122 protein-coding genes and 1 riboswitch (2 of these 123 running past the window's edge) are annotated in these 107,877 nt (G+C 67.0%); of the genes, 81 read left to right on the top strand and 41 right to left on the bottom strand.

Annotation, left to right across the window (positions count from 1 at the left end; translation table 11 throughout):
* From cobN to ABL844_RS13240, 6 genes are all read right to left on the bottom strand, one after another.
* Positions 1-3,431, bottom strand: the 5' portion of a protein-coding gene (cobN, locus tag ABL844_RS13265; protein WP_418131588.1) for a cobaltochelatase subunit CobN. Its footprint begins 382 nt before the window's first position; only the first 3,431 of its 3,813 coding nucleotides appear in the window; the start codon lies at positions 3,429-3,431; its stop codon lies beyond the left edge, outside the window.
* A 12-nt stretch (positions 3,432-3,443) separates the two neighbouring features.
* The gene (gene cobW, locus ABL844_RS13260; protein ID WP_418131587.1) at positions 3,444-4,514 is read right to left on the bottom strand and encodes a cobalamin biosynthesis protein CobW; all 1,071 of its coding nucleotides are present in this window, start codon (positions 4,512-4,514) and stop codon (positions 3,444-3,446) included.
* Positions 4,515-4,633: 119 nt separating this feature from the next.
* The gene (locus ABL844_RS13255) at positions 4,634-5,311 is read right to left on the bottom strand and encodes an energy-coupling factor ABC transporter permease (protein ID WP_418131586.1); all 678 of its coding nucleotides are present in this window, start codon (positions 5,309-5,311) and stop codon (positions 4,634-4,636) included.
* A 73-nt stretch (positions 5,312-5,384) separates the two neighbouring features.
* Positions 5,385-6,923, bottom strand: a complete 1,539-nt coding sequence (locus ABL844_RS13250) for a PepSY domain-containing protein (RefSeq protein ID WP_418131584.1) — start codon at positions 6,921-6,923, stop codon at positions 5,385-5,387.
* A 22-nt stretch (positions 6,924-6,945) separates the two neighbouring features.
* Positions 6,946-9,027 carry a TonB-dependent receptor gene (locus ABL844_RS13245; protein WP_418131583.1) on the bottom strand — a complete coding sequence of 694 codons (2,082 nt, stop codon included), beginning with the start codon at positions 9,025-9,027 and terminating at the stop codon, positions 6,946-6,948.
* Between the two features lie 242 nt (positions 9,028-9,269).
* A riboswitch (cobalamin riboswitch) is annotated at positions 9,270-9,571 on the bottom strand.
* 93 nt (positions 9,572-9,664) lie between these two features.
* Entirely contained in the window at positions 9,665-9,889 is a 225-nt protein-coding gene (locus ABL844_RS13240) for a hypothetical protein (protein WP_126018574.1), read from the bottom strand.
* 154 nt (positions 9,890-10,043) lie between these two features.
* Here ABL844_RS13240 and ABL844_RS13235 point away from each other — a divergent pair, with 154 nt between their 5' ends.
* A complete protein-coding gene (locus ABL844_RS13235) occupies positions 10,044-10,448 on the top strand; it encodes a hypothetical protein (RefSeq protein WP_126018572.1) in 405 nt (134 codons plus the stop codon).
* Between the two features lie 22 nt (positions 10,449-10,470).
* On the opposite strand, the gene ybaL is transcribed toward ABL844_RS13235, so the two are convergent.
* From ybaL to phbB, 3 genes are all read right to left on the bottom strand, one after another.
* Positions 10,471-12,183, bottom strand: a complete 1,713-nt coding sequence (gene ybaL, locus ABL844_RS13230) for a YbaL family putative K(+) efflux transporter (RefSeq protein WP_126018570.1) — start codon at positions 12,181-12,183, stop codon at positions 10,471-10,473.
* Positions 12,184-12,246: 63 nt separating this feature from the next.
* Complete coding sequence (locus ABL844_RS13225) at positions 12,247-13,590, bottom strand: dicarboxylate/amino acid:cation symporter (protein ID WP_418131582.1); 1,344 nt, start codon at positions 13,588-13,590, stop codon at positions 12,247-12,249.
* 125 nt (positions 13,591-13,715) lie between these two features.
* On the bottom strand, positions 13,716-14,453 hold the full coding sequence (gene phbB / locus ABL844_RS13220) for an acetoacetyl-CoA reductase (protein WP_093201910.1): 738 nt from the start codon (positions 14,451-14,453) through the stop codon (positions 13,716-13,718).
* 204 nt (positions 14,454-14,657) lie between these two features.
* Between phbB and ABL844_RS13215 the strand changes: the two genes are divergently transcribed.
* Both ABL844_RS13215 and ABL844_RS13210 read left to right on the top strand, forming a co-directional pair.
* On the top strand, positions 14,658-15,305 hold the full coding sequence (locus ABL844_RS13215) for a DJ-1/PfpI family protein (RefSeq protein ID WP_418131581.1): 648 nt from the start codon (positions 14,658-14,660) through the stop codon (positions 15,303-15,305).
* Entirely contained in the window at positions 15,302-15,826 is a 525-nt protein-coding gene (locus tag ABL844_RS13210) for a CinA family protein (protein WP_418131580.1), read from the top strand. The genes ABL844_RS13215 and ABL844_RS13210 overlap by 4 nt, the downstream gene beginning before the upstream one ends.
* Positions 15,827-15,832: 6 nt before the next feature.
* On the opposite strand, the gene ABL844_RS13205 is transcribed toward ABL844_RS13210, so the two are convergent.
* The 5 genes from ABL844_RS13205 to ABL844_RS13185 are packed head-to-tail and all read right to left on the bottom strand — an operon-like array spanning position 15,833 to position 20,854.
* A complete protein-coding gene (locus tag ABL844_RS13205; protein WP_184641944.1) occupies positions 15,833-16,843 on the bottom strand; it encodes a tripartite tricarboxylate transporter substrate-binding protein in 1,011 nt (336 codons plus the stop codon).
* Positions 16,844-16,882: 39 nt separating this feature from the next.
* The gene (locus tag ABL844_RS13200; RefSeq protein WP_418131579.1) at positions 16,883-17,740 is read right to left on the bottom strand and encodes an HpcH/HpaI aldolase/citrate lyase family protein; all 858 of its coding nucleotides are present in this window, start codon (positions 17,738-17,740) and stop codon (positions 16,883-16,885) included.
* The gene (locus ABL844_RS13195) at positions 17,737-18,918 is read right to left on the bottom strand and encodes a CaiB/BaiF CoA transferase family protein (protein ID WP_418131578.1); all 1,182 of its coding nucleotides are present in this window, start codon (positions 18,916-18,918) and stop codon (positions 17,737-17,739) included. Before ABL844_RS13195 ends, ABL844_RS13200 begins: the two co-directional genes overlap by 4 nt.
* Before the next feature lie 16 nt (positions 18,919-18,934).
* The gene (locus ABL844_RS13190; RefSeq protein ID WP_418125494.1) at positions 18,935-19,831 is read right to left on the bottom strand and encodes an FAS1-like dehydratase domain-containing protein; all 897 of its coding nucleotides are present in this window, start codon (positions 19,829-19,831) and stop codon (positions 18,935-18,937) included.
* 27 nt (positions 19,832-19,858) lie between these two features.
* Entirely contained in the window at positions 19,859-20,854 is a 996-nt protein-coding gene (locus tag ABL844_RS13185) for a Bug family tripartite tricarboxylate transporter substrate binding protein (RefSeq protein ID WP_418125493.1), read from the bottom strand.
* Positions 20,855-20,960: 106 nt separating this feature from the next.
* Between ABL844_RS13185 and ABL844_RS13180 the strand changes: the two genes are divergently transcribed.
* A complete protein-coding gene (locus ABL844_RS13180) occupies positions 20,961-21,875 on the top strand; it encodes a LysR family transcriptional regulator (RefSeq protein ID WP_418131577.1) in 915 nt (304 codons plus the stop codon).
* Between the two features lie 455 nt (positions 21,876-22,330).
* On the opposite strand, the gene ABL844_RS13175 is transcribed toward ABL844_RS13180, so the two are convergent.
* Positions 22,331-22,921 carry an NADPH-dependent FMN reductase gene (locus ABL844_RS13175; RefSeq protein WP_418131576.1) on the bottom strand — a complete coding sequence of 197 codons (591 nt, stop codon included), beginning with the start codon at positions 22,919-22,921 and terminating at the stop codon, positions 22,331-22,333.
* A 37-nt stretch (positions 22,922-22,958) separates the two neighbouring features.
* Positions 22,959-23,837, bottom strand: coding sequence for a glutathione-dependent disulfide-bond oxidoreductase (gene yghU, locus ABL844_RS13170; RefSeq protein WP_418131575.1), 879 nt, complete (start codon positions 23,835-23,837; stop codon positions 22,959-22,961).
* A 28-nt stretch (positions 23,838-23,865) separates the two neighbouring features.
* On the opposite strand from yghU, the gene ABL844_RS13165 reads away from it, so the two are divergent.
* Positions 23,866-24,510, top strand: a complete 645-nt coding sequence (locus tag ABL844_RS13165; protein WP_418131574.1) for a glutathione S-transferase family protein — start codon at positions 23,866-23,868, stop codon at positions 24,508-24,510.
* A gap of 51 nt (positions 24,511-24,561) precedes the next feature.
* Here ABL844_RS13165 and ABL844_RS13160 read toward each other — a convergent pair whose 3' ends face one another.
* Both ABL844_RS13160 and phaC read right to left on the bottom strand, forming a co-directional pair.
* Positions 24,562-25,740 (bottom strand): acetyl-CoA C-acetyltransferase, encoded by a 1,179-nt coding sequence (locus tag ABL844_RS13160; RefSeq protein WP_418131573.1) that lies wholly within the window; start codon positions 25,738-25,740, stop codon positions 24,562-24,564.
* Between the two features lie 61 nt (positions 25,741-25,801).
* Positions 25,802-27,553: a class I poly(R)-hydroxyalkanoic acid synthase gene (gene phaC / locus ABL844_RS13155; protein WP_418131572.1), complete on the bottom strand. Its 1,752-nt coding sequence runs from the start codon at positions 27,551-27,553 to the stop codon at positions 25,802-25,804.
* A 53-nt stretch (positions 27,554-27,606) separates the two neighbouring features.
* Here phaC and ABL844_RS13150 point away from each other — a divergent pair, with 53 nt between their 5' ends.
* Positions 27,607-27,978, top strand: a complete 372-nt coding sequence (locus tag ABL844_RS13150) for a hypothetical protein (RefSeq protein WP_418131571.1) — start codon at positions 27,607-27,609, stop codon at positions 27,976-27,978.
* On the opposite strand, the gene pgeF is transcribed toward ABL844_RS13150, so the two are convergent.
* Genes pgeF through ABL844_RS13135 form a run of 3 tightly spaced genes read right to left on the bottom strand, consistent with a single transcriptional unit; the run spans position 27,910 to position 30,268 of the window.
* Positions 27,910-28,662, bottom strand: a complete 753-nt coding sequence (pgeF, locus tag ABL844_RS13145; protein WP_418131570.1) for a peptidoglycan editing factor PgeF — start codon at positions 28,660-28,662, stop codon at positions 27,910-27,912. The genes ABL844_RS13150 and pgeF overlap by 69 nt on opposite strands.
* Positions 28,663-28,667: 5 nt before the next feature.
* Positions 28,668-29,306 carry a maleylacetoacetate isomerase gene (maiA, locus tag ABL844_RS13140; protein WP_418131569.1) on the bottom strand — a complete coding sequence of 213 codons (639 nt, stop codon included), beginning with the start codon at positions 29,304-29,306 and terminating at the stop codon, positions 28,668-28,670.
* Positions 29,307-29,341: 35 nt separating this feature from the next.
* Positions 29,342-30,268, bottom strand: a complete 927-nt coding sequence (locus tag ABL844_RS13135; RefSeq protein ID WP_418131567.1) for a tetratricopeptide repeat protein — start codon at positions 30,266-30,268, stop codon at positions 29,342-29,344.
* Positions 30,269-30,387: 119 nt separating this feature from the next.
* Between ABL844_RS13135 and ABL844_RS13130 the strand changes: the two genes are divergently transcribed.
* From ABL844_RS13130 to ABL844_RS13115, 4 genes are all read left to right on the top strand, one after another.
* Positions 30,388-31,089, top strand: a complete 702-nt coding sequence (locus tag ABL844_RS13130) for a fumarylacetoacetate hydrolase family protein (RefSeq protein ID WP_418131566.1) — start codon at positions 30,388-30,390, stop codon at positions 31,087-31,089.
* Between the two features lie 17 nt (positions 31,090-31,106).
* Complete coding sequence (locus tag ABL844_RS13125) at positions 31,107-31,658, top strand: NUDIX hydrolase (RefSeq protein WP_126018531.1); 552 nt, start codon at positions 31,107-31,109, stop codon at positions 31,656-31,658.
* Between the two features lie 8 nt (positions 31,659-31,666).
* Complete coding sequence (locus ABL844_RS13120) at positions 31,667-32,155, top strand: CreA family protein (RefSeq protein WP_418131565.1); 489 nt, start codon at positions 31,667-31,669, stop codon at positions 32,153-32,155.
* Positions 32,156-32,299: 144 nt separating this feature from the next.
* Positions 32,300-32,812 (top strand): murein hydrolase activator EnvC family protein, encoded by a 513-nt coding sequence (locus ABL844_RS13115; protein ID WP_126018527.1) that lies wholly within the window; start codon positions 32,300-32,302, stop codon positions 32,810-32,812.
* Positions 32,813-32,909: 97 nt separating this feature from the next.
* On the opposite strand, the gene ABL844_RS13110 is transcribed toward ABL844_RS13115, so the two are convergent.
* The 3 genes from ABL844_RS13110 to ABL844_RS13100 form a co-directional block, all read right to left on the bottom strand.
* On the bottom strand, positions 32,910-34,829 hold the full coding sequence (locus tag ABL844_RS13110) for a hypothetical protein (RefSeq protein WP_418131564.1): 1,920 nt from the start codon (positions 34,827-34,829) through the stop codon (positions 32,910-32,912).
* Between the two features lie 120 nt (positions 34,830-34,949).
* On the bottom strand, positions 34,950-36,578 hold the full coding sequence (locus ABL844_RS13105; protein ID WP_418125481.1) for a phospholipase D family protein: 1,629 nt from the start codon (positions 36,576-36,578) through the stop codon (positions 34,950-34,952).
* Positions 36,579-36,701: 123 nt separating this feature from the next.
* A complete protein-coding gene (locus ABL844_RS13100) occupies positions 36,702-36,953 on the bottom strand; it encodes a hypothetical protein (protein WP_184641926.1) in 252 nt (83 codons plus the stop codon).
* 147 nt (positions 36,954-37,100) lie between these two features.
* Between ABL844_RS13100 and alkB the strand changes: the two genes are divergently transcribed.
* Both alkB and ABL844_RS13090 read left to right on the top strand, forming a co-directional pair.
* The gene (gene alkB, locus ABL844_RS13095) at positions 37,101-37,784 is read left to right on the top strand and encodes a DNA oxidative demethylase AlkB (protein ID WP_418131563.1); all 684 of its coding nucleotides are present in this window, start codon (positions 37,101-37,103) and stop codon (positions 37,782-37,784) included.
* Between the two features lie 4 nt (positions 37,785-37,788).
* Entirely contained in the window at positions 37,789-39,627 is a 1,839-nt protein-coding gene (locus tag ABL844_RS13090) for an ABC transporter ATP-binding protein (protein WP_418131562.1), read from the top strand.
* Positions 39,628-39,633: 6 nt separating this feature from the next.
* Here the strand turns inward: ABL844_RS13090 and ABL844_RS13085 are convergent, their stop codons facing one another.
* Positions 39,634-40,731 carry a LacI family DNA-binding transcriptional regulator gene (locus tag ABL844_RS13085; protein WP_418120057.1) on the bottom strand — a complete coding sequence of 366 codons (1,098 nt, stop codon included), beginning with the start codon at positions 40,729-40,731 and terminating at the stop codon, positions 39,634-39,636.
* Positions 40,732-40,903: 172 nt separating this feature from the next.
* Here ABL844_RS13085 and ABL844_RS13080 point away from each other — a divergent pair, with 172 nt between their 5' ends.
* The 5 genes from ABL844_RS13080 (at position 40,904) to ABL844_RS13060 (ending at position 47,064) form a co-directional block, all read left to right on the top strand.
* Entirely contained in the window at positions 40,904-41,932 is a 1,029-nt protein-coding gene (locus ABL844_RS13080) for a TRAP transporter substrate-binding protein (protein ID WP_418131561.1), read from the top strand.
* Between the two features lie 6 nt (positions 41,933-41,938).
* On the top strand, positions 41,939-43,840 hold the full coding sequence (locus ABL844_RS13075) for a TRAP transporter large permease subunit (RefSeq protein WP_418131560.1): 1,902 nt from the start codon (positions 41,939-41,941) through the stop codon (positions 43,838-43,840).
* Positions 43,841-43,916: 76 nt separating this feature from the next.
* A complete protein-coding gene (locus tag ABL844_RS13070) occupies positions 43,917-44,456 on the top strand; it encodes a VOC family protein (protein WP_369658565.1) in 540 nt (179 codons plus the stop codon).
* Complete coding sequence (locus tag ABL844_RS13065) at positions 44,453-45,730, top strand: ribulose-bisphosphate carboxylase large subunit family protein (protein WP_418131559.1); 1,278 nt, start codon at positions 44,453-44,455, stop codon at positions 45,728-45,730. The genes ABL844_RS13070 and ABL844_RS13065 overlap by 4 nt, the downstream gene beginning before the upstream one ends.
* Positions 45,727-47,064: a four-carbon acid sugar kinase family protein gene (locus tag ABL844_RS13060; protein ID WP_418131558.1), complete on the top strand. Its 1,338-nt coding sequence runs from the start codon at positions 45,727-45,729 to the stop codon at positions 47,062-47,064. Before ABL844_RS13065 ends, ABL844_RS13060 begins: the two co-directional genes overlap by 4 nt.
* Here ABL844_RS13060 and ABL844_RS13055 read toward each other — a convergent pair whose 3' ends face one another.
* Complete coding sequence (locus tag ABL844_RS13055; RefSeq protein WP_126018505.1) at positions 47,065-47,340, bottom strand: hypothetical protein; 276 nt, start codon at positions 47,338-47,340, stop codon at positions 47,065-47,067. It abuts the gene before it with no gap.
* 122 nt (positions 47,341-47,462) lie between these two features.
* Here ABL844_RS13055 and ABL844_RS13050 point away from each other — a divergent pair, with 122 nt between their 5' ends.
* On the top strand, positions 47,463-47,675 hold the full coding sequence (locus ABL844_RS13050; protein WP_418131557.1) for a hypothetical protein: 213 nt from the start codon (positions 47,463-47,465) through the stop codon (positions 47,673-47,675).
* Between the two features lie 135 nt (positions 47,676-47,810).
* Here the strand turns inward: ABL844_RS13050 and ABL844_RS13045 are convergent, their stop codons facing one another.
* The gene (locus ABL844_RS13045; protein ID WP_126018501.1) at positions 47,811-48,080 is read right to left on the bottom strand and encodes a hypothetical protein; all 270 of its coding nucleotides are present in this window, start codon (positions 48,078-48,080) and stop codon (positions 47,811-47,813) included.
* A 264-nt stretch (positions 48,081-48,344) separates the two neighbouring features.
* Between ABL844_RS13045 and ABL844_RS13040 the strand changes: the two genes are divergently transcribed.
* From ABL844_RS13040 to ABL844_RS13020, 5 genes are all read left to right on the top strand, one after another.
* Positions 48,345-50,033: a hypothetical protein gene (locus ABL844_RS13040; protein ID WP_418131556.1), complete on the top strand. Its 1,689-nt coding sequence runs from the start codon at positions 48,345-48,347 to the stop codon at positions 50,031-50,033.
* Between the two features lie 78 nt (positions 50,034-50,111).
* On the top strand, positions 50,112-51,068 hold the full coding sequence (locus ABL844_RS13035; RefSeq protein ID WP_418131555.1) for a S1C family serine protease: 957 nt from the start codon (positions 50,112-50,114) through the stop codon (positions 51,066-51,068).
* Between the two features lie 67 nt (positions 51,069-51,135).
* Entirely contained in the window at positions 51,136-51,981 is an 846-nt protein-coding gene (gene kdsA / locus ABL844_RS13030) for a 3-deoxy-8-phosphooctulonate synthase (RefSeq protein ID WP_126018497.1), read from the top strand.
* A 147-nt stretch (positions 51,982-52,128) separates the two neighbouring features.
* The gene (locus ABL844_RS13025) at positions 52,129-53,751 is read left to right on the top strand and encodes a methyl-accepting chemotaxis protein (RefSeq protein ID WP_418131554.1); all 1,623 of its coding nucleotides are present in this window, start codon (positions 52,129-52,131) and stop codon (positions 53,749-53,751) included.
* Positions 53,752-53,850: 99 nt separating this feature from the next.
* Positions 53,851-54,687: an alpha/beta hydrolase gene (locus tag ABL844_RS13020; protein ID WP_418131553.1), complete on the top strand. Its 837-nt coding sequence runs from the start codon at positions 53,851-53,853 to the stop codon at positions 54,685-54,687.
* A gap of 15 nt (positions 54,688-54,702) precedes the next feature.
* On the opposite strand, the gene ABL844_RS13015 is transcribed toward ABL844_RS13020, so the two are convergent.
* The 3 genes from ABL844_RS13015 to ABL844_RS13005 all read right to left on the bottom strand — a co-directional run bounded on the left by ABL844_RS13015 (position 54,703) and on the right by ABL844_RS13005 (position 57,130).
* Positions 54,703-55,590, bottom strand: coding sequence for a LysR family transcriptional regulator (locus tag ABL844_RS13015; RefSeq protein WP_418131552.1), 888 nt, complete (start codon positions 55,588-55,590; stop codon positions 54,703-54,705).
* 43 nt (positions 55,591-55,633) lie between these two features.
* Positions 55,634-56,320 (bottom strand): isochorismatase family protein, encoded by a 687-nt coding sequence (locus tag ABL844_RS13010; protein WP_418131900.1) that lies wholly within the window; start codon positions 56,318-56,320, stop codon positions 55,634-55,636.
* Positions 56,321-56,476: 156 nt separating this feature from the next.
* Positions 56,477-57,130, bottom strand: coding sequence for a TetR/AcrR family transcriptional regulator (locus ABL844_RS13005; RefSeq protein ID WP_418131551.1), 654 nt, complete (start codon positions 57,128-57,130; stop codon positions 56,477-56,479).
* A 75-nt stretch (positions 57,131-57,205) separates the two neighbouring features.
* On the opposite strand from ABL844_RS13005, the gene ABL844_RS13000 reads away from it, so the two are divergent.
* The 5 genes from ABL844_RS13000 to ABL844_RS12980 are packed head-to-tail and all read left to right on the top strand — an operon-like array spanning position 57,206 to position 61,154.
* Entirely contained in the window at positions 57,206-57,742 is a 537-nt protein-coding gene (locus ABL844_RS13000; protein WP_418131550.1) for a DoxX family protein, read from the top strand.
* A gap of 58 nt (positions 57,743-57,800) precedes the next feature.
* Positions 57,801-59,021 carry a helix-turn-helix domain-containing protein gene (locus tag ABL844_RS12995; protein WP_418120049.1) on the top strand — a complete coding sequence of 407 codons (1,221 nt, stop codon included), beginning with the start codon at positions 57,801-57,803 and terminating at the stop codon, positions 59,019-59,021.
* A gap of 49 nt (positions 59,022-59,070) precedes the next feature.
* Entirely contained in the window at positions 59,071-59,739 is a 669-nt protein-coding gene (locus ABL844_RS12990) for a DUF6923 family protein (RefSeq protein ID WP_126018483.1), read from the top strand.
* Positions 59,740-59,752: 13 nt separating this feature from the next.
* Positions 59,753-60,538 carry a DUF899 domain-containing protein gene (locus ABL844_RS12985; RefSeq protein ID WP_418131549.1) on the top strand — a complete coding sequence of 262 codons (786 nt, stop codon included), beginning with the start codon at positions 59,753-59,755 and terminating at the stop codon, positions 60,536-60,538.
* Positions 60,539-60,581: 43 nt separating this feature from the next.
* Positions 60,582-61,154, top strand: a complete 573-nt coding sequence (locus ABL844_RS12980) for a hypothetical protein (RefSeq protein ID WP_184641911.1) — start codon at positions 60,582-60,584, stop codon at positions 61,152-61,154.
* Here ABL844_RS12980 and ABL844_RS12975 read toward each other — a convergent pair.
* Positions 61,151-62,053 (bottom strand): LysR family transcriptional regulator, encoded by a 903-nt coding sequence (locus ABL844_RS12975; RefSeq protein ID WP_418131548.1) that lies wholly within the window; start codon positions 62,051-62,053, stop codon positions 61,151-61,153. The two genes, ABL844_RS12980 and ABL844_RS12975, sit on opposite strands and share 4 nt — an antisense overlap.
* Before the next feature lie 75 nt (positions 62,054-62,128).
* On the opposite strand from ABL844_RS12975, the gene ABL844_RS12970 reads away from it, so the two are divergent.
* The 7 genes from ABL844_RS12970 (at position 62,129) to ABL844_RS12940 (ending at position 68,006) form a co-directional block, all read left to right on the top strand.
* Positions 62,129-62,998: an HpcH/HpaI aldolase/citrate lyase family protein gene (locus ABL844_RS12970; RefSeq protein ID WP_418131547.1), complete on the top strand. Its 870-nt coding sequence runs from the start codon at positions 62,129-62,131 to the stop codon at positions 62,996-62,998.
* Positions 62,999-63,049: 51 nt separating this feature from the next.
* Complete coding sequence (locus ABL844_RS12965; protein ID WP_418131546.1) at positions 63,050-64,039, top strand: tripartite tricarboxylate transporter substrate binding protein; 990 nt, start codon at positions 63,050-63,052, stop codon at positions 64,037-64,039.
* 19 nt (positions 64,040-64,058) lie between these two features.
* Entirely contained in the window at positions 64,059-65,240 is a 1,182-nt protein-coding gene (locus tag ABL844_RS12960; RefSeq protein ID WP_418131545.1) for a CoA transferase, read from the top strand.
* A 3-nt stretch (positions 65,241-65,243) separates the two neighbouring features.
* Positions 65,244-66,119 carry an amidohydrolase family protein gene (locus ABL844_RS12955; RefSeq protein ID WP_418131544.1) on the top strand — a complete coding sequence of 292 codons (876 nt, stop codon included), beginning with the start codon at positions 65,244-65,246 and terminating at the stop codon, positions 66,117-66,119.
* A 23-nt stretch (positions 66,120-66,142) separates the two neighbouring features.
* Positions 66,143-67,108 carry a tripartite tricarboxylate transporter substrate binding protein gene (locus ABL844_RS12950; protein WP_418131543.1) on the top strand — a complete coding sequence of 322 codons (966 nt, stop codon included), beginning with the start codon at positions 66,143-66,145 and terminating at the stop codon, positions 67,106-67,108.
* A gap of 161 nt (positions 67,109-67,269) precedes the next feature.
* On the top strand, positions 67,270-67,860 hold the full coding sequence (locus tag ABL844_RS12945) for a thioredoxin family protein (RefSeq protein ID WP_418131542.1): 591 nt from the start codon (positions 67,270-67,272) through the stop codon (positions 67,858-67,860).
* 20 nt (positions 67,861-67,880) lie between these two features.
* Positions 67,881-68,006, top strand: coding sequence for a hypothetical protein (locus ABL844_RS12940; protein ID WP_418131541.1), 126 nt, complete (start codon positions 67,881-67,883; stop codon positions 68,004-68,006).
* 13 nt (positions 68,007-68,019) lie between these two features.
* Here ABL844_RS12940 and ABL844_RS12935 read toward each other — a convergent pair whose 3' ends face one another.
* Together ABL844_RS12935 and ABL844_RS12930 are read right to left on the bottom strand one after the other, a co-directional pair.
* Positions 68,020-68,277 (bottom strand): DUF333 domain-containing protein, encoded by a 258-nt coding sequence (locus tag ABL844_RS12935; RefSeq protein ID WP_126018455.1) that lies wholly within the window; start codon positions 68,275-68,277, stop codon positions 68,020-68,022.
* Between the two features lie 29 nt (positions 68,278-68,306).
* On the bottom strand, positions 68,307-69,050 hold the full coding sequence (locus ABL844_RS12930) for a response regulator (protein ID WP_418131540.1): 744 nt from the start codon (positions 69,048-69,050) through the stop codon (positions 68,307-68,309).
* Positions 69,051-69,295: 245 nt separating this feature from the next.
* On the opposite strand from ABL844_RS12930, the gene ABL844_RS12925 reads away from it, so the two are divergent.
* Together ABL844_RS12925 and ABL844_RS12920 are read left to right on the top strand one after the other, a co-directional pair.
* Positions 69,296-70,684 carry an ATP-binding protein gene (locus ABL844_RS12925; protein WP_418131539.1) on the top strand — a complete coding sequence of 463 codons (1,389 nt, stop codon included), beginning with the start codon at positions 69,296-69,298 and terminating at the stop codon, positions 70,682-70,684.
* A 126-nt stretch (positions 70,685-70,810) separates the two neighbouring features.
* The gene (locus tag ABL844_RS12920; RefSeq protein ID WP_418131538.1) at positions 70,811-72,601 is read left to right on the top strand and encodes a cytochrome c biogenesis protein DipZ; all 1,791 of its coding nucleotides are present in this window, start codon (positions 70,811-70,813) and stop codon (positions 72,599-72,601) included.
* A gap of 244 nt (positions 72,602-72,845) precedes the next feature.
* Here the strand turns inward: ABL844_RS12920 and ABL844_RS12915 are convergent, their stop codons facing one another.
* Together ABL844_RS12915 and ABL844_RS12910 are read right to left on the bottom strand one after the other, a co-directional pair.
* Positions 72,846-73,112 carry a hypothetical protein gene (locus tag ABL844_RS12915; RefSeq protein WP_184641899.1) on the bottom strand — a complete coding sequence of 89 codons (267 nt, stop codon included), beginning with the start codon at positions 73,110-73,112 and terminating at the stop codon, positions 72,846-72,848.
* A gap of 542 nt (positions 73,113-73,654) precedes the next feature.
* On the bottom strand, positions 73,655-75,013 hold the full coding sequence (locus ABL844_RS12910) for a hypothetical protein (RefSeq protein WP_418131536.1): 1,359 nt from the start codon (positions 75,011-75,013) through the stop codon (positions 73,655-73,657).
* A gap of 87 nt (positions 75,014-75,100) precedes the next feature.
* Between ABL844_RS12910 and ABL844_RS12905 the strand changes: the two genes are divergently transcribed.
* Complete coding sequence (locus ABL844_RS12905; RefSeq protein WP_418131535.1) at positions 75,101-75,421, top strand: hypothetical protein; 321 nt, start codon at positions 75,101-75,103, stop codon at positions 75,419-75,421.
* Positions 75,422-75,428: 7 nt separating this feature from the next.
* On the opposite strand, the gene ABL844_RS12900 is transcribed toward ABL844_RS12905, so the two are convergent.
* The gene (locus ABL844_RS12900; protein ID WP_418131533.1) at positions 75,429-76,202 is read right to left on the bottom strand and encodes an SOS response-associated peptidase; all 774 of its coding nucleotides are present in this window, start codon (positions 76,200-76,202) and stop codon (positions 75,429-75,431) included.
* A 90-nt stretch (positions 76,203-76,292) separates the two neighbouring features.
* Here ABL844_RS12900 and ABL844_RS12895 point away from each other — a divergent pair, with 90 nt between their 5' ends.
* The 9 genes from ABL844_RS12895 (at position 76,293) to ABL844_RS12855 (ending at position 81,172) form a co-directional block, all read left to right on the top strand.
* Entirely contained in the window at positions 76,293-76,760 is a 468-nt protein-coding gene (locus ABL844_RS12895; RefSeq protein WP_418131532.1) for a hypothetical protein, read from the top strand.
* 15 nt (positions 76,761-76,775) lie between these two features.
* Positions 76,776-77,069 (top strand): hypothetical protein, encoded by a 294-nt coding sequence (locus ABL844_RS12890; RefSeq protein WP_418131531.1) that lies wholly within the window; start codon positions 76,776-76,778, stop codon positions 77,067-77,069.
* Complete coding sequence (locus tag ABL844_RS12885) at positions 77,066-77,302, top strand: hypothetical protein (RefSeq protein WP_418131530.1); 237 nt, start codon at positions 77,066-77,068, stop codon at positions 77,300-77,302. Before ABL844_RS12890 ends, ABL844_RS12885 begins: the two co-directional genes overlap by 4 nt.
* Complete coding sequence (locus tag ABL844_RS12880; protein WP_418131529.1) at positions 77,289-77,516, top strand: hypothetical protein; 228 nt, start codon at positions 77,289-77,291, stop codon at positions 77,514-77,516. The genes ABL844_RS12885 and ABL844_RS12880 overlap by 14 nt, the downstream gene beginning before the upstream one ends.
* 163 nt (positions 77,517-77,679) lie before the next feature.
* On the top strand, positions 77,680-78,036 hold the full coding sequence (locus tag ABL844_RS12875) for a helix-turn-helix domain-containing protein (RefSeq protein ID WP_418131528.1): 357 nt from the start codon (positions 77,680-77,682) through the stop codon (positions 78,034-78,036).
* Entirely contained in the window at positions 78,033-78,605 is a 573-nt protein-coding gene (locus tag ABL844_RS12870) for an ImmA/IrrE family metallo-endopeptidase (RefSeq protein WP_418131527.1), read from the top strand. Before ABL844_RS12875 ends, ABL844_RS12870 begins: the two co-directional genes overlap by 4 nt.
* A 190-nt stretch (positions 78,606-78,795) precedes the next feature.
* Positions 78,796-78,921 carry a hypothetical protein gene (locus ABL844_RS12865; protein WP_418131526.1) on the top strand — a complete coding sequence of 42 codons (126 nt, stop codon included), beginning with the start codon at positions 78,796-78,798 and terminating at the stop codon, positions 78,919-78,921.
* Between the two features lie 571 nt (positions 78,922-79,492).
* On the top strand, positions 79,493-79,744 hold the full coding sequence (locus ABL844_RS12860) for a hypothetical protein (protein WP_418131525.1): 252 nt from the start codon (positions 79,493-79,495) through the stop codon (positions 79,742-79,744).
* Between the two features lie 855 nt (positions 79,745-80,599).
* Complete coding sequence (locus tag ABL844_RS12855) at positions 80,600-81,172, top strand: hypothetical protein (RefSeq protein WP_418131524.1); 573 nt, start codon at positions 80,600-80,602, stop codon at positions 81,170-81,172.
* A 75-nt stretch (positions 81,173-81,247) separates the two neighbouring features.
* Here ABL844_RS12855 and ABL844_RS12850 read toward each other — a convergent pair whose 3' ends face one another.
* The 4 genes from ABL844_RS12850 to ABL844_RS12835 all read right to left on the bottom strand — a co-directional run bounded on the left by ABL844_RS12850 (position 81,248) and on the right by ABL844_RS12835 (position 85,151).
* A complete protein-coding gene (locus ABL844_RS12850; protein WP_418131523.1) occupies positions 81,248-81,397 on the bottom strand; it encodes a hypothetical protein in 150 nt (49 codons plus the stop codon).
* A 32-nt stretch (positions 81,398-81,429) separates the two neighbouring features.
* Complete coding sequence (locus tag ABL844_RS12845; RefSeq protein WP_418131522.1) at positions 81,430-82,200, bottom strand: DNA adenine methylase; 771 nt, start codon at positions 82,198-82,200, stop codon at positions 81,430-81,432.
* Positions 82,201-82,347: 147 nt separating this feature from the next.
* A complete protein-coding gene (locus ABL844_RS12840) occupies positions 82,348-83,439 on the bottom strand; it encodes a phage portal protein (RefSeq protein WP_418131899.1) in 1,092 nt (363 codons plus the stop codon).
* The gene (locus ABL844_RS12835) at positions 83,364-85,151 is read right to left on the bottom strand and encodes a terminase ATPase subunit family protein (RefSeq protein WP_418131521.1); all 1,788 of its coding nucleotides are present in this window, start codon (positions 85,149-85,151) and stop codon (positions 83,364-83,366) included. Before ABL844_RS12835 ends, ABL844_RS12840 begins: the two co-directional genes overlap by 76 nt.
* 153 nt (positions 85,152-85,304) lie before the next feature.
* Here ABL844_RS12835 and ABL844_RS12830 point away from each other — a divergent pair, with 153 nt between their 5' ends.
* From ABL844_RS12830 to ABL844_RS12705, 26 genes are all read left to right on the top strand, one after another.
* Positions 85,305-86,156 (top strand): GPO family capsid scaffolding protein, encoded by an 852-nt coding sequence (locus ABL844_RS12830; protein ID WP_418131520.1) that lies wholly within the window; start codon positions 85,305-85,307, stop codon positions 86,154-86,156.
* 62 nt (positions 86,157-86,218) lie between these two features.
* Positions 86,219-87,226, top strand: coding sequence for a phage major capsid protein, P2 family (locus tag ABL844_RS12825; RefSeq protein WP_418131519.1), 1,008 nt, complete (start codon positions 86,219-86,221; stop codon positions 87,224-87,226).
* 5 nt (positions 87,227-87,231) lie between these two features.
* Positions 87,232-87,942 carry a phage terminase small subunit gene (gene gpM / locus ABL844_RS12820; protein WP_418131518.1) on the top strand — a complete coding sequence of 237 codons (711 nt, stop codon included), beginning with the start codon at positions 87,232-87,234 and terminating at the stop codon, positions 87,940-87,942.
* Positions 87,943-88,047: 105 nt separating this feature from the next.
* Positions 88,048-88,518: a head completion/stabilization protein gene (locus ABL844_RS12815; protein ID WP_418131517.1), complete on the top strand. Its 471-nt coding sequence runs from the start codon at positions 88,048-88,050 to the stop codon at positions 88,516-88,518.
* Positions 88,518-88,721 (top strand): tail protein X, encoded by a 204-nt coding sequence (locus ABL844_RS12810; RefSeq protein WP_418131516.1) that lies wholly within the window; start codon positions 88,518-88,520, stop codon positions 88,719-88,721. The genes ABL844_RS12815 and ABL844_RS12810 overlap by 1 nt, the downstream gene beginning before the upstream one ends.
* A gap of 4 nt (positions 88,722-88,725) precedes the next feature.
* Positions 88,726-89,142, top strand: coding sequence for a hypothetical protein (locus ABL844_RS12805; protein WP_418131515.1), 417 nt, complete (start codon positions 88,726-88,728; stop codon positions 89,140-89,142).
* Positions 89,139-89,447 (top strand): hypothetical protein, encoded by a 309-nt coding sequence (locus ABL844_RS12800; RefSeq protein ID WP_418131514.1) that lies wholly within the window; start codon positions 89,139-89,141, stop codon positions 89,445-89,447. The genes ABL844_RS12805 and ABL844_RS12800 overlap by 4 nt, the downstream gene beginning before the upstream one ends.
* Positions 89,440-90,015 (top strand): lysozyme, encoded by a 576-nt coding sequence (locus tag ABL844_RS12795; protein WP_418131513.1) that lies wholly within the window; start codon positions 89,440-89,442, stop codon positions 90,013-90,015. Before ABL844_RS12800 ends, ABL844_RS12795 begins: the two co-directional genes overlap by 8 nt.
* Positions 90,012-90,557 (top strand): hypothetical protein, encoded by a 546-nt coding sequence (locus tag ABL844_RS12790; RefSeq protein ID WP_418131512.1) that lies wholly within the window; start codon positions 90,012-90,014, stop codon positions 90,555-90,557. The genes ABL844_RS12795 and ABL844_RS12790 overlap by 4 nt, the downstream gene beginning before the upstream one ends.
* Positions 90,541-91,053: a phage tail protein gene (locus tag ABL844_RS12785; RefSeq protein WP_418131511.1), complete on the top strand. Its 513-nt coding sequence runs from the start codon at positions 90,541-90,543 to the stop codon at positions 91,051-91,053. The genes ABL844_RS12790 and ABL844_RS12785 overlap by 17 nt, the downstream gene beginning before the upstream one ends.
* A gap of 1 nt (position 91,054) precedes the next feature.
* Positions 91,055-91,507, top strand: coding sequence for a phage virion morphogenesis protein (locus ABL844_RS12780; RefSeq protein ID WP_418131510.1), 453 nt, complete (start codon positions 91,055-91,057; stop codon positions 91,505-91,507).
* A gap of 75 nt (positions 91,508-91,582) precedes the next feature.
* Entirely contained in the window at positions 91,583-92,320 is a 738-nt protein-coding gene (locus tag ABL844_RS12775) for a phage baseplate assembly protein V (RefSeq protein ID WP_418131509.1), read from the top strand.
* A gap of 8 nt (positions 92,321-92,328) precedes the next feature.
* Positions 92,329-92,682, top strand: coding sequence for a GPW/gp25 family protein (locus ABL844_RS12770; RefSeq protein ID WP_093179453.1), 354 nt, complete (start codon positions 92,329-92,331; stop codon positions 92,680-92,682).
* On the top strand, positions 92,679-93,575 hold the full coding sequence (locus tag ABL844_RS12765; RefSeq protein ID WP_418131508.1) for a baseplate assembly protein: 897 nt from the start codon (positions 92,679-92,681) through the stop codon (positions 93,573-93,575). Before ABL844_RS12770 ends, ABL844_RS12765 begins: the two co-directional genes overlap by 4 nt.
* Positions 93,568-94,146, top strand: a complete 579-nt coding sequence (locus ABL844_RS12760) for a phage tail protein I (RefSeq protein WP_418131507.1) — start codon at positions 93,568-93,570, stop codon at positions 94,144-94,146. The genes ABL844_RS12765 and ABL844_RS12760 overlap by 8 nt, the downstream gene beginning before the upstream one ends.
* On the top strand, positions 94,146-95,276 hold the full coding sequence (locus ABL844_RS12755) for a hypothetical protein (RefSeq protein WP_418131506.1): 1,131 nt from the start codon (positions 94,146-94,148) through the stop codon (positions 95,274-95,276). Before ABL844_RS12760 ends, ABL844_RS12755 begins: the two co-directional genes overlap by 1 nt.
* A 15-nt stretch (positions 95,277-95,291) precedes the next feature.
* On the top strand, positions 95,292-95,939 hold the full coding sequence (locus ABL844_RS12750) for a hypothetical protein (protein ID WP_418131505.1): 648 nt from the start codon (positions 95,292-95,294) through the stop codon (positions 95,937-95,939).
* A 34-nt stretch (positions 95,940-95,973) separates the two neighbouring features.
* Positions 95,974-97,155, top strand: a complete 1,182-nt coding sequence (locus ABL844_RS12745; RefSeq protein ID WP_418131504.1) for a phage tail sheath protein — start codon at positions 95,974-95,976, stop codon at positions 97,153-97,155.
* 35 nt (positions 97,156-97,190) lie between these two features.
* A complete protein-coding gene (locus tag ABL844_RS12740; protein WP_418131503.1) occupies positions 97,191-97,703 on the top strand; it encodes a phage major tail tube protein in 513 nt (170 codons plus the stop codon).
* A 72-nt stretch (positions 97,704-97,775) separates the two neighbouring features.
* On the top strand, positions 97,776-98,132 hold the full coding sequence (locus ABL844_RS12735; RefSeq protein WP_418131502.1) for a phage tail assembly protein: 357 nt from the start codon (positions 97,776-97,778) through the stop codon (positions 98,130-98,132).
* Positions 98,133-98,140: 8 nt separating this feature from the next.
* Entirely contained in the window at positions 98,141-98,257 is a 117-nt protein-coding gene (locus tag ABL844_RS12730; RefSeq protein ID WP_418131501.1) for a GpE family phage tail protein, read from the top strand.
* 68 nt (positions 98,258-98,325) lie between these two features.
* On the top strand, positions 98,326-101,001 hold the full coding sequence (locus ABL844_RS12725) for a phage tail tape measure protein (RefSeq protein ID WP_418131500.1): 2,676 nt from the start codon (positions 98,326-98,328) through the stop codon (positions 100,999-101,001).
* An 11-nt stretch (positions 101,002-101,012) separates the two neighbouring features.
* The gene (locus tag ABL844_RS12720) at positions 101,013-101,465 is read left to right on the top strand and encodes a phage tail protein (RefSeq protein WP_418131499.1); all 453 of its coding nucleotides are present in this window, start codon (positions 101,013-101,015) and stop codon (positions 101,463-101,465) included.
* A 2-nt stretch (positions 101,466-101,467) separates the two neighbouring features.
* Positions 101,468-102,514, top strand: coding sequence for a phage late control D family protein (locus ABL844_RS12715; protein WP_418131898.1), 1,047 nt, complete (start codon positions 101,468-101,470; stop codon positions 102,512-102,514).
* 80 nt (positions 102,515-102,594) lie between these two features.
* Positions 102,595-104,133, top strand: a complete 1,539-nt coding sequence (locus ABL844_RS12710) for an AAA family ATPase (protein ID WP_418131498.1) — start codon at positions 102,595-102,597, stop codon at positions 104,131-104,133.
* Positions 104,130-105,047, top strand: a complete 918-nt coding sequence (locus ABL844_RS12705) for a DUF4435 domain-containing protein (protein WP_418131497.1) — start codon at positions 104,130-104,132, stop codon at positions 105,045-105,047. The genes ABL844_RS12710 and ABL844_RS12705 overlap by 4 nt, the downstream gene beginning before the upstream one ends.
* Positions 105,048-105,241: 194 nt before the next feature.
* Here the strand turns inward: ABL844_RS12705 and ABL844_RS12700 are convergent, their stop codons facing one another.
* Positions 105,242-105,586: a helix-turn-helix domain-containing protein gene (locus ABL844_RS12700; protein WP_418131496.1), complete on the bottom strand. Its 345-nt coding sequence runs from the start codon at positions 105,584-105,586 to the stop codon at positions 105,242-105,244.
* Positions 105,587-105,667: 81 nt separating this feature from the next.
* On the opposite strand from ABL844_RS12700, the gene ABL844_RS12695 reads away from it, so the two are divergent.
* From ABL844_RS12695 to ABL844_RS12660, 8 genes are all read left to right on the top strand, one after another.
* Entirely contained in the window at positions 105,668-105,877 is a 210-nt protein-coding gene (locus ABL844_RS12695) for a hypothetical protein (protein ID WP_418131495.1), read from the top strand.
* Positions 105,878-105,910: 33 nt separating this feature from the next.
* Complete coding sequence (locus tag ABL844_RS12690; RefSeq protein WP_097199055.1) at positions 105,911-106,108, top strand: hypothetical protein; 198 nt, start codon at positions 105,911-105,913, stop codon at positions 106,106-106,108.
* A 50-nt stretch (positions 106,109-106,158) separates the two neighbouring features.
* The gene (locus ABL844_RS12685; protein ID WP_418131494.1) at positions 106,159-106,362 is read left to right on the top strand and encodes a hypothetical protein; all 204 of its coding nucleotides are present in this window, start codon (positions 106,159-106,161) and stop codon (positions 106,360-106,362) included.
* The gene (locus tag ABL844_RS12680; protein ID WP_418131493.1) at positions 106,359-106,682 is read left to right on the top strand and encodes an ogr/Delta-like zinc finger family protein; all 324 of its coding nucleotides are present in this window, start codon (positions 106,359-106,361) and stop codon (positions 106,680-106,682) included. The genes ABL844_RS12685 and ABL844_RS12680 overlap by 4 nt, the downstream gene beginning before the upstream one ends.
* Positions 106,683-106,778: 96 nt before the next feature.
* Positions 106,779-107,156, top strand: coding sequence for a hypothetical protein (locus ABL844_RS12675; RefSeq protein ID WP_418131492.1), 378 nt, complete (start codon positions 106,779-106,781; stop codon positions 107,154-107,156).
* Entirely contained in the window at positions 107,153-107,482 is a 330-nt protein-coding gene (locus ABL844_RS12670) for a hypothetical protein (RefSeq protein ID WP_418131491.1), read from the top strand. Before ABL844_RS12675 ends, ABL844_RS12670 begins: the two co-directional genes overlap by 4 nt.
* Positions 107,482-107,616 carry a hypothetical protein gene (locus ABL844_RS12665; protein WP_418131490.1) on the top strand — a complete coding sequence of 45 codons (135 nt, stop codon included), beginning with the start codon at positions 107,482-107,484 and terminating at the stop codon, positions 107,614-107,616. The genes ABL844_RS12670 and ABL844_RS12665 overlap by 1 nt, the downstream gene beginning before the upstream one ends.
* 7 nt (positions 107,617-107,623) lie before the next feature.
* A protein-coding gene (locus ABL844_RS12660; RefSeq protein WP_418131489.1) for a toprim domain-containing protein crosses the window boundary here: on the top strand, positions 107,624-107,877 show its beginning. The gene runs 2,626 nt beyond the window's last position; 254 of the gene's 2,880 nt are visible here — the first part of the coding sequence; it begins with the start codon at positions 107,624-107,626; the stop codon falls past the right edge of the window.

Below are 107,877 nucleotides of genomic sequence, written 5' to 3'. Positions count from 1 at the left end.
GGCGCCTGCGGGTTGCCATGGTCGCCGTGGTACATGGCCGGCTGGCGCCCGCTCAGGTGGCGCACGGCGGCCGCCATGCCGCCCTGGAACTGGTAGTAGTCGTTGGAGTCGAGCAGGTCGTGCTCGCGGCTGTCCTGGTTCTGCATGACGACGGTCATCGCGCGCAGCCGGCGCCTGAGCGCGTCGGCCGCCGGCACGCCGTCGCTGCCCTGCCCGTAGGCGTGGGCGCTGCCGCCGACGTAGGCTCTCGACAGGTCGTCGTCGGTCTGCCAGCTGCCATGGTCGAAGAGCGGCTGCAGGCCGCTGCCATAGCTGCCCGGCGCCGAGCCGAACACGCGCCAGCCGGCCTGCACGCGGGCAAGCTCGGGCGCCATGCCCTGCGCCTGCAGCACGGCGGTCTCGCGCAGGATGCGTGCGCGGATCGGGTTGCGCTCCTCGTCCTCGTCTTCCTGCGCGGCCACGGCCTGCACCGCTGCATCGAACATCTGTACGGCATTGGGAAAGGCGTCGCGGAAGAAGCCCGAGATGCGCAGCGTGACGTCGATGCGCGGACGCCCGAGCCCGACCGTCGGCAGCACCTCGAAATCGACCACGCGCTGGCTGCCCGGCGCCCACTTCGGCCGCACGCCGATCAGCGCGAAGGCCTGCGCCAGGTCGTCGCCGCCGGTGCGCATGGTGGCCGTTCCCCAGACCGACAGGCCCATCGCCGCCGGATAGTCGCCGTGCTCCTGCATGTGTCGCTCGACAAGTTGCGCGGCCGACTTGAGGCCCAGCATCCAGGCCGTGGGCGTCGGGATAGCACGGGTGTCGACAGCGTAGAAGTTGCGGCCGGTGGGCAGCACGTCGGGGCGGCCCCGCGAAGGAGAACCGCTCGGCCCCGGCGGCACGAAGCGGCCCTGCAGGGCGCGGGACAACTGGCGCAACTCCTGCGCGCCGCAGGCGTCGAGCGCGGGGGCCAGGCTTTGTGCGATGCGGCTCATCACGGCTGTTGTCTTCGGCAACCCGGGCGGGTACTCGCCGGCTTCGAGCAACCGCTGCGCCAGCAGCTCCAGCCGCTCGCGCGTGTCTCCCTGGTGCCGCCATGCCTCGGTGCTCACCGATTGCAGCAGCGCGGGGCGCGCGCCCTGCCAAGGCCGGGCCGCGTCGATGTCGAGCGGGTCGAAGGCGTCGTCCGGCAGAAGCTCTTGCGAGAGCGCGCCGAGCAGCCCGGCATTCGCGCCGGCGCCGTCCGCAGCCGGATAGCGCGCCAGCGCCAGCAGCGTGTCGCGCCGCAGCCGACCGCTCGGCGAAGCGCCGAACACGTGCAGTCCGTCGCGGATCTGCGTTTCCTTCAGCTCGCAGAGATAGGCGTCCACGCGCGCGAGCACGGCGTCGTCTTCCTCCGCGCCGGGCATGCCCAGTTCCTCGACCAGATGCTGGGCGCGAACGGCCGCGAGGATCTGCGCGCGCAGCACCTTCGCGCGGCGCGCGTCGACCAGCAGCGCGTCGTAGTACTCGTCGACCTGGCGCTCCAGGTCCTGCATCGGCCCGTGGTTCTCGGCGCGCGTGAGCGGCGGCATGAGGTGGTCGACGATGACCGCCTGCGTGCGCCGCTTGGCCTGCGCGCCCTCGCCCGGGTCGTTGACGATGAACGGGTACACGTTAGGCAACGGCCCGAGGATCGCGTCGGGCCAGCAGGACTGCGACAGCGCGATGCTCTTGCCCGGCAGCCATTCGAGGTTGCCGTGCTTGCCCACGTGCACCACCGCGTCGATGGCGAAGGCCTCGCGCAGCCAGAAATAGAAGGCCAGGTAGCTGTGCGGCGGCACCAGCTCGGCGTCGTGGTAGCTCGCGTAGTCGGCGGCGCCCAGGCTGCCGAGCGCCCGCGCGGGCTGGATGCCGACGAACACGCGGCCCAGCCGCAGGCCCGCGATCATGAAGCGGCCATTGCGCAGCATCGGGTCTTGTTCGGGGGTGCCCCAGCGTTCGTCGATGGCGGCCGCCATGCCATCGGGCAGCCGGGCCAGGCACGCCCGGTAGTCAGCCAGCGCGAAGCTCTGCCACGCCGGCCGCGAAGCCCATTGCGACGGGTCGTTGGCGATGCCTTCCTGCAGCCTGCGCATCAACGCGTCGCCATCGGCAGGCATCGCACCGGGGTCGCCAAGCGCATAGCCCTCGGCCGCCATCGCCTGCAGGATCGCCATCACCGAGGCCGGCGTGTCCAGCCCCACGCCGCTGCCGATGCGGCCTTCGCTGCCGGGATAGTTGGCAAGGATCAGCGCGATGCGCTTCTCTTCCGCGCGCAGGCTGCGCAGCCGGCACCAGCGCCGCGCCAGCTCTGCCACGAACGCGATGCGGTCGGGCTCGGGCTGGTAGTTGACCACCTCGGTCTGCGTGAGCTCGCAGCGATGCGACAGGCCCTTGAAGCTCACGGCCCGCGTGACGATGCGGCCGTCCATCTCGGGCAGCGCGATCTGCATCGCGATGTCGCGCGGGCGCAGGCCCTGGCTGTCGGCCAGCCAGTCCTCCCGATTGCCGCCGCTCACGATGACCTGGAGCACGGGCGCGTCGCCGGCGAGCTCCACGCCCTCGCCCTGGCCGCCCTGCCCCAGTGCCGCGAATGCGGTCGTGTTGAGCACGAGTTGCACGTCGTGCTCCGCGCACAGCTCGCGCAGCGTGGACAGGCACAGCGGGTCTTTGAGCGAATCGAGCGCGACGGGCAGCGGGTTCAAACTTTGCGCGGTCAACGCCGCTGCCAACGCATCGAAGGCGGCCGTATTGCCCGACAGCAGATGCGACCGGTAGAACACCAGCGCCACCACCGGCGCGCCCGCGTGCCACCGGGCGCGCAGATCATCGATGCCGGCCACCGTGTGCGAAGCACCCGCGCCGCCCGGCACATGCAGCGCCACCTGCGGCAGGCTGCGCGGCGGCAGCGGGGCCTCGCCATGGCCCAGGGCGTGGAAGGCGACCGCGCGCAGGAACTGCATCGCGTTGCCCGCCCCGCCGCTGCGCATGTACTGCCAGAGCTGGCGGCTCACGTCGCGCGACAGGGTGCCGCGCGCGAGCAGGTCTTCGTCTTCCTGCAGGTCGCCGGAGAACATCGCGAGCTGCTGGCCCTTGCGCCTGGCCAGCTTCTCGAGCTGCTGCAGCCCGTAGGCCCAGGCCGATTCGGCGCCCAGGTGGTCGACCACCACCACGCGCGCATGCTGCAGCACTTCGTCGACGTAGAGGTCGAGCGATGCCGGCTGGCGCAGGTACATGAGGTTGGCCAGCCGCAGCGACGGATAGCCTGGGTCGGTGGCCGCCAACGCAGTGCGCGCGGCGGCGAGCAGCGCGAGCGTGGTGTCGGCCGAGCTGAGCACCACGATGTCGCCCGGTGTCTGGTCGAGACGGGTGACGACGCTGTCGTCCTCGACGAAGCGTCCGGGCTGGGTGCTCAGCAGGTGCATGCGCTCGGGGCGTCAGGCGGTGGCGACGGCGCCCGCCTCTTCGAGCGCCTTGCGCAGCGCGCTTTCGTCCAGGTCTTCGCCGATGAACACCAGCCGCGTGCGCTGCGCCTCGCCGTCGCGCCAGCGGCGGTCGAAGTGGTGGTCGAAGCGCCGGCCCACGCCCTGCACCAGCAGGCGCATCGGCTTGCCCGGCACGGCGGCGAAGCCCTTCACGCGGTAGATGGTGTGCTGCTCGACCAGCTTGCCGAGCGCGGCCAGCAGGCTGTCGCGGTCCACGGGCGGCAGCTCGATCACGAGCGAGTCGAACTCGTCGTGGTCGTGGTCTTCCTCGTGGTCGTGGTGGCTCTCGCGCAGGTGGATGGTGTCCTCGGCCGCGCGTCCCTGGCCCAGCAGCAGCGCGAGCGGCAGCCGGCCTTCGCTGGCGGCGACGATCTTCACCTCGGGCGGAAGCTCTTCGCGCACCATCGCTTCGACCTTGGCGCGCGCCGCGTCGTCCATCAGGTCGGTCTTGTTGAGCACCACGAGGTCGGCGGCCGAGAGCTGGTCTTCGAACAGTTCGTGCAGCGGCGATTCGTGGTCGAGGTTGGGATCGGCGCGGCGGGCTTCGTCGACGGCCTGCGGGTTCTCGGCGAACTGGCCCGAGGCGGCGGCGGGGCCGTCGACCACGGTGACGACCGAATCCACGGTGAAGATGTTGGCGATATCCGGCCACTGGAAGGCCTGCACCAGCGGCTTGGGCAGCGCGAGGCCGGAGGTTTCGATGAGCACCGCGTCGAGCTCGCCGCGCCGCTCGGCCAGCTGCAGCATCACCGGCAGGAACTCCTCCTGCACCGTGCAGCAGACGCAGCCGTTGGCCAGTTCGTAGAGCGCGCCTTCGCGCTCGTTGCCTTCATCGTCGCAGCCGATGCCGCAGCCGCGCAGGATCTCGCCGTCGATGCCCAACTCGCCGAACTCGTTGACGATCACCGCGATGCGGCGGCCCTCGGCGTTGCCGAGGATGTGGCGCAGCAGCGTGGTCTTGCCGCTGCCGAGGAAGCCCGTGACGATGGTGACGGGAATCTTGGCGTTGCTTGCTTGTGTCATGGGAGAAGGTCTTTCAGGCGCCGCCGGCGATGGCGGCGGCGCGATGGGTGGGCGGCACACAGGCGCCCGGGCAGGCACCGCGGCGCCCGCGGGGAACGGAAGCGCGAGAGAAGCGCGGATCAGGCGCCGCCGTACAGGCGACGCTCGACGAGGGCGGTGCCCTGCAGCCGGCGCCATGCCTTGGCAGCAGCCAGCACGCCCAGGTCGACCAGCGGCTCGACCAGCACGACGGTCATGTAGGCAGCGCCGAAGCTGGCGATCTGGCTCATGTTCTCGATGCCGGTGCCGCGTCCGTACAGCGCCCAGAAGCCGACCCACACCACGATGCCGCCCTGGTACGCCACCGAGAGCTTGAAAGCCTCGCGGTAGCCGATGTCCACATAGGCCAGGTTCTCGGGAATGATGCGGCGCGCCAGCGCGGAAGTGGCGAACAGCGGCACCAGCAGTGTGGTGACGTTCATGCCGTACTGCGGAATGTCCTGCGGCTCGAAGAAGAGCCCCTGGATCAGCAGGCCGCCAGCCAGCCCGATGGCGGCGGGCGCGAGCCCGAACACCAGCAGCAGCGTGGTGCCCAGGATCAGGTGCACCTCCGACACGCCCACCGGGTGGTGCGGGAACACCTCGAAGAAGCAGAACACCAGCGCCACGGCGATGGCGGAACGCAGCGCCAGTGCGGCGGGCCCGTCCTTCATGAGCGTCTGGAACGCGACCTTGCCGGTGTAGGCAAGCGCGGCGGCTGCCGTCGCATAGCTGAGGAATATCTTGGATCCGTCGACTAGACCTGGTTCGATGTGCATCGAGCACCTCCTGAAATGCACCGCGGTGCGAAAGTTGATTGTTGGTGGATGGGCAAGCTCACGCAAGCCCCGCTCATGAACGCCGCAGCGCATGCCGCGCGCCCGGTTCGGCCGCCGGCTTCGGCTTTCGCCGCAGCCTTCGCCAGCCGATCACGGCGCCGCTGGCCGAAGCCACCGCGCCGACGATGGAAAGCAGCCACACCACGAGATCCCAGGCCGGCCGGTACTGGATGAGCCAGGGAAAGTCGAGGCTGTGCGCCGCGTTGAAGAGCCAGCGGCGCAGGCGCGAGTTGCCGTCGTTGCTGCCGGCCACCTGGCCGCTGGCCGGGTCGATGTAGATCCAGCTGCGCGCCGGGTCGTCGAATTGCAGGCGCCACACCGGCACGATGCGCTCGCGGTGGTGGCCGTACCAGTGGAAGTCCTCGCGGGTCTGCAGCACGGCTTCGGTGATGTTCGAGCCGGGCCGCAGGCGGGCGGCGGCGCGCAGGATGTCTTCCCTGGCGATGGCGGCCGGCTCGCCCGAAACCGCATCGACCACGCGCGAGCGCGCCTTCGCGTCGCGCAGCTGCAGCAGCGGCCTGCCGTCGAACCACAGCAGCACGGCCTCGCGCGGCGCGTCGGCGCCCTCGCCCGCCGGCAGCGTTGCTGGCGGCCACGGGAACGGCGAGGTACCGGCGCCCGTGTAGCGGGCCATCGCCGCAGCATCTGCGCCTCCGCGCTGGAACCAGCCGTTGGGGTTCATCGACAGCCAGCCGCTGATGATCCAGGTCAGCACGAAGAAGCCGCCGATCAGCCCGGCGATGTGATGCCAGGCCATCCAGCCCTTGTAGGGCGTGACCGAGCGGTTGCGGAAGCGCCGCCGCAGACGCACCCGCAGGATGCCGATGACGATGCCCGTCACCGCCGAGACGATGCAGGCAGCCGACAGCCACACCACCACGTCGTGCCAAAGCGGCGGATCGGCGCGCAGCGGCGTGAAGTAGATCCAGTGCGGCACCGAGCCCAGCCAGTTCCAGAAGCGCTCGGAGCGCGTGGTGTCGCGCACCACCTCGCCGTTGCGCTGCGACACGTAGAGCTCGGTGCCCGCCGCGTCGCCCACTTCGATGCGGTGCAGCGGACGCAGCGGGTTCAGGCCCTGCGGCACGGTCCACTGGTCACGCTCCAGCGTCTCGGCCCAGCGGGCGCCGGCATGGCCGGAGAAGTCGCGCGCGATGGCCTCGGCTTGCGCGGCATCGACCGGGCCGGGCATGCGGCCGTCGCGCGCCGAAACCGTGTGCCGCCCGCCGCGCGCATCGACGATGCGCCAGACGGGGCCGGCACCGGTTCCGCCCTGCATCTCCAGCACCATGCGGCGCGGAGGCTGGGCGCGCGCCTCCTTCGGCAGCGCTTCGAGCGCGGCCGAAGGCGACACCGCCGCCTGCCCGAAGCGCAGCGGCGAGAGGCCCGCTAGCCGCTCTTCATCCGTGAGGTTCGGATACCCCACGTACATCATCACCACGCCCGAGGCGAACCACATGACGAACAGCAGGCAACCGCCGATGCCCAGCCACCGGTGCGTCCAGTAGAGCCAGTGGCGGATGCGCGGCCAGGCGCGGCGCCATGCGGAGGTCATGCGTTCGTCCTGCCCGCGTTCGTCAGAAGTTGACCAGCGCCGACAGCTCGAAGGAGCGCGGACGCCCCAGCAGCCACTGGTTGCCACCGTTCGAGAACGACACCGGATAGCGCCGGTCGGCCAGGTTGTAGGCACGCAGCGCGAGCTTGAGCGATGGGTTCGCCTGCCAGCTCACGCCCGCGTCGGCCACGGTGTAGGAGCCGATCTTTCGCGAATTGGCCGAGTCGACCTGGCGCGGGCCCACGTAGCGCGCGCCGACATCGGCTTCCCACTGCGGCAGGAAGCGCCAGGTGAGCCAGAGGTTGGCGGCCTCCTCGGGCACGCCGGTGGGCGTGTTGCCCGCGCGAGAGACCAGCTTCCCGCCGACCACTTCGTTGAAGTCGTCGTAGCGCGCGCGCAGCTTGGCGACATTGGCCTCCAGCCGCAGCGTGGAGGTCAGAGCCAGGTCCAGCGTGGCCTCGATGCCTTCGGAAGACTGCTTGCCAACCTGTTGGGTGACGGTGGGGTCGATGGCGTCGCGCGAGAGCAGCTTGTTCTTCTCGATGCGGTAGGCCGCCACCGTCCAGGCACCGCGGTTGTCCGCGAGCTGGCGCTTGTAGCCGACCTCGACCTGCCTGCCGGTGCTGAGGTCGAAGGCCGCCTGCGAGGCCGAGGTGGTCACCAGCGAGCCCAGCGGATCGGCCGCGCGCGCCACCTGGGCGTAGAACGACTGCGAGGCGTCGGGCGCGTAGACCACGCCGAGGCGGCCGGTGGCGTACTCGAAGGTCTTGCCGAAGTTGTTGGCGGCGTTCTGCAGGTCGGTGCGCGCGATCTTCGCGTGGTCCCAGCGCAGGCTGCCCACCAGCGACCACTGCTGGCTGAAGGCCAGCTTGTCCTCGGCGAAGAAGGCGTAGGTGCTGGTCTTGGTCTTGTAGCGCGGCGTGTAGGCCACGGGCGAGGCGTAGTAGCCGGGGCTGAAGACGAAGGGGTCGACCACCGAGCGGCCGCCGTAGGGCGAGTCGTTGATGTGCGTGAAGTCGATGCGGTTTACGTCGAAGCCCACGAGCACCTGGTTGGCCAGGCCGAAGAGGCCATGCCTGAAGGTGGCGTCGGTGCGGTTGCCGATCTGCTCCTGGTCGTGGCCGATCTCCAGGTAGTCGCCGCGCGTCACGCGCCGGGTGGTGGCGCTGTAGGTGTAGGTTTCGCTGTTGCGCCAGTGGCGCTTGCTCTCCAGCCGGTAGAGCTGGTTGCGCACCGTCACGGCGTCATTGGGCGTCCACTGGGCGTCGAGGCGGGTCCACTTGTCGCGGTACTTGATCTCGGCGTCGTCCACGTTGAAGTTCTGGCGCAGGGTCTGGCTGCCGAGGCGGCCATCGATCAGCGGTACGCCGTAGTAGCGCTGCGGCGACTGGCGGCCCTCGTCGTGCGAGAGCGTGAACTGCAGCTGCGGCGACACGTCCAGCCGCACGGCCGCGCTCACGGCCAGGCTCTCGGCCTCGCCACGCTGCATGAAGCCGTCGGTGTTGCGCTGGCTGATGTCGAAGCGGTAGGAGAGCCTGTCGTTGATCGTCCCGCCGCTGCCGAAGGCGACCTGGCGGGTGGCATCGGAGCCCACGGAAACCAGCGCCTCGTTGCGGATCGGGCCCTTCGTGGGCTTCCTAGGCACCACGTTGATCGCCCCGCCGATGGCGCCCTCGCCGTACATCACCGAGGCTGCGCCGCGCAGCACCTCGATGCGGTCGGCCGACCAGGTGTCGAAGGGAAAGGTGACGGTGCCCGCGCCCGCGTACAGGCGCGTGCCGTCGAAGAGCTGCATCACCGAGCCATGGCCCAGGAAGCCGCGCGCTCCCAGTGCGGTACCGCCATTGCCGGGGCCGGGCGAGCCGGTGATGCCGGTGGCGCGGGTGACGGCGTCGATCACCGAGACGTCGCCACGCGCACGGATGGTGTCGCCCGTCAGCACCTCGACGCTGGCCGGCGTCTCCAGCGGCGTGAGGCCGAGGCGGCTGCCGGTCTGCGTGGGCTCGTCGATGGCCAGCGGCGTGTGACGCTCGGCGTCCACCTGGATGGGCTTGAGCGTCTGGCCGTCGGGCGTCTGCGCGAAGACCGCCGCACAGGGGCCCACGGCGAGCCCCCAACCCAGTGAAAGACTCGAAAGACCTGAAAACCGCGCCCAGCGTCGCAGCCGTTGTAGCGACGCTCTTCTGCGATCGCTCCCTCGCGACGCATGACCCATGAAACCTCTCCTCCAGCCTGCGTCCCCGCAGGCTCCTGACCGTTGAAGGACGTGGCGGAAGAGGCGAAAGGGCTGCGGCGGCCCGCGGCGGGCGCGGTAGGCGGCTGGCCCGGACACGCACTCCCGCAGCGTCCGAAGGCGGTTGCGAAGGCCGGTATCCGGGCTTGCGGAGTGCCACTGCGTGCTGTTGGATGCACGCAGTGGCGGAAGCCCTCGCCTTCCCACGCCCAAGCGCAGTGGCTGCCCGTGCCAATCGAGGAGGCACGAGCCCGAGGGGTTCCAAATCCGCTGACCGTTGCGGGGGCAGCGCAGGAATCGGCGCGTCCATCGATCTCCAGAGAGAACGACGGCGCGGCTCACCTGCTTCCCGTTTAACCCCGTCGCCGTCGATCAGATGGATGGCGTGCGGGGCACCTTCGAACCGTGTGGTCCGGAACGGCGAGTAACCAATGAAAACTGCCGAACCGGAACGGCGGGATTATAGGTAGCGCCCCTCGGGGGCCGGCCCCGAAGCCGGCCGCCAGGCTCAGGAGGCCGGCTTGCCGTCGGGCCCGAACAGCCGCCGCATCATGGCCACGCCCGCCACCAGCGCGTTCGAATAGGTGGCGTAGGGCTCGTGGGCAGCCTCCAGGGGCACGTAGACATGGGTGGTGTCGCCGGGAGAGCCCTCCACGGCCTCCATCAGCACCCAGTAGAACTCCCCCTCCTCCAGCTCGTGGACGGTGAGTGCGATGTTTCTGGGAGAAGGCATGGAGCGAGGATGGCGTTGCTTGCTGACTGCTGAATGAATTGAACAGGCCAGGAAGGCGGGCGGTTGACAGAGCTTTCGGGGTTCTCCTACAGAGGCCCCTGCGGGTGCGACCTAATGTTGTATCCAGGGACTTCCACAAGAACCAGGAGGCAGCATGAAGCACTTCACCCTTGAACCCCGCATGCGCTCGAGCATCGGTGGCGCCTTCTACCCCACCGGCTACTCGATGGTGATGTTCCCGAGCGCGGAAGATGCCGACCGCATCGGCCACCGGCTGATCGAAAAGGGCGTCAGCGGCGACGAGGTCTACCTGCTCCCCGCCGAGACCGTGCTCAGCGAGATCGTGCCCACGGTGAGGATCGCCGACGATCCGCTGCCGTCCGCCGGCACCGACGCGGCAACCGTGCGCGCCTACGCCAAGCTGGCGCGCGAGGGCCACACCGGGCTGCTCGTCAGGACCAAGGACGGCGCGGCGGCCGAGCAGATGATGGAGCTGGTGCGCACCGTGCCCTACTCCATCGCCCAGCGCTACCGCACGCTGGTGATAGAAGACCTCTGAACCGGGCCGGCCTGACCGGACTTCAGGCCGGCACCGCCATCGACACCGCGCGCTGGACCACGTCGCGGGCCATGGCCTGGGCCAGTTCGTGCTCGCCGAGGAACACGGTGGCGGAGGTTTCCTGCGTGAGCAGCCGGGCCTCCTGCTCGTTGTGGCTGCGAATCACCGTCTGGATCGCCGGATTGAGCGTGTGCGCGGTTTCCATCATCTGCCGCACGTTCATGGCGTCGGGCGTGGCCACCACCAGCACGCGGGCGCGTGCGATGTGCGCCTGGATCAGCACCGCCGGGTCGGCCGCATCGCCCCAAACGGCGGGGGTGCCGGCCTCGCGCAGCTTCTCGACCAGTTCGCGGTTCTGCTCGGCCACCACGTAGGGAATGTCGTTGGCGTCGAGTTCGGCCGCGATGCGGCGCCCGACGCGCCCGTAACCCACCAGCACCACCTGCCGCGAGAGGTACCTGGCCTCGGTGGTCATGGGCAGCTCGGCCAGCGGGTCTTCACGCATCTCCAGCCCGCGCGCGAAGGAGGAATGGGCATGCAGCCATTTCTGCATCGGCGCGATCAGGCTGAACCACAGCGGATTGGTGGCGATGGAAATCAGCGCACCGGCAAGCACCAGGCTCTGCCCCTCCACCGGCAGCAGCCCCAGCGACACGCCCAGCCCGGCCAGGATGAACGAGAACTCGCCGATCTGCGCCAGGCTCGCGCTCACCGTGAGCGCCGTGCCCAGCGGGTAGCGGAACACCAGCACCAGCGCGCAGGCCGCCAGCGACTTGCCCAGCACGATCACCAGCACTACCGCCAGCACCTGCAGCGGCCGGTCGAGCAGCACCGAGGGGTCGAACAGCATGCCGACCGACACGAAGAACAGCACCGCGAAGGCGTCGCGCAGCGGCAGCGACTCCTGCGCCGCCCGGTGCGCGAACTGCGATTCGCGCATCACCATGCCGGCGAAGAAGGCCCCCAGCGCGAAGGACACGCCGAAGAGCGCCGCGGACGCGTAGGCGATGCTCACGGCCGCCGCCACCACGCACAGCGTGAACAGCTCGCGCGAGCCGGTGCGCGTGACCTGCCAGAGGATCCACGGGAACACCCGCCGCCCCACCACCAGCATCAGCGCGACGAAGCCGCCGACCTGCAGCAGCGTGAGGCCAAGGGTCTGCCACAGCGGGTCGGCAGTGCCTGCGCCACCCGCCGCGCCCCGGTCGCCCAGCGTGCCCGCCAGCGGCGGAAGCAGCACCAGTACCAGAACCATGGCGAGGTCTTCCACCACCAGCCAGCCGACCGCGATGCGGCCGGTGAATGAATCGAGGATGCCCAGGCTCTCGAGCGCGCGAAGCAGCACGACCGTGCTCGCCACCGACAGCGCCAGCCCGAACACCAGCGCCGCGCCAGGGCTCCAGCCCCACCACATGGCCAGCCCGCCGCCAAGGAGCGTGGCCACCACGATCTGCGCGAGCGCGCCTGGCAGTGCGATCTTGCGCACCGCCAGCAGGTCGTCGAGAGAGAAATGAAGGCCCACGCCGAACATCAGCAGCATCACGCCGATCTCGGCGAGCTGGGCCGCGATGCCCGCATCGGCCACGAAGCCCGGGGTGAAGGGCCCGATGATCACGCCCGCCAGCAGGTAGCCCACCAGCGCCGGCAAACGCAGCCTGGCCGCCAGGAAGCCGAGGATGAGCGCCAGCCCCAGGCCGGCGGCGATCGTGTTGATGAGGGAGACGCTGTGGGGCATCGCTGCATTTTGCAGGAACGATGCCCGGCCTTTTGTTTCAGGAGGCCATCCCGGCCGGCGATCTCAGCCGGCCATCTTGCTCGCCCGGGCCGCGTCCAGCGCCTCGGGCTCCTGCGCTTCCACCCAGCTCTCGTTGTTGAGTCCGGCCTGCAGCCGGTTCTCGTCGAGCTCGTTGGTCCACTTGGCGACCACGATGGTCGCGACGCCGTTGCCGATCAGGTTGGTCAGCGCGCGGGCTTCCGACATGAAGCGGTCGATGCCCAGAATGAGCGCCAGCCCCGCCACCGGCACATGGCCCACCGCCGACAGCGTTGCCGCCAGCACGATGAAGCCGCTGCCCGTGACGCCCGCCGCCCCCTTCGAGGTCAGCAGCAGCACGGCGAGCAGCGTGATCTCCTGCGTGAGCGTCATCGGCGTGTTGGTGGCCTGCGCGATGAACACCGCCGCCATCGTCAGGTAGATGGAAGTGCCGTCGAGGTTGAACGAATAGCCGGTCGGGATCACGAGGCCCACGCAGGTCTTGTTGGCGCCCAGGTTCTCCATCTTCTCCATCATGCGCGGCAGCACCGATTCGCTCGACGACGTGCCCAGCACGATCAGCAGCTCTTCCTTGATGTACTTGATGAACTTCCAGATGCTGAAGCCATGGAAGCGTGCGATGAGGCCCAGCACCACGAAGATGAACAGCAGGCAGGTCAGGTAGAAGGTGCCCATCAGCTTGCCCAGCGAGAACAGGCTGCCCAGCCCGTACTTGCCGATGGTGAAGGCCATGGCGCCGAAGGCGCCGATGGGCGCCAGCTTCATGATGTAGTTGACGATGCCGAAGAGCACGTGCGAGCCCTTCTCGATCACGTCGAACACCAGCGTGCCGCGCCCCCCGAAACGGTGCAGCGCGAAGCCGAACAGCACAGCGATGAGCAGCACCTGCAGGATCTCGCCCTTCGCGAAGGCATCCACGATGGTGTTCGGGATGATGTTCATGATGAAGTCGACCGTGCCGGTCATCTTGCCCGGGCCGGTGTAGGCCGCGATGCCCTTGGTGTCGAGCGTGGCCGGGTCGACGTTCATGCCAGCGCCGGGCTTGAGCACGTTCACCAGCACCAGGCCCACGACGAGCGCGATGCTGCTGACGATCTCAAAATACAGCAGCGCGAGGCCGCCGGTCTTGCCGACCTTCTTCATGTCCTCCATGCCGGCGATGCCCACCACCACCGTGCAGAAGATGATCGGCGCGATGATCATCTTGATCAGCTTGATGAAGCCGTCGCCCAGCGGCTTCATCGCCTCGCCCGCGGCCGGATAGAAGTGGCCGAGCAGCACGCCGATGATCACGGCGGTGATCACCTGCACGTAGAGCGAGCGGTACAGCGGGAGCTTTCTGGCGGATGTGCTTGTTGTGCTTTCCATGTTTGCCTCCGGGGGTTGAAAACTGTAGGACGCGCATCCGCGGTTTTCTATCCGTGGAACCCGCATCGTCGAAATGAAAAGACCCGCCGAAGCGGGTCTTGTCGATCAGGTGTAAGTCAGCATGCTTAATGCATGTGCAGGCCGCCGTTGACGGAGAAGTCGGCCCCCGTGCTGTAGCCGCCTTCATCGGTGGCCAGCCACGAGATGATGGAGGCGATTTCGCTGGGCTCGCCCAGGCGCTTGACCGGGATCGTGGCCACGATCTTGTCGAGCACTTCCTGGCGGATGGCCTTGACCATGTCGGTGCCGATGTAGCCCGGGCTCACGGTGTTGACCGTCACGCCCTTGTTGGCCAGCTCCTGCGCCAGCGCCATGGTGAAGCCGTGCATGCCGGCCTTGGCCGCCGAGTAGTTGGTCTGGCCCGCCTGGCCCTTGGCGCCGTTGACCGAACTGATGTTGATGATGCGGCCCCAGCCCTTTTCCACCATGTCGCCCACCACCTGCTTGGTGACGTTGAACATGCTGTTGAGGTTGGTCTCGATCACCGCGCTCCAGTCCTCGGGCGTCATCTTGAGGAACATGCGGTCCCGCGTGATGCCGGCGTTGTTGACCAGCACGTCGATCGGGCCGTGCGCGGCCTTGGCGGCGGAGAAGGCTTCGACGGTGGATTGCCAGTCGCCGACATTGCCGACCGACGCATGGAACTCGAAGCCTGCGGCTTTCTGTTCGGCCAGCCACTTGGCGTAGTCGCGCGTGGGGCCGCAACCTGCGACCACGGTGAACCCGTCCTTGTAGAGACGCTGGCAGATGGCTGTTCCGATGCCACCCATGCCCCCGGTGACATATGCAACTTTCTTGCTCATGAGATTTCCTTTGTGTAATGGCAAAAGCCTGAACGGCCGCCTTCACTCTAGCGAGTTTCAAGCCATGGGCCCTCTCAGGAAAACACTGAGCCAGGCTTGCAACCAGCTGTCACGAAGATTGTCACGAAGCGGCCTCCGTGCTCAGCCTCTATCCTCTCATCCGTGCGTGTCAGCACGAGCCAATCACCCAAGGAGTTCCAAAGTATGAATTTCGGGATCATCGTCTTCCCCGACGTCGAGGAACTCGACTTCGTCGGCCCCTGGGAAATGCTCACCATGTGGAGCAAGCTCGCCGGCGGTCCGGAGCACTGCCTGATCGTGGCCGAGAAGCGCGAGCCGGTGGCCTGCGCCAAGGGCCTTTCGATCAACCCCCACGTTTCCTTCTCCGACTGCCCCCAGCTCGACTGCCTGCTCGTGCCCGGCGGCATGGGCACGCGCCGCGAGGTCGACAACGTCGTCATGACCCGCTTCCTCGCCGACCAGGCACCCGGATGCACCACGCTGATATCCGTATGCACCGGCGCCTTCGTGCTCCACGCGGCCGGGCTGCTCTCGGGCAAGACCGCCACCACGCACTGGGGGTCGCTCGACCGCCTGCGCGCGCTGGGCGACGTGAACGTGGTGGAGCAGCGCTTCGTGCAGGACGGCAACGTCTGGACCTCGGCCGGGGTATCGGCCGGTACCGACCTGATGCTGGCCTACATCGCCCACACCGCGGGCGAGGAGGCCGCCGCCAAGGTGCAGCTGCAGGCCGAGTACTACCCCGCGGACACCGTCTACGGAAGCACCGCGAGCCACGAGCGTGCGCCGGCCTACGTGAAGCGGCCCGGTCCGCGCTTCCAGGCCAAATGACCGCGCCATCCCTGCCCGAATCCCTGCCCGAATCCTTGCCCGTGCTTGCGGCACGCGTCGGCGAAGCGCTGCGCGCGCGGGGCCAGACCGTGGCGGTGGTCGAGTCCTCGGCCGGCGGACTGGCCTCGGCCGCCCTGCTCGCCATCGCGGGCGCCTCGGCCTACTTCAAGGGCGGCGCGGTCGTCTATTCGAGGCGCGCCGGCCGCGCGCTGCTGAACCTGACCGTCGAAGACATGGCCGGCATGCGCGGCGAAACCGAGCCCTACGCCCGACTCGTCGCGGGCCGGGTGCGCGACACCCACCACTCGACCTGGGGCATCGCCGAGAGCGGCGCGGCCGGCCCCTCGCCCAGCCCCTACGGCGACGTGCCGGGGCGCGTGTGCCTGGCACTCGCCGGCCCGGTCACCGTGAGCCGCACCATCGAAACCGGCAATGCCGACCGGCCGGCGAACATGGATCTGTTCGCCCGGCACCTGCTCGCCCTGTTCGACGAGACGCTGCGGGCACAGGCCACCGACTGAAAAAGATCAGTCCGCCTGCACGCCCGCGGCGCGGATCACCTTGCCCCACTTGCCCACCTCCGCCGCGAGGTGCGTGCGCAGGCTCTCTGGCGTCTGCTTCTCCACCGGCACGATCTCGGAGCTGAGTTCGGCCAGGCGGTGCTTCACCATGTCGTCCTGCAGCGCCGCGCGCAGCGCGACGTTGAGCTTCTCGATCACCGCGGCCGGCGTGCCCTTGGGCGCATAGATGCCGTGCCACACCCGCACGTCGAAGCCCTTGAGTCCCTGCTCGTCCAGCGTCGGGATGTTCGGCATGCTCGACAGCCGCTGCGGCGTGGTCACGCCGAACACCTTCACGCGGTTGCCGTCCTTGATGACCGGCGCGGTCTGCGTGGTCTGGTCGCACAGCAGGTCGACCTGCCCGCCCATCAGGTCGTTGAGCGCCGGGCCCGCACCCTTGTAGGGCACGGTCGTGAGCTGCACACCGATCTGGTTCATGAACAGCAGCCCGCACAGCTGCGACACCGCGCCCACGCCCGCGTTGGCCAGGGTCACCTTGTCCTTGTTGGCCTTCACGTAGGCCAGCAGCTCCTGGTAGTTGTTGGCCGGAAAGTCCTTGCGCGACAGCAGCGTCATCGGCACGTCCAGCACCTGGCCTACGTACTCGAAGTCCTTCAGCGGGTCGTAGTTGAGCTTCTTGTAGAGCGCGGGCGCGGTGGCCATGCCCATGTGGTGGATGAGGATGGTGTAGCCGTTGGGCGCCGCCTTGGCCACCCGCGTGGGCGCGATGGTGCCGCCCGCGCCCACGGTGTTCTCGACGATCACCGGCTGGCCCAGCGACTTGCCCATGGGAATGGCCAGCATGCGCGCCACCACGTCTGTGGGGCCGCCGGCCGAGTACGGCACGACCATCGTCACCGGCTTGTCGGGCCATGCGGCCTGCGCCGATGCCGGCGCCTGGAAGGCCAGCAGGCATGCGCCCGCCGAGGCGGCGATCAGGGTCCTGAATTTCCAGTCTTTCTTCGTTGCTCTCGTCACTTGCTTGTCTCCTTTATGGGTTGTTTGCTCAGGGGTGTCTCAGGGTTGCTGTTCTTCGAGCGCGAGCAGGCGTTCGGCCAGCCGCACCACCGGCGCGTCGACCATGCGCCCGTCGAGGCTGACCACGCCGCCGCCGGCCGCTCGGATGGCCTCGACCACGCGGCGGGCCCACGCCAGTTCCTGCGCCGTGGGGCCGAGCTCCGCATGCACCGGCGCGACCTGGTCAGGGTGGATGCACAGCCTGGCGCCGAAGCCGCCGCGCCGGGCGCGCGCGGTGTCCGCTGTGAGCCGGGCGGTATCGCGCCAGTCGGGCGTCACGCCGTCGATGGGCGCGGCCAGGCCGGCGCGGCGTGAAGCCAGCAGCAGCGCGAGGCGTACCGGCACCAGCTCGGCCTCATCGGCATCGCACGCCAGGCCCAGGTCGGCCTGGAAATCCAGGTTGCCGAAGGCCAGGCGCAGCACCTGCGGGCCGGCGGCGAGTTCGTCGACGGCGGCGAGGCCGGCGGCCGATTCGATCAGCGGCACCAGCGCGGCCGACGGGCCAGCCGCCTCGGCCAGCCGCGAGAGATCGGCTGCGCGCTCCGCCTTGGGCAGCACGATGCCGGCGATCAGTCCCTGCGCGGCGAGCGCTCCGATCTGCGCGCAATCGTCGTCATGCCACGGCGTACCGGCCGCGTTGATGCGCACCAGCAGCCGTCGCCGGTCTTCGGTGGGCAGCGCGGCGAACGAGGCCGCGAGCTGCTCGCGGGCCTGCACCTTGCGCTCGGGCGCCACGGCGTCTTCCAGGTCGACGATCACGCCGCCCGCCCCCGTGGCCAGCGCGCGCGCATGGCGCTCGGGCCGGTCAGCGGGCACGAAGAGAAAGGCGCGCGCCAGCGAAAGCGGCGGCGCGCTCACACCGCCCCCGCCTCGCGCAGCGCGGCGATTTCGGCTTCGCCGCGCCCGAGGCTGCGCAGGATGGCGTCGGTGTGCTCGCCGACCGCCGGGATCGGGTCCATGCGGTAGTCGAATGCGCTCTGGCGCCCGGCCGGCAGCAGGGCCGGGATGTCGCCGGCCGGCGAGCCCACCTGCCGCCAACGCTCGCGCGCCTGCAGTTGCGGATGAGCCCAGAGACCGGCCATGTCGTTCATGCGGGCGTTGGCGATCTGCGCGGTGTCGAGCCGCTCCAGCACCTGCGCCGTGCTCAGCGCGCCGAAGGTCTCCAAGACGATCGAGCGCAGCGCCTCGCGGTTCTCGTTGCGGCGCGCGTTGCTGTCGAAACGGGGGTCGGCGGCCAGCCCGGTCTGCAGCAGCACCTTCTCGCAGAAGACTCGCCATTCGCGCTCGTTCTGCAGGCCCAGCATCACGGTGCCGCCGTCGCCGGCAGGGAACGGACCATAGGGATAGATGGTCGCGTGCGAGGCGGCGCTGCGCGGCGGCGGCGGTGCCCCGTCGTAGGCGTAGTACATCGGGTAGCCCATCCACTCGGCCAGCGATTCGAGCATCGACACGTCGATGTGCGAGCCCTTGCCCGTCTTGCCGCGCTGGAGGAGCGCCGCGAGGATGCCGGTGTAGGCATACATGCCGGCGGCGATGTCGGCGATGGAATTGCCTGACTTGCAGGGCTCGTCGGGCGTGCCCGTCACCGAAAGAAAGCCCGCCTCGCTCTGGATCAGCAGGTCGTAGGCCTTCTTGTCGCGGTACGGGCCGTCCTCGCCGTAGCCCGAGATGTCGCAGACGATGAGCCTCGGATGCTTTTCCTGCAGCGCCTGCGCGCCCAGCCCCATGCGCGCGGCGGCGCCGGGCGCGAGGTTCTGCACCAGCACGTCGGCGTCGGCCAGCAGCTCCTGCAGCACCGCGAGCGCGGCGGGCTGCTTGAGGTCGAGCGTGAGGCTCTCCTTCGAGCGGTTGACCCACACGAAATGCGAGGCCTCGCCGCCCACGCGGGCGTCGTAGGCGCGGGCGAAGTCGCCCGCCCCGGGGCGCTCCACCTTGATGACGCGTGCGCCGAGGTCGGCGAGCTGGCGGGTGCAAAACGGCGCGGCGATCGCGTGCTCGAGCGAGATGACGGTGATGCCGTCCAGGGGTCTTGTCATGTGTTCGTTCCTCCGCTCAGGCCAGCACGGCCGTGGCCTGCATCGTGAGCCAGCCGTCGGCGTCCTCGCCCCACAGGCTGAATGTCTTTGCGTCGGCCTCGGGTTTGCCGTGCACGCGGAACGGCGCGATGTCGAAGGTCGGGCGCACCGCGCGGAACTCGAAGCGCGCCAGCTGCGCGCCCGGCACGTTGCGGCGCAGCAGGTCGACCAGCAGCGTCGCGATCAGCGGTCCATGCACGATCAGGCCCGGGTAGCCCTCGACCTGCGTGACGTAGCGGCGGTCGTAGTGGATGCGGTGGCCGTTGAAGGTGAGCGCCGAGTAGCGGAAGAGCAGCACGTCGTCGGGCACGATGTCGCGGCTGAAGGCGGCGTCCTTCGGTGCGGGCGTGGGCGGCGGGCCGGCCTCGCCAGGTTGTGCAGCGGCGCGGTAGACGATGTCGTGCTCCTCGGTGAGCGCGAGGCCGCGTTCGTTGCGCACCTCGTGGCGCACCAGCACGAACACCAGTTCGCCGGTGCGCCCCGCCTTGTGCGTGACAGAGACGATGCGCGAGGTGCGCTCCGCCCTGTCGCCCACCTGCAGCGGATTGCCCGGCTCCCACGCGAGCCGACCGCCCGCCCACATGCGGCGCGGCAGCGGCACGGGCGGCAGGAAGCCGCCGCGCTTCGCGTGGCCGTCCTCGCCGATCTCCGACTGGCGGTGGTGCGGCAGGAAGTAGAGCCAGTGCCACAGCTCGGGCAGGCGCGTGCCGGCCTGCGGCAGCGGATCGTCACGGTCGAGCGTGGCGGAGAGCGCGCGCACGGGCGCGGCGGTGATGTCGTCGGCCAGCGTTTCGCTGCGGCCTTGCCAGGCCTGCAGCTTCGCCAGCGCTTCGCTGTCGATGGTGGGAGATGGAGTCTGCGCGTCGTTGCTCATGGATTCCTTCGTCGATTCCTGCGTCGTTCAGTCGACCGCGGCACCGGAGGCCTTGACGATCCGCGCCCACTTGGCAAGGTCGTCGTGCAGCAGCGCCGAGAACTGTTCGGGGGTGGTCGGCGCGGCGATCTCCACGCCCTGCTGGTCGAGCTTGTCGCGCAGGTCCTTCGAGGCCAGCGCCTTGCGCGTGGCGTCCTGCAGCGTGGCGAGCACATCGGGCGGCACGCCCGCGGGGGCGAACAGGCCGATCCACAGCGTGCCGTTGTAGCCGGGCACGGCCTCGGCGATGGTGGGCACGTCGGGCAGCACGGGCGAGCGTTTTTCGCCGCTCACGGCCAGCGCGCGCAGCTTGCCGGCCTTGATGTGCGGCAGCGCCGAAGGCAGGCTCGCGAACACGATGGGCAGTTGGCCGCCCAGCACGTCGTTGAGCGCCGGCGCCACGCCCTTGTAGGGCACGTGCTGCATCGAGATGCCGGCCATGCTGTTGAGCATTTCGCCCAGCAGGTGGTTGAGCGTGCCGTTGCCGGCCGAGGCGTACTGGTAGTTCGCGCCCTTCGCCCGCGCGAGCTTCAGGAGCTCGGCGAGGTTTTTCGCCGGAAACGAGGGGTTGACCAGCAGCACGTTGGGCACCGCGCCGACGAGGCCCACGGGCTTGAAATCCTTCTCGGGATCGAAGCCCGGGTTCTTGTAGAGCGCCGGGTTGATGGCCTGGCTGCTGCTGATGGTCATGAGCAGCGTGTAGCCGTCCTTCGGACCCTTGGCCACCAACTGCGTGCCGATGTTGCCGCCCGCACCGGGACGGTTGTCGACCACCACGCTGGCGTTGTTCATCACCTCGCCGAGCTTCTGGCCCACGAGGCGGCCGACGATGTCGTTGGTGCCGCCGGCGGCCTGCGGCACGACCAGCGTGACGGGGCGCGAGGGATAGCTTTGCGCGAGCGCGGGGCCCGCCGGAAGCACGAACGCGGCTGCCAGCGACAGCAGCGCCCATGTGCGGAATTTCGTGTGTCTTGTCGTCTCCATGGTCCGCATCGTCGGCCGCCCCACCCTCGCGCGCAATCTGCGATTTCGGAACCCAGCCTTCTGCAATGCCGAAGGCTGGTGGCATGCCGGCGCCTACCATCACTGCATGCTTTTCGACCTCACCGACCTCCGGCTCTTCGTCGCCACGGCCGAGCTCGGCAACCTGACGCGAGCGGCCGAGCGCCAGCACCTGTCGCTGGCGGCGGCCAGCGCGCGCATCAAGGCGCTGGAAACCCAGGCCGGCCTGCAACTGCTCCAGCGCGAGGCCCGCGGCGTGCGGCTGCTGCCGCCGGGGGAAGCCTTTCTGCATCACGCCCGACTCGTGCTGCACCAGACGGAGCAGCTGCGCGCCGACCTGCTCGAATACGGCGGCGGCCTGCGCGGCCACCTGCGCGTGTTTGCCAACACCACGGCGGTGACGGACTTCCTGCCCGAGATCCTGCCGGGCTTTCTGGCACGCAACCCGCGCATCAACGTCGACCTTCAGGAAAAACCGAATGCTCAGATCCCTCGCGGCGTGCTCGACGGCCGCGCCGACATCGGCATCGTCGCGGGCCGCGTCGACACGCTGGGGCTGGAAGCCATCCACTTCAGCACCGACCGGCTTGTGCTCGCCACCCCGCGCAAGCACCGCTTCGCCAGGCGCAAGAAGATCTCCTTCGCCGAGACGCTCGACGAAGACGCCATCGGCATGCAGCAAGGCAGCACGCTGCAGACCTTTCTCTCGCAGATCACCGACAACCTGGGCAAGCGGCAGAAGCTGCGCATCCAGCTCGGCAGCTTCGACGCAATGTGCCGGATGATCGGCAACGGCGTGGGCATCGGCGTCGTGCCCGAGTCGGCCGCCCGGCGCAACCAGGAAAGCATGCAGCTCGCGCTGATCGACCTCGACGACGCCTGGTGCGTGCGGGAGCGCTACCTGCTGGTACGCGACCGCGCGGCGCTGCCGATCTACGCGCAGGCGCTGGTCGATACGCTATGCCAGCATTACGCAGAACAGCAGGCAGCGCCTGAAAGCTGACGACGGCATCGAAAAAACAGCAACTTGCGAGCGATTGCTGAACAACTCGCTCCCGTCCCCATTTTCTGTGGGCAACTTTGGGGGTAACTCATGAGGAGCCTTGTAAAACGAATGCAAGTCATTGTTTTACAAGGGTATTCCTTAGTTTGCTCAAATTTTGAGCGGTGAACAACCTTGGTCGCCAAAACCGCGTCGCCAAGCCCTCGAAGCGCCTCCGACTCCTGTTTTTCACGGTTTTCCGTGAGCGAAAAACGCTATCGGATCAGCCACTTGCAGCTGGAATGTGGAAAAGCCGGCTTCTTCCCCACTTTCAGTGCACAACTTTGGGGATAACTGATGAGGAGCGTTGTAAAAGCAACGTAAGTTGTTGTTTTACAAAGGGATTAGTTAATCTGCCCAAAATTTGGGCGGTGAACAAGATGCCCTTCGGGACTCGCCGCGAGCCCTGTCGGCGATCAGTAAGGCGGCGCCTTGCGCGCCCGCTGCGCGCGTGCCGCCTCGGTCCACCACGCGAGATCGTCCGCAAACCGGCCGAATGAGCGCTGCAGCGACTCGCCCGCGGGCCCCGTCGGCTTGCCGGCGGCATCCAGCGTCTGCGAGATCGGCCCGACGGCGAGCGTGCTCGACACCACGACCATGCCCATCTCCGAGAGGATCGAATGCCACACCGTGCCCGAGCGCACGCCGGAGAAGCGCCCCGCCGAATAGCTCGCGATGGCCGCGGGGCGCCAGAACCACTCTTCCAGGAAATGGTCCGTGAGGTTCTTCAGGCCCGGTTGCGGGCCCCAGTTGTATTCGCCGGTGACGAAGATGAAGGCATCGGCCGAGCGGATCTTCTCTGCCAACGCCTCCATCGCGGCGGGAGCGCTGCCCTTTGGGTACTCCTTGTACATGCGGTCGAGCATGGGCAGGTCGACCGCCTTCGCGTCGATCAGCTCCGCATCGTCGCCGCGCTCGCGCAGGCCGGCGACGATGTAGTCCGCGAGGCGCACGCCCATGCGGTCGGAGCGGTAGGAGCCGTAGAACACCGGGATCTTGTCGCTCATCGTCTGTGCTCCTTTGCGTCGGTGTGCAGTGGCTCGCTCAGGTCGGAGCCTGCAGCTTGTCCTGCGTGCGGGTGTCGAAGTCGGTGGCGTCGTGCCGCTCGTGCAGCTGGCTCGTCGGCTGGCCCCAGGTGCGGTTGACCATGCGGCCGCGCTGCACCGCCGGGCGTCGGGCGATCTCGTCGGTCCAGCGCAGCACATTTTTGTATCCGCTCACCTGCAGGAACTCGCCCGCCTCGTAGAGCTGCCCCTTGGCCAGCGTGCCGTACCAGGGCCAGACGGCCATGTCTGCGATGGTGTATTCGTCGCCCGCGAGATAGCGGCTTTCGGCCAGGCGGCGGTCGAGCACGTCGAGCTGGCGCTTGGTCTCCATCGCGAAGCGGTCGATGGCGTATTCGATCTTCGTGGGCGCGTAGGCATAGAAATGGCCGAAACCGCCGCCCAGGTACGGCGCGCTGCCCATCTGCCAGAACAGCCACGACAGGCACTCGGCCCGCGCCGCCCGCTCGGTCGGCAGGAAGGCGTTGCCGAACTTCTCGGCCAGGTACTGCAGGATCGCGCCCGACTCGAACACACGGATCGGCTTGTCGCCGCTGCGGTCCATGAGCGCGGGAATCTTCGAATTCGGGTTCACCGCCACGAAGCCGCTGCCGAACTGGTCGCCGTCGTTGATGCGGATCAGCCAGGCGTCGTACTCGGCGCCCGCATGGCCCAGCGCCAGCAGTTCCTCGAGCATCACCGTCACTTTCACGCCGTTGGGCGTGGCAAGCGAATAGAGTTGCAGCGGATGCTTGCCTACGGGCAGCTCCTTCTCGTGCGTCGCGCCCGCGATGGGGCGATTGATGTTCGCGAAGCGGCCGCCGCTTTCCTTGTTCCATGACCAGACGGTGGGCGGCGTGTAGGCTGTCGTGCCATTCATGCGATGAGTTCCTGGAGTTGAACCGACGATGATCATTCTCTACGACTGCGCCACCGCCCCCAGCCCGCGGCGCGCGCGCATCCTGCTTGCCGAGAAGGGCATTGCGCACGAGACCGTGCAGGTCGATCTTGTCCGTGGTGAGCAGATGGGCGAGGCCTACCGCGCGATCAATCCGCAGTGCACCGTGCCCGCCCTGCGCACCGACGACGAAGACGGCCTGCTGCTGGCCGACAACGCCGCCATTGCGGCCTGGTTGGAAGCCCGATACCCGCAGCCGCCGCTGATGGGCATCACCCCACGGGAAAAAGCCGAGATCGCCAGCTGGAACTGGCGCATCGAGTTCGAAGGATTGCTCGCCATCGCCGAGACGCTGCGCAACAGCTCGCCCGCCATGGCCGACCGCGCATTGCCCGGCCCGGTGAACTACGCGCAGATTCCCGAACTCGCCCAACGCGGGCTCGCGCGGATTCAACACTTCTTCGAGACGCTGAACGAACGGCTGGCCGGCCGCGATTTCATCGCCACCGACCGCTTCAGCATTGCCGACATCACCGCCGTGGTGGCGGTGGACTTCGCCCGCGTGGTGCGGGTCAAACCCGGGGAGCAGCACCCCGAGCTGCTGCGCTGGCGTGCGGCTATGGCACAGCGGCCGTCGATGGCGATGGCGCGCTGAGCCGGAGCCAACGGCGCGTCGGGCGCCGCTGTCAGGACCAAAGGCTGTCGATCAGCGCTCGATCGTCAGCGCCACGCCCATGCCCCCTCCGATGCACAGCGAGGCGATGCCCTTCTTGGCGTTGCGGCGCTGCATTTCGTGCAGCAGCGTCACCAGGATGCGGCAGCCCGATGCGCCGATGGGGTGGCCGATGGCGATGGCGCCGCCGTTGACGTTCACCTTGTTGATGTCCCAGCCCATTTCCTTGTTCACGGCACAGGCCTGGGCAGCGAAGGCTTCGTTGATCTCGAGCAGGTCGAGGTCGGCGGCCTTCCAGCCGGCGCGCTGCAGCGCCTTGGTCGACGCGGGCACGGGGCCCATGCCCATGATGGCCGGGTCGAGGCCGGCGGTGGCGTAGCTGGCGATGCGGCCCAGCGGCTTCAGGCCCAGGGCCGCGGCCTTCTTGGCCGTCATGACCATCACGGCGGCGGCGCCGTCGTTCAGGCCCGAGGCGTTGCCCGCGGTCACTCCGCCGGCCTTGTCGAAGGCGGGGCGCAGGCCGGCCAGGCCTTCGGCGCTGGTCTTGCGGTTGATGAACTCGTCGGTGTCGAAGACGACCGGGTCGCCCTTCTTCTGCGGAATGCTCACGCCGACGATCTCGTCCTTGAACTTGCCGGCGTCCTGCGCGGCGGCGGCCTTGGTCTGGCTGCCCAGCGCCAGCTCATCTTGAGCGGAGCGGTCGATGCCGTACTTCTTGGCCACGTTCTCGGCGGTGATGCCCATGTGGTACTGGTTGTAGACGTCCCACAGGCCGTCGACGATCATGGTGTCGACCATCTTCCAGTCGCCCATGCGCTGGCCGTTGCGCGAGTTGGGCAGCACGTGCGGCGCGGCGCTCATGTTCTCCTGGCCGCCGGCGATGACGATCTCGCTGTCGCCCGTGGCCACGGCCTGGGCCGCCAGCATCACGGCCTTCAGGCCCGAGCCGCACACGGCGTTGATGGTGAGAGCCGGCGTTTCCTTGGCGCCGCCGCTCTTCAGCCACGCCTGGCGCGCGGGGTTCTGGCCCGCGCCGGCCGCCAGCACCTGGCCCATGATGGCCTCGCCGATCTGGTCGGCCGTGAGGTTGGCGCGCGCAATCACTTCCTTGATGACGGTTGCACCGAGCTCGGTGGCCGGGATGCCGGCGAGCGAGCCGCCGAACTTGCCGACTGCCGTGCGGGCTGCCGAAACGATGACGATGTCTTCCATGAGGTTCTCCGTTGAAGTGATTTGAAACTCTGCTGCTACGGCCTTGCCGTGCCGAACTCCGTCAGGCCTTGGCCTTGACGTAGCGTCCGGGTGCCGGCTCGATGGCCTTGTAGGCCTTGCCGTTGCCGTACGCCTTGGGCGCGGGAACCTGTTTGCCCGCGTGCCCCTTGAGCCATTGTGCCCAGTCGGTCCACCAGCTGCCCGGGTGCTCCTGCGCGCCGGCCAGCCATTCGGCCTGGGTCTTGGGAAACTTGCCGTCCTCGCGGATCCAGTGGCTGCGCTTTTTCTTGGCCGGCGGGTTGATCACCCCGGCGATGTGACCCGAGGCGCCCATCACGAAGCGCTTCTTGCCGGGCAGCAGCTGCGTGGATGCATACGCACCGCCGATCGGCACGATGTGGTCCTCGCGCGAGCCGTAGATGTAGGCCGGGATGTCGATGCGGCCCAGGTCGATCTTCTCGCCGCACACCGTAAGCGCGTTGGGCTTGGCCAGCTTGTTCTCGTGGTACGTGTTGCGCAGGTACCAGGCGTAGAACGGGCCCGGCAGGTTGGTGGCGTCGCTGTTCCAGTACAGCAGGTCGAAAGGCGGCGGGGTCTCGCCCTTGAGGTAGTTGCCGACCACGTAGTTCCACACCAGGTCGTTGGGCCGCAGGAAGCTGAAGGTCGAGGCCAGGTCGCCGCCGGGCAGCAGGCCGCCGTTGCCCAGCTGCATCTCGCGGTACTGCACCATCTGCTCGTCCACGAAGATGTCGAGGATGCCGGTGTCGCTGAAGTCGAGGAAGGTGGTGAGCAGCGTGACCGAGGCGGCCGGCTTCTCGCCGCGCGCCGCGAGCACGGCCAGCGCGGTGCTCAGGATGGTGCCGCCCACGCAGAACCCCAGCGCATTGATCTGCTTGCTCCCACTGATCTCCTGCACCGTGTGGATCGCCTTGATGGCGGCGTTCTCGATGTAGTCGTCCCAGGTGGCCTTGCCCATCGACTCGTCGGGGTTGCGCCAGCTCACCACGAACACGCGGTGGCCCTGCTCGTTCGCATAGCGGATCAGCGAGTTCTCGGGCTGCAGGTCGAGGATGTAGAACTTGTTGATGCAAGGCGGCACCAGCAGGAAGGGCCGCTCGTACACCTTGGGCGTGAGGGGCTTGTATTCGAGCAGCTGGAAGAACTCGTTCTCGAACACCACGGCGCCTTCGGTGGTGGCCACGTTGCGCCCCACTTCGAAGGCGCTCTCGTCGGTCATGCTGAGGTGGCCCTGCCTGACGTCATGCAGCAGGTTCTGGATGCCCTTGGCGATGCTCTCGCCCTGCGTGTCGATCGCCTTCTTCTGCGCCTCGGCATTGAAGGCCAGCGAATTGCTGGGCGCCGAGGCGGCCATCCATTGCTCGACCGCGAAGCGCAGCCGCGCCTTGGTCTTCTGGTCGGCATCGATGGCCTCGGCCATGCTCAGCATGGTGCGGCCGTTGAGCAGGTACACGGCCGCCGAGAAGGCCGACAGCGGATTGCGGCCCCAGGCGTCGCCCGCGAAGCGCTTGTCGCCCTCGGGCTTGGCACCGAAGCCCTGGCGCCAGAGTTCGGTGGCCTCGGCGAGGTATTGCTGCTGGATGGACTGGAGTTTTTCGGGATCGATGGAGAAACGCGGCAGCTCGGGCATCTTCATGCCCTGCGGCAGCTCCCATAGCGGCGTGCCGCCGACGTTGAAGGCCGAAGCCCCTTGCGCGGCGGACTGCTGGAACGATTCCAGCGCCTTGCTCCATCCCTCTGAAATAGCCTGCTGGAAGGGCGCGAACGCATCGGCACCCGTTGCTTGTTGCTTCATCATCTCTCCTGGTCCTCGCCTGAAACGGTACGGATGGCTTGCGTCTTTTGAGTATGCTGCATTCAAAGAGCGCTCACAACGCTACCTCCACCACTTACCAACTGAAACTTTCCGTGTTTGTCCATCTGATCGTCATCGGTTGGTTGTATGTCGCCTTGATGATGGCCGTGGCCGAAGCCACCAACACCACCGGAACGGTGCTGGGCGCCATCTTCACATTTCTTTTGTATGGTTTGGCGCCGGTCGCACTGGTGGTTTACCTGATGGGCACTCCAGCGAGGCGACGCGCGATCAGGCAGCGCGAATTCGAGGCGCAGGAAGCCGCCCGGCGAGCGGCTGCCGAGGCTGCTGCAGGCTCAGGCCTTCCAGACCAGGGCGGCGAAACGGCCGCTGATGCCGTCGCGCCGGTGCGAAAAGAACCTTGAAGCGTTGCCGACGGTGCACCAGGGGTCGCTGCCGTCGTTGCCATGGATCGACTCGATGCCCGCCGCGCGCAACCGCTGGCGCGCCAGCCCGGGCAGGTCGGCAAGCCATTTGCCTGCAGCAGGCGCAGGCCGGAAGCAGGACGCCGCCTCTGGCGCATGCGCCTCGAACGCGGCCTTGACCTCCGGTCCCACCTCGAAGGCCTTGGGGCCGATGCACGGCCCCAGCCAGGCGATGACCTTCGAAGCGCCATCGAAAGACTTCGCCGTCTGCTCCAGCACGCCGCCTGCCAGACCGCGCCAGCCGGCATGTGCGGCGGCCACGCGGTGACCGGTTTCGTCGGTGAAGAGCACCGGCAGGCAATCGGCCACCATGATCGTGCAGGCCAGGCCGGCCTCGGTGGCGGTACAGCCGTCAGCGGCCGTGCCATCGTTCACCGCACCAGCGGCGGCATCGAGCTCGACGACGCCCGTGCCGTGCACCTGCTGGAGAAAGACCGGACGAGCCCCGACGGCAGCGCGCAAACGGTTGCGGTTCTGTGCCACGTGCACCGGCTCGTCGCCCACGTGGTCGCCGAGGTTCAGGCTCTCGTAGCGCCCCAGCGAGACCCCGCCCTCGCGCGTGGTGCACACGGCCCGCACGTTCGGCGGCGCGGGCCAGTCGGGCACGAGCCAGCTCGCATCCATCGGCTTCAGGCTTCCGCGTCGGGGGCCTGCGAAGGCTGGGCACGCTGGAAGGCGTCGAGCTCCATGCAGGCGTCGAAGGCGGCCATGGTGCGCGGCAGGCCGCTGAAGTCGCAGTCGAAACGGCGGCCGTTGAAGATCTGCGGCACCAGGCAGCAGTCGGCCAGGGTGGGCGTGTCGCCCCAGCAGTAGGTGCCGGCGGGGTACTGCGCGAGCTGGCGCTCGAAGGCCAGCAGGCCGTCGCGCACCCAGTGGCGGTACCAGGCGTTCTTGGCTTCCTCGTCGAGCTTCAGGTCCTTCACGAGGTACTTCAGCACACGCAGGTTGTTCAGCGGATGGATCTCGCAGGCGATGGACTGGGCCAGCGCGCGCACATGGGCACGGCCCGCCGGGTCGCGCGGCAGCAGCGCGGGCTCGGGGTGGGTTTCGTCGAGGTACTCGATGATGGCCATCGATTGCGAGAAGCGCTCGCCCTCGTCTTCGAGCAGCGGCACCAGTCGGTCGGCGGAGATGGATGCGAAGGGGCCGGTGCGGTGGTCGCCGCGCGCGATATGCACGGGAACGTAGTCGAAATCGAGGCCCTTCAGGTTGAGGGCGATGCGCACGCGAAACGAGGCGGAGGAGCGGAAGTAGTTATGCAGCTTCATGGTTTCGCAAGGATAGCGCTCCCCAGGGAGCAAGTTCAGGAACGGGGCATGGCGGCCAGCACGCAGCGGAAGTCCTGCAGAGCCGCCTTCGGCGAGGTGGCTACGATCCCTTCGCGCCATTCGCCTAGGATGCGGCGCGCGGCCTCCTCCTCCCGCGCGGCGATTCCGATGCGCCAGGGCCCCAGCGCACCAGGCTCCTCGCCCTCGCCGTGGTTGTGCTGGCCCTCGCCGTAGGGGCGACCCTCGGAGCAGGCGCGGCAGAGCATCTGCATGCTGGTGGTCCAGTTCTCGGCGCTGGCGTCGGCGGCCTCGAAGCGCTTGACCAGCGCGTCGATGTCTTGCCTGGTCGCCTCCTCGATGGTGACTTCGTACGTCGAATAGTCCGAAGGTGCGATCAGCTCCAGGGCATCGAACACCGGCACCTCGCGCTCGCCATGCAGGCGGTAGCCGTTGGCCGCGCCGTCGTGCAGCACGAGGTCGCCGTAGCGGTGGCCGCAGTCGGGCGTGGGCACGTTGCGCAGGATGGCGCGCGCCGGGTCGATGCGGTCGGCCCACACCACCTCGCTGGCCTCGAAGCCATGCACGCGGATGGGCGTGAGCCCGATGAAGAGATCGACCGGCCCGTCCCCCTCGGGCACCTCGATGCCGTACTGCCGCCATGCACTGCGGGCCGTGGACCAGTCGCCCAGGGCGGTGGCCGCGATGCCGAGATTCCAGATCGCGCCCTCGTTGCGCGGGTCGCACCGCACCGCGCGGGCGTTGGCCTGCAGCGAGGCGGTCCAGTCGCCGCGGTACTTGTGGATGAGGCCGATGTTGTACCAGGGGGCCGACCAGTTCGGCAGCACGGCGCCGGCCTGCGCATAGGCTTGCAGCGCGCCGTCCTGGTCGCCCTCCTCGTCGAGCCGGCGGCCTAGTTCGTTGAGCGCGTTGGCCTTGCCGGCCTTGCCGATTCGGATGGGCATGGTGGGATTCGAGGGGAATGGAGAGGGAATACGCCGGGCGGGCCGCCTATTGTGAGCCTGCCGCCTCTGGCACACTGCCGGTTTCCCGCTTGGCTTCCCTGAAAAAAGGACACGTCGCAATGGCTTCCGAGTTCGTCTTCGCCCCGCCCGCCGCCGTTTCGGTGCCGGTGGCCGGCCAGTCAGCCCGCTTTCCGGTGCACCGCATCTACTGCGTAGGCCGCAACTACGAAGATCACGCCAAGGAAATGGGCTTCACCGGCCGCGAGCCGCCCTTCTTCTTCATGAAGCCCGCAGACGCGCTGGTGGTGGTCGATGCGGGCCAGACCGGCACCATGGCCTACCCCTCCCTCACCAGGAACCTGCACCACGAGATCGAGCTCGTGGTCGCCATCGGCACCGGCGGCAGGAACATTGCCGCGGCCGACGCCCACAAGCACATCTATGGCTACGCGGTCGGCCTCGACATGACGCGCCGCGACCTGCAGAACGACATGAAGAAGCAGGGCCGCCCCTGGGACATCGGCAAGGGCTTCGAGCAGAGCGCGCCCATCGGCCCCATCGTGCCCGTGGCGCAGGCCGGCGACGCCGAGAAGGCCGAGATCTCGCTGCAGGTCAATGGCACCGACCGCCAGCGCAGCAACGTGAGCAAGCTGATCTGGAACGTGGCCGAGACCATCGAGCACCTGTCGGCGGCCTGGGAGCTGCAGCCCGGCGACCTGATCTACACCGGCACGCCCGAAGGCGTGGCCGCCGTGGTGGCCGGCGACACGCTCGTGGGCGAGGTCGCGGGCCTGCCGAAGCTGACCGTCAAGGTCGTCTGAAGACGGCGGCCGGTTTCATGCTTCTGCGCGTACCCATCAAGCATTGCAAGAACTGTGGCACCGCGGTGGTCTACCGCGTGCCGGACGACGGCGACACCAAGCAGCGCGCCGTCTGCCCGGCCTGCCACACCATCCACTACGAGAACCCGCTGAACGTGGTCGGCACCATCCCCGTGCTGGGCGACAAGGTGCTGCTGTGCAAGCGCAACATCGAGCCGCGCTGGGGCAAGTGGACGCTGCCGGCCGGCTTCATGGAACTCGAAGAGACCACCGCCCAGGGCGCCGCGCGCGAGACCGACGAGGAGGCCGGCGCGAACTTCGAACTCGAGGGCCTGTTCTCGGTGATCAGCGTGGTGCGCGTGGGCCAGGTGCACCTGTTCTACCGAGCCCGCCTGCTGGACGACAAGTTCGACCCGGGCCACGAGACCATCGAGGCGCGCCTGTTCACCGAGGAAGAGATTCCCTGGGACGAGATCGCCTTCCGCACGGTGCGCGAGACGCTCGAGCACTACTTCGCGGACCGCAAGCGCGGCAGCTTCGACCGCGTGCACGAACTCAGCATCGTCTGACCAGATCCATGAACAAGACACTGCGCACTACCCTCTTCTGCGGCGCCAGCCTCGGCTTCGCGCTGGCGGCAGCGGCGGCCAGGGCGGAAACCGTGGGCGACGTCGACACCGCCTTCAAGCTCATCGGCCCCGACCACAAGATCGTGATCGAGGCCTACGACGACCCCAAGGTCAACGGCGTGACCTGCTACGTCTCGCGCGCCAAGACCGGCGGGCTGGCCGGCGCGTTCGGCGTGGCCGAGGACAAGGCCGAAGCCTCCATCGCCTGCCGCCAGGTCGGCCCGGTGAGCATCGCGCAGCCGCTGCCCAAGCGCGAGGAGGTCTACAGCGAGCGGCTGTCGGTGCTCTTCAAGCGCCTGCGCGTGGTTCGCATGGTCGACGCCAAGCGCAACACGCTGGTCTACCTCACCTACTCCGACCTGCTGATCGACGGCTCGCCCAAGAACAGCGTGACGGCGGTGCCCATCGACCGGGCGACGCCGATCCCGCTCAAATAGCCGGCGGCCTATGTCCTCTTCACAGCCGGTTGCTCTTTCGCGCGGCGCCGGCGCGGCGGTTTGCTAGCATCGCCCGCGTGGCGCGCCCCCACGGCGCGCCGGTTTGCAGGAACCCTCCGCAACGAACCCGTTCGAACAGAGCCCATGCACCTTCAGACTTTCGTTTTACGCGCCGGCGCCATGGCGCTGCTCGCCGCAGGCCTCGCAGCCTGCTCCACGGTCGACCTCAACACGCCCTGGCCGGCGCCCCCGGCGGCCAAGCCACCGGTGCAGCAGCGCCCGGCGGCCCTGTTCATCAGGCCGGCGAACGGCCCGACCATCGCCCGCTTCGACGGCGACCGCGTCAAGGGCATCGACATCGCCGGCAACCTCGGCGACCCGGTCGTCGCCTCGGCCGACGGCCGCGTGGTGTACGTGGGCGGCGAACTGCCGGCCTACGGCAACATGGTCATCGTGAAGCACAACGAGACCTTCCTCACCGCCTATGCGCACGTGCAGACCATCCTGGTGAAGGAAAACGCCGTCGTCCGCCAGGGCGACAAGATCGCCGAGATGGGCCGCAGCAACGCCGACCGCGTGAAGCTGCGCTTCGAGATCCGCAAGAACGGCAACCCGGTCGATCCCGAGCCGTATCTCAGTGGCCGGCTGATGCAGTAAGCGCCGCGGCGCTCACCAGGAAAAAGCCCCCTTTCGGGGGCTTTTTCGTTTTTACGGGCACCCGAAAGAACGGGCGCCCTCTCCCTGTCCAGTCGCGTCACTCGGACGTGGTGGTATCGCGCAGCACGATCTCGCGCCAGCTGCTGTCGTAGGTGCTGACGAACATGTTGCGGAAGGACACCGAGCCCTGCGCCGGCAGGTTGAAGGTCTTCGATGCCGTGCCGGTGGCCGAGGGCGCGACGTCGGCCCGGTCTTCCGCGCCGGCCGAGGGGCCCGCGATCAGGTTCAGGAAGAACTGCGCGGCGAAGGCCGGGTTCAGGCCGGTGGCGCTGACGGCGAAGTCGCTGCCGCCCAGGTAGGACGACAGGGCCGGCGTGGTCGAGAAGGCCGGGTAGCTCACGGCGGCGGTTTCGGCCAGCGTCAGCGGACGGCCGTGGAAGCGGTGCCTGTAGATGATGTCGAAGCCGTTGAACTTGGCCACCGTCGTGCCGTCGCTCTCGTAGGCGGTGAAGGTGTACTCGGGCGTGGCGGGAAGCGCGGCGATCGCGCTGTCGCTCAGGCCGGCGGTCGGGCGGCCGCTGCAGTTCGAGGTCAGGTAGTAGTAGTTGAAGCTCGAGCCGCCGTCGATCGGCCATGCGCCGCCGCCCGAAGGACGCACGTGGCGCAGGCCACCGGGGGGCAGGCCCGGACCGGTGACGACCACCGAGGCGACGGTGCCGCTGTTGCTGGTGTTCGTGTCCTGGATCTCGAACTGCAGCGAGCTGCTCACGCAACCGGTCGACTTCTCCTTGGTGGCATGCATGTGCGGATTGATGTCCAGCACGCGCCCGTCGCCGCGCAGGCGCCAGGCGCCGTCCGTGCCCTTCACGATCTGCATGCCCTGCGTGTTGCTGAAGGCGATGCCGTCCTTGTCCTTGTGGGTGAATTCGACGAAGGCACGCGGGCTCGTGTTGTTCGCGTCGATGGTGTAGTTGATGCGCTGGATCACCACGTCGGTGAAGCTGGCGCCGATGAGGCTGGTGTCGGTCGCCGTCTCGTTGGCGAACTGCATGGCCGAGAGGTCGGAGAACCTGAAGCCGTAGGTGCCGGTGACGGGATTGGTGCCATCGGTCATCAGCGACAGCAGCTGCGAGGGCGTCGGCAGCCCGGTGGCGAACTTGCCCACGAAGTCCGAGAGCACCTTGCGGATCGCCACGATGTCGTCGGCCGCGGTGTCCATGCCGGAGCCGCTCATCGGCGTGGTGGCGGGCTCGGCCGCCGCCTTCACCGCCAGGTCGTCGGCGATCTGCTGCTGGGTGACGATGTTGGTGATGGTCGCCACGTTGGTGGCCGGATCGACGCTCACGCGCAGCACGTCCAGCGCCTTGTCGAGCGCGCTCGAAAGCGGCGTGAAGGCCGTACGCAGCAGGTCGATGCTGGCGTCCACGCCCATGGCCTGCAGCACCGGCAGCAGCTTGGCCTTCAGCGCGTCGCTCTCGGCCTTGAGCTCGTCGGCGGAGAGCGAGGCGAACTCGCCGCCGTCGAAGTACTGCGAGGCCAGACGGCCGGCGATGTTGGACACCACCAGGTCGGTCAGCGGCGTGATGTTGATGTTGCCGTTCACGTCGGCCGCGGTGGCGGCCGAGTGGATCACCGTGCGCTCGCCGGCCACCGTGCCCTCCGCACGGAAGACGAAGGGCGCGGTCATGCCGCTCACGTCGATGGTGTACTTGCCATCGACCAGCGGCACGGTCTTGCTCGCGCCCTTGGCATCCTTGACGGTGACGGTACCCACCAGCGGCAGGCCGGAGGCCGCCGTGCCCGAGAACGTAACAGGCGCCGAGCTTGCCGGCGGCTCGCTGGCCGGCGGATTGCTGCTGCCACCCGCAGCCGGGAAGCCGGCGAAGCCGCCGCCTCCGCCCCCCCCGCCTCCGCCGCAGGCACCGAGCGAGATCAGCAGCGCCACTGCGCATGCGCAGCGCGTCGTCTTGAAGAAGGACTGGCCGGAGGCCGCGGGGGTCGCGAAGTTTGTTTTCATGGATGGTCTTGTCAGGTGAAGGGCAAACAAAAGAATCAACTCGTAACACGAGCGATGCGATTCTTCTGGAGGCCCCTTCCGTAGACCATCCTCTGTTTTGAGGATGCGGGCCGGGCGTGCCTAAAGCAGGCTCTCGGGTACCAGCGGCGCCAGCAGTTCCAGCTTCCAGCGCGACCAGAAGTCCGTCTCCGGCTCCTGGTGCAGGATGGTGTCGGCCGCGTCGCCAGAGGCCGGGCTCACCCACTCGATGGCGCCCTTCGGCCCCAGTTGCAGCTGGTAGGCACCGTCCAGCCGTATGAAGCCGATCAGGCTGGTGAGCTGCTGGGCGATCTGCGGGCTGAAGATGAAGATGCCGACCTCGGTGTTGTGCAGCATCGAGCGCGGGTCGAAGTTCATCGAGCCGATGAAGACGATCTTGCGGTCGACCACCGCCGACTTGCCGTGCAGCCGGCCGCTGGCCGAGCCGTACATGCCGAAGCGCCTGGTCTGCTCCACCCGCTTGGGGCTCAGCTCGTAGAGCTCCACGCCCAGGCGCAGCATCTCGGCGCGGTAGCGGCGGTAGCCGATGTGCACCAGCGACTCGTCGGTGGCCGCCAGCGAATTGGTGACGATGGTGTAGCTCACGCCGTTGCCGCGCACGAGGCGGATCGTCTCCATGCCGCCGCGCCCCGGGATCAGGTAGGGCGTGGTCTGCATGATCTCGTTCTCGGCGCCGCGCAGGTAGCGCCGCACGTTGTAGAGCACGCTGTCCTTCGACTCGTCGGCCGGCAGGCCGCGCGCCTCGTCGGTCTGGCCCAGCGCCTTGGCGGGCGGATCGGCATAAGCCTCGGCGCGGGCCCAGACCAGCTTCAGCTCGCCCGCGTCCAGGTCCTTGGCCAGCGGGTTGTTGCCCAGCAGGTCGGTGGAGCCGGGCACCTCGGGGTGCAGCTCCTCGGGCCCGGTCGTGAGGCGGTCGAAGCGCTCGCGCAGCTGCTGCCGCGTCTCGCCGGTGGGCGGCACCAGCGACTCGATGGGGTAGACGTAGGGGCTGTTCCAGTACATGTCGAACAGCGACGACAGCCTGGGCACCACCTCGCCGGCCACCAGCGTGTCGATGTCGATGAAGTTCGAGCCCCCGTCGCGCAGGAAGTACTCGTTGGCCATGTTGCGACCGCCCATCACGCCGATGGTGTTGTCCACCACGTAGAGCTTGTTGTGCATGCGGCGGTGCACGCGGTCGAAGTCGAGGATCGACCATGCCCAGCGCGTGCCGAAGCGCTCGCGCCCGGCGGGAAAGGGGTTGAAGAAGCGCACCTCCACGTTCGGATGCGAGGCGAAGCTCGAGAAGAGCGGGTCGGCGCCCGCCGTGTAGAGGTCGTCCACCAGCAGCCGCACCCGCACGCCCCGGTCGGCCGCATCGCGCAGGGCGCGAAGCAGATAGCGGCCGGTCTCGTCGTTCTGCACCAGGTAGTACTGCACGTCGATGGAGCGCTGCGCGCGGCGCGCGAGCTCGATGCGCGCATGCAGCGAGAACTGCGGCATCGGCAGCAGGCGGAAGCCGCTGAGCGGTTCGCCCGGCGGCGCCGAGGCCTTCACGAGGCGGCCGAGCCTGGTGTCCGCCCCATCGGAGATGGCCGTGGAGGGCTTGCGCTGCACCTCCGACGGCAGGCCGGCGCAGCCCGCCATGAAAAGCGCCGCGATGCCCAGCAGCAGCCAGGCCAGCCATCGGACGTGCGGTTGATCGGCAGTCCGGCGGTGGAGTTTCGGCATGGATGGCGGCGCGTGGGTTGGAGCGTGAATCGTGGATCGGGGCAAGGCCCGAAAAAGCTCGCGGTTTCTACCACGAGCCCGGCTCATGTGCCGCACCGCCGCAACAGTTTCAAGGGGTCCCGCTCAGGAGCTGCGCGCAGGCCCCCACTGCCTGACGAAATGCTCGGCCCGCAGCGTGGCCCTTTCGACAGCCGCGTCCCACGAGAGCTGCTGGGTGATGACGAGCGCGCAGCGGGGAACTCCGCTGAAGCTCAGTTCGGCGATACCCGCGTAGGTACCGCTGGGCGTACGCATGAGTTCGAGCCAGCCCGTCCAGCCGTCCGGTACGCTGAGAGCAAGCCGAGCGCCGTCCATGATGGATTCACCATAACCCATTTATTAACGTACTTCCATGAATTTAAACCCTAAGCACTACCTCCGAGTGCGGGGGAGCTGAGGCTACCGGCTGCGCCTGTAAACGGCATCGCCTGAACATGGGAGGCGCCGGCGGGTTTTGGGCAAAGATCGGGGAGCATGAATCCGATGACGACGACGATGAAATCCAGGGCCGCCAGCGCGGCCACCCTCGCCCTCTTCGACGATCCGCCCCGGCCGGCGCGCGAGGCGCTGGGCACCGGCGCCTTCGTGCTGCCCGGCTTCGCCCTGCCCTTCGTCGACGAACTGCTGCCCGCGATCCGCGCCGTGGAGGCGGACGCGCCCTTCCGCCACCTCGTCACGCCCGGCGGCTTCACCATGTCGGTGGCGCTGACCAACTGCGGCGCGCTGGGCTGGACCAGCGACCGGCGCGGCTACCGCTACAGCGCGACCGATCCCGACAGCGGCAGGCCCTGGCCCGCCATGCCCGGGCCCCTCGCCCGGCTGGCGCGCGAGGCCGCATCGGCGGCCGGCTTCGACGGCTTCGCGCCCGACGCCTGCCTCGTCAACCGCTACGCGCCCGGCGCGCGCCTGTCGCTGCACCAGGACAAGGACGAGCGCGACTACGGCGCGCCCATCGTCTCGGTGTCGCTGGGCATGCCGGCCGTGTTCCTGTTCGGCGGCCATGCGCGCGGCGACAAGGCGGCGCGCATACCGCTCGCGCACGGCGACGTGGTGGTCTGGGGCGGCGAGGACCGGCTGCGCTACCACGGCGTGCTGCCGCTGAAGGACGAGCCGCATCCGCTGCTCGGCGCCATCCGCATCAACCTCACCTTCCGCAAGGCGGGCTGAGCGCATGCAGGCGAGCGAAGAAACAAGGAAGGCACGCAAGACCAGCCCCGTGGGCGCGATGCGCGAGCTGTACGCCGCGCTGTGGCACTTCGCGGCCGGCGCGCGGGCGCAGTTGCTGGCGGCCACCGCCCTGCTCGCGGGCTCGCAGCTGATACGGCTCACGGCGCCCTACCTCGCGGGCCAGGCCATCAACGCGCTGCAGCGCGGCGAGCTTGGCACCGCCGGGCGCTGGATCGGCGGACTGGCCGGCGTGTACCTGGGCGCGTGGATGCTGCACGGGCCGGGCCGCATCCTGGAACGCAACGTGGGCCTGAAGGTGCGCGAGACGCTGGCCGACCAGCTCTATGCGCGCATCGCCGCCGCGCCGCTGGCGTGGCACGACGGGCACCACTCCGGCGAACTGCAGCACCGCGTGCACCAGGCGAGCCGGGCGCTGTCGGATTTCGCGCAGAACCAGTTCATCTGGCTGACCAACGCCGTCAACTTCGTCGGGCCGCTCGTGGCGCTGGCGCTGCTGTCGCGCACCAGCGGCATGACGGCGCTCGCGGGCTACGTGCTGATCGGTCTCGTCATCGTGCGCATCGACCGCGCGCTCATGAAACTGGCGCGCGCCGAGAACGACGCCGACCGGCGCTACGTGGCCGCGCTGCTCGACTTCCTGGGCAACGCCTCGACCGTGATCGGCCTGCGCCTGCAGGGCGCCTCGCGGCTGCTGCTGCGCCGGCGCATGGCCGCCATTTCGCTGCCGCTGAAGCGCACCGTGGTGCTGAACGAAGGCAAGTGGTTCGCGGTCGACCTGATGGGATTGCTGCTGACCTGGGGGCTGGTGGTGCTCTACGTATGGCAGTCGCGCACGCCCGGGCAGGCCGTGATGCTGGGCGCGGTGTTCATGATCCACCAGTACGCGCAGCAGGCGGTCGGCGTCGTCACCTCGGTCGCGGCCAACTTCAGTTTCTTCGCGCGCATGCACACCGACTACGGCAGCGCGGAGCCGATCTGGCGGGCGCCTTCAAGCAAGGAGGCGCTGGACACGCCGCCCGAGCAGGTGCCCGGCGCGCAGCGCATCGAGGCCGATGCGCCATGGCGGCAGCTGGAAATACAGGCGCTGCAATGGCGCTATGCGCCGCGCAATGCTCCGGCGGAAGTCGAAGCCACCGGCCCGCCACGCAGCGGCCTGCACGATGTGGCGCTCACGCTGCGCCGCGGCGAGCGCATCGCCCTCGTCGGCCCGAGCGGCGGCGGCAAGAGCACGCTGCTGCGCGTGCTGGCCGGGCTCTATCCGCCGGACAGCGGCACGCTGCTGCTCGACGGCCAGCACGCCGATTGGCCCCGGCTGCGCCGCTTCGCCACGCTGATCCCGCAGGAAACCGAGCTCTTCGAGGCCAGCGTGCGCGAGAACCTCGCCTTCGGCCAGCCGAGCGACGACGCGCTGCTCGAAGCCGCCCTGCACGTCAGCACTTTCGACGAAGTGCTGAAGGCCACCCACGGCGACCTCGGCACGGCCGTGTCGGAGCGCGGCTTCAATCTCTCGGGCGGCCAGCGCCAGCGGCTGTGCCTCGCGCGCGGCGTGCTCGCGGCGCAGGGCAGCTCGCTGCTGCTGCTCGACGAGCCGACCAGCGCGCTCGACGCGAGCACCGAAGCCCGGGTGCTGGAACGCATCGCCGGTGCGTTCCCCGACGCCTGCCTGATCGCCTCGGTCCACCGGCTGAGCCTGCTCGATCGCTTCGACACGGTTGTGCTGATGGAAGCCGGGCATGTGCTCGACCACGGGCCATGCGAGGAGGTGCTGGCGAGGCAGCCGCTGCTGCAGCGCATGGCCGTGCCGGCCGGCGCGCAGGCCTGAAGAGGACTACGGCAGGTTCTCCCTGAAGATCACCTGGCTGCGCGTCGTCTCGACGCCGCTGAGCGCCTCGCGCCGGTCGCGCAGGTTGGTGAAGATGCGCACGCAGTTCATCAGCGTGGTGTGCGGGCTCTGCGTGATCACCGCGTCCATGCTGCCGTCGATCAGCAGCGCGCGCGTATCGGGCGTGAGCCCGTGGCCGATGAAGACCACCTTCTGTTCGCGCCCCGCCTCCTTAAGCGCCCGCGCCACGCCGTCGGAGGCACCGCCGATGTTGTAGATGCCGCCCATGTCCGGATGCTGCTCCAGCAGCGCGCGCGTCTGGCGGTGGTTCTTGTCCGCGTCGTCCTGCCCTTCGCGCAGGCCCACCACCTCCAGCCGCGGGAACATCTCGTCGATGACGTGCAGGAAGCCGGCCTCGCGCTCCTCGTGCGCCTTGTAGCTCAGGCTGCCCGCGATGAGCGCGACCTTGGCGGCCCGCGCGCCGATGAAGCGGCCGATGAGATAGCCCGCGGTGCGCCCGGCCGCGCGGTTGTCCAGCCCGACGAAGGCCGCGCGCTCCGAGTTCGACAGGTCGGAGATCAGCGTGACCACCGGCAGCCCGCGCGCCGCCAGCGCGGCCACCGCCTCGCGCACGGCCGGATGCTCCAGCGCCATCATCGCGATGCCGTCGCAGCGCTGGCCGTGGCTGCGCAGCGCGTCGGCCAGCTCGTGGGGGTTGAAGCTCTCGATGAACACCGTGCGGCACTGCACGTTGAACGGCGCCCAGTGCTCCTGCGAGTAGCCCACCATGTCGCCCAGCATGCGGATGAAGCGGTTGGTGCCGGCCGGCAGCAGGAACACCAGCCGCAACGGCGGCGGCGTGAGCGCGGCATAGAGCGCCGGCCCCGGCAGGTAGTCGAGCTCGCCCGCCGCCTTGAGCACCCGCTGCACCGTGGCGTCGCGCACGCCGGGGCGGCGGTTCAGCACGCGGTCGACGGTGGCGGTCGACACCTGCGCCGAGCGGGCGATGTCGACCACGCGGGCGCGGCGCGCCTCACGCTGCGAATCGGGTCGAGGGTCGGGTCGAGAGTCGGGCCGCGATGTTTGTGAAGGGTTTTCCCGCATACATCAAAAACCATCAGATTGAAGTTTGACCCGAATGATGCAGGCTTTTATCTTCGCTGTGGTTCGAATCCGGTGATGCATCAGATTGCATCAACGGCGAGCCCCGCTCAATCGGCTGACCGGCCCACCTGCCGTTCAGCGCCCCTTCAGAAGATCACGGAGACAACGAGACATGACCTCAGCCACCCGCCTGACCCGCAGGGATGCCCTGCGCACTTTCTCCGCCCTGCCCGCCGCCGGCATCGTGGCGGCGGTGCCGCGCATCGCGCGCGCCGCGGAGTTCTCGTACAAGTACGGCAACAACCTGCCGCTGACGCACCCGCTGAACATCCGCGCGCAGGAGGCGGCCGACCGCATCGCCAAGGAAACGAAGGGCCGCGTCGAGATCAAGATATTTCCCAACAACCAGCTCGGCGGCGACACCGACATGCTGGCGCAGGTGCGCTCCGGCGGCATCGAGTTCTTCACGCCCTCGGCGCTCGTCATCGCCACGCTGGTACCCGTGGCCGCCATCAACGCGGTGGGCTTCGCCTTCAGCGACTACGCCCAGGTGTGGGCCGCCATGGACGGCAAGCTCGGCGCGCACGTGCGCGGCGCCATCGCCAAGTCGCGCCTGTATGCCTTCGAGAAGATGTGGGACAACGGCTTTCGCCAGACCACCAGCAGCAAGGCGGCGGTGGCCACCGCGAAGGACATGGACGGCCTGAAGATCCGCGTGCCGGTGAGCCCGCTGTCGATCTCCATGTTCAAGGGCCTGGGCGCCGCGCCGGCCAGCCTGCAGTTCAGCGAGGTGTATTCGGCGCTGCAGACGAAGATCGTCGACGCGCAGGAGAACCCGCTGCCCATCATCCAGGTGGCGAAGCTCTTCGAGGTGCAGAAGTTCTGCTCGCTCACCAACCACATCTGGGACGGCTACTGGTTCATCGCCAACGGCCGCGCCTGGGACGCCCTGCCCGATGACCTGAAGACCATCGTGGCGCGTGCCATCAACGACGCCGGCATGCAGCAGCGCGAAGACATCAGAAAGCTCAACGAATCGGTCGTCGGCGACCTGCAGGCCAAGGGCCTCGCCATCAACCGGCCCGCGGCCGACAGCTTCCGCGCCAAGCTGCGCGACTCCGGCTTCTACGGCGAATGGAAGGGCCGCTTCGGCCCCGAGGCCTGGGCGCTGCTCGAAGGCGCGGTCGGCAAGCTGGCCTGAGGACCGATGGTGCACGAATCGACCTTCGAGGCGGCAGCCCTTTCAGGCTCGGCCGCCGGCTCCCCGGCCAACCCGCTCGTCCGCTTCGCCGCGCGCGCCGACCGCGTGCTCGGCGGCGCTGTCGAGGCGGTGGCCGCGCTGCTGGTGCTGGCCGAGATCTGCGTGCTGTTCGCGGGCGTGGTGTCGCGCTACGTGTTCCACGCGCCGCTGGTGTGGTCTGACGAGCTCGCGTCCATCCTCTTCCTGTGGCTGTCGATGCTCGGCGCGGTGGTGGCGCTGCGGCGCGGCGAGCACATGCGCATGACGGCGCTGGTGCAGAAGGTGCACCCGCAGGCGCGCGCCATGCTCGACGCCTTCGCCATCGCGGCCTCGGTCGCCTTCCTCGCGCTCATCATCTGGCCGTCGATCGACTACGCGCACGAGGAGTCGTTCATCGTCACGCCCGCGCTGGAGGTCAGCAACGCGTGGCGCGCCGCGGCCATTCCGGCGGGCATCGGCATCATGCTGGCGATGGCGCTGCTGCGGCTGCTGCGCGTGTGCTCGGGCCGGCAGATCGCCGTGGCCCTGCTCGGCATGGCGGCGCTGGTCGGCGCCTTCTGGCTGGCCGCGCCGCTCTTCGCCACGCTGGGCAAGTTCAACCTGGTGATCTTCTTCGTGGTGATCGTGGCGGCCACGGTGCTCTCGGGCGTGCCCATCGCGTTCTCCTTCGCGCTGGCCACCTTCGGCTACCTGGCGCTGACCACGCGCACGCCGCTGCTGGTGATGGTCGGGCGGCTCGACGAGGGCATGTCGCACCTGATCCTGCTGGCGGTGCCGCTGTTCATCTTCCTCGGCGCGCTCATCGAGATGACGGGCATGGCGCGCGCCATGATCCAGTTCCTGGCCAGCCTGCTGGGCCACGTGCGCGGCGGCCTCTCGTACGTGCTGATCGGCGCCATGTACCTGGTGTCGGGCATCTCGGGCTCGAAGATCGCCGACATGGCGGCCATCGCGCCGGTGCTCTTCCCCGAGATGACCAAGCGCGGCGCCAAGCCCGGCGACCTGGTGGCGCTGCTGTCGGCCACCGGCGCGCAGACCGAGACCATTCCGCCGTCGATCGTGCTCATCACCATCGGCTCGGTCACCGGCATCTCGATTGCCGCGCTGTTCACGGGCGGGCTGCTTCCGGCCGTGGTGCTGGGCGCGGCGCTGTGCGTGGTGGTGTGGTGGCGCTATCGGCGCGAAGACCTGAGCGCCGTGCGGCGCCACAGCAAGCGCGAGATCGGCCGGCTGCTGCTGGTGGCGCTGCCAGCCGTGCTGCTGCCCTTCGTGATCCGCGCGGCGGTGGTCGAGGGCGTGGCCACGGCCACCGAGGTGTCGACCATCGGCATCGTCTACTCGGCCATCGTGGGCCTGGTGGTGTACCGGCAGTTCGACTGGAAGCGCATCAAGCCGATGCTGGTGGACACCGCCTCGCTCTCGGGCGCCATCATCTTCATCGTCGGCTGCGCGACCGCCATGGCCTGGGGGCTCACGCAGTCGGGCTTCTCGCAGGACCTGGCGCGGCTCATGGGCGCGCTGCCCGGCGGAGCCTACGGCTTCCTGGCGGTGTCGATCGTCGCCTTCATCGTGCTGGGCAGCGTGCTGGAGGGCATCCCGGCCATCGTGCTGTTCGGGCCGCTGCTCTTTCCGATCGCCAAGGCCGCCGGCGTGCACGAGGTGCACTACGCCATGGTGGTGATCTTCGCGATGGGCATCGGCCTGTTCGCACCGCCCTTCGGCGTGGGCTACTACGGCGCCTGCGCGGTGAGCAAGGTCAATCCCGACGAAGGCATCAGGCACATCTGGGGCTACATCGCCGCGATGCTGATCGGCCTGCTGATCGTGGCCGCCTTCCCGTGGTTCTCGACGGGCTTCCTGAAGTCCTGAGGCGGCCCTGCCGCTCCACGGGCAGACCCCAAGAAACACAACACACAACAAACTCACATTCACGGAGCCACCCGCAATGAGTCGATTCCTCGGCGAGATCCGCCAGCTTGGCTATGTCGTGCACGACATCGAAGCCGCCATGGACTACTGGAGCACCACGCTCGGCGTGGGCCCCTGGTTCTACAACCCCAGGGTGCCCATCAAAAACTACCGCTACAACGGCGAGGCGCACGAGCCCCACAACTCGGTGGCGCTGGCCAATTCGGGCTACGTGCAGGTCGAGCTCATCCAGACGCGCAACGACGTGCCCTCGATGTACCGCGACTTCCTCCGCGCCGGGCGCACCGGGCTGCAGCACGTGGCCTACTGGACCGCCGACTACGACGCCGACCTCGCGCGCCTCACCGCGCAGGGTTTCAAGCCGGTGATGAGCGGCGAAGTGGGCGAGCGCGGGCGCTTCATCTACTTCGACACCGAATACCACCCCGGCACCGTCATCGAGCTGTCGGAAGTGGCCGGCCCCAAGGGCCGCATGTTCGACCTGATCCGCAGCGCATCGCAAGGCTGGGACGGCAGCGACCCGGTGCGCCCCTTCCCCGAGCTGGACAAGCTGTGAGCGCAACGGCACCTGGATTCATCCGCGCGCGCTACCTGATCGAGACGCCGCTCGAGCCGGCCGCCGTGGCCGAGGTGATGGCGGGCGAGCAGTCCTGCGGCACCTTCACGCGCGTGGAGGGCGAGACCGACGCGCTGCGCGAGCGGGCTCGCGCCACGGTCGAGGCGATCACCGAACTCGAGGCGGCCGATGCGCCCTCGCTGCCCAACGCGCTGCTCGAACGCAAGGGCGCGAAGGGGCCGTGGCGGCGCGCGCATGTCGACATCGCGTTTCCGGTGGCGAACATCGGCGCCAACCTGCCGACGCTCGCGGCCACGGTCTCGGGCAACCTCTACGACCTGGGCGAGGTGACGGGGCTGCGGCTCGAATCGCTGCAGCTGCCGGCCGACTACCGCGCGCGCTTCGAAATGCCGCGCGCGGGCATCCCCGGAACGCGGCGCGCCACCGGCGTGGAAAGCGGCGCGCTGGTCGGCACCATCATCAAGCCCAACGTCGGGCTGCGGGCCTCGGAAACCGCCGAGCTGGTGGGCCGGCTGTGCGCCGCGGGCGTCGACTTCATCAAGGACGACGAGGTCTGCGCCGATCCCGCGCATGCCCCGCTGGCCGAGCGCGTTCCTGCCGTGATGGCCGTGGTGCGCGCGCACCGGGAGCGCACCGGCAAGCACGTGATGGTGGCCTTCAACATCACCGACGAGACCGACGCGATGAAGCGCCACGCCGACCTGGTCGAGCGCGAAGGCGGCTCCTGCGTGATGGCCAGCCTGAACTGGTGCGGGCACTCGGGCATCCAGACGCTGCGCAGGCATACCGGCCTGGCGCTGCACGGGCACCGCAACGGCTACGGCGCGCTGTCGCGGCATCCGCTGCTGGGCATCTCCTTCCAGGCCTACCAGACGCTATGGCGGCTGGCCGGCGTGGACCACATGCACGTGCACGGGCTGCGGGGCAAGTTCTCGCAGCCCGACAGCGAGGTGGTCGAATCGGCCCGCGACTGCTTCACCCCGCTGACCGAAGCGGCGGACGACCGCGTGATGCCGGCCTTCTCGTCGGGTCAATGGGCCGGCACGGTGCCCGCCACCTGGGCGGCCGTCGGCAGCGACGACCTGCTCTTCATGGCCGGCGGCGGCATCCTCGCCCACCCCGACGGCGCGGCGGCGGGCGTGGCGAGCATCCGCCAGGCCTGGTCGGCCGCGCGCGCGGGCATCGCGCTGGCCGACGCCGCCAGGGAGCAGCCCGAGCTGGCGCGCGCCCTCGCCTTCTTCGGCAAGCCATGACGCCCGGCGAGGCACCGGCGCCGGCCGTCGTCTATTACGGCGACGACTTCACCGGCGCGACCGACACCCTGGGCACCGCCGCGCGCGCGGGCCTGCGCACGCTGCTCTTCCTGAAGACGCCCGACGCGGCGCAGCTCGAGCGCGCCGGGCCGCTCGACGTGCTGGGCATCGCGGGCGCGGCGCGGGCCATGACGCCCGAGGAGATGCAGGCCGAGCTCCGCCCGGTGGCGGCGCTGTTCCGCTCGGTGGGCGCGCGCGTGCTGCACTACAAGACCTGCTCGACCTTCGACAGCGCGCCGCACATCGGCTCCATCGGCGCGGCTGTGCGGCTGCTGCGCTCGGCGGTGCAGCAGCCGTGGACCGCGATCGTCGGCGGCCAGCCCGGCCTGGGCCGCTACTGTCTCTTCGGCAATCTCTTCGCCGCGGCGGGAAGTGGCGGCGAAGTGTTCCGCATCGACCGCCATCCCACCATGAGCCGGCACCCCGTGACACCCATGGACGAGGCCGACCTGCGGCTGCACCTCGCAAGGCAGGGCCTGGCCGAGGTGCACTGCGTGCCCTTCACCGCAGCCTCCCGAGGCAGCGATGCACTCGACACCGCGCTGCGGCAGGCGCTCAACGCGCCGCCCGCGGACGCAGTGCTGTTCGATGTCGCGGATGCCGGACAGCTCGCGGCCATCGGCGAGGTGCTGTGGACACGCGCGCGGGGTGCGACCATGCTCGCCGTCGGCCCGAGCAGCGTGGTCGATGCGCTCGCCACGGCCATGCCCTCTTCCGGCCGCGCGCCGGGCGGGCAGCCGAAGCTGGCGCCGGCGCGGGGCCCGGTGCTGGTCCTCGCGGGAAGCCTGTCGCCCGTGACCGCGTCGCAGGTCGCGGCCGCGAAATCATTCGACGTCGTGTGGCTCGATGCGCAGCAGATGGCCCGGCGCAACGCGGGAACACTGGAAGACCAGGCGGACGCGATCGCCCGCGGCCTCGCGCAGGGGCGCAACGTGCTGGCCTGCACGCGCGCGCCGCACTCTAACGGCGCCTCCGGCATGCCTGCGGCCGCGGACCTGGACGCGCAAGCCCTTGCCCGCGCGGGCGGCGACCTGCTGGCTGCCGTGCTGGCGAAACAGCCGCTCGGGCGCATCGGCGTGGCCGGCGGCGACACATCCAGCCACGGCATACAGGCGCTGGACGTCTGGGGGCTGTCCTACGCCGCCGACATGGGCGCCGGCGCATCGCTGTGCCGGGTGCACAGCGACGACGCGTCGCTCGACGGCATGGAAGTCATGCTCAAGGGCGGACAGATGGGCACGCTGGACGTGTTCGAGCGGCTGGTGCACGGCTGATCAAGCCTGCCCCTGCGCTCCTTCGGTGCGGTCGTGCACCCATCGCATGGCCTGCTGCTCCGCATGGCGCAGCGCCTCTGCCTCGGTGCCGTAGGAAGCGTTGTCGGTATCGGCAGGCAGCTCGATGTCGTCCTCGCCCACGGAGGGCGCACGGCAGATCACGACGGGCCGGTAGGTCTGGTCGTCGAGCCGCTCGGCGCGGCACAGGAAGAGCCGGCCGCGGTAGCTGAAGGTGACGAGGCGTTCCTCGAAGGCTGGCGGTGTGGCTTGTTGCATGGCTGAGTCCTTTCTTCTTTCGATGCTTGTCTTTCCAGGAGAAAAGGGGCGCGGCGCATGCGCAGCCCGAACGTCGTTCCAGGCCTACAGACATAACACCCGCGCCGCGCCAAGGTGGCGCCATGACACATCCCATCGAACTCACCATCGAGGAGCCGCTGCCGGGTGCATTTGTCTGGCAGCTGCTCGAAACCGACGATCAGGGAAAGCGCCCGCGCGTGCTGCGCAAGGCCTTCGAGCCCGCGGAGAGCTACGAGCTGGCTCTTTCCTCGGGCCAGCGCGCCTTGCAAAGCGAAATCCGGCATCGCGCGCCGCACGAGGCAAGCGCAACCTGAGTGCGCAGCCGCGTCCGGCTTACGCCGGAGCGGCGCTCTTTTGTTCGGTTCTGTTCTGGCTTGGCGCCGGCTGCCGAGCCGCCCCGCCCTGTCGCAGAGGAGCCCGTGCGCCGGCGGAAGGCCGGCGAGGCGATTTCAGGCGTGGAGCCCGAAATCCCTGATGGTGAGCGTGATGGCGCTGCCCGGGGTCGCCCTGTAGCGCGCGATGGCCGCGGGCTCTATGGCGTAGAAGTGCTCCTGGCACGCGTCGAGCAGGTGCTCGCCCATTACGCGAACGCCGAATTCGTCGTGCAGCGTTTCCTCGGAAATCTGCGCGAGTACACGCGGGCCGCCAGGGCCGTCGGGATAGAAGGCAAAGCGCACGCTCGCACTGTCGAAGCAGTAGATGCCTTCGAAATTCGTCATCTCTGATGTCTCCTTGCTGCCGCAATTCGCGATTCCGCGATTCGCTCGCGGGTCGGCGGCGATTGAGCGCGCACCGCGCGGCGTCGGGAGGGAGAAAGAAGCGCATGCGCATGCAGGAAACGTCCTACACGGATCGAGGCGCCATCTTTCACCCGGAAACGGCCATGGCTTGGTTTTCCGCGCGCCGATGAGGCGAAGATCAGGACCTCCCGATTCGCACTTCGCTGCATGCTCTTTTTTCTCTCCGCCGCAAGGCCTGCCCCGATGACCGCAACCCTCACGCTCCCTGCCCGGCTCCGCCCGCGCAGCGTCGCGTCCGCCCTGGCCGTTGCCGCGCTCGCCCTCCAGCTGGCTGCGTGCGGCGGCCCCAGCGAGGCACAGCGCCAGGCGGCGGTGACCACGGCGCCGCCCACCGACTGCACGGCCTGGGTCGGCACCGACCGCAACGCGATGATGGGCGGCTACCTGCTGCCGAAGAATCCGAAGGACGCCAAGGGGCCCAAGGTCTGCGTGCCGGTGCTGATGACGGCCAACCACCCGCCGGCCGGCTACGCGGGCGGCAACTACTACATCGGCGAGTTCACCGACGACAAGCTCAAGGCCCGCTGGCGCGCCTGCAAGGAAGACCCGGCCTGCTTCAGGCGCATCGACGCGCAGATGCAGCGCTGGCTGCCGCCCAACAAGGAACGCGCCACGCGCTCGACCGGCGTGGTCGACCCGTCGGGCCGGATCGATCCGGACAGCGCCAACGTCGACCTGAAGCAGATCCGCCGGCCGGCATTCTTCGCCAGGGCACCCTACCGCGAAGGCATCGCCGAGGCCGATGCACGCACCTACGTGGTGGAGTTCACCGCGCCGCGCGACACCTTCGAGCGCATCGACCTGAAGATGACCGGCGACATCAAGCTGCGAGGCTGGTACATCGAGGGCGCCGGCATCGACGACGGCAAGGGGAAGAAGACGCGCGCGCTGGTCGTCATGGCGCCGGGCGGCGGCGGGCAGCTCACGGCCATCCAGCATCCCGACGAGGTGGCGTACCGCGTCGACCAGAAGACCGGCAAGACCGTGCCGGTGAGCTTTCCCAACGCGACCACCGAGACCATGGGCCAGCGCTGGTGGCGCGAGAACCTGTACGCGCTCAATCAGGCCGGCTTCGACGTGCTGGCCTACGACCGGCGCGGCGAGGGCCTCTCGGGGGGCTTCAGCGACACCAACACACTGGAGCAAGGCGAGGACGTGTTCCGCGCGCTCACGGCGCTGGAGACCGGGCGCGGCCTGCGCATCCTCACGCCCAGGGGCGAACTGCTGGAAGGCGAAGCGACGCGGGGCCGGCTGCTGGCGGGCATGCCGGCCAGCGAGATTCCGCTGGTGCTCGGCGGGTATTCGCGCGGCTCGATGTCCACCGCCTGGGCAATGACGAAGAACTACGTCGCCCAGTGCAGCTTCGACATGCCCCAGCCCAACTGCACGCCGCCCAAGGGCCTGCGCAACATCCGCGGCGCGCTGCTGCTGTCTTCGTTCGCGAGCGGCGCGGGCTACGTGGGCGACTCGCCCGACCTGGCCGACCGCAACCTGTTCCTGGGCGGCATGGCGGCGGAGCACCACATCGTGTTCTATCCCAACTCGTCGACGCTGGCGGGCATGGACCGCTGGCCCGCCGCCTTCTTCGGCAAGGGCCTGTGGGACCGCGCCGAGACGCTGGAAGGCACGGTGGCGGCCTACAACCGCATCCGCGGCCTGAAGGAGATCGTGCTCGCCCGCGGGCCGCATTCCATCGAGACCTGGCCCGAATCGGACCGCGCCTACCTGCGCGAGCGCATGGTGGTGTTCGCCAAGGGGCTGATCGTCGGCGGGCGCACCATCCCCGGGGCGCGGCCGTGGAAGGACTTCAAGTCGCTGGTGGCGACCACGCCGGACTCGTGGGAGCCGTCGTCGCGGCCGAAGGGGCCCTGAGGCCGCGGCGCCGGGTTGAAAACCGGGCGCGCACCGCCACTTCCTTCAGGTTCAGCCGACCGAAAGAAGAGGTGCTCCATGGGCGCGCGCGACGAATTCATTCTTGACTCCTACTCGGCCACCGTCACGCAGGTGGCTCACACCGCCAGCGCGGCGGTCGCCCACATCAAGGTCCGGAAACCGGCACAGCGCGGCAATGCCGCGGCCCACGGCAGCGGCTCCGGCTTTCTCTTCACCCCAGACGGCTTCACGATCACCAACGCCCACGTGGTCGAGGGCGCGGGCGAGTTGCGAGCCGCGTTCGCCGACGGCACCGAGAGCGTGGCGCGGCTGGTAGGCACGGATGCCTCCACCGACATCGCCGTGCTGCGCATCGAGTCGCACCCCAGTGCCTTCCTGCCGCTGGGCAGCTCGGCCGCGCTTCAGCCTGGACAGCTGGCAGTGGCGGTCGGCAACCCGCTGGGCTTCGACTTCACCGTGACCGCCGGCATCGTGAGCGCGCTGGGCCGCAGCCTGCCCTCGCGCGGCGGGCGGATGATCGAGGACGTGATCCAGACCGACGTGGCGCTCAACCCCGGCAACTCGGGCGGCCCGCTGCTGGACAGCGCGGCGCAGGTGATCGGCGTGAACACGGCCGTGATCCCGTCGGCGCAGGGCCTGAGCTTCGCGGTGGCCATCGACACCGCCCGCTGGGTCGCCGGCGAGCTGATGCGCCACGGCGCGGTGCGGCGCGGCAAGCTGGGCGTGCAGTGCGCGGCGGTGGCCCTGCCCCGGCGCTGGGTGCGCGAGAACGAATGGCCGGTGGCCACCGGCGTGCGGGTGGTCGAGGTGGTGGCCGGATCGGCCGCCGCGCGCGACGGGCTGCGCGCCGGCGACATCCTCATCGGCTGCGACGGCGTGCCGCTGGCCCAGCTGTCGGACCTGCTCAAGCGGCTGGCGGGCGAAGGCTACGGAAAGCCGCTGCTGCTCAAGCTGCTGCGGCCGGTGGCCGGCACGCTCACGCCCTTCTACCTGACGGTGACGCCGGGGGGCTGAACCCCGGCCCGGCCGGCGCAACGACAATAGGCCCCTGCACCGAACGAAGCACCGTCAGGAGAAAACCGTGTCCACCGTCACCATCACCCCCAAAGTCGCCACCAGCAACGAGGCCCCCTTCGTCCTCTTCGGCGGCGTCAACGTCCTCGAATCGAAGGACCTCGCCATGCGCAGCGCCGAGGAATACGTGCGCGTCACGCAGAAGCTGGGCATTCCCTATGTGTTCAAGGGCAGCTTCGACAAGGCCAACCGCTCCTCCATCCACTCCTACCGCGGCCCCGGCCTCGACGAGGGCCTGAAGATCCTGCAGGCCGTGAAGGACGGCTTCGGCGTCCCGGTGATCACCGACGTGCACGAAGTCGCCCAGGCCGCGCCCGTGGCCGAGGTGGTCGACGTGCTGCAGCTGCCGGCCTTCCTGGCCCGCCAGACCGACCTGGTGGTGGCGCTGGCGAAGACCGGGCGGGTCATCAACATCAAGAAGCCCCAGTTCCTGAGCCCCTCGCAGATGCTCAACATCGTCGAGAAGTTCAAGGAAGCGGGCAACGACAAGCTGATCCTCTGCGACCGCGGCACCTGCTTCGGCTACGACAACCTCGTGGTCGACATGCTGGGCTTCGGCGTGATGAAGAAGGTGTCGCAGAACCTGCCCATCATCTTCGACGTGACCCACGCGCTGCAGCAGCGCGAGGCCGGCGCCGCCGCATCGGGCGGCCGCCGCGAACAGGTGGCCGACCTGGCGCGCGCCGGCATGGCCGTGGGGCTGGCGGGCCTCTTCCTCGAAGCCCATCCCGACCCGGCCCAGGCCAAGTGCGATGGCCCGAGCGCACTGCCGCTGGACAAGCTGGAGCCCTTCCTCACGCAGATCAAGGCGCTGGACGACCTGGTGAAGTCCTTCCCGCCGCTGAAGATCTGAGTGGCGGGGCCGGCAGCCGGCCGGTGCTCCCGCAAGGCTTCATCAGAAGTTTTCTAAAGTTTTCAATTGATCGGCCGATAACCAGCGTTGGAGGGCAGCCCGAGGGCTGCCCTCCTTCCTCTCATTCCTGGTTTCCGGAGTTCGATCATGTTCCTGAGCAACGTCTCAATCGGCAAGCGCCTGGCCATCGTGCTGGGCATCATCCTGGCGCTGTTTCTCGCCACCAGCGCCGCCGCGGTATGGAAGCTGCAACAGCTCAGCCGCGAGATAGAGACCATGATCGAGGACAACGTGAAGACCGAGCGCGCCGGCTCCGACTGGCTGCGCCACACCACCGCCGGCGTGCAGCGCGCCGCGGCCATCGCCAAGAGCAGCGACGCCAGCCTGATCGACTATTTCGCGCCGGCCACGGCGGCGTCGATCAAGAACACCAACGAGCTGCAGAAGTTCATCGAGGAGAAGCTGGTACAGCCCGACGAGCGCGCCCTGCTCGAGAAGGTCGCGGGCCTGCGCAAGGCCTACCTGGCCGCGCGCGAGGAAGTGAGCAAGCTCAAGCTCGCGGGCGACCTGCAGGGCGCCAACCGCGTGTTCGACGCGCAGTTCCAGCCCACCTCGGTCAGCTACATCGCCGGCGTGCAGCAGGTGGTGGACATGCAGCGCGAGCATCTGGACGCCGCCGCCGTCCGCGCCAACGACCTGCGCGCGCAGACCGGCACCCTGCTGATCGTGTGCTCCGCCGTGAGCCTGGTGCTGGGCACCCTGCTGGCCTGGATGCTGGCGCGCAGCATCACCCGGCCGCTGCGCAGCGCCGAGGCCATCGCGCAGGCCATCGCCGAGATGGACCTGACCGGCAATCCCCAGGCCAGCTACGCCGGCGACGAGACCGGCCACCTGCTGCGCGCCCTCGACCAGATGCGCACCGCCTTGCAAGGCTCGCTGGCGCAGGTGCACGGCGTGGTGGCGAACGTGTCGACCGCCAGCACGCAGATCGCCGTGGGCAACCAGGACCTGTCCTCGCGCACCGAGGAGCAGGCCAGCTCGCTGGAGCAGACCGCCGCCTCGCTGGAGGAGCTGACCTCCACCGTGAAGCAGAACGCCGACAACGCGCGACAGGCCAACCAGCTGGCCACCTCCGCTTCGGAAGTGGCGGCGCGCGGCGGCAGCGTGGTGTTCCAGGTGGTGGAGACGATGGGCTCGATCAATGCCTCCTCGCGCAAGGTGGTGGACATCATCAGCGTGATCGACGGCATCGCCTTCCAGACCAACATCCTCGCGTTGAACGCGGCCGTCGAGGCCGCGCGCGCGGGCGAACAGGGCCGCGGCTTCGCGGTGGTGGCTTCCGAAGTGCGCAGCCTCGCGCAGCGCTCGGCAGCCGCGGCCAAGGAAATCAAGTCGCTGATCGGCGATTCGGTCGAGAAGGTCGAGGAAGGCAGCCGCCAGGTGGCCGACGCGGGCCGCACGATGGAAGAGATCGTCGGCAGCGTGAAGCGGGTGACGGACATCATGGGCGAGATCAGCGCCGCGAGCCAGGAGCAGACCTCGGGCATCGAGCAGATCAACCAGGCCGTCACGCAGATGGACCAGACGACTCAGCAGAACGCGGCGCTGGTCGAGCAGGCCTCGGCGGCGGCACAGTCGCTGCAGGAACAGGCGGGCAGCCTGTCGCGCATCGTCGGCAAGTTCAGGCTGGAGCAGCAGCATCGCCAGAACCACGCTGACGAGACCCCGGGCATCGGGGCCGGCCGCCTGCAGCTGATTGCGGCACGCTGAAAAGGAAAGAAAGAGAAACAGGCGAAAAGACCGGCAAGGGCTGCGCACCGGAGAAAGAGGCGAAACTAGGCGCCAGCCTTTCTCCCCCCGGAGCCCAATTTGTCGTCATCCAAAGCCGCCCGCATCGCCCTCTCCGCCTCGGCCGCCGCGATCGGGAGCATCGCCGCCTACTGGACACTGCTCGCCGCGCGCCAGGGGCACATCCTCTTCAACGCCCGCAAGCTGCCGGTCGTTCCGCTGTCCGACGATTTCTCGACCTACTCCCACACCGTGCCGGGCGGCATGGTGCGCGGCTATGTCTACCACCCGCAGGGCGAGGAGGCGCTGCAGGACCTCTTCATCTACTTCGCAGGCCGCGGCGAGGACGTGCGCGCCACCGCGCAGACGCTGCACTGGCTGCCCGAGGGCTTCGGCTTCGCGGCGGTCAACTACCGCGGCGTGGCCGACTCGCAGGGGCATCCGTCCGAGATCGCCTCGGTGCAGGACGCCTGCCAGTTCGCCAGGCACCTGCGCAAGGCCTTTCCCCACGCGCGCCTGCACGTGGTGGGCCGCAGCCTGGGCACGGGCGTGGCCATCCAGCTCGTGGCGCGGCAGGAGTTCGCGAGCCTGCAGCTGGTGACGCCCTACGACTCGATGCTGGAGGTGGCGAAGAAGCGCTTTCCGCTGGTGCCGCTGTCGCTGCTGCTGCGCCACCAGTTCAACTCGCTGGAGCACTGCAAGGAAGTCGCGGCCAAGACGCAGGTGCTGCTGGCCGAGACCGACGACGTGGTGCTGCCCGAGCGCTCGCAGAAACTCATCGCGGCATGGCCCACGCCCGTCAGCGTGACGACCGTGCCGGCTTCGGACCATCACAACATCATGGGCCTGGAAGCGACCTGGCTGCACCTCGTCGACTTCGCGCTGACCTCGGTGCTGCCGGAGCTGAAGGAAGCGTAGCCGGCCGCGCGGCCGCTACCGGTAGTGGCCCGCCATGAAATCGATGAAGGCGCGCACAGAGGGCTGAACATGCCGCGTGCGCGGATACAGCGCCGCATAGGTGCGCTGCCCCAGCGTGACCTCCGGCAGCACGCGGACCAGGGCGCCCGACTGAATGTCGGCGCGCACCGTGTGCCATGTCAGCGCGGCAATGCCAAGGCCGCTTCTCGCGGCCGAGTACAGCGCGGTGATCGTGTCGCAGGCGAAGCGCCCTTCCGGCTTGAATGACTGCTGCCGGCCATCAGGCATGTGCAGCGTCCAGTGCGCGGGACTTTCGGGCCCGTTGTGGAGCAGGCACTGGTGCTTCGACAGCTCGTCCGCCGCTGCGGGAACACCGTGCTCCACCAGGTAGCGCGGTGCGGCGACAAGCACCATGTCGGAGACCGCCAGCGTCCTCGCCATCATCGAAGCGTCTTCAAGTCCGGCGCTGATGCGCAAGGCCACGTCGATGCCTTCGGCGACCAGCTTCGTGAAGCGGTCGGTGCAGACCACCTCCAGCCGGATGCCCGGATGGCGCGACTGGAACGCCGGCAGCCACTCGGGCAGCTCGAGCGTCGCGATCGCCAGCGGCATGCTCACCTTCAGCGTGCCCGAGGGCGCCTTGCCATCGGCCGCGACATCCGCCTGCGCGGCATCGAGCCGCGAAAGGATGTCGGCGCAGGCGGCGTAGTAGCGGCTGCCCGCCTCGGTCAGCGTGATGCCGCGCGTGTCGCGCCGCACCAGCTGCGCGCCCAGCGATTTCTCCAGCGCCTGCAGCTGGCGCGAGAGGCTGGAGTGCGTCGTGTCCAGCGACTGGGCTGCCGCCGAGAGGCTCTTTGCCTGCGCGATGCGTTGAAAGGCACGCATCGCCTTGACCTGATCCATGCGCCGCCCTCCCGCGGGTACTTCAGAAGCCGCGCATTTTCCGTCAGGCGACCGGCAGGGCCAGGATCTGCGAAGTGCTCAGCACGTCGCCGAAGGTGTCCTCGATCTCGGCCAGCGCCGCGCGGTGCAGGCTGTCGTGCGACACGGTGTCGCCGTTCTCGCGGCGGATCGCGCGGGTGGCGGTGGCATCGGAAGACACGACCACGTCGAAGCCCTGCGGCCCTGCGTCGCGGGCGGCGCCGGCCACGCAGGCATGGGTCATCAGGCCGGCGATCACCAGCGTCTGCACGCCGGCCGAGCGCAGTTGCTGCGCGATGTCGGTGCTCGCGAAGACGCTGACGGTGGTCTTCTGCACGACCTTGTCGCGCGAGCGGGGCTGCATCTCGGGGTGGAAGGCGACGGTCTTGCCGCCCCTGGCGAAGGTGGCTGCGCCTTCGGGTGCGATGTGCTGGATCTGGAAGACGGGCATCGCGTGCTGGTCGGCCCAGGCCAGCAGGCGCCTGGTCTGGGCAGCGGCGCGCGCGCCGTCGGCAATGGGCATGCGGCCGGTGAAGTATTCGTTCTGGAAGTCGATCACCAGCAGCGCCGTCGCGTTGCGGCGCAGTTGCTGTATCGGCTTCGCGCCCGACATCGCGCGGATGGTGGGCGTGGGCAGCGGCTGCGTTGTTGCAGCCGCTGCCGCCGAGCCGCCGACGATGCCGGCCGCATACGGCGCGACGAGCACGCCCATGAGTCCGCGGCGGGAGAGTCCTGATGAGAAAGACATGTTTGCTGTTCCTGTAGGTCCATCGAAATCGATGGGGGAAAGTCTAGGAACGGCCTTCCTTCACGCCTAGGCGGGCGCGGCGACAAGTGTTGTGCGGGATGCGCACAGCACCCCGAGCCTTCAGCGCGAAGAAGTATTTGCCGCGATTCCGTCGAGCAGCACATCGAGCGCCTGCCCGGCGCTGAGCATCAGGGTGTCGATCTGCGCATCGGGCGTGCGCATCACGCCCACGCCCAGCAATGCCGAGAGGCCATGGACCATCGCCCAGCAGGTGTGCGAAAGCTGCCGGGCATCGCCCTCGCGGAAGGTGCCATCGGCCTGACCGTCGCCCACCAACTGGAGCAGCTGGTCGAAAAGTCGCGCGCCGGCCTGCACCAGCCCTTCGTTCGAGCGCGATTGAGCTACCGCGCCGAACATGTGGGCCAGCAGCCGCGGCGACCTCAACCCGAAGCCGACATAGGCGCTGCCGCAGGCCTTGAGCCTCGAACGGGCGCCGGCGGGAGCCGCGTCGATCGCCGACTGGCAGGCCGCCTGCATCTCGTCGAAGCCCTGCAGCGCCACGGCCTCCATCAGCGCGCGCTTGTCCTGGAAATGGCGGTACGCGGCGGTGTGCGAGACGCCCACGGCCTTGGCCATCTCGCGCATCGAAAGGCCGTCGAGGTTGTCGCGCTCCATCTGCTCGCGGGCATAGGCAAGAAGGCCCGCCTTGAGATCGCCGTGGTGGTACGAAGAGGATGAAGAAGAGGAGGAAGAGGAAGACGAGGTCGTGCTCATCGGCAATGCCCTGATGTTGACAGTGGAAACTATACGCCCGCACAATGTTTCCACTGTAAACACACGTCATCCGTCATGAGCTTTCTCTTCTTCATCTCCTCCTTCGGCGTGATCGCCTGGGCTGTCTCCCATCTGCTGAAGCGCCCACTAGGCCTGCGCGCCGCCATGCGCTGGGGCATGGGCCTCGGCTTCCTGTTCACCGGCGTCGACCACTTCGTGAGCGCCTCCACGCGCTACGCGCCGATGATTCCCGACGCCCTCGCCGGGCACGCGCTGGCCTGGGTCTACCTGACCGGCGTTGCGGAGCTTGCCGGCGGGCTGGGCCTGCTGGTCCCGGCGCCGGTCTACCGGCGCCTCGGCCTGCCCAACCTGCAGCGGCAGGCGGGCATCTGGCTCTCGGTGATGCTGGTCTGCGTGGTCAGCGCGAACATCAGCGTCGCGCTCAAGGGGCAGACGGTGCAGGGGTTGGAGTTCGGCGCGTGGTACTTCTGGATCCGGCCGCTGTTCCAGCCCGTTTTTATTGCATGGGCGCTGTATTGCTCCGGTGTCTGGCCCCGGCAGGCACCGCAGTCGCGCGTGCCGCAGCCGAAGAACGGGAAGCTCGCGGCCTGAAGCGGCAAAGCAACACAAACTGTCAACGCGGAGGCCGCCATCAAGATAATCCGCCTCCATGGACTCCCTCATCGCCGCCTCCGCCCGCGCCCTTGCCGCGGGCGATGCGCTCGGAGCGCTCAAGCGGGTCGCCCTGCGCGACGATCCGCCGGCGCTGGCGCTGCGCGGCATCGCGATGGCCCAGCTCGGCGAGCATCCGCGTGCGCGCGAGTTGCTGCGGCGCGCCGCGCGCGGCTTCGGTGCGCATGAGGAGCTTTCGCGCGCTCGCTGCATCGTCGCCGAGGCCGAAGTCGCCCTGGCCATGCGCGACCTGGGCGGATCGACACGCTCACTGGCGCATGCCGCCACCGCGCTGGAATCGCACGAGGATCACGCCAATGCAGTGCAGGCCCGGCTGATCGCGGCGCGCCGCCTGCTGCTGCTGGGCCGGCTCGAAGACGCGGAGGCGGCCCTCGCTCATCTCAACACGCGCGGCCTGCCACCTTCGCTGACGGCGGTGGCCGAGCTTGCGACGACAGAACTGTCGCTTCGCTCATTGCGCATCGCGGCTGCGCAGGCCTCGCTCGCCCGTGCGCACGAAGCAGCGGTTCGCGCGCGCGTGCCGGCCCTGCTCGCAGAAGTCGCCGAGGCCCAAGCCGCCTTCGAGCGCCCCGCCGCCCGGCGGGTCGGCTCCGGCGGCGAGCAGCCGCTGCGCCTGGGCGAAGTCGCCGCCCTCCTCGCCTCGGACACGCTGGTGGTCGACGCCTGCCGCCGTGGCCTGGGCGCCGGCGATGCGTGGCGGCCTCTGGCGCGGCGGCCGGTGCTGTTCTCGCTGGCACGCTCGCTCGCCGAGGCATGGCCGGGCGATGTCGATCGCGAGGCCCTGATCGAAAGCGCCTTCCGCACCCGCCACCCCGACGAAACGCATCGCGCGCGCCTGCGCGTGGAGATAGGCCGGCTGCGCGCGCTCGTCCAAGCGATGGCGAGCATCGAGGCCACGCCGCGCGGCTTCGTGCTCCGGCCGCACGGCGAGCGCGGCGTCGCGGTGCTGGCACCGCCCATCGACGGCGAACAGGCCTCGCTGGCGGCGCTGCTTTCCGATGGCGCCGCATGGTCCACCTCGGCCCTTGCGCTGGCGCTGGGGGCCAGCCAGCGCACGGTGCAGCGCGCGCTGGTCGAGCTGGAGGCACAGGGCCGGGTGCGTTCCATCGGCAAGGCCCGGTCGCAGAAGTGGCTCGCGCCGCCGCTGGCCGGATTCACGACGATCTTGTTACTCCCCGCTGCGCTGCCTATTGAATAGAGTTGGCTCCAGGCGCCTGTTCCGGGGCGCTTCACACAAGGAGCCAACGATGAGCAGCAAGACAGGCAAGAGCCATCCCACGGTACGCGCCGCCGAGATCGTGCGCGAATACGGCCCGTTCGGCGGCGCCGGCCAGGTCCACGGCGTGACCCACGACGGCCGCCGCGTATGGGCCGCCACCGGCGCGAAGCTGGTGGCCTTCGACCCCGCCAGCGGCGAGGCCAGCCAGACGCTGGACGTCCCCTGCGACGCCGGCACCGCCTTCGACGGCAAGTACCTCTACCAGATCGCCGAGTCGCGCATCGACAAGATCGACCCGGCCACCGGCAAGGTGCTGGCGTCGATCCCCTCGCCCGGCAACGGCTACGACTCGGGCCTGACCTGGGCCGAGGGCAGCCTGTGGGTGGGCCAGTACCGCGACCGCAAGATCCACCAGGTCAACCCCGAGACCGGCGCCGTGGTGCGCACCATCGAGTCGAACCGCTTCGTCACCGGCGTGACCTGGGTCGACGGCGAACTCTGGCACGGCACCTGGGAGGCGGAGGAAAGCGACATCCGCCGCATCGACCCGCAGACAGGCGCCGTGCTGGAGCGGCTCGAAATGCCGCGCGGCGCGGGCGTGAGCGGGCTCGAGTCCGACGGCGCCGGTCTCTTCTATGCCGGGGGCGGCGCCAGCGGCAAGGTCCGCGCGGTGCGCCGTCCCCAGTCCAGCCACTGACCCAGGAGCCACCATGAACACCACGACCATCGAAGCCCCCGAAACGACGAACCACCGCGTCGTCTCCAGCGAGCAGTGGCTCGCGGAACGCAAGGCATTCCTTGCACGCGAAAAGGAACTGACACATCTGCGCGACCAGATCGCCCGCGAGCGCCGCGCGCTGCCATGGGAGCGCGTGCAGAAGAACTACGTCTTCGACACGCCCGAGGGCAAGCGCACGCTGGCCGATCTCTTCAAGGGCCGCAGCCAGCTGCTGGTGCAGCACTTCATGCTCGGCCCGGACTGGGAGCAAGGCTGCCAGAGCTGCTCCTTCATGGCCGACCATACCGACGGCATGAACGTGCATCTCGCGCACCGCGACATCACGCTGGTGGCCGTCTCGCGCGCGCCTCTCGCGAAGATCATGCAGTTCCGCGAACGCATGGGCTGGCGCTTCGACTGGGTGTCGTCGCACGGCAGCGACTTCAACCTCGACTTCCACGTCAGCTTCACGCCCGAGGAGCTGGCCACCGGCGAGGTCTACTACAACTACGGCAAGCTGCCCTTCCCGCACGACGAGGCGCCCGGCATCAGCGCGTTCTACAAGAGTGAAGCAGGCGAGGTGTTCCACACCTACTCGACCTTCGGCCGCGGCGTGGAAGTGATGATGGGCGCCTACAACATGATGGACCTCATGCCCAAGGGCCGCGACGAGCGCGATGTGCCCTACAAGATGGACTGGGTGCGCCACCACGACCGCTACGAGTCGCAGACGGAAACGCCCGCCATCGGCGCGTGCTGCTGCGACAGGCAGGCCTGAGGCGCGAGCGGCGGCAGCCTCGACGCGTGAAGGCGACGACATCATGGCAAGCCTCTGGCAATGGCTCGCGGTCGCGGGAGCCGGCGCGCTTCACGGGCTGAACCCCGCCTCCGGCTGGGTCTTCGCGGCCGCCAGCGGCCTCCGGTCGGGAGACCGTTCGCGGGTGCTGCGGGCATTGGTGCCGATCGCCCTCGGGCACGCCGCGTCCGTAGCGCTCGTGGCTGGCGCAGTGGTGCTCGCTCCCTCGATGGATCGCGTCGCCCTGCAGTGGGCGGCGGGCATGCTGCTCGTCGCCGTGATCGCGCATCACATGTGGCGCGGCAGCAAGACCGGCCACGCCGGGCTCGCACTCTGGTCCTTCATGATGTCCACCGCCCACGGCGCCGGACTGATGCTGGTGCCGGCGCTGATCCCGCTTTGCATGAGCGAAGCGCCGGCGGCCCGGGAGATCACCGCGTCGGGCTCGCTGGCGCTGGCTTTCGCGGCAGTCGGCGTGCACATGGCGGCGATGCTGACGGTCACGGGTGCGGTCGCGGTCGGGGCGAGCCGCGGCTTCGACGTCGCACTCGCGCTGTTCCAGCGGCGGCCGTACGGGGAGCCAAAGCCTCGACGCTAGCGCTTGCGGGAACCGCCGCCCTCGCCCTTCGCGGCGGTGACCAGCCCCGCGCTCTCGACGAAGCCATGGATCAGCTTCAGCCGCGGTGAAGCCCTGAGCCACAGGATGCCGAAGCGCCGCGTTTCCGAGGGCAGCGGCAGCGGGATCTTCACGATGCGCTGCCCTTCGAGCAGCGGTGAAGCGATGTCGGGCACGACCGACACGCCCAGGCCCCGGTCGACCATCATCGCGATGGCCAGCAGCGAACTGAGCTCGAAGCGCTCCTGCGGCACGATGCCGGCGGCGCGCAGGTAGCGGTCGGCCTGCTTGCCGCCGCCGAGGTTGCGGTCGTAGCGGATCAGCGGCGAGGTGCGCAACAGCTCGTGCGGGTCGCGCCGCGCGAGGCGGCTGGGTGCGAGCAGCACCAGGGGCTCCTCGCGCAGCAGCGCCCAGTCGAATGTCTTGGCGAGCGCGAACTGCGGATACAGGCACACGGCCGCGTCGAGATCGCCCTGCTGCATCGCCTTGTAGAGCGTGGCGGTGGTGCCCGACTGCAGGAACACCTTGACGCCCGGATGCGTCTTCACGAAGCGCGCGAGGATGTCCGGCAGCAGGCTGTGGATGGCCGTGTTGATGGTGCCGATGACCAGTTCGCCGCCCGCCGACTCGCTGCCCAGCAGCGCCTTGATGTCGCTCACCTCGCGCAGCAGCGTGCGCGCCCGCTGCACCAGCCGGTGGCCGGCCTCGGTCGGCTGCACGGTGCGGCCGGCGCGCGCGAGCAGCGGCGCGTTGAGCTCGCGCTCCAGCGCGCGGATCTGCTGCGCCACCGCGCCGGGCGTGAGGTCGAGCCGGCGCGCGGCCTCGGACATCGAGCCCGACTCCACCACCAGAAGAAAGCTTTGCAGGTAGGCCGTTTCCATGAAGATAGATTTTCTGCGATGTGATCGCAGTGAACAGCTGTTTTTCTCTTCTCATGAACTGCCGACACTGCCCTCATGAGAAGCAAACTCTTCGTTCCCGGCACCCGCCCCGAACTGTTCGCCAAGGCGCTTGCCGGCGAGGCGGACGCCATCAGCCTCGACCTGGAAGACGCCGTGTCCGAGCCGCGCAAGGACGAGGCGCGCGAGACGGTGCGCCAGTTCCTCGAGAGCGGCGACGCGGCTTCGTCGCGCAAGACGCTGATCGTGCGCGTCAACGCCATGGATACGCCGCATTTCGAGCGCGACATTGCGGCGGTCGCGCGCACCGGCGTGCACCTGATCAACCTGCCCAAGCCGCAGAGCCCCGCGCATGTGCGCGCAGCCGCCGAAGCCATCGAGCGCGCGGAGCAGGCCAACGGCGTGCAGGCGCCCATCGGACTGCTGCTGAACATCGAGACGCCCGCCGCCCTGCGCATGGCCGCCGAACTCGCGCTGGCGCATCCGCGCGTGGCGGGGCTGCAGCTGGGGCTGGGCGACCTGTTCGAGCCGCTGGGCATCGCCCGGCGCGAGCCCTCGGCGATCCGCCAGGCGATGTTCGCGGTGCGCATTGCCGCTGGCGAGGCGGGCCTGTACGCCTACGACAGCGCCTTCGCCGACATCCGCGACGCCGAGGGCTTCCGTGCCGAGGCGAAGCTGGCGCGCGACCTGGGCTTCCTGGGCAAGACCTGCATCCACCCGAGCCAGATCGCCATCGCCAACGAGGTGTTCCGCCCGACCGACGAGGAGATCGCGCACGCCCGCAAGGTGGTCGAGGCGGCGCGCGAAGCCGACGCCAAGGGCGTCGGAGCGTACGTGGTGGACGGAAAGATGATCGACATCCCCTTCGTGATCCGCGCGCGCGCCATCGTAGAGAGCGCGCGCAGCCTCGGTCTGATGCCAAGCTGATTCCAGGCTGACCCTGCTTCATCATCCATAAGAAAACCGGAGACAAGACAGATGCGTATTCCCTCGTTCCTTCGCCCGCGCGCGCTCGCCGCAGCCTCGACAGTCGTGCTTGCCGCGCTGGGCGGCACCGCGCTCGCGCAGGCCGCCTACCCTTCCAAGCCCATCACCATCGTCGTGCCCTACCCGGCCGGTGGCTCCAACGACACCTTCGCGCGGCAGGTGGCGAAGGAGCTGGGCGACCAGCTCAAGCAGCCGGTCATCATCGACAACCGCCCCGGGGCGAGCGGCAACACCGGCACGGGGCAGGTGGCCAAGGCAGCGCCCGACGGCTACACCCTTGTAGCCGTGTCTTCGAGCATGACGACCAACGCGGCGGTGCAGTCGAAGCTGCCCTTCGACCCGGTCAAGGGACTCGCGCCGGTGGCGATGTTCGCCAAGGGGCCGTTCATTGTCGCGGTCAACAACGAGTTCCCCGCGAAGACGCCGGCCGAACTCATCGCCGCCATCAAGGCGAAGCCGGGCCAGTACAACTACGCCTCCTCCGGCTCGGGCAGCGTCAACCAGTTCGGCACCGAGCTGCTGAAGGCCAAGGTGGGCGACCTGCAGATCGCGCACATCCCGTACAAGGGCATGGGCCCGGCGGTGACCGATCTCGTGGGCAACCAGACGCAGTTGCTGATCTCCAGCGGCCCCTCGCTGCTGCCGATGGTGCGCGCCGGCAAGCTGCGCGCGGTCGGCATCACGAGCCTGAAGCCGAGCCCCATCGCACCCGACCTCACACCCATTTCGACTGCGGTGCCCGGCTACGAGTTCGAACTCTGGTGGGGCCTGCTGGCGCCGGCGGGCACGCCGCCCGACGTGATCGCGAAGCTGAACGGCGCGGTCAACCAGATCCTGTCGAAGCCCGAGATCGCGGCCAACTTCCTGCGCGAAGGCGCCATCGCCACGCCGCTCACGCCGGCGCAGTTCGGCACCGTCATCGCCGAAGACGTGGAGCGCTGGAAGAAGCTGGCGAAGCAACAGAACATCACCGCAGACTGAACAAGGAAAGAGAAAGCCCATGAGCCACACCGCCCCTGAGGACACGCGCCTGCCAGAGCGCCAGGGCCCCGCCGGGCCGCTGAGCGGCCTGCGCGTGCTCGACCTGAGCGCCTACATCGCGGGCCCGTACGGCTGCTCGCTGCTGGCCGACCAGGGCGCGGAAGTCATCAAGATCGAGCCGCCCACGGGCGACAACCTGCGCAAGTACCCCTCGACGCTGGAGGCCGAGAGCCGCGCCTTCATCGGCGTGAACCGCAGCAAGCTGGGCGCGGTGCTCGACCTGAAGAACCCCGAGGACCTGGCCGCGCTGATGGAGCTGGTGCACGGCGCCGACGTGCTGGTGCACAACTTCAGGCCCAGCGTGCCACCGCGGCTGGGCATCGCCTACGAGCAGTTGAAGACGGTGAACCCGCGGCTCATCTACTGCGCCGTCACCGGCTACGGCGAGACCGGACCGCTGCGCGAGAAGGCCGGCTACGACCAGGTGCTGCAGACCATGACCGGCATGTGCGCGCTGCAGGGCAAGCGCGGAGAGCCGCCCGAGATCATCTACGGCTCTGTGGTGGACTACTACGCGGCCGCGCTGGTGGCCGCGGGCGTCGCCTCGGCGCTGTACGAGCGCGAGAAGAGCGGCGAAGGCCAGTTCGTGGGCGTCTCGCTGCTGCGCTCGGCGCTCACGATGCAGTCGGCGCGCATGGTGTGGGCCGAGGGCGAGCCCAAGGAAGTGGGGCGCGACATGCGCTCCGGCGGCATCACCGGCATCCACCCCACGCGCGAGGGGCACATCTACATCTCGGCCAACACGCCGCACTTCTGGCAGGCGCTGTGCGCCAAGGTCGGCCTGGCCGAACTGGCAGCCGACGAGCGCTACGACTCGGTGCGCAAGCGCGCCCAGCATGCGGCCGAGATCGTGCCCAGGCTGCGCGCCGCGCTGGCCGGGCGCACCGCGCTCGAATGGGAAGAGATCTTCGGCGAGGACGTGCCCTGCTCCGCCGCGCGCACGGTGGAAGACATGTTCGACAACGAGCAGGTGCTGGCCGAGGACATGGTCGCGAACATTGCGCACCCGACCCTGGGCTCGTACCGCGGCTTCACCCGCCCGGTGCGCTTCGGCCGCACGCCGGGGCCCGAGCCCTTCGCGGCGCCCACGCTGGGGCAGCACACCGCCGCCGTGCTGGCCAAGCGGCGCACGGGCGACTGAGCCATGGCCGACGAGATCGACGTGCCGCACAGCGCGGGCACGCGCAAGCCCGCCATCGCGGCGCCCGAGGGCGCGTGCGACGCGCACATCCACGTGTACGACCGCCGCTTTCCGATGCACGGCGCGCCCGATGCGATGCTCGACCACGCCACCGCCGAAGACTATCGCCTGCTGCAAACGCGCACCGGCACGCAGCGTACGGTGGTCGTGCAGCCGCGCGTGCACGGCACCGACAACAGCGTGACGCTGGCTGCCATCCAGGCCCTGGGCGCGCATCGCACGCGCGGCGTGGCGGTGGTGCGGCCCGAGGTGAGCGATGCCGAGCTGAGGCAACTGCACGAGGGCGGTATCCGCGGCATCCGCTTCACGCTGTACACGGCGGCGAACGCGGCGACGGACTTCTCCATGGTCGAGCCGCTGGCCCGTCGCGTTGACGCGCTCGGCTGGCACGTGCAATTGCACTGGAGCGCCGACCAGATCGCCGCGCATTCGGCGCTGCTCGATCGCCTGCCCTGCACGGTGGTGTTCGACCATCTCGCGCGGCTGCCGCAGCCCGACGGGCTCTCGCACCCCGCCTACCGCATCGTGAGCCGGCTGCTCGACAACGGCCGCACCTGGATCAAGCTCTCGGGCGCCTACCTCGACTCCGCAGCCGGCGCCGAGGGCGGCTACGCCGACACCGTCGACGTCGCCCGGGCCTGGGCGACGCAGGCGCCCGAGCGCGTCGTGTGGGGCAGCGACTGGCCCCACCCGACCGAACGCCCGGCCAAGCCCGACGACGCGCAGCTCTTCGACCTGCTGGGCCGCTGGGTGCCCGACGAGACCGCGCGCCGCCGCGTGCTGGTCGACAACCCCGCGCGGCTCTACGACTTTCAATGAACCCCAAGACCCGAGACATCGAGATGAAGAAGCGACTCCTCCTGAAATCCATCGCCGCACTGGCCGCCAGCGCCGCTCCCCTGCTGGGCTGGGCCGCCTGGCCCGACAAGCCGATCCGCATGGTGGTGCCTTATGCCGCAGGCGGCGGCGCCGACAACACGGCACGCATCGTCGCGCAGCAGATGAGCGCCGCGCTGGGCCAGCAGATCGTGATCGACAACAAGCCGGGCGCGGGCGGCGTGATCGGCGCCGACAACGTGGCCAAGGCGGCGACCGACGGCTACACCGTGCTGTACGACGCCTCGGCGTTCTCGGTGAACCCCTCGCTGCGCAAGCTGCCCTTCGACGCGGCGAAGGACTTCATTCCGGTGTCGCTGGTGGCCACGGCGCCGCAGATCCTGGTCGTGCCCGCGAGCGCGCCCTACAAGACGGTGCCGGAGTTCATCGACTACGCGCGCAAGAACCCGGGCAAGCTGAGCTTCGCGTCGGCCGGCGGCGGCACCGGCTCGCACCTGGCGGGCGAGGCACTGAACGAGCAGGCGAAGATCAACCTGATGCACGTGCCCTACAAGGGCGGCGCGCCCGCGCTGACCGACGTGATGGGCGAGCAGGTGTCGGCCTACTTCGGCAACGTGGCCTCGACGCTGAGCTACGTGAAGAGCGGCAAGCTGCGCGCGCTGGGCGTGAGTTCCAGCAAGCGCGTGCCGGGGTTGCCCGATGTGCCGACGCTGGCCGAGTCGGGCCTGCCGGGCTACAACGTGGTCGAGTGGAACGGCGTGTTCCTGCCCAAGGGCACGCCGGCCGATATCGTGCAGAAGCTGGGCAAGGCGGTGCAGGCCGCCGTCAACGCCCCCGCAGTGAACCAGAAGCTGCTGCAGCTCGGCCTGGAACCGGCCGGCACGACGCCGGAGGCCTTCGCGAAGTTCGTGAAGGACGAGACCGGCAGGGTGAGCGCGCTGGTCCGCGCGCGCAACATCAGGGTCGACTGACCCTCGCGCCCGGCGGAGTGTGAAACGGGTGTGAAACGTAGTGTGCGGGCAGCGTCCCGCAGATACACAGGAATACGCAATTCGCTGCGCGCGCAGGCGGCCCGGCGAAGAATCGGCTCCGTTCACAGACGAACGTCCGTCACTCTTCCGAAGGAACCGCCATGCGCTTTCGCTCTTCCGCCCTCTATTTCGCAGTCGCCGTCGCCGCCTCGGCGGCCGCCCTCACGCTGACCTTCGCCGCGCCCTCGCCGTTCGGCGGCGATGTTCCCGCCAGCGAGGCTGCACCGGCGCCGGAATTCCAGAACATCGACAACTGGCTCAACTCGCAGCCGCTCAAGCTCAGCGAGCTGCGCGGCAAGGTGGTGCTGGTCGACTTCTGGACCTACACCTGCATCAACTGCCTGAACCACCTTCCCTACGTGAAGGACTGGAACCAGAAGTACAAGGACAAGGGCCTGGTGGTGGTCGGCGTGCACACGCCGGAGTTCGCCTTCGAGAAGTCGACGAAGAACGTGAAGGACGCCATCGAGCGCCTGCAGATCAAACACGCGGTTGCGCAGGACAACAGCTACGGCACCTGGAAGGCCTTCAGGAACCAGTACTGGCCCGCCGTGTACCTGATCGACAAGCAGGGGAAGATCGTCTACTCGCACTTCGGCGAGGGCAGCTACGGGACCACAGAGAAGAAGATCCAGGCGCTGCTGGCCGAACCTGCGCCCGCCGCCAGCACTGCGGCTCCTTCGGGAACCTGAAGCCGCGCGGAGCAGCAGACATGAAGAAACTCTGGCTCGCCCTGCTCTTCTTCGCGGGCGGCGTCGCGCATGAAATCCGCAATCCGGTGAGCTGCCAATGCATCTCGTCCAGACGGGAAGACGGCACGCGCAAGCCGTCGAAGTGAAGCTGAGACCGCTCTACTTCGCTGGATGATTCCGGCGGTAGAGCTCCCACTCCTCGATCTGCCTGCCATCCGGAAGCTCGCAGATGCCGTACTGCCCCTTGTCGTTCGACCTCAGGAGCGTCTTGCCCCCGAGGCTCTTGCAGTAGACCGACGCCGGGTTCGCCATGCCGACCGGCGGCGGCGCAGGCCGTGGCGGCTCGGGCTGGGCACACGCGGTGACCAGCAGAAGCGAAAGAAGCGCGCCCGCCGGGAGGAACAGTGGCTTGATCATTCCGCGAGTGTAGGCCCGCGGCTTCGGCCTCAGTCCAGCGCCTCGACGGCCGACGAGAAGACGTAGCCCTCGCTGCGCACCGTCTTGATGTAGCGCGGCTCGCGCGCATCGTCGCGCAGCCGCTGGCGCAGGCGGCTCACCAGCAGGTCGATGGAGCGCTCGAAGAGCTCGGCCTCGCGGCCCTGGGTGAGGCTCAGCAGCTGGTCGCGGCTCAGCACCTTCTGGGGATGGTCGAGAAACACCATCAGCAGCCGGTACTCCGCGCCGCTGAGCGCCACCATCACGCCGCTGTTGTCGATCAGGTTGCGCGCGGTAGTGTCGACCTGCCAGTCGCCGAAAGCCAGCCTCGAGGCCGACTCGGTGGAGCGCATGTTCGGCGGCAGCATGCGCGTGCGGCGCAGCACCGAGCGGATGCGCGCCAGTAGCTCGCGCGCGGAAAACGGCTTGGCCAGGTAGTCGTCGGCGCCCATCTCCAGGCCGAGGATGCGGTCGGCCTCCTCGCTTCGCGCGGTGAGCATCAGGATGGGCGTGGCCTTGTACTTGCCGGTGCGCAGGTCGCGGCACAGCGTGAGGCCGTCTTCGCCCGGCAGCATCAGGTCGAGGATGATGAGATCGAAGGGCCCCGACTCCTCCAGCGCCGCGCGCATGTGCCGCCCCGTGGGCACCGTCACCACGCGCAGGCCGTTCTTGACCAGGTAGGTGGAGAGCAGTTCGCGGATTTCCCGGTCGTCGTCGACGATGAGGATGTGGTCGGAGGTCTTGGCGATGTTCATGGCGGTGCGGCGAGGCGCCCGAGGAAAAGCGGGCAGGTGCAATGTAGCCCGGACAGGCGCCGGATCGGGCGGTTTTGTATTCCCGTGTATCCCGGGGGCCGGACGGCCACACTATGTTGCTCGGCTGGCGCCGTGGCTGTGGGCGCGTGGGCGGCGGGTAATGTTGTATGTCAGGCCACGCCGCCCAACACACTGGAATACAAAGCGCCGCGCCGCGAGGCGGAAGCGGGTCTATAAACCTGCCCATGCCTACTTCCGCCGCCAGCCTTTCCGCCGACATCGCCCCGGCCTCCCCCGCCACGGGCCTGCGCCGTCTGCTGCCGCGCTCGCTGTTCTCGCGGGTGACGCTGATCATCGTCGTCGGGCTGGCCATCGCGCAGCTGCTGACCTTCATGGCCATCGGCTACGAGCGCGGCATCGCGATGCGAGAGCTGATGATGATCGGCATCGAGCGCGACATCGCCAGCTCGGTCGCCATCCTCGACCGGCTGCCGGCCGCCGAGCGCGAGGGCTGGCTGGCGCGGCTGGAGCGGCGCAACTACCACTTCGTGCTCGGCGGGAACGCGCAGGGCAAGGCGCCCGACACGGCTTCGACGCAGCAGTTCGCGACCGCGATAGCCGACGCGATGCGCCCCTTCGAGATCGTGAAGATCGGCCAGGTGAGCAGCCCGCCGCAGGGCCTGCAGATCCAGGTGCGGCTGTCGGACGGCTCCTCGGTGATCGTGCATGCGCGGCGCGTGGACATGCCGGTGTCGAGCTGGGTGATGTGGCTGCTGTGGGTGCAGCTGCTGGTGCTGGCGGTGTGCGCCTGGTATGCGGTGCGGCTGGTCACGCGGCCGCTGGCGCAGCTGGCCGATGCGGCCGACGAGCTGGGCCCCGACCTGAAGGGCCAGCAGCTGGCCGAGGAAGGACCGACCGAGGTGCGGCATGCGGCCCGCGCCTTCAACGCGATGCAGAAGCGCATTGCCGGCTACATGGCCGAGCGGGTGGAGATACTCGCGGCCATCTCGCACGACCTGCAGACGCCCATCACCCGCATGCGGCTGCGCACCGACCTGATGGACGGCGGCCATGACCGCGACAAGTTCCGCCAGGACCTGGACGCCATGCACGCCCTGGTGCGCGAGGGTGTGACCTACGCGCGCACCCTGCACGGCGCCACCGAGCCGCCGCGGCGCATCGACGCGGACGCGCTGTTCGAGAGCATGGTGGCCGACTACGAGGATTCGGGGCAGCAGGTGCTGCTCGAGGGCCGCGTGGGCGAGCCCCTGGTGACGCGGCCGAACGCGCTGCGGCGCATCCTGACCAACCTGATCGACAACGCGCTGAAGTTCGGCACCGACGTGCGGCTGCAGGTGCATGCCAGTGCCGATGCCGGCGGCAACCGGCTGACGCTGGCCGTGATCGACAACGGCCCCGGCATTCCGCCCGACCAGCTGGAGAACGTGCTCAAGCCCTTCTACCGCGTGGAGGGCTCGCGCAACCGCAACACCGGCGGCACCGGTCTCGGCCTGGCCATCGCCCAGCAGCTGGCGACGGCAATGGGCGCGGAGCTCACGCTGCGCAACCGGGACCAAGGCGGGCTGGAAGCCCGGCTGACCATGAATACCAACACGGCCGCGCCACCGGACTGAGCCGCCGCCCCCCAATCCCTGACCGACGAAGAAGCGGCTCGCATGCGAGGCCGCGAAGGCCGCTGCTCGCCCTCGACTTTCCTTTTCAGCCATTCATCGACAACATTCACCGACAGCAATCCGACCATGTTCCTCCTCATCGTTGCCTACCTCGGTGGCGTGCTCACCATCCTGAGCCCGTGCATCCTGCCCGTGCTCCCCTTCGTGTTCGCGCGCGCCGACCGGCCTTTCCGCTCGCACGGCCTGCCGATGCTGCTGGGCATGGCGCTGGCGTTCTCGGCCGTCGCCACGCTGGCGGCCGTGGGCGGCGGCTGGGTGGTGGCGCTCAACGAGTACGGGCGCCATACGGCGATCGCGCTGCTGGCGCTGTTCGGTGTGACGCTGCTGTTTCCTTCGGTGGCCGATCGGCTGACCCGGCCGCTGGTGGCGCTGGGGCTTCGGCTGTCCGGGCCGGCGACGGACGCGAAGGCGTCGGTGTTCTCGCCGCTGCTGCTTGGCATCGGCACCGGCTTTCTGTGGGCGCCGTGCGCGGGGCCGATCCTCGGGCTGATCCTGACGGGTGCAGCGCTCAACGGCGCGAGCGTCGGCACCTCGCTGCTGCTGCTGGCCTATGCGGCTGGCGCGTGCACCTCGCTGGCGGCGGCGCTGCTCTTCGGCGGGCGAGTGTTCTCGGCGATGAAGGGATCGCTGCACGCGGGCGAATGGGCGCGGCGCGTGGCCGGCGTGGCGGTGCTCGCGGGCGTGGCGGCCATCGCGTCGGGGCTGGACACGGGGCTGCTCGCGCAGCTGTCGATCGGCACGACCTCGGCGCTGGAGAAGGCCCTGGTGGAGAGGATCGGCATGCCGATGCCGTCGCAGCAGCCTTCGTCCGCGCAGCAGGCATCCGTCGACCCCGGCGGCCTGATGCTGACGTCGACGCAGCCTGAGCCCAAGAAGCCTTCGCTGACGCTGCCCGACGAGGGCATGTTCCCGTCGCTCGCAGGCGCCACCGAGTGGATCAACTCGACCCCGCTCACGCCAGAGAGCCTTCGCGGCAAGGTCGTGCTGGTCGACTTCTGGACCTACTCCTGCATCAACTGCCTGCGCACCCTGCCCTACGTTCGCGCGTGGGCCGAGAAGTACAAGGACGCCGGGCTGGTGGTGGTGGGCGTGCACACGCCGGAGTTCGCCTTCGAGAAGCAGCCGGCCAACGTGCGCCGCGCGACGAAGGACCTGGGCATCGGTTTCCCGGTGGCCGTCGACAGCAACTACGCGATCTGGCGCGCCTTCGGCAACCAGTACTGGCCGGCCTTCTATCTCGTGGACGCGCAGGGGCGCATCAGGCACCACCAGTTCGGCGAGGGGCAGTATGCGAAGTCGGAGCAGGCCATTCAGCAATTGCTGGCGGAAGCCGGCAGGCTGGTTGATTCGCGGGCACTTGTCTCACCCGAGGGCAAGGGCACGCAAGCTGCGGCAGCCGCGGAGCCGGCTCTTTCGGGCGAGACCTACCTGGGGTACGGGCAGGCGCGCAACTTCGCGTCGCCCGGTGGCATCTCGAATGATCGCGCACGGGTCTATTCAGGGGTTTCGGCGCTGCGCATCAATCAGTGGACGCTGGCCGGCGAGTGGAAGGTGGAAGAAGAGCGTGCGGTACTGGTGCAGCCAAACGGCCGCATCGCCTATCGCTTCCACGCGCGCGACCTGCACCTGGTACTCGGGCCATCGGCGGACGGGAAGCCGGTGCGCTTCAGGGTACGGATCGACGGCGCGCCGCCGCTCACTGACCATGGCACGGACACCGACGCGCAAGGCAACGGCGTCATCGACGGGCAGCGGCTCTATCAGCTGGTGCGACAGACGTCGGACGTGAAGGACCGACTGTTCGAGATCGAGTTTCTGGACGCGGGCGCGCAGGCCTACGCGTTCACATTCGGCTGATGATGGACGGCGAGGCAGCGCTCATCTCCCTGCTGCCTGAAGATGCGAAGGATGCTAAAGATGCTGAGTGATGAGCACCACGGCTCCGGCGATGGAGATGGCGCCGCCGACGAGTCTTCTGAATGCTTTCATGGCGTGATCCTGGAGTGGGAGTGACGCCTGATGGTGCCGCAGGAGCGACGCTTCGTGGGTTGGGAATCCTCATCCGCGGGATAGGAAACACCAACCTCCCGACGCGGCTTCTTCAGGCGGGCCTCGCCCCCCTCTTCGACGGCGCGTCCTGCGGGACGAGCCGCTCTCTTGCGAACTGACTGGCCCGCAACCGCACGCGCTGCAGCGCGGCTTCCAGCGTGGGCTGCTGCATGAAGACCAGCACGCCGCGCCTGAGCCCTCGCAGATTCAGTTCGGCAACGCCGGCGTAACGGCCGTTGGTGGTGCGCTTGATGTCGATGCGGCTGGACCAGCCATCGGGCAGGTCGACGAGGAGTTGCAGTTGCTGTGCGGGATTCATGGTGGGCGCCGAGGATAGGCGCGAAGGCAAAGCAACCAAAGGAACTAATTCCGGGGTATCCGCATTTCTTCGGAATCGCCGCACGAGAGCCCCGAAACAGGCGACTCGTCCTCGATGTCTCCCAGATTGGTCGCGATCATCGCCTTGCCCGCCTCCCTCCGGCGGGCTCCTCCCTCCGACCCCATGCGAGAACGGGGTCCTTCAGCTCACCCTTGGGTGAGCTTTTTTTTGGCCGCGGCGTTCCGGGGCCCAAAGAAAAACGGCTTACGCCTTTTGAGCGTAAGCCGTTGTTCCATCTACTGACTTTGGTCGGTGTGAAAGGATTCGAACCTTCGACCCCTTGCACCCCATGAGGGCGGATGCCGCCTCCTAAGTGGTTGTCAGGCCATGGAATCCGGTCCGTTTTCCTGACAAACCCATCGGCCCAAAAACGAGAAAATCAGCAGAAGGCTCCGAGGGAGTTGGATGCATTTGTCAGACGCATCGCGGACCCCGCGGTGCCCCATCCCATTCCTGAAGGAGCCCAACGTGAGTTGGCCTCATCAGATGGATTCGGAGGCAGCTTGATGAACCGGGACGGGGATATGGGCCGAGCGCAGGGCCTGAATGAGGTTCGCTGACTCCTGTTGCTCAGGCTCGTCAGCCATGGCCAGTCCAACTTCTTTCTGAATTATGCGGCTGCAAATCTTTCGCAAGCTGGAGAATTGTTGGCGTTCGCTTTTCCTAAAAGCACCTAACCCTCGATGGACAATTTTGGATCTAACCTTGTAAATCTCCTTAAATTCTCGAACAAGCTTCTCCCTCTCTTTCATACTTGCTGCAATAAGATAGGCGCAGCGGGAGGCGAGAACCCCGGTGATGCCATCGGATCCATCTTCCGTGCCCAAAAGTGTTTCGGCGCAAATAGCCAGCTGCATGAATCCCATTACAGGATCCTCGTTGGCGTGGCTATCAAAGAACCAACGACCTGCGAGAACGAGTTGAGGCAATTGGTCTTCTCTGTCCAAAATACTAAAAAGGTAACGCAATTTCTCGGATATATCTGGACCCACATGCAACTTGGATTTGAGACGACTGATTAATTGACTGCCCCCGTGATCCAGCCCTTCTTCACCAAGCTTAATCCATTCTTCATTACGCCGATCGTAAACCTCTACTTCGACCGAGGCAGAATCGAGTCCAGGTACTCCAACATTCAGAATCTCCAATCCCATTGCCAAGCCAAAAAACGCTTTCAGCAGAGTAAATGCTCTTTCAACAGGGCGACGAGAAAAAACTACGTCTTCGTCTATGTAACCCTTGACGCGCAAGAACAAGTAGGCACTAGGTGTCACCACGTCTCGCTCCTGCATCGGAGTACCGAGAAACGAGCGAGCCAATTGATTTAGTTGCTTGGGCTGAGTTTTTTCCTCGGGAATGGGCAATCCCTGGCGTTCTTCGTGCCAGTCCCCAACTATTGCCAACTGGCGCCCAAATACTGCAGGCACCTTGCTTTCACGCAGAGCCTCCGAAAAGCTTTTCGGCAATTTAATTGCAGCAACATATTCAATTGGAAGGGCCACGAACATTTCTACAATTCTCTTCGCGAGCGCTTCAACATCAACAAATTCGGCGCATTCGCAAAGAAAGCTCTTTCCAATCTTTTCCTCTATCGGAATTTTCTGAACAGCATCGTACAAATAGCCGCCAACCACAGGAACAAGAGAACGCTCACCTATATAGCCTTCGTATTGCTCAGCGATTCCTTTGCCCGCTTTTTGTATTAGCTCTGAAAATTTTTCATCAAGAGCAAACAAGTCTCCCAACTGCAAGGTCTTCTTTCCCTCACTAAGGCGAATCTTCGGAAGTTCCGAGCGAAGAAGCCCCTCCATCTTTTTCTGCAGGCGCTCATCAATTTTCATTCTTCCTCCAAGCTCAAACTTTTAAATGGCATGCAATAAAGGCTGACTTTAGTGCAAAGACATGGGGCACAGCAGTAGCATGCGGCCATGGCAGAGCCAGAACAGCACCACGAGGCCACGGGCGCCCGCCCGAAGTCTGAGCCGTGGTCGCACACCTTTTGCCGCGAGTTCCACGAGCTCGCCCGCGGCGAGGTTGACACCGAATGGCTGGCCGCGCTGTGCCACACCATCGCGCCACTGGCGCGTGAGCAGGATCCCCGAGCCGCCGCGGAGCTGATCTACACCGCGCTGATGTTCGAGATGCCTCAGTTCGTGGAGGCGGAGCATGCCGCTCGTGCGCGCGAGCTACGCCTAAAGGCGGTGGGCGCTTGGATGGCGCGGTGCACTGGCCGCCGGCGTCCCCGGTAACACTCCCTCAGAACGGCAGATCTTCGGTATCGGCGTTCGACACCGCCGCCGCTGTTTCCTCTCGTGGTTCCTGGGCCGCCGCGGGCCCCGCATCGATCAGGTCGACGGGGATCAACTGCACCATTTCCCGCGCCTCCTCCGGCGTGCACGTCAGCCACCGGTCGAAGTCGTGCTCCTCGATCGCGACCACGGAGCGCTTGTCCTGCACCTCGAGCGGCTTCTTCGTCGTGCGGTCGATCTCGGGCTTGTGCATGCGAGACATGATCGGGTGCAGGTTCGCATTGATCGTGAGCATGGTGTAGCTCTCCCACACCTTCTCCGTCTCCAGATCCTTCCAGGTGTGCCACAGGCCGGCCAGGCCCCAGGGGCGACCATCGGCACGCCGGAAGCGCCACCACTCGTTCTTGCCGGACTCCCAATTCGGCTCGTCGAAGCTCCAGGCCGGAATGATGCAGCGCCTGCTCAGCTTCCATGCATCCTTGAATGCCGGCTTCTTCTCGATGCCGGCGAAGCGGGCGTTGTGCGTGGCCAGCTCCTTGCCCTTCGTCTCGCCCTTGCTCGGCGGCGCCGTCGGGACATGGCTGCTCGACCAGGAAGGGATCAGCGACCACTGCCCCACCGCGATCTCGCGCTCGTACTCCGCCTTGTCGACGGCGCGGCGCATGAACGGCCCTGTGTACATCGGCCGCATGCTGCGCAGCCAGCGCTCTGCGGTGCGGGCGCCGATGTACCAGGCCGCCTCAATCTCGCGGGCTTCGGGAGAGATGTAACGGGTGCACATGGTGTCCGGATTCTGCGCTCAACAACCTGTTGACGGGCCAGTTACCCGAGGCAGATACTGTATTTTCATACAGTTATTTCGGAGCCCATCATGGAATCCTCACTCGCCTCGACTCACCTCCCCGTCGCCAAACCTGCCCCAGAAGTCTCCCTTGTTCCACCTACCCTCAAGCGATCCGGGAGGAAGGAGTGGATCGCCCGCTACATCGAGGAATCGCATGCCATCACGCACGGCGAAATTGACATAGAAATCACGTCGATAGAGGGCGACGCACTTCAGCGCGTGGTCGGTCATCGGCTGCCCGAAGAGGTGGCTCGCCAGCACTACAGCGCCTGTATTGGCGACGACACCGAATTCATCCGCGCGGAGGAGAAGTTCCAGGCGCTCGCCGCCAGGGTCGGGCTCACGAAAGACAACCAGCGGCTGTCGAAGGAGATGCTGAACTTTGCCTACGGCGTGGCCACGCTCTGCGCTTGTGCTGCGGATCGCTTCCGTGATCCCCGTGAAGGCAGCGCCGGCGATCACATCCGTGGGCTGTACGGCCCGGCGCCGTTTTGAGCGCGGCTGGTCGCCATGAAAGACGTCGAGTACTTCTACTTCATGCTGCCGCCAAGCATCTGGAAGAAGAAGCCCCACAGGTCATCGTTCAAGATGGACGCTGAGCACGCCGCCAAGGCCTACCCTGGCGCAACTCCAATTCTCGACACGCGCGAGATTCGAACGCTTCCAGATACTGAAGAAGAGATCCGTGCCGCGATGTTGGTAACCCAACCCGGGTACAGCGGCTTCGACAGCACAGAAGAGGCCATCGGCCGACGCATTCAGGCCGGCAACCAGCGGATGAAGGAACAGGGCGAGCTGCCATGAGCATGCGGGACGAGTTCGAGCAGATGGCTCGAAGCGTCGGCGAGCTCGAACCAAACGAACCCATCCGAGAATCACTGGTCGAGTTTGCCGAGCTCGTCACCGCGCGATGCGCTCGGATCGGAGACCAGTACGGCGACTGGGATCGGAACGCAGGAGATCACATCCGCGCCGAGCTGTACGACCTCCCTGGCCTCCTTCCGACGCCGCGACAATCAGACCATGAGCCAAGCTGACATCTTCCCCACCGAATCGACCACCCTCTACACACCAGCCTGGTACAGCAGCACGGCCCGAGAGGAACGCCCCCTTCCGCTGGCACCGGGCGACTACAAGGTCACGCCCGGGCACGGCGCCGAGCGCTGGACGGTGACATCGCTGAAGGATGGCACCACCGTTTACAACGGCATCGGGCCGGCCGAGGTTCGGCGCGTGACCACTGGGGGTTGAACTACCGCCCTGCCAAGCCAAGCCGCCTTCAGGCGGCTTTTCTTTTTTGGAGACGCGACCATCACAAACCTTGACAGTAATTAACCGATTTGGTACAATAATTGGAAAGCAAGAAAATTTTTTACTCCGCACCACCCCGCAACCAACCGAAAGAGGACTAACCATGGCGCTCACTGATTTTGGAAAGGCGATTCGCAAGGCGCGAATCGATACCGGCGAGACACTCGGTTCGATGGCGGACGCTATCGGCGTCACGCCTTCGTTCCTGAGCAGTATCGAGACCGGCCGCAAGAAAGTTCCGGACGGGCTCGTCGCGCAAGTCGAAGCTTTTTTCGCCAAGCACAACATGAAGATCAGGCAACTGGCCGAGCTGGCGGCGGTTGCCAATAAGTCCGTCCCCCTGGACGGTCTGTCGCCGCAGCATCAGATGCTGGTGGCGGGCTTCGCTCGCTCCACTCTCGACGCGGAAACTCTGGAAAAGATGGCCGCCCTGCTGGCCGCGTCACACAAGGTGAAATGATCATGGCCAGCCAGTCTTCATACCCGCCCTATCAGCTTCGCGGCCACATCGTCGCACCGCGCGGCATCGCTGCCATTCGTGAGATTGCGGTTGATGCTCGCCAAGTTCTCGACCTTGGCGATGCGCCGGTATCGATGCCGCATTTCCTGGACTCGCTCTCGCTCTTCGGCGTTACTGTCGATGTCATTGAGGACGAGGATTTGATGCTGATGATGGCGGGTGTGGAGGCTGTCTGCGTCCCGGAATCCGCCACGATCAACCTGACTCCGGCGACCTACGAGGCCGCCCGTCGCAATGACCCGCGCACTCGCTTCACCATCTTCCATGAGCTCGGCCACTTCGTGCTGCAGCACAGCAAAGCCTTGGCCCGGCACAACTATGTTGCCAAGCCGTTCATCGACTCCGAATGGCAAGCTGATCAGTTTTCAGCTGAGATGACGATGCCGCTGGAGGTCATGCTGCGTCTGGACCTGCTCACGCCCACAAAAGTGGCTCAGTTCTTCCAGACGTCGCTCCCGGCAGCAATCACTCGCGTGAATCAGCTGCGCAAGTTCGGAGCGATCAAATGAAAGGCCCATGAACAGAAGCTCTATTCATGGGCCTTAAGGAGGGCGTCAGGGAGTTCCAGTCCCGAAACGTCCGATACCGAGTACGGGTGAGGTATCGATAGCTCTTTTCAGAGGCCTGAAAGTGTACAACTCTTTCAGGTTTTGAGCACTCCGATGATCCCGGCAACCTCTCTTTACAAAGGAGCTCGACATGAGCACTCCCGAAAAAGAGGAAGGCGGCCGCTGGGTGTTTTGCCGGTCCATTCGAAAGAATGGCAAGGTGATCTATCCGAAGAAGGGTCAGTTCTTCCGCTTCTGGGTCAAGGACAAGAAGTAAGTCCTATCCCTCTAGGCGCTGTCGGCCACGCCGACAGGAGGATCGTCAGAGGTCCTCAGTCATTCGATCAAAAGCCGCCCTTGAGGCGGCTTTTTCATGGGCGCTCGCCACTGCCAGGACGTGCAGCCTAGGCCCTCATGCTTCCTCGGGCTCGGCAGACCGACCCAGATTGCCGCGAAGACCTTCTCGCTGCTCAATCCAGTCCACGCACTTTTTCTTCAGCATCTCATCTCCCTCTTGCCGAGAGAGACAGGGACTGGCCAGCACCAGCTTACATTGATGCCTTCCCTGAAAGCTGATGTTGGCTGCACCGGAGTAGCCACCCTCCGGCGCAGCCGTGTGAGAAATTGAGAAAGCCCAGTCACCGGTCTTCCCTGCTGGAACGTAGGCCGCACGGTCCATGCGCAACTCCGAGCCCTTGCACGCGCGACACCCCTATTGATGATTGGCACGCGCAGCAGCGACACTACCTTACGCGCGTCTCTGAGGGAAGTTGTGAAAAATGACGGCTCTGGGGTCTTTTGACAACCGCCAAAGGCTTGACACGAAAACCAATGACTACCTTAAGACGATGACCACCCTCTACTTGCAGATGACCGACAAGCTGATTGCCCACTGGAAGGGCAACGGCAACGCCTACCCGCAAAAGTTCGTTCTGTCACCGGCACTGCGCGACGAATACGTGCGCTGCCTGAACCTCATGACCATCCCGGGTGACCGCGACATGAGTGCCACCAAGCACATGGGCGTCCCCATCGAGATCGACGAGGCCTCGCCAGGCGTGATGCTGGCCGTCGACGGCACGGAAACATCCTTGCAATGAGCAGCGCGCGCGTCAGATAGCGCCCCCGCCGATCGACCCGCGGCCCGCGTCAGCGGGTTTTTTTTCGCCTGGACGATTCGCTCCAGATCCTGCCGGCCGGCAAAGTGCCTGCGGAGAGGCTCCAGAAAATCGGCGGGGGGTCGGGAAAAGCCTGATATTCCTAACAGACACTCCTAAAAGCAGAGAAAAGCCAGTATCCATGCGGGTTCCCGGCCTGTCCTACAAACCTGATATTTATCTAATATGAACCTAACAATATTAGGCTTCTGGACCCTGATTCTTTTTGTAAGCAAACCCTATATAAATCAACAACTTAGCGAAATATCAGGGTTCTTGTTAGGTCGTATCAGGGTTGCACCCTGATATGCCAGCGCTAGGCGCCATGCGGGTTTGCGGGCGGTTTTGAGGCTCGATTAGGGATATCAGGCTTTTCCCGAACCCTTCCCGGATTTCTGGGCCGCCCCGCCAAGCCGCCCCCGAGGCCGACACCCCCAGCGTTGGGTGCCAAAGGACGTCATTTCGCGTCGCGAAATACCCCCCGTCCGGGCGCGCGCGGCCCGCGCCGCTGCTGGCGCCGGCCCGGTTCGACGGGCTCGTCGAAAGGGACCCATTTAGCGGGCAGGCGTGGCGGGGTCAAGACCGCGCGCCGGGGGGGCAGGGTCGCCTCCGCCCCCCGCAGCTCGCCTCCCGGGCGCGCGGGAAGGCGCGCGCCGGGCCATGACAGGGCCGTGGGCAACACGAAAGAGATCGTGGAAGGGGTGAGGGGCGCCTTGAGCCGAACGCGCGTCTCCGGCTCTTTGCACAGGACGCGGGCACGCCGTCCATACTTCCTCTCGTCAACAACAGGAGCGGCGGATGAACAACTGGGAAAAATTCAAATACGGCCTCGACACCTTGGCAGTCGTGGGCACATGGGGCGCGATAGTTGTCGCACTGCATCTGTCGCGCGCAGCGACGAAGAAAGCCGCGCGCGAAGCGGAAGCTAGAGCGGGCCTGGTCGCCGCTCGACACCTCGCCCACCTCCAGAGTCTCTACTCCGGCATGAAAACACTCGGAACCGCGACACGCACCTTTCGGGAGGGAATGTCAACCAGCCCTGAGCTCCCAATCCCCCTTTCCAAGTCATGGTTGGAGAACACGAGATCAATCGATTTAGATGTGCTGTCGCAACTACTTCCACTGCCGAATTACTGCGCAAGTCGGATCGGAAAAGCCATGGGTGACCTCATCGCGATCGTGGAAGAAATGAAAGGTCAGCAAGAGGTATGGCGAGGCATGAACGCACCGATGCGAGCGGCTTGGCTCGATAAGTGGTCGGCAAGAGCAGACACCACGGCTGTCACTCTGCAAATCGCCATCGAAGAATGTGCCAAGGCAGCCAAGACTCATGCCCCAGATTTCACGGCGACAGAACTTGGTTTGGCCTGACGTATACAGAAAGCCTACCGATTAGGCCAAGACCCTGCGCCGCCGCGGCGCCCAGCACCAAGTCAAGACGCGGGCCTATAGCTCAATGTGATCCGGGCCCGGCAGCACGATGCAGTGCAGCGTCTTTGTGCCACCGACGCGCAGCACCTGATACAGCCGCCCGGAGTTCATCTTCAGCACATCCCCCGGGCCCGGCACATCGCCCCAAGCGACGCGCAGCTTCACCGGGTCTCAAGGGCGGCTGCTCATGATGTAGTTCAGAAGTTGGTGATGAGCAGCTCGCGCGACGGCGAGCGGTTCTCGGCTGAGCCGACCGAGTAGGTGATGGACAGCGGGCGCAGCATCAGGCCGGCGAAGGTCTGGCGCATCTCGGGAATGTCGTTGACGCTGACGACGGCCTTCCCTTTCATCGACTTCAGCAGCTCGGCCATGCGGCCGTACTGGTCGAGGCCGAACGGCACGTCATAGCCCTCGGTGCCCCAGTAGGGAGGGTCGAGGTAGAACAGTGTGTGGCTGCGGTCATAGCGCTGGACGCACGCGGCCCAGTCGAGCCGCTCGATGGTGACCTGGTGAAGCCGCAGGTGCACGGCGCTCAGATCCTCCTCCATGCGCAGCAGATTCATGCGACCGGGCGATGAGGTCGCAGTGCCGAACGTGCGGCCTTCGATCTTGCCGCCGAACGAGTGCTTCTGCAGGTAGAAGAACCGCGCCGCGCGCTGAATGTCGGTCAGCGTGGCCGGCGGCGTCTCGTTGAGCCAGCCGAAGATCTCGCGGCTCGTGAGCGCCCACCTGAACTGCCGCACGAACTCGTCGAGGTGGTGCTGCACCACGCGGTACAGGTTCACGAGGTCGCTGTTGACATCGTTCAACACCTCGACCTTCGCCGGTTCCTTCAGGAAGAAGAGCGCCGCCGCGCCCGCGAAGGGCTCGACGTAGCAGGTGTGCTCCGGGAACAGGGGAAGGATGTGCTTCGCGAGGCGGCGCTTGCCGCCGATCCACGGCACCAGAGGTTTCGCTGAAATTTCCATTGTGCAAGCCTTTATTCCACATTTTTTGATAGGCTTGGCCCACTCTGTACAGGGTGGCGGGCCTCGCCGGCTTGCAGGCTCGATCTGCATTTCGGGGCTTGAACAGGTGCTCCAACACCTGAACAGGTCGCCCGTCTTTTTTGTGATTCAGGGCGCGGCCGTCGCCGCGCCCGTGGGCACCTCGTAGACGTTGAACCGCACGACTTCGTCGCCGATCCACGCGTTGATCTCCTTGAACCGGTCCTGCAGCGGCTTGATCTCGTTGAGCGCGAAGACCTGGGCGGCCGGTACCACGGCGCCGAAGCCGCCGGTGTTGCTTGGCACGATGCCCAGCAGCTGCGGCGGGATGCGATGCGCAGCCAGCACGTCATCGCGACTCACGTTCTTGATGTTGAAGAAGTCGTCTTTCGCGGCCACCTCGCTGACCGGGATCAGCTGCACGCCGTCTTTCTTGCCGCCGGGCGAGTAAAGAAACAGGTTGCGGAAATTGCCCGGGCCCTTGCTTTCCTTCAGCGCCGTGCGCATCGCATCGATGTCCCCCTGCTGCTGCGCCGGGTCGCTGACATACAGGATGAAGCCCGCGTGGCTGCCGTTGTTGTAGTAGCGGCGGCGGAACAGCGTGGCCGACTCGTTGAGCCAGGCCGACTGCAGCGCGCTCAGATACTCGGGCAGTCCGTACACCTCCTGATTGATGTCGGCCTCGCGCAGGTGGAAGACGCTGCCGGCCTTGAACTCGTGTTCATCCTTCCAGCCGCGCACAAAGAAGTAGCTTTCGAGGTCTGCACCGCGCCGCACGTACTTCGCGAGCGCGTGCTTCAGTTCCACAGGTCGCCGCGTGAGCGAGTCCCGCCGCTCCACGTACGCGTTGCCGAAAGTCAGGAAGTCCAATGCAAAGGCGCTGAAGGTCGTGCGGTCCATCAGCCTGTGCGGAATGAAGGTACTCAGCAGGATGTTGCGCTTGAAGTAGATCGAGCTGCTGTGGTGCGTGCTGGCGCGGAACGACTTCGCCAGACCGTCCCAGCTGACCGGCGGCTCGTACCAGCGGCCGTTCATCCAGCACTCGATGTAGTCGAGGATCTCGCGTCGGTCCATCACCGGCACCGGGTCACCGAAGGTGAACGCTTCCATGCCCGCCGGCTTTGCGGCAGTCGTTTGTGTATCCATCAGGAAATCTCCATGAAGCCGCTGTTCGCGGCAGTGGTGCCTTCGAGCGGCTCGTTGTCGAGGGCGTGCATGCAGGCCCACGCGAGGTCGGCATGGCCGGTGTCTTCGGTGCGCCCCGCTTCGAACGTGACATTCCGGCCGCTGGCCGTGAGCGTCTTGCGGATGGCGAGGAACGCGTGCGCGAGATCGACCCAGCCAGCATCGAACTCGAGTCTTCCCTTGCTGATCACGCTCTTGGCCTTCAGCACAAGGCGCGTCTTCACCTCGAGCGAGTAGTTGATCGCCCTGGCGGCGGGGAAGAACTTGCTCACCAGCTGGTAGACGCCCTGGCCAAGGCCCGTGGTGTCGATGCCGATGTACGCCACGTTGTAGCGCTCTGTGATCTTGCGAATGGCCTCGGCCTGCGCCTCGAAGTCGAGGCCTCGGAACTGGTGCTTCTCCAGCACGCGGAACTTTCCGCCGGGGCGATCGGGCGGCGCGAGCACCACGCAGCCGGCGGTATCACCGGTGTGCGAGGGGTCGTAGCCCACCCACACCGGCCGGTAGCCGTAGGGACGGGGCGCCAGCGGCTTGTACACGTCGGCCCAGTCCACCCACGAGTCGACCATGCACGCCTGCAGCTCCGACATCGGGAACACCGATTGCGTGTCGTCGATGAACTCGCACATCAGCAGGTTGGCGAACTCCTGCGGGTTGTACTCGAGCCGCAGTTCGTCGATGTCGAAGAGATCGCAGCCTGCGGCCTCGGCGTCGATGATGTTGACGATGTTGCGCCACACCTTGTCTTCGCCCGTGAAGCCACCGGCCAGGCGGTCGTGCGAGAGGTCGATGGCGACGCGTTGATCCTTCGGCCGGTTCTTGTTGAAGTGGGCGCCGCTCCAGCGTGCGTAGGCCTCATGCTGGATCGAGCTGGGCGAGCTGAAGTAGGTCTTGCGCCAGCGCTTGTGCATCGCCATGGCGCTCGCGACCTTGTTGAGCTCTTCGAAGCGGTGCGTCCAGAAGAACTCATCGAAATAGAAATTCCCGTGGTAGCCCTGGGCGGTGCGCGCGTTGGTGCCGAGGAAGTAGATGTGAGCGCCGTTGGGCAGGATCATCGGATCGCCGGTCAGCGTCACGCCGCAGGCTTCCTGCGCGAACTGCACGATGTACTGGCGGAAGATGTACGCCTGCGCCTTGCTGGCCGACAGGAAGATCTGATTGCGCCCGGTCTTCAGCGCGTCGACGAGGGCTTCGCGCGCGAAGTACCAGGTCGCGCCGATCTGCCGGCTCTTGAGCACCATGCGCGTGCGCTCGTGCCCGTTGCGGAACCATACCTTCTGATGGCCGAAGAGCGAGTCCTGAAACGCCTCGTACAGCTCGTCGGCCTGCTCATCGGTGAAGTGGTTGCGCTGCGGCTTCTTCTTCGGTCCAGCATTGCGCTTCTCGATCTCGGGATTGAGGTCCGCTTCCTTGCCGGTCTTCTCGTAGCGCGTGATGCGCGCGGTGCGCTCCAGCTGCCGGCCCAGCAGGTCGATCTCTTTGAAGTCGCCGCCGGTCTTCGATTCCTTGCCGATCAACTGCACGAGCCGGGCTTCGAGCGCGCCCTCCACGCGTTGGATCGGTTGCGCCTTGTCCCACTCCTCGGCATCCTTCCATCCGTGCACTGTCGTGCGCGGAATTCCAAGATGTTCCGCGATCGAGGAAATGCGCCAGCCTTGCCAGTAGAGATGACGCGCCGCGCGGCGCTGATCCACCACCGGCGCACCAAGGGCCTCGGGCGCTTCGACGACATCGCTGCATGAATCCATGCGGGTGAGGCTATGGGCGCTCGCGTCTCTTCGCGACGCCTCTCAGACCTGTTTCGGTTGTAGATCGCGCATTCACAACCGAATTGCATTGAGCCTCGCGCATGCTCGGCCGACCATCAGCGCCATCACTCGTCAACCTACCCGCACACCACCATGGCCCAGAAGTCCAAGTTCTTTCGTGTCGCCGTCGAAGGCGCTACCACCGACGGTCGCACCATCGAGCGCTCCTGGCTGCAACAGATGGCCGCCAACTTCGACCCCGCGAAGTACGGCGCGCGCATCTGGCTCGAACACATTCGCGGCACGCTGCCCGACAGCCCCTTCAAGGCCTACGGCGACGTGACCGCGCTGAAGTCCGAGGAGATCACTCTCGACGGGCAGAAGAAGCTCGCGCTGTTCGCCCAACTCGACCCCACCCCCGATCTGGTCAAGCTGGCGAAGGAACGCCAGAAGATCTACACCAGCATGGAGGTCAACCCGAAGTTCGGCGACACCGGCCAGGCCTATCTGGTCGGCCTGGGCATCACCGATAGCCCCGCGAGCCTGGGCACCGAGATCCTTAGCTTCGCGGCCAAGCACCCCGACAGCAACCCCTTCGCGGGGAAGAAGCAGGCGCCCGAGAACCTCTTCTCCGAGGCCGTCGAGGTCACCCTCGAATTCGAGGAAGAAGAGGACGAAGACAAGGGCGTGCTCGCGAAGGTGAAGAGCTGGCGCGATTCGTTCTCGAAGAAATTCGCCTCCCAGTCGAAGCGCAACGACGCCACGGCCACCGAGCTGATGGGCGCCCTCGATGACCTCGGCGAGACGCTGCAGGCGTCGGTCGAGCAAGGCAGCACGACCTCCAAGGATCTCGCCGCCTTGCAGAAGAAGTTCAACACGCTCGAAGCCGAGCACAAGGGCCTGAAGGCGAAGTTCGAAACCATCGACACCACCGATGCGAACAAGCACTCGCGGCGCCCGCCGGCCACCGGCACCGATCCGAAGATGCAGACCACCGACTGCTGATCGCCCGCCCTCGCCACAACCGCCACCAGCCACAGCCACTTACCCGCATCACCGGAGCCACCATGCAAAACGCAACCCGTCTTCTCTTCAACAAGCTCATGGATCGCCTGGGCGAGCTCAACGGCGTGCCTTCGGCGCGCGAGCAGTTCGCCGTCGAGCCGACCGTGCAGCAGACGCTGGAAACGAAGATCCAGGAGTCGAGCGAGTTCCTCGGCAAGATCAACATCATCGGCGTCGACGAGATGAAGGGCGAGAAGCTGGGCCTCGGCGTCAGCGGTCCGATCGCGAGCCGCACCAACACCGACAACGCCGACCGCGTGCCGCGTTCGGTCGAGACGCTCGATCAGCACACCTACGAGTGCAAGAAGACCAACTACGACACCGCGATCAAATACGCCACCCTGGACGCGTGGGCCAAGTTCCCGGACTTCCAGACCCGGGTGCGTGATGTGATCGTCAAGCGACAGGCGCTGGACCGGATCATGATCGGCTTCAACGGCATCAGCGCTGCGGCAAACACCGACCTCGTCGCGAACCCGCTGCTGCAAGACGTGAACATCGGCTGGCTGCAGCACATCCGCACCGACGCACCGGCGCGCGTGCTGGACGATGGCGCGGCCCCGGGCGTGATCACCGTGGGCCCGACCGGCGACTACAAGAACCTCGACGCGCTGGTGTACGACGCGTACCAGACGCTGCTGGACCCGTGGTATCGCGAAGACGGTGGCCTCGTGGCGATCGTCGGGCGTCCCCTGATGCACGACAAGCTCTTCCCGCTGGTGAGCGACCCCGAGGCCCCCACCGAGATCCTCGCGGCCGACATCGTGCGCAGCCAGCGCCGCCTGGGCAGCCTGCCCGGTCTGTCTCTGCCCTACTTCCCGACCAACAAGGTGCTGATCACGCGCCTGGACAACCTGTCGATCTACTTCCAGAACTCGGCGCGTCGACGCAAGGTCGAGGACAACGCCAAGCGCGACCGCATCGAGAACTACGAGTCGAGCAACGACGCGTTCGTGGTCGAGGACTACGGCCTGTGCGCGCTGGTCGAGAACATCACGATCCAGCCCTGATCGCCATGCGCCAGACCCCCGCACAGCGCCACCTGCAGGCCAAGCTCGCCAAGATCGCCTCCGCTGCGGCGGGCGTGGGCGGCGAGCTGCAGGGCAGCGCCTACCAGCTCATGCTGGCCCAGTTGGCCGAGCACCGCCGTGCGCTCAAGGACATCCAGTCCGTCGAACGCAAGATCGAAGCGAAGCGCGCCTTCCTGCCTGTCTACGACGCATGGATCGATGGCGTCCTGGCCAGCAACGGCGGCGCGCAGGATCAGGTGGTGACCACCGTGCTCGTGTGGCACATCGACGCGGGCAACTACCAGCGTGCGATCGAGATCGCGGAATACGCCGTGACGCACAAGCTGGCGCCGCCTGACCAGTACGACCGCAACCTGGCCACGATCCTGATCGACGAATTCGCCACGGCGGCACTGACCGGCAAGATGGATCGCGCCACCGCGCGCGACCTGCTGCCGATCGTCCTGCACGGCACCCGAGACCTCGACGCACCGGATCAGGCCCGGGCCAAGCTGCACAAGGCCTTCGGCTATGCCGTGATCGGCAGGGCTGGCTCTGCCGACGTGGACTACGACAAGGTGTCCGCCGACGATGCCCGCCTTGCGCTGGACCACCTGCAACGCGCCCTCGCCCTGTTCGAACAGGTGGGCGTGAAGAAAGACATCGAGCGCCTGGAGCGCCGGCTCAACAAGCCGGAGACGCCCCCCGCGCCGTAACCGAGTCCGACCCCGGACCCCGGCGGCTCGGGCTGGCTCCTGAAGCACCTTGACAGGCCTGCCCACGGAAGACGCCCGACCACCGCCGACCTTTTCCCCTTCGCCATGAACTTCCTCGGAAACCCGCCCACCCCGACCGCCGCCGAAGAGACACCGCTGGCGAACGACGGATGGTTTCCCGATATCGATCTGGCGAAGCTGCGCGCCACCGCGCGTCTGGACGGCACCGTGACGCCCGAGCGACTGCGCCACAGCGCCATACAGGCCGTGCTCAGCGTCAACACCGAGCTGTCGCTGTACAAGGCCGCGCAGCTCGTGCTCGGCCACGCGAAGCTCGAAGACGTGCCCGCGCCCGAGGTCGACGGCAAGAGCGTGCAGGTCGCTCGCTACCTGCGCGCGGTCTACAGCTACACGCAGGCCGACCTGGTCGAGCGCTACCGCGACTTCGACACCACGGGCGCCGGCGACAAGAAGGCCGAGAAGCTCGAAATGCGCGACTGCGATCTGCGCCGCGACGTGCGCTGGGCGATCTCCGACTTCCTCGGCATCCGCCGGACCACTGTCGAGCTCATCTGATGCAGATCCGCACCCAACAGAACGACACCGTCGACCTGCTGTGCTGGCGCTACCTGCAGCGCACGCAGGGCGTGGTGGAAGCCACCCTCCTCCTCAACCCCGGGCTCGCTGATCGCGGGCCCATCCTGCCGGCGGGCCTGCTGGTCGAGCTGGCCGAACCCGCCAGCACCACCACGCGGCGCACCGTGCAGCTCTGGGACTGAAGACATGCAAGACTGGCTCAAGAAGCTCTTCACCGAACCCCAGACGCTGGGGATCATCGTTTCCAGCGCCCTCGTCGGCCTCTTCGCCGGCCTCGCGCAGGGTGTCGTTGAAAAGCGCCACGGCGGCTGGGGCGGCTTCCTGCGCGCCCTGCTCACCGGCGTCTCGGTCGCGGTCTTCGTCGGCCTGGGCATCGAGGGCTTCGTGGCGTCCGAGACGCTGCGCCTGGCCATCGTCGGCGCCTGCGCCGTGGTCAGCGAGGACATCTGGATGGGTCTGCGGTCCGTGGGCGGCGCCATGCGCAACGACCCGCTCGGCTTCGCGGTGCGCCTGCTCGATGCCATTCGCGGGCGCGATCACTCGGCCCGAACGTCCGGCGGCACCGACTTCGCGCCACCCACCGATGAAAGGAGCAAACCATGATGTGGCTACTCGCCGTGCTGCTCGGCCTGGCCGCGCTGCTGCAGTTCGCTGTGCACACGGCGCCCGACATCCACGACGCCCCGCTGCGCGGCAAGGCCCGCCGGGTCAAGATCGCCGCGCTGTCGCTGCTGTGCGGCTACTTCGGCTGGGCCGCCTTCCTCGGCCAGCGGGAGCACCCGTGGCTGCTGCTGGCCGTGACCCTCTCCGCGATCTCGGAACTGGGCTTCGCCATCAACCGCCTGTTCCCGGGGCAAAACAACCGTCTCCATGGGCGGGAAGTTGGCCGGGAGGTCCGCCATGAATGAGCAGCTGCGCATGGGCGCGGATGGCCACGAGGTCGCCCACTACTTCGAGCAGTGCAAGCTGCTGGCCTACCCCGACCCGGGTTCGCCCCTGTTCAAGGCGCTGAGCGCAGCGGGCATCGATCCCTATCGCATCACCTCGGTGCCTGCGGCGTTCGCCCGGCTCAGCGGCAAGCCCTGGACGATCGGATGGGGCGACACCGGGCCCGACGTGGTGCCCGGCCTCACCATCACTCGGGCCGATGCCGATGAGCGCTATGCGCGTCGCATGTCCGGCGAGTTCGAGCCGGCGGTGCGCCGCGCAGTCACCGTGAACGTCACCCAGCGGCAGTTCGACGCGCTCGTTTCGATCTTCTACAACGGCGGGGTCGAGGCTCTCTCGAAGTCCACGCTCGTGCGCCTGCTCAACGCAGGCGACACGGCCGGCGCCGCCGCGCAGTTCCCGCGCTGGAACATGTCCGGCGGCAAGGTGCTCAAGGGCCTCGATCGCCGCCGCGAGGCCGAGCGGCTGCTGTTCCTGGGCACAGATCCGAAGCCGGCCATCGCCGCCGCCCTGGCGAAGTTCCCATGAGCTGGCTGCTCAAGGCCCTGCCCTATGTCATCGCGGTGGCGCTCTTCGGCGCTTGGACAGGGCTGGTCTGGCACCTGGGCGGCCGGTCAACCGGCGATGCGGTGCGCCTGGAGTGGCAGACCGATCGCGTCAACAACGCCCGCGCGGCCGTCGACGCCTTCACGCGCACGCTCGATGCGCAATGGCAGATGACAGACAGCCTTGCCAAGCGCGATGCCGCACATGCAGAGGAGATCAAACGTGTTCAAGGTGAAAAAGCTTTTCTGGAGCACCAGCTTCGCACTGGCGCTGTCCGGGTGTCAGTCCCAGCCCGTGTCACCGCCTGTCCTGCAGCCGGGCCTTCAGGTGCCGCCGTTGCCGGCCAGCCTGCAGAAGCGCGAGCCGAACTTGAGCCAGCGTTTGCGGCAGCTCTGGCAGGAATCACCGGCGAGGGAGACATCGCCATCCACGACCTCAACGCCTGCATCGACCGGTACAACGAAGTCCGCGGCAGGATCAACGCCCTGACCAGATCCGGGAGCACCGATGCTCAAACCCCATAGCCTGCGCGCGCACCTGACTGACGCGACGCCTGAGCTGAAGCGCGATCCGGACAAGCTCACCATCTTCATCACCAACGGGCGGATCGTCGCCGCCGCGGCGGCGTCGTTGTCGTTCGTCTACCGCTACACCCTGAAGCTCGTGGTGCTGGACTACAGCAGCCACGCGGACGCGATCTTCGTGCCAATGCTGGCTTGGCTGCGCACCAATCAGGTCGAGATCTTCGAGAACCCCGACCTCCGGGAGAAGAGCATCCGCTTCGAGGCTGAGTACCTCAACAAGGAAACGATGGATCTCTCGATCGAGCTGGACCTGACCGAGCGGGTGATCGTCAAGCCGGGCCCGGACCCGACTTCGAAGGAAACCGCCAAGCGCTACGACGTGACGCACGCGGCCGAGCCGCCGCACGTCGGCATCGTGCAGGAAGCCCAGCACGTCGAGGTCTACTTCGAAGGCCAGCAGCTGGCCTCATGGGACTTCCCGGCCACCGAGTTCTGACGTGGCCGACGATCTTCATGCCCTTGAAGACTGGGTGACGCCGCTGCTGTCGCAGCTCACCTCGCCGAAGCGCCGCGCGCTGGCCCGCAAGATCGGCCTCGCTCTGCGGCGCAAGCAGGCACAGCGCATCGCGTCGCAGCGCAATCCGGACGGCACCGCCTACGAGCCGCGCAAGACCACGAACGCCCGCTTGCAGAAAGGCACCATCCGACGCACCATGTTCGAGAAGCTGCGCGCCGCGCGCCACCTGCGCGTCGAGGCCGAAGATGATGGCGTAGCGGTCGGCTTCTTCGGTCGCACCGCTCGCATTGCCCGCGTGCACCACGAAGGCCTGCGCGATCTCGTGCAGCCCGGCGGGCCCAGCTACAAGTATCCGGCGCGTGGCCTTCTCGCGATGAACGACGAAGAGCGCGAGCTGGTGAAAGACATGCTCCTGCAGCACCTCGCCCCCTGATCTTTCGGTTGTAGATCACGCTCGCACAACCGATAAGAAGTGCGTCGCGCGCGCACGGTCGGCACCATCGACGGCATGTCTGGAAAGGCCCCGTCCCCGTTCGAACTGCAGCGCCTGATCGAGAACCTCGTGCGGGCCGGCACCATCATGGCGGTGGACCCAGCAGGCTACAGATGCCGCGTGAAGTCCGGCAAGCTTGAGACCAACTGGCTGCCATGGTTCGCCCGCCGCGCCGGCGATGTGCGGCACTGGTCTCCCCCTTTCGTGGGTGAGCAATGCATGGTGCTCTCGCCGGGCGGCGACATGGCCTCCGGCTTCGTGCTCGTGGGCCTCTTCAGCGACAGCGTGCCCCCGAACGGTGACAGCGGCGACGTGGAGCGCACCACTTATCCCGATGGGGCGGTCTTCGAATACGACCATAGCGCGAGCGCGCTGAAGGTCACGTTACCCGGTGGCGGCACCGCCGACATCACCGTGCCGGACTCGATCACCGTGCAGTGCAAGACCGCCGACGTGACGGCCAGCGAGAGCGCCAAGGTGCACTCGCAGGAGATCACCCTCGATGCGCCGATGAACATCGTGACCGGCCAGCTGGTCGTGCAGGGTCTGCTCACCTACACCGCCGGCATGGCCGGCTCGGGCACTGGGCCCGGCGGCAAGACGGCTCAGATCGACGGCGACATGGAGTTCATCAACGGCCACGGCATCACTACCGATGGCGGCGACATCGTCGCGGGCGACATCAGCGTGCAGGGCCACGGCCACATCGAGCAGGACGACGGCGGCCGGACTGCTGGTGGAGCGGTGCCATGAGCGGAGGCATGAACCGCCTCACCGGCAAAGCGCTCGATGGCATCGACCACCTGCGCCAGAGCATCGCCGACATCCTCGCGACCGCGTTGGGTAGTCGCGTCATGCGCCGCCCCTACGGCAGTCTCTGGCCCGAGCTGATCGACCACCCGGACAACAGCGCTACCCGCGTGCGCCTGTACGCTGCCACGGCGGGCGCGCTGATGAAGTGGGAGCCGCGTCTGCGCCTGTCGCGCGTGCAGATCTTCAGCACCGACACGCCCGGCCAGGTCCTGCTGGATCTGCAGGGCATCTACAGCCCGCTGGGCCAGCGCCGCAGCGTGCTGTCGATGCGCGTGCCCGTGCAGGTCGGAGCGGCAGCATGAGCATGGACATGTCGCTGCTGCCGGCGCCAGCCGTGATCGAGGTGCTCGATTTCGAGACGATCTTCGCGCGGCGCGTGGCGCAGTTTCAGGAGCTGTGCGCGGCCGTGGGCTTCGACTACACGTTGCTGCTCGAATCCGATCCGGCAATGAAGCTGTTGGAGGTGCAGGCCTACCAAGAACTGGAGATGCGCCAGCGCATCAACGACGCGGCCAAGGCCTGCATGCTGGCTTACGCCACGGGCGCGGACCTCGACAACCTCGGCGCGAACTACAAGGTTTTCCGGCTGATCGTCACGCCGGCCAATCCCGACGCTGTGCCGCCCGTGGAGGCTGTCTACGAAGACGACGAACGCTTCCGCGAACGCATCCAGCTCGCGCCCGAGGGCATCACCACCGCCGGTCCGCGTGACAGCTACCGGTTCCACGCGCTCAGCGCCAGCGCGCAAGTCGCAGACGTGGGCATCGACAGCCCGATCCCTGGCACGGTGCGCGTCACGGTGCTGTCCACCGATCCGAGCGGCGTGCCCACCGAGGCGCTGCTCGGCACCGTGAGCGGCGCGCTCAACGACGAGAAGATCCGCCCGCTGTGCGACAGCGTGCCGGTGCAGGGGCCGGAGATCTTCGAAACGACGATCGAGGCGACGGTCTACCGCAAGGAAGGCCCTGCCGGCGAGGTCGCGCTGGCGAACGGCAAGGCAGCGCTAGACGCCTGGCTGATCAAGATCCGCAGGCTCGGGGAAGGCCTTGCACGCTCCGGCATCGATGGCGCCCTCCACCAGCCAGGCGTGAGCCGCGTGAGCATCACCTCACCCGCTGCTGACATGCTGTGCACGGAAACGCAATGGGTGCGCGTCACGGCCATCACCGTCCTCGAAGAGGTGATCCGTGTCTAGCCTCACGCCTTCGCAGCGGCTGCTGCCGCCCAATCGCACACCGTTGGAGCTGGCGCTCGCAGGCGCCTCACCGCTGGAGCTGGACACCAATGGCCTTCGGCACATGTGGACGGCCATGCTGTGCCTCGCGCCACTGCTGCCATGGCTCTCGTGGACGCTCTCCGTGGAGGCCTGGCAGGACGCCAGATCCGACGACGCCAAACGTGCGCTGATCCTGAACTCCATCGAGATCCATCGGCACAAAGGCACGCCCTGGGCGATCCGCCTGCTGATCCGCTCGCTGGGCTTCGGCGAGGTGGACATCATCGAGCGCATCGGCGGCCGCACCCACGACGGCACTTTCCGCCGCAACGGCGTCTATCCGCACGCCTCGCTTGCCAGCTCCTGGGCGACCTACATGGTCGCGCTGCAGCGCCCCATCACCAACGCCCAGGCCGAGCGCCTGCGCAAGCTCCTGCCGTCCGTCGCGCCGGCGCGCTGCCATCTGGTCGCGCTGCGTTACGCATCGGTCGCCAACAGCCACAACGGCGCCACCCGACGTGACGGCGCCTACAACCACGGAAGCGCCTGATGGCCAACCTCAACGAAACCGACCAGTGGGAAACCGGCATCTACCAGATCGAGGAAGATGACCCGGTCCTCGGCGGCCCCTCCGGCATCGACAACCGGCCCCCGCGCGAGCTTGCGAATCGCACCCGCTTCCTGCGCGTGCGCAATGTCACGCCGTGGGATCCCGCCTTCAGCTATCCCGCCAACGTGGCCTATGTCAGCTACGGCGGCACCACGTGGCGCAGCATGGGCGACAGCCTCAACGTGCCGCCCGGCAGCGACCCGACGAAATGGACGCGCTGGGGCCATACCGCGGCCGAGCTGAATGCGGCGCTCAGCGACTCGACGGCTGCGCACGAAGCCAAGGTCAATCCGCATCCTCAGTACGCGACCGACGCCGATCTCGCCGCTCACTTCGCGGACCCAGACCCGCACCCGATGTACGCGTTCCGGGGCCCCATCGTCGCTGTCCCGAACGTGAACATCGGCCCCGTCATCACGGTGCAGACGCCGCATATCCGGCAGATGGTCTGGAACGGCACCGCCTACGTGCGCGCGCCCTGGCATCAGCCCGGCATGCTGCTGTACAGCTACGACAACCCGTCGAGCATTCCCGGCTATCTGCCAGTCCGTGCTGATCTGACCTATGAGCAGGCCAACTACCCTGATCTGGTTGCGCGGCTGGGACTCTCCGGCGCCGGGACGTTCTCACTGGTGGAGCTTCGCGGCGAATTCATCCGCTGCTTGGACAACGGCCGAGGTGTCAACGCATCGCGCGTGCTGCGGTCGGCCGAGGCAAGCGGGAACGCCGCGCACACCCACGGTGTTACGGACCTCGGCCACGGCCACTATGTGAACGATCCCGGCCACGTGCACGGCGGCTGGACCGACTCGCAAGGGGCGCACAACCACGGCATGCAAGTCCCGCAGAACGTGGCGGACTCGGACCGTGGAACGGGGCAGTACTCCGACTTCAGCATCGACTCGCCGAGGCCCATCAACTACGACGGCGCCCACACGCACAACGTCGGCATCGATTCGAGGAAAACCGGCATCTGGCTCAACAACAGCGCCACGGGAATTTCGATCAATTCGGATGGCTCCGAGGCCCGTCCTCGCAATGTGGCTTTCCCGGCGTGGATTAGCTACTAACCCGGACACCATCCCATGACCAAGACCATCTATCTAGTCGATCCTGAGACCGGACTCTTCGTCGGCGAGTCGGTGCACCCGCTCGATCCCGTTGCGACTGAACGCACCGGCAAGCCGGTCTATGCGCTGCTCAACCCCGCCTTGGCAACCGAAACCGTGCCGCCGCACATCCCCAGCGGCATGCGGGCTCGCATGGTGCGCGGCAAATGGGCGTTGGAACCGCTGCCGCCAGCGCCGCAACCCGAGGTGGCCGTCGTACCGCCGCCGCCCCCAGCGCCGGCGCCCAGCACCATCGATGACCGCATCGCGTCTCTGCGCGCCTACGTGCAGGAATACATGGACGCAATGGCGCGGTCACTCGGCTACGACGACATCAGGACGGCCGTCACCTACGCCGAGGAGCCCGCCGTGCCCAAGTTCCAAAACGAGGGCCGTGCGCTGCGTGCGTGGCGCTCTCGCGTCTGGGCCGCCTGCTACGAGCTGCTCGACCGCGTGAAGGGCGGTCAAGCGGCAGAGCCTTCACAGAAGACTCTGGCCGGTCTGCTTCCAGCTCTGGAGATCCCACCGCTCGCAGCGCCCTCGCCGCCATCCGACGAGACGTCGGCGCAAGCGCTCGACGAGGCACAGAGCCCTCCGATCACAGAACAACCCACTGCGGACTAGCCGCGCCGAATCCCGAACTTCACAGGAGCACCAAATGGCAACCACCGAATACCACCATGGCGTCCGCGTCTTCGAGGTCAACGAAGGCACGCGCCCCATCCGCGTAATCAACACCTCGATCATTGGCCTGGTCGCGACCGCGCCGGACGCCGACCCGGCTGTCTTCCCGCTGAACACGCCCGTACTGGTGACCAACGTCTACAACGCCATGGGCAAGGCCGGCACAACCGGAACGCTCAAGAAGACGCTCGAGTACATCGCGGCACTGGCCCGTCCCATCACGGTGGTGGTGCGCGTCGAGCCCGGCGCCGACGAAGCGGCCACGACCAGCAACGTCATCGGCACAGTGCTGCCGAGCGGCCAGCGCACGGGCATGAAGGCCCTCCTCTCGGCACAGGCCAGGCTCGGCATCAAGCCGCGCATCCTTGGCTGCCCTGGCCTCGACACCCAGCCCGTCGCCGCCGCGCTCTCCACAATTGCCAAGAGCCTGCGCGCGTTCGCCTACGTCAATGCCTGGGGCTGCGAAACGGTCGAGCAGGCCACGGCATATCGCCAGCAGTTCGGCGCGCGCGAGCTGATGGTGATCCACCCGGACTTCCTCGCCTGGGACACGGTCGCCAACGCCAATGCACGGGCGCCCGCTGTCGCGTTTGCGCTGGGCCTGCGCGCGAAGATCGACAACGAGATCGGCTGGCACAAGACCCTTTCGAATGTCGCAGTCGACGGCGTCACCGGCATCAGCCAGGACATCTACTGGGATCTGCAAGATCCGGCCACCGACGCGGGTGTGCTCAATGCCGGCGACGTCACGACGCTGATCAACCGCGACGGCTACCGCTTCTGGGGCTCGCGCACCTGCAGCGATGACCCGCTGTTCGCCTTCGAGTCGGCCACCCGTACCGCGCAGGTGCTCGCCGACACCATCGCCGAAGCCCACATGTGGGCCAACGACAAGCCGCTCCTGCCCGGCCTGGTGAAAGACATCCTCGAAGGCGTCAACAGCAAGTTCCGCTACCTGACGCGCTCGGGCTACATCGTAGGCGGCGGCGTCTGGGCCGTCGACGGCGAGGTGAACACCGCCGACGAGCTCAAGAGCGGCAACCTGATGCTCGACTACGACTTCACGCCGTGCGCGCCTCTGGAGAACCTGATGTTTCGCCAGCGCATCACGGGCCGCTACTACGAGAACTTCGCCGATCAGGTTGCCAAGGCCTGATCGCACCTACCCGCTGATCTACAGAGGAAAGCACCATGTCCCTCCCCCGCGTACTCAAGAACTTCATTCTCTTCAATGACGGCAATGCCTACCTCGGCGAAGTGCCCGAGGCCACCCCTCCCAAGCTCAGCCGCAAGATGGAGGATTACCGCGCCGGTGGCATGAACGGCCCAATCGGCATTGACCTTGGCATGGAGGCGCTGGAGTTCGAATGGACTGCCGCCGGCTACATGAAGAGCATGCTCACCCAGTGGGGCGAGCCCACGCACGACGGCGTGCTGCTGCGGCTCGCCGGCGCAATTCAGGCTGACGACACCGCCGAGGTGCAGGCCTGCGAGATGGTGATGCGCGGGCGTCACAAGGAAATCGACTTCGGCAACGCCAAGGCCGGCGAGAAGACCGAGATCAAGGTGAAATCCTCGCTCAGCTACTACAAGCTCTCGATCGACGGCGAAGTGTTGATCGAGATCGACTTCGTCAACTTCATTGAGGTGGTCGGCGGCGTCGATCGCATGGCGCAGATCCGACGCGCACTCGGCCTGTTCTGACCTGACGCGAACCCTTTGGCGCCGGCAGCTGTCGGCACTTCCCCTTTCCTCTCAACGCTCTCGAGCAGCACCATGAACCTCAACGACACCAGCGTTACCGACGTCACCCCGAAGCCCAGCGGCAACACCACGGAAGCCGCCGCCGGCGAAGTCATCCTCGACACGCCCGTGCAGCGCGGCGGCCAGTCCATAACCAAGGTGCTCATCCGCAAGCCACGCTCCGGCGAGCTGCGCGGCACCTCGCTGGCCGCTCTAATGCAGATGGACGTGGTCGCCCTGACCACCGTGCTGCCCCGTCTCACCATGCCCAGTCTCACGAAGCCCGAGGTCGAAGCACTGGAGCCGTCCGACCTGCTGCAGTGCGGCACCGAGGTGGTGAATTTTTTGCTGCCGAAGGCGGACCGGATTCCCGTGTCCCAGAGCACGTAGAAGACGCCATGGCGGACCTCGCCTTCGTCTTCCACTGGGGCCCCGCCCATATGGATGACATGGCGGTGTCCGACCTGATGCAGTGGCGCGAGCGCGCCCGTGAACGCCACGAACCGCCCAAGTAGACCCATGCGCCCCCTTCCCCCCTTCCAGCTCCATTCGCGCCTCGTGGCGGCCTCGCAAGGGAGTGCACATGTCCAGTAGCGGCGATCTGCGCCTGATGGTGATCCTGCAGGCGCTGGACAAGGCCTCCGCGCCCTTCAAGAAGGTCTCCGAAAGCAGCAGCAAGGCCGCGAGGGCTCTTCGCGAGGCCCGCGACCGGCTCAAGGAACTCAACTCCCAGCAGAAGAGCGTCGGCGAGTTCCGCGAGATCCGCGCCGGTCTGCAGGACACCACCGCCAAGCTCACGGCCGCGCAGGCACGCGTCAAGCAACTTGCGCAGGGGCTGGGCGCCCTGGGCCCGCCGTCCAAGGCCATGATCCGCGACTTCGCCGCGGCGAAGCGAGAGGCAGCAGCTCTCAGCGAACAGCACCAGCGGCAGTCCGCCCGCGTGCAGGCCCTGCGCGACAAGCTCACGGCCGCAGGCATCAGCGCGAGCGCCATGGGCACGCACGAGCGCCGGCTGCGCACCGAGATCTCGGCAGCCAACCGCGCCATCGACGAGCAGACCGCCAAGCTCAAGCAGTTGGGCGATCGGCAGCGCGCCATGCACGCCGCCAAGGCCGACTACCAGAAGGGCAAGCACCTCGGCCACAACACCGCCGTCGCTGGCGCCATCGCGGCTGGTTCGGGCTTCGCGGTGCTGCACGCCATGCGCGCACCGATCGAGGAAAGCTCCAAGTTCGCGACCGAGCAGCAGCGCATCGCGGCGCTCGGCCTGGGCGACAAGATCACGAGTGACGCCATCAAGTATGCGAAGGCGATGGAGACCTACGGCACAAGCACCCGGGACAACCTGATGCTCGTGCGCGACGGCTTGACCGTGTTCGCCGACCTCCACCACGCCGAGATGGTGGCGCCCACGCTGGCGAAGATGAAGTTCGCTAACGAGGCGATCTACGGCGAAGAGCAGGGCCACGAGAACGAGAAGAAGTTCATGGACATGCTCAAGGTCATCGAGCTGCGCGGCGGCCTGGCCAACGAGAAGGTGTTCAAGGACCAGGCCGACAAGATCCAGCGCGTGATCGCTGCCACCGGCGGGCGCGTGCAGGGCGAGGAATGGCTCAACGTCATCAAGACCGGCGGCGTCGCGGCCAAGGGCCTCACGGACGAGGCCCTCTACTACCAGATGGAGCCGTTGGTGCAGGAAATGGGCGGACACCGCGTGGGCACCGCGATGATGTCGGCCTACTCCAACATCTACCAGGGCAAGACGACCAAGCGTTCGGCACAGATGCTGATGGATCTCGGTCTGATCGCCGACCCTTCGAAGGTCAAGCACGACAAGGTGGGACAGATCTCCCAGCTCGGCGTCGGCGCGCTCAAGGGCAGCGAGATCTTCCGGGAGAACCAGTTCGAGTGGATGGAAAAGATCCTGCTGCCTGCTCTTGCCGCCAAGGGCATCACCGAGAAGCAGCAGGTGCTCGACGCCATGGGGGGCATGTTCAGCAACCGCACTGCCTCCAACCTGTTCGCGCAGATGTACCTGCAGCGCGAGCAGATCCACAAGAACGCGAAGCTCAACGCCGGCGCCGATGGCATCGGCACGCTGTACGACCGCGCGCTGCAGACCTCCTCGGGCGCCGAGCTGGAGCTGGCCGCGCGGCGCAATGACCTCTACAAGCAGTTCGGCGACAGCATCATGCCGGCCTACGTCGCGGCGCTGCGGCTCGCCGCCGCCGCGATGAAGGGCCTCACGAATTGGATGGCGGCCAACCCTCGCCTCGCGCAGCTGCTGGCGACCGGCCTGGGCATCCTCGCGGTGGCGCTTGTGGCGCTCGGCGGCATCCTGCTGGTGGTGGGCCCTGCGATCCTGGGCTTCGTCGCCATGCGGTTCGCCTTCGCTGCCATGGGCATTCAGGGCGGCGTGCTCGCCCGCGTGCTGGGCCTGCTCGCCACGGGCTTCCGCCTGGCCGGCACCGCGCTGCTGTGGCTCGGCCGCGCGCTGCTGCTGAATCCCATCGGCCTCATCATCACCGCGATCGCGGTCGCCGCCTATCTGATCTACCGCTACTGGGGGCCGATCAGCGCCTTCTTCGTCGACCTGTGGAACCGTGCGAAAGCCGCCTTCGACCAATTCTGGCAGTACCTGGGCGGCTCGGTGCCTGCTGCACTCGCCACGGTCGGCGGCGCGATCCTGAACTGGTCGCCGGCCGGACTCTTCTACCAGGCGTTCGCCGAGACGATGCGCTGGTTTGGCTTCGAGCTGCCGGGGAAGTTCACCGAGTTCGGCAGCCAGATGATGCAGGGTCTGGCCAACGGCATCACGGGCGCGCTCGGGCAGGTTCAGGGCGCGATATCGGGCGCGGCAGATTCGGCCCTGGCGTGGTTCAAGGAAAAGCTCGGCATCCGCAGCCCGAGCCGGGTCTTCATGCTGGCCGGCAACGAGATCAGCAACGGGGCGGCGCTGGGCATCGCCGGCCGCGCGGGCTACGTGCGCCAGGCTGCGCTCGGCATGGCAACGGCTGCCGCCTCAGTGCTGCCCATGGGCACGGCCGGCGCGGAAGCGCTGCGCTTCGACACCCGCGCGCCGATCAGCGCCAGCGCCGGCCAGCTCGCCCCTGTCGCCGGCGCCAAATACGAGATCCACATTCACGCGGCGCCGGGCATGAGTGCTCAGGAGATTGCCCGCGCCGTGTCGATGGAGCTGGACCGCCGCGAGCGTGCGAAGAGCGCCGCCGGCCGGTCCTCGTTGTCCGACCGCGACTGACCGGAGACCCCATGAGCATGATGATGGCCTTGGGCCAATTCGTTTTCAGCCTCGACACGCTGGCCTATCAGGAGCTGCAGCGGCAGATGAAGTGGCGCCACGCCAGCAACAGCCGCATCGGCGCGCGCCCAGCGCGGCAGTTCCTCGGCGTGGGCGACGACACCTTCAACCTGTCGGGCGTGCTGATGCCTGAGCTGACGGGCAGCACCGCTTCCCTCGACGAACTGCGCGAGATGGGCAACCTGGGCGCCTCGTGGCCGTTGGTCGACGGCATGGGCATCGTGTACGGCCTGTACATCATCGAGGGCCTCACCGAGACGAAGACGGTGTTTCTGCCGAACGGCGCGGCGCGGCGCATCGAGTTCCAGCTCCAGCTCGAGCGCGTCGACGACGAACAGACCGATTCCATCGGCGATGACGAACAGACCGACGGCATCGGCGGCGACGAAGAGGTTGCGGCTTGACGATGGACCCGCAAGACCAGGCCACCGCGCACCCTGCGCCCAGCTACCGCCTGAAGCTCGGCGAGCGGGACATCACCCCCGCCGTGGACGCGCGTCTGATCAACATGACGCTGTCCGAGTGCCGCGGCAACGAGGCCGACCAGCTCGATCTGGTGCTCGACGATCACGATGGCGCGCTGGAGATCCCCCGCAAGGGCGTCGAGCTGCAGCTCGCCATCGGCTGGAGCGGCACCGACCTGGTCGACAAAGGAACGTTCATCGTCGACGAGGCCGAGCATTCCGGCGCGCCCGACCAGATCTGCATCCGCGCGCGCAGCGCGGAAATGCATCAGTCGTTGCGCACGCGTGTGGAGCGTAGCTTCCACGGCGTCACGCTCGGCGAGATCGTCCGGCAGATCGCCGCCCGGCACCAGCTGGTGGCACGCATCGATCCCACGCTCGGGGCCCGCCAGATCGAGCACATCGACCAGACCAACGAAAGCGACCTGAACTTCCTCACGCGCCTGGCGAAGCTGCACGATGCCGTAGCAACGATCAAACGCGGGCGCCTGCTGTTCCTGCCCATCGTCGGCACAACCACGTCGAGCGGCGAGAGCCTGCCAGTGATCGAGATCACGAGAGCCGATGGCGACAGCCACCGCTATCACTCCAGCGACCGAGACGCGTATAGCGGCGTGCGGGCCTACTGGCACGATCCGAAGCGCGCGAAGAGGCGCGGGGTGCTGGTGGGGGTCAGCGGCAATGCGAAGCGAGTCAAGGACACGTTCGCGAACGAAGCCGACGCACGTGCAGCGGCGCAGGCCGAATGGCGGCGCATTCAGCGCGGGCTCGCGACGTTCGAACTGACGCTGGCGCTGGGCCAACCCCTGCTCACCCCTCAATCGCCGGTGAAGGTTTCAGGATGGAATAAGCCTGAGATCGACGACACGGATTGGCTGTCGGTCAAGGTACGGCACACCATGACGGGCGACGGTGGTTTCACATCTCATGCCGAGCTCGAGGTGAGCATCTCCGGAGCCACAGAAACAAGTGCCGTGGAGGACGACTAGGCGGTTCGAACTGCCGAAGTCACCAATTCTCTTGGCCTGAGCTTGAACTGTATGCTCCCGAACACCTAGAGGAGCAAGAGATGAGTCAACTGGTGGTTCGGAACGTCGCTGATGCGGCACGTGGCCCAGCAATCGTCGAGCACTTTGCGATCGAGGGACTTTTCGGATACCGGTCCGTCAGTTTTTCCTCGAGCAATGCAGCAACCGTTCTTATTGCGCGCAACGGATCGGGAAAAACGACCCTTATAGCAGCATTGGATGCTTTCTTAAGAGGTCAGTTTTCTCGATTTGCAACCGTAGCGTTCACAAAAATATATTGCCGGCTGCGCGGACTCGACTTCTGGCTGGAGGTCTCCAAGGAAATGATCGACAGCTTAATCGATTTTTCATCACAAACCGAATTACTACTAAGCGCCAAAACGTGGGACGTGCAACCCTTTGCATTGCTCGAACTCCTGGAAACTGTTCGAGGTGCGAAAATTGATGAATTGCATGAAAATCCCACTTTTCATGCAATATATTCGAAAACCGGATTTGACACGCAAGTCACACGTTTCCAGTGCGAAAAACTCGCTGCAGCACTTGATGATCGAGTACCCCAACTGGCGAAGATTCGCAACACGATTCGCAAAGTACTGGGAAATACCGAAATAGTTTATCTACCGACCTACCGGCGAATTGAACTTTCTATCCCTCAGCCGGATCAGCCGAAATATATGGGCCGAAAGAGAAACATGCTCTCACGGCTCGGAATTGCCAGAAGCGGGCTATACACCGCAGACATTCAATTTGGGCTCGGCGACATTTCAGATCGATTAAAAGCACTCTACTCCGAGATGCTTTCCATTTCAAATCAAGGGTACGGGAAAGTCAGTGCAAACATTATTAATGACTTGATCTCGGGGGGATACAAAAATTCAAGCGCCGATCCAAGCCTCCTGCCCACCAAAGAAGCACTTGAACTATTTTTCAACAGGATAAAGCAGGCGGAGCGCAGCTATGGAAGGACGCCATTTCGGAATTTCATTCTGAGCCCCGATTTAAATCGAGTATACAGTGGGGACGTGCCACAAGACGCCGCACCGTTCTTAAACTATTTCCTAGAGCAGTTAAATTCAATTATCCAGCAAACGAGAGGCACCGAGGAACTGGTTGAGGCGTTCATCGGAAGCTGCAACAATTATCTCTCTAACGAAGATTTTTCAACAGACAATTTCGCCGCATTCGACAATAAGCGTCTCACCTTTAATCGTCGAAATTTCAAAGTCAAAGTTATAAGCTTGGCGACCAAATCTGAAGTTCCCCTTGAGTCCCTCTCGTCAGGGGAAAAGCAGATGATTTCGCTCTTCGCCCGACTGTACCTTTACCCCGGCCCGAAGATTATCCTGATTGACGAGCCCGAGCTGTCGCTCTCATTGGACTGGCAACGCCAGATCCTGCTGGACGTGCTTAGAGCTCCCTCATGTCAGCAAACCATTGCGATCACGCACTCACCTTTCATTTTCGATAACGAGCTTGAAGCGTATGCTGGTGCGTTGCAGGTAAAGATTGACCCTCCAGAAGCCTCACTTTTCTCAGACACGGGTTTCGATGAAGATCTGGAAGGAGACGAAGAGTGAGCGAAAGCCCAAATCAGGATGCGTTTTTCGAACGCATAAAGAAGGCAAAGGAAGTTCGAGCCGTCCGAAAAGTCGAGTTCGCCGCATTTGCCTCAGCAATACCCGAGCACAAAAAGATATTCGCCTTTGAAGGGACCGATGACCGCCTGGTATACCATTACTGGATTAAACGCCTGCGTCCAGATTTGGAGTACGAAGCGTACCAGTGCAACGGCAAACGAAAGGTCCTGCAGTTGTTTGACAGCCTCAAGTCTGACTTAACAGGGCTCAAAAATAGAGTTTGGTATTTTATAGATCGAGATTTTGATGAACTTCAAGGGAGAAGTGCAGATAAGAAAATTTTTCTCACTGACCGTTACTCGATTGAGAATTACATTGTATGCGACAAGGTTCTAGATGACTTGCTCAATGTCGAATTCCATTGCAACGGCCATCCGGGACATCGACAAAAGATAGTTCAAGAGTTTTTGCGCGTTTACGATCTATTTTTGGAGTCGACGAAGGAATTAAATTTCCGAATTTATGCAGCAAGAAATTTAAATATCAAAACGAGTGATTTACCGGAAACCATTCACCTTCTCGTTAACGTATCTCTCAACGACGCAACTGTTATTGACGTGCCCTTGACGAATGTAGTTATTCTGGATCGCGAGCCGACTCCAGAGGAAATTACAATTTTGCGAAAACAATTCGATCAGCTTAACGCTCGCCACAGGTATCGCGGAAAATTCGCGATGCTTTTCTTTATAAAATGGCTTGGTCTTTTGAGGAGCGATCGTCTTACAGATCCCTCGACGATGTTCGCCAATATTCCGCACCCCGAAAATGCTGTCGGCGGTGGTTTCTCCCTTAGTGCTTTGGCACCTAAATCTCGCGCCCCGAATCATTTAGGCCCATTTTTGGCTTCGGTGTAATCGCACGCGCAGAGAACGCGGAATCCGATTTTTCATTTCGCGTCGAGCGAGAGGCGAAAAGCAGGGTCTCGCCGCTACCCAGCGTTTAAAGCAACGCTAAGGGCGCCTGCCACAGGTCGTCGATGCGGAGTTGATCGTGGCGCCAGTCCAGCTTGTGTAACGCCCACAACAACTGAGTCCAGAGTCGCCGCCGGTTAACCGACTTTCTGTTTCGCGAGCGAAGAAAGCACCCTCCGGGCCGCAGCCCTTCCCTCCTCGTCGGCGTGATCGTAGTTGTCCAGCAATGCCTGCTGCTCTTGGCTGAGTGACGCTGTTGGCTTTGGCGTCCGCTGCCCCGTCAGCACATAGAGCACATCGACCCCGTGCGTCGCTGCAACAGCGAGAAAGTCCGCCTTCGGGGCAGAGTTGCCCCTCTCCCAGTCTTGCTCGGCGCGCAGCGAAACGTCGCCCAGTTCCGCAAAGGCGGTCTGCGACATCCCTAACCGCTCACGCTCTTCTCTCAAGCGCACGCCAATAGATAAGCGGATTTTTTCGTCCATTTCGTTGCAATAAGCAGATTTCTGCTCTATATTCCGCTTCACTGTGCAATTCTTCGTTTCACAAGCATACAGCCGACGTCCATGAAGCCCGCCTCGAAGACCCGTGTCCGTCGTGCTCCAAATGGAGCAGTCAGCGACAAACCCATCGCGGTGCGACTGCACCCTGAAGAGCTGGAACGATTCAAGAGCCGCGCCGCTCGCGAGCAGCGTTCCATGGCCTCAGTGGTTCGCTTGGCCGCCCTTCGAGGTCTCGACGAATGCGACCGCACCAACACGCCGCTCACGGCCTGACCTTTCCTGCAGCAATCCTCGGAAGGCTCCCCCATGTACCCCGATCCCAAGCGCGTGCGCTCCAACCGCTACACGATCCGCCTCGACGACTACGAGGATGGGCTCGTTCAAGCGATGGCTGACTATCAGGGCGAGCAGCTCGCGACGTTGTTGCGCGAGCTGGCCCTGCGTGAAGCGCGGCAGGTGCTGGGGTTGGTTCATGAGCCGAGTCTCGACCGGCGAGCGGCCTGAAGGAAGGCCGCAAACAGCCGCTTCACGGCGCAAAAAGAGCAGCCGAAAAGATGCCCGAGCACACCATCACCTTCAACGACGAAGACCACGCGCTGATCGAGCGCGTGCAGTTGGAACTCGGGCTGCCCACGTTTGAATCTGCTGCCGAGTGGTTGGTGAAGGCCCGCCTTCGCCGCGCTGCTCGCGCCACGACCGGGCGCGGCCGTGCCCTCTATCTCGTCGACCGGCGCCCTGCGCCCGTGGAGCCGCAATGAGACTGCGCTGCCCTCATTGCGACCACCTCGGCTCCATTCGAACCACCAAGGTGATGACTGCGACCGTGTCGCACCACTACGTGGTGTGCAGCAACTTCGAATGCGGGCACACCTGGCGCGCGACCACCGAGGCGGACATGACGATCTCGCCCTCGGCCACGCCCGCCCCATCCGTGCACCTGCCTCTCGCATCGCACATGCGCCGCGACGTGCTGGCCCAGCAGATCCGCTCGGGCAACACGGCCGAGCACACGCCCCTCATGACGCCGCCGGAGACGCGTGATCTCTTCGCGCCGGCCGGCGTCGACGGGCCCTCATAGCGCCCAGAGCACTCCGCTCGATCCCCCTTTTCACCCAACCCCTGCGGTGCCTGTTCGGAGGCCCTGCGGGACGTGCTCACCCCGGAGGTTTCCACCATGCCCACTTTCTCCCCCGCCGCGCTTGATCGTCGCCCCGCCCATGTCGCCAGCGAGCCCGAATACGCATATCAGCGCCGCTTCGGCAGTGATTCAAACGACGCGTACAGAGGCTCGAGATCAGCTGACAACCGCTCCAGCGAGGAATTCGCTCCGGCGATGGCCGCGGCGGCCGTGTACCGCGATGGGAAAACAGACCTCGCCGAGTTGCAGATTGACATGGGTCTGCATACGTGTGCGCGCTTCATTCTGAGGCTCGATACCGCCCAACTGCGCGATCTCTCCGCCCGCCTCCTTGACGCGGCGCATGACATCGAGGCCAACCCCGCAGCAGTCCTCGCCCAATCCGCCCGAGCATCGGCAGGGGTCGCATCGTGAGCGCCCGAATCCTCGACCAGAGCGGCAATCACTGGGTGCCCCACGGTCACACGATCTGCCACAAGCAGAACGGCAACCCCGACGCGACGCCCGGTGTCGGGCTCGACGTCTACTCGTACCACAGTGCCGGCGGCAGCAACAGAAGCCATCGGCCCTTCGTGCTGGTGGTGGTCGGCTCGGGCCCGACCGCCGGCATCCTGCCCCTGCACATCACGCCGGACGATGCCCGCGCACTCGCCACGGCCTTGAACCGCGCCGCAGCCGCCGCTGATGCCGCCGACGCCGCTGTGCAGGCCCGCCGTCGCCGCCAAGAGGTGTCTGCCTGATGCGCCAGACCTCCTTCCGCCCCGTGCAGATGCGCGCGTCGATCGCCGGCCTGCTGGCCTTCCTGCCCGCCCTTGCGGTGGTGCTGATCGCAGTCCTGCTCGGCCGCGCGCTCGCGCTGGCCGGGCTGCTCTGAGGGCTCCATGCACAGCGATCTCTACGACGAAATCAGCGCGGCGCTGGAGCGGGACTTCGAGTTCAAGCTCTCCAGCGATCGCCAGTACCTGCAGAAGGGCAAATGCCCCAACTGCGGCCAACGCGAGATGTTCACGTGGGCCGCGAAGCCGCTGGTGGTCATCTGCCAGCGCACCAACAACTGCGGCTACCAGTCGCACGTCAAGGACTTGCTGCCCGACTTCTTCGACAACTGGAGCGAGCGCTTCCAGAAACCCGAGCT

The organism is Variovorax sp. 278MFTsu5.1 (assembly GCF_048305045.1).
GTDB classification, from domain to species: domain Bacteria; phylum Pseudomonadota; class Gammaproteobacteria; order Burkholderiales; family Burkholderiaceae_C; genus Variovorax; species Variovorax guangxiensis.
This window is presented reverse-complemented; position numbering and strand designations above follow the sequence as displayed.

Coding starts and splice junctions, on each gene's coding strand:
- cobW (WP_418131587.1), bottom strand. CDS start 4,514: ATGACACAAGCAAGCAACGCCAAGATTCCCGTCACCATCGTCACGGGC.
- ABL844_RS13255 (WP_418131586.1), bottom strand. CDS start 5,311: ATGCACATCGAACCAGGTCTAGTCGACGGATCCAAGATATTCCTCAGC.
- ABL844_RS13250 (WP_418131584.1), bottom strand. CDS start 6,923: ATGACCTCCGCATGGCGCCGCGCCTGGCCGCGCATCCGCCACTGGCTC.
- ABL844_RS13240 (WP_126018574.1), bottom strand. CDS start 9,889: ATGCCTTCTCCCAGAAACATCGCACTCACCGTCCACGAGCTGGAGGAG.
- ABL844_RS13235 (WP_126018572.1), top strand. CDS start 10,044: ATGAAGCACTTCACCCTTGAACCCCGCATGCGCTCGAGCATCGGTGGC.
- ybaL (WP_126018570.1), bottom strand. CDS start 12,183: ATGCCCCACAGCGTCTCCCTCATCAACACGATCGCCGCCGGCCTGGGG.
- ABL844_RS13225 (WP_418131582.1), bottom strand. CDS start 13,590: ATGGAAAGCACAACAAGCACATCCGCCAGAAAGCTCCCGCTGTACCGC.
- phbB (WP_093201910.1), bottom strand. CDS start 14,453: ATGAGCAAGAAAGTTGCATATGTCACCGGGGGCATGGGTGGCATCGGA.
- ABL844_RS13215 (WP_418131581.1), top strand. CDS start 14,658: ATGAATTTCGGGATCATCGTCTTCCCCGACGTCGAGGAACTCGACTTC.
- ABL844_RS13210 (WP_418131580.1), top strand. CDS start 15,302: ATGACCGCGCCATCCCTGCCCGAATCCCTGCCCGAATCCTTGCCCGTG.
- ABL844_RS13195 (WP_418131578.1), bottom strand. CDS start 18,918: ATGACAAGACCCCTGGACGGCATCACCGTCATCTCGCTCGAGCACGCG.
- ABL844_RS13190 (WP_418125494.1), bottom strand. CDS start 19,831: ATGAGCAACGACGCGCAGACTCCATCTCCCACCATCGACAGCGAAGCG.
- ABL844_RS13185 (WP_418125493.1), bottom strand. CDS start 20,854: ATGGAGACGACAAGACACACGAAATTCCGCACATGGGCGCTGCTGTCG.
- ABL844_RS13180 (WP_418131577.1), top strand. CDS start 20,961: ATGCTTTTCGACCTCACCGACCTCCGGCTCTTCGTCGCCACGGCCGAG.
- ABL844_RS13175 (WP_418131576.1), bottom strand. CDS start 22,921: ATGAGCGACAAGATCCCGGTGTTCTACGGCTCCTACCGCTCCGACCGC.
- yghU (WP_418131575.1), bottom strand. CDS start 23,837: ATGAATGGCACGACAGCCTACACGCCGCCCACCGTCTGGTCATGGAAC.
- ABL844_RS13165 (WP_418131574.1), top strand. CDS start 23,866: ATGATCATTCTCTACGACTGCGCCACCGCCCCCAGCCCGCGGCGCGCG.
- ABL844_RS13160 (WP_418131573.1), bottom strand. CDS start 25,740: ATGGAAGACATCGTCATCGTTTCGGCAGCCCGCACGGCAGTCGGCAAG.
- phaC (WP_418131572.1), bottom strand. CDS start 27,553: ATGAAGCAACAAGCAACGGGTGCCGATGCGTTCGCGCCCTTCCAGCAG.
- ABL844_RS13150 (WP_418131571.1), top strand. CDS start 27,607: ATGCTGCATTCAAAGAGCGCTCACAACGCTACCTCCACCACTTACCAA.
- pgeF (WP_418131570.1), bottom strand. CDS start 28,662: ATGGATGCGAGCTGGCTCGTGCCCGACTGGCCCGCGCCGCCGAACGTG.
- maiA (WP_418131569.1), bottom strand. CDS start 29,306: ATGAAGCTGCATAACTACTTCCGCTCCTCCGCCTCGTTTCGCGTGCGC.
- ABL844_RS13135 (WP_418131567.1), bottom strand. CDS start 30,268: ATGCCCATCCGAATCGGCAAGGCCGGCAAGGCCAACGCGCTCAACGAA.
- ABL844_RS13130 (WP_418131566.1), top strand. CDS start 30,388: ATGGCTTCCGAGTTCGTCTTCGCCCCGCCCGCCGCCGTTTCGGTGCCG.
- ABL844_RS13125 (WP_126018531.1), top strand. CDS start 31,107: ATGCTTCTGCGCGTACCCATCAAGCATTGCAAGAACTGTGGCACCGCG.
- ABL844_RS13120 (WP_418131565.1), top strand. CDS start 31,667: ATGAACAAGACACTGCGCACTACCCTCTTCTGCGGCGCCAGCCTCGGC.
- ABL844_RS13115 (WP_126018527.1), top strand. CDS start 32,300: ATGCACCTTCAGACTTTCGTTTTACGCGCCGGCGCCATGGCGCTGCTC.
- ABL844_RS13110 (WP_418131564.1), bottom strand. CDS start 34,829: ATGAAAACAAACTTCGCGACCCCCGCGGCCTCCGGCCAGTCCTTCTTC.
- ABL844_RS13105 (WP_418125481.1), bottom strand. CDS start 36,578: ATGCCGAAACTCCACCGCCGGACTGCCGATCAACCGCACGTCCGATGG.
- ABL844_RS13100 (WP_184641926.1), bottom strand. CDS start 36,953: ATGGGTTATGGTGAATCCATCATGGACGGCGCTCGGCTTGCTCTCAGC.
- alkB (WP_418131563.1), top strand. CDS start 37,101: ATGACGACGACGATGAAATCCAGGGCCGCCAGCGCGGCCACCCTCGCC.
- ABL844_RS13090 (WP_418131562.1), top strand. CDS start 37,789: ATGCAGGCGAGCGAAGAAACAAGGAAGGCACGCAAGACCAGCCCCGTG.
- ABL844_RS13085 (WP_418120057.1), bottom strand. CDS start 40,731: ATGCGGGAAAACCCTTCACAAACATCGCGGCCCGACTCTCGACCCGAC.
- ABL844_RS13080 (WP_418131561.1), top strand. CDS start 40,904: ATGACCTCAGCCACCCGCCTGACCCGCAGGGATGCCCTGCGCACTTTC.
- ABL844_RS13075 (WP_418131560.1), top strand. CDS start 41,939: ATGGTGCACGAATCGACCTTCGAGGCGGCAGCCCTTTCAGGCTCGGCC.
- ABL844_RS13070 (WP_369658565.1), top strand. CDS start 43,917: ATGAGTCGATTCCTCGGCGAGATCCGCCAGCTTGGCTATGTCGTGCAC.
- ABL844_RS13060 (WP_418131558.1), top strand. CDS start 45,727: ATGACGCCCGGCGAGGCACCGGCGCCGGCCGTCGTCTATTACGGCGAC.
- ABL844_RS13055 (WP_126018505.1), bottom strand. CDS start 47,340: ATGCAACAAGCCACACCGCCAGCCTTCGAGGAACGCCTCGTCACCTTC.
- ABL844_RS13050 (WP_418131557.1), top strand. CDS start 47,463: ATGACACATCCCATCGAACTCACCATCGAGGAGCCGCTGCCGGGTGCA.
- ABL844_RS13045 (WP_126018501.1), bottom strand. CDS start 48,080: ATGACGAATTTCGAAGGCATCTACTGCTTCGACAGTGCGAGCGTGCGC.
- ABL844_RS13040 (WP_418131556.1), top strand. CDS start 48,345: ATGACCGCAACCCTCACGCTCCCTGCCCGGCTCCGCCCGCGCAGCGTC.
- ABL844_RS13035 (WP_418131555.1), top strand. CDS start 50,112: ATGGGCGCGCGCGACGAATTCATTCTTGACTCCTACTCGGCCACCGTC.
- ABL844_RS13025 (WP_418131554.1), top strand. CDS start 52,129: ATGTTCCTGAGCAACGTCTCAATCGGCAAGCGCCTGGCCATCGTGCTG.
- ABL844_RS13015 (WP_418131552.1), bottom strand. CDS start 55,590: ATGGATCAGGTCAAGGCGATGCGTGCCTTTCAACGCATCGCGCAGGCA.
- ABL844_RS13010 (WP_418131900.1), bottom strand. CDS start 56,320: ATGGGCGTGCTCGTCGCGCCGTATGCGGCCGGCATCGTCGGCGGCTCG.
- ABL844_RS13005 (WP_418131551.1), bottom strand. CDS start 57,130: ATGAGCACGACCTCGTCTTCCTCTTCCTCCTCTTCTTCATCCTCTTCG.
- ABL844_RS13000 (WP_418131550.1), top strand. CDS start 57,206: ATGAGCTTTCTCTTCTTCATCTCCTCCTTCGGCGTGATCGCCTGGGCT.
- ABL844_RS12995 (WP_418120049.1), top strand. CDS start 57,801: ATGGACTCCCTCATCGCCGCCTCCGCCCGCGCCCTTGCCGCGGGCGAT.
- ABL844_RS12990 (WP_126018483.1), top strand. CDS start 59,071: ATGAGCAGCAAGACAGGCAAGAGCCATCCCACGGTACGCGCCGCCGAG.
- ABL844_RS12985 (WP_418131549.1), top strand. CDS start 59,753: ATGAACACCACGACCATCGAAGCCCCCGAAACGACGAACCACCGCGTC.
- ABL844_RS12980 (WP_184641911.1), top strand. CDS start 60,582: ATGGCAAGCCTCTGGCAATGGCTCGCGGTCGCGGGAGCCGGCGCGCTT.
- ABL844_RS12975 (WP_418131548.1), bottom strand. CDS start 62,053: ATGGAAACGGCCTACCTGCAAAGCTTTCTTCTGGTGGTGGAGTCGGGC.
- ABL844_RS12970 (WP_418131547.1), top strand. CDS start 62,129: ATGAGAAGCAAACTCTTCGTTCCCGGCACCCGCCCCGAACTGTTCGCC.
- ABL844_RS12965 (WP_418131546.1), top strand. CDS start 63,050: ATGCGTATTCCCTCGTTCCTTCGCCCGCGCGCGCTCGCCGCAGCCTCG.
- ABL844_RS12960 (WP_418131545.1), top strand. CDS start 64,059: ATGAGCCACACCGCCCCTGAGGACACGCGCCTGCCAGAGCGCCAGGGC.
- ABL844_RS12955 (WP_418131544.1), top strand. CDS start 65,244: ATGGCCGACGAGATCGACGTGCCGCACAGCGCGGGCACGCGCAAGCCC.
- ABL844_RS12950 (WP_418131543.1), top strand. CDS start 66,143: ATGAAGAAGCGACTCCTCCTGAAATCCATCGCCGCACTGGCCGCCAGC.
- ABL844_RS12945 (WP_418131542.1), top strand. CDS start 67,270: ATGCGCTTTCGCTCTTCCGCCCTCTATTTCGCAGTCGCCGTCGCCGCC.
- ABL844_RS12940 (WP_418131541.1), top strand. CDS start 67,881: ATGAAGAAACTCTGGCTCGCCCTGCTCTTCTTCGCGGGCGGCGTCGCG.
- ABL844_RS12935 (WP_126018455.1), bottom strand. CDS start 68,277: ATGATCAAGCCACTGTTCCTCCCGGCGGGCGCGCTTCTTTCGCTTCTG.
- ABL844_RS12930 (WP_418131540.1), bottom strand. CDS start 69,050: ATGAACATCGCCAAGACCTCCGACCACATCCTCATCGTCGACGACGAC.
- ABL844_RS12925 (WP_418131539.1), top strand. CDS start 69,296: ATGCCTACTTCCGCCGCCAGCCTTTCCGCCGACATCGCCCCGGCCTCC.
- ABL844_RS12920 (WP_418131538.1), top strand. CDS start 70,811: ATGTTCCTCCTCATCGTTGCCTACCTCGGTGGCGTGCTCACCATCCTG.
- ABL844_RS12915 (WP_184641899.1), bottom strand. CDS start 73,112: ATGAATCCCGCACAGCAACTGCAACTCCTCGTCGACCTGCCCGATGGC.
- ABL844_RS12910 (WP_418131536.1), bottom strand. CDS start 75,013: ATGAAAATTGATGAGCGCCTGCAGAAAAAGATGGAGGGGCTTCTTCGC.
- ABL844_RS12905 (WP_418131535.1), top strand. CDS start 75,101: ATGGCAGAGCCAGAACAGCACCACGAGGCCACGGGCGCCCGCCCGAAG.
- ABL844_RS12900 (WP_418131533.1), bottom strand. CDS start 76,202: ATGTGCACCCGTTACATCTCTCCCGAAGCCCGCGAGATTGAGGCGGCC.
- ABL844_RS12895 (WP_418131532.1), top strand. CDS start 76,293: ATGGAATCCTCACTCGCCTCGACTCACCTCCCCGTCGCCAAACCTGCC.
- ABL844_RS12890 (WP_418131531.1), top strand. CDS start 76,776: ATGAAAGACGTCGAGTACTTCTACTTCATGCTGCCGCCAAGCATCTGG.
- ABL844_RS12885 (WP_418131530.1), top strand. CDS start 77,066: ATGAGCATGCGGGACGAGTTCGAGCAGATGGCTCGAAGCGTCGGCGAG.
- ABL844_RS12880 (WP_418131529.1), top strand. CDS start 77,289: ATGAGCCAAGCTGACATCTTCCCCACCGAATCGACCACCCTCTACACA.
- ABL844_RS12875 (WP_418131528.1), top strand. CDS start 77,680: ATGGCGCTCACTGATTTTGGAAAGGCGATTCGCAAGGCGCGAATCGAT.
- ABL844_RS12870 (WP_418131527.1), top strand. CDS start 78,033: ATGATCATGGCCAGCCAGTCTTCATACCCGCCCTATCAGCTTCGCGGC.
- ABL844_RS12865 (WP_418131526.1), top strand. CDS start 78,796: ATGAGCACTCCCGAAAAAGAGGAAGGCGGCCGCTGGGTGTTTTGCCGG.
- ABL844_RS12860 (WP_418131525.1), top strand. CDS start 79,493: ATGACCACCCTCTACTTGCAGATGACCGACAAGCTGATTGCCCACTGG.
- ABL844_RS12855 (WP_418131524.1), top strand. CDS start 80,600: ATGAACAACTGGGAAAAATTCAAATACGGCCTCGACACCTTGGCAGTC.
- ABL844_RS12845 (WP_418131522.1), bottom strand. CDS start 82,200: ATGGAAATTTCAGCGAAACCTCTGGTGCCGTGGATCGGCGGCAAGCGC.
- ABL844_RS12835 (WP_418131521.1), bottom strand. CDS start 85,151: ATGGATTCATGCAGCGATGTCGTCGAAGCGCCCGAGGCCCTTGGTGCG.
- ABL844_RS12830 (WP_418131520.1), top strand. CDS start 85,305: ATGGCCCAGAAGTCCAAGTTCTTTCGTGTCGCCGTCGAAGGCGCTACC.
- ABL844_RS12825 (WP_418131519.1), top strand. CDS start 86,219: ATGCAAAACGCAACCCGTCTTCTCTTCAACAAGCTCATGGATCGCCTG.
- gpM (WP_418131518.1), top strand. CDS start 87,232: ATGCGCCAGACCCCCGCACAGCGCCACCTGCAGGCCAAGCTCGCCAAG.
- ABL844_RS12815 (WP_418131517.1), top strand. CDS start 88,048: ATGAACTTCCTCGGAAACCCGCCCACCCCGACCGCCGCCGAAGAGACA.
- ABL844_RS12810 (WP_418131516.1), top strand. CDS start 88,518: ATGCAGATCCGCACCCAACAGAACGACACCGTCGACCTGCTGTGCTGG.
- ABL844_RS12805 (WP_418131515.1), top strand. CDS start 88,726: ATGCAAGACTGGCTCAAGAAGCTCTTCACCGAACCCCAGACGCTGGGG.
- ABL844_RS12800 (WP_418131514.1), top strand. CDS start 89,139: ATGATGTGGCTACTCGCCGTGCTGCTCGGCCTGGCCGCGCTGCTGCAG.
- ABL844_RS12795 (WP_418131513.1), top strand. CDS start 89,440: ATGAATGAGCAGCTGCGCATGGGCGCGGATGGCCACGAGGTCGCCCAC.
- ABL844_RS12790 (WP_418131512.1), top strand. CDS start 90,012: ATGAGCTGGCTGCTCAAGGCCCTGCCCTATGTCATCGCGGTGGCGCTC.
- ABL844_RS12785 (WP_418131511.1), top strand. CDS start 90,541: ATGCTCAAACCCCATAGCCTGCGCGCGCACCTGACTGACGCGACGCCT.
- ABL844_RS12775 (WP_418131509.1), top strand. CDS start 91,583: ATGTCTGGAAAGGCCCCGTCCCCGTTCGAACTGCAGCGCCTGATCGAG.
- ABL844_RS12770 (WP_093179453.1), top strand. CDS start 92,329: ATGAACCGCCTCACCGGCAAAGCGCTCGATGGCATCGACCACCTGCGC.
- ABL844_RS12765 (WP_418131508.1), top strand. CDS start 92,679: ATGAGCATGGACATGTCGCTGCTGCCGGCGCCAGCCGTGATCGAGGTG.
- ABL844_RS12755 (WP_418131506.1), top strand. CDS start 94,146: ATGGCCAACCTCAACGAAACCGACCAGTGGGAAACCGGCATCTACCAG.
- ABL844_RS12750 (WP_418131505.1), top strand. CDS start 95,292: ATGACCAAGACCATCTATCTAGTCGATCCTGAGACCGGACTCTTCGTC.
- ABL844_RS12745 (WP_418131504.1), top strand. CDS start 95,974: ATGGCAACCACCGAATACCACCATGGCGTCCGCGTCTTCGAGGTCAAC.
- ABL844_RS12740 (WP_418131503.1), top strand. CDS start 97,191: ATGTCCCTCCCCCGCGTACTCAAGAACTTCATTCTCTTCAATGACGGC.
- ABL844_RS12735 (WP_418131502.1), top strand. CDS start 97,776: ATGAACCTCAACGACACCAGCGTTACCGACGTCACCCCGAAGCCCAGC.
- ABL844_RS12730 (WP_418131501.1), top strand. CDS start 98,141: ATGGCGGACCTCGCCTTCGTCTTCCACTGGGGCCCCGCCCATATGGAT.
- ABL844_RS12725 (WP_418131500.1), top strand. CDS start 98,326: ATGTCCAGTAGCGGCGATCTGCGCCTGATGGTGATCCTGCAGGCGCTG.
- ABL844_RS12720 (WP_418131499.1), top strand. CDS start 101,013: ATGAGCATGATGATGGCCTTGGGCCAATTCGTTTTCAGCCTCGACACG.
- ABL844_RS12715 (WP_418131898.1), top strand. CDS start 101,468: ATGGACCCGCAAGACCAGGCCACCGCGCACCCTGCGCCCAGCTACCGC.
- ABL844_RS12710 (WP_418131498.1), top strand. CDS start 102,595: ATGAGTCAACTGGTGGTTCGGAACGTCGCTGATGCGGCACGTGGCCCA.
- ABL844_RS12700 (WP_418131496.1), bottom strand. CDS start 105,586: ATGGACGAAAAAATCCGCTTATCTATTGGCGTGCGCTTGAGAGAAGAG.
- ABL844_RS12695 (WP_418131495.1), top strand. CDS start 105,668: ATGAAGCCCGCCTCGAAGACCCGTGTCCGTCGTGCTCCAAATGGAGCA.
- ABL844_RS12690 (WP_097199055.1), top strand. CDS start 105,911: ATGTACCCCGATCCCAAGCGCGTGCGCTCCAACCGCTACACGATCCGC.
- ABL844_RS12685 (WP_418131494.1), top strand. CDS start 106,159: ATGCCCGAGCACACCATCACCTTCAACGACGAAGACCACGCGCTGATC.
- ABL844_RS12680 (WP_418131493.1), top strand. CDS start 106,359: ATGAGACTGCGCTGCCCTCATTGCGACCACCTCGGCTCCATTCGAACC.
- ABL844_RS12675 (WP_418131492.1), top strand. CDS start 106,779: ATGCCCACTTTCTCCCCCGCCGCGCTTGATCGTCGCCCCGCCCATGTC.
- ABL844_RS12665 (WP_418131490.1), top strand. CDS start 107,482: ATGCGCCAGACCTCCTTCCGCCCCGTGCAGATGCGCGCGTCGATCGCC.